The following is a 112010-nucleotide window of genomic DNA, read 5'->3' as shown; positions in this document are numbered from 1 at the left end:
GAAAAAAGTTGGCGCTAACGGGAAAGAAGCGAAAGCAGCGCTTCTTCGTTCGGTTCCTGCGCAATGTGCAAACGGTCCCTTGCCTCAGGCGGCAGCATTTTCCCAACTCTTTCCGAAATAGCGAAATAGGCAGATTGCGAGAACAGGCGGCATGCCGAGATTCGCGCGAACGCCTTCGCCGCGAGGGCGGAATAGAACAGCACGCCATCGACAGGCGCTTCCAGCTTCGCCACTATCTCTTCCTCGCTCGGGCTAAAGGTGATGGTGTCATAGGTCTCGACAACGAAGGTTTCGATGCCCGCCTGCCTCAACCCGTCCTGCAATACGGGACGGCGCACCCGCCCGCAGAGGACAAGCACTTTCCGGCCCTGCGCCAAATCTGCCGTGATGCGCCGCACGAGCCCTTCCGCATCCTTGCCCTCGGCGTCAACAACGTTGAGACCAGCCGCGCCGGCTACCTCGCCTGATCGTTCGCCAACCGTATAGCAGGGCTGGAGTGCGATATCCGTCAGCAATGCCTCAGGCGCATGGCGCACGGCATTGACGCTGGTGACGGCAACCGCATCAATGTAGGAAGGGTCCGGCCATTCCCTGACGGCCAGCGGCTTGATGGCCGTCAACGGAAGCTGCAAGGGTGTGAAGCCGAGCGCAGAAAGCTTTTCAGCCGTGCGCGCGTTGTCGGGTTCCGGCCGGGTGACAAGAATGCGCTGCATATCAGGACCAGCCGGCGAAGAACTGGCTGCCTGCCTGTTCACGGATTCTCGCCCCAGCTTCCGTGCCGATGTTCACAGCGTCCCGAACGCTGCCTTCGCGCTCAATCCGGTGCGCCTGGCTGCCATCCGGGGTCAGAATCATCCCGGAGAAACGAATCCGATCCGCCTCGACCGTCGCGTGCCCGGCAATCGGCGTGCGGCAGGAGCCATCGAGTGCGGCCAGAAACGCACGCTCGCAGATCAGAGCCGCGCCCGTTGCCTCATGGTGGATCGCCGCCACCATCTGACCTATCCGCTCATCGCCCTGCCGCGTCTCGATGCAGATTGCCCCCTGCCCCAAGGCCGGTGGAAATTCGGCAATGTCCATGATCTCCGAGGCAAGATGCTCAAGCTTCAGCCGCTTCAAGCCCGCGAGCGCAAGCAGCGTGCCTTCGGCCACGCCCTCCTCCAGCTTCCTTAGCCGCGTCTGCACATTGCCGCGGAATGATTCGACCTTGAGGTCCGGCCGCAGGCGTAGGGTCAAGGCCTGCCGGCGCAGGGAGGATGTGCCGAGCTTTGCCCCGCGAGGCAGTTCTTTAAGCCGGCTCACCTCACGCCCCATGAAAGCGTCGCGCACATCCTCGCGTTCAAGAAATGCGGCAAGCTCCAGCCCCTCCGGAAGCACAGTAGGCATATCCTTTGAGGAGTGCACCGCAAGATCGATGCGGCCATTACGCAGAGCTTCCTCGATTTCCCTGGTGAAAAGCCCCTTGCCGCCGGCCTCGGACAGCGGCCGGTCCTGGATGCGGTCTCCAGTCGTTCGGATGACCACGATCTCGAACGCTTCCTCCGGCAGCCCATGGGCGGCCATCAGCCGCGCGCGCGTCTCCGCGGCTTGCGCCAATGCGAGCGCGCTTCCGCGCGTTCCGATTCTTACCACATCAGTTTGCATGCAGCCATGTCCGTGCTAACCGGCATCCCTACCTATCTGGGATGGAATCTATCGGCAACAACGGCAGGCCAGACGGAATGACGCGCGTGTTGGGCATAGAGACGAGCTGCGACGAGACCGCCGCCGCCGTTGTCGCGCGCGATAAGGACGACACGCCGAGGATTCTCTCGAACATCGTGCTCAGCCAGATCGACGCTCATGCGGCATTCGGCGGCGTGGTGCCGGAGATCGCCGCCCGCGCCCACGTGGAAGCGCTGGATGGCGTGATCGAGGCGGCACTTACCGAGGCGGGCGCCACGCTAGACGAAATGGACGGCATCGCCGCCACGGCAGGCCCCGGCCTCATCGGAGGCCTCATCGTGGGGCTTACCACGGGCAAGGCCATTGCGGCGGCGCTGGGCAAGCCTCTGGTGCCGGTCAACCACCTGGAAGGCCATGCGCTTACGGCGCGGCTCACCGACGGGCTCGATTTTCCCTATCTGCTGCTCCTGGTCTCCGGCGGGCACACGCAGATCGTCCATGTCGCGGGCCTCGGCCAGTACGAACGCTGGGCAAGCACCATTGACGACGCGCTGGGCGAAGCCTTTGACAAGACGGCGAAGCTGCTGAGCCTCCCTTATCCGGGGGGCCCGAGCGTCGAGCGCGCGGCCAAGAATGGCCATTCGGCGCGTTTTGCCTTTCCGCGCCCGATGAAGGGTGAAGCACGCCCGGATTTTTCCTTCTCGGGCCTCAAGACGGCCGTGCGGCGCGCAGCCAGCGAGCTTGCTCCTCTATCACAAGCCGATGTCGCCGATCTCTGCGCCTCCTTCCAGGCAGCGGTGACGGAATCTCTCGCCGATCGCGTGATGCATTCTCTCAACCGCTTTCGCGAAACACATCCCGAGCTTCAAGAGCCGGCGCTCGTGGTGGCGGGCGGCGTGGCGGCCAATCAGGCCATTCGCGGCGCGCTCGATGAACTCTGCAGGCAGGCAGGCTTCCGCCTCGTCGCACCGCCGCTCAAACTGTGCGGCGACAACGCGGCTATGATCGCCTGGGCGGGGCTGGAGCGGCTTGAAGCGGGCATGCTCCCCGAAAATGCGCTTGCCTTTGCACCGCGTCCGCGCTGGCCCCTGGACGAGAATACCACGCCCGTTGTCGGGGCGGGAAAACGGGGCGCAAAGGCATGAACGGGCCCTGGACCATAGCCGTTCTCGGCGCGGGCGCATGGGGCACGGCTCTCGCGCTCACTGCTCTGCGCGCGGGGCACCGGGCCACCCTCTGGGCGCGCAGGGCCGACCTGGCGCACGACATCACCCACACCCATGAAAACCGCCGCTATCTGCCGGGCATCGCGCTCAACCCGCGGCTGGCGGCGCTCGATGACATGGCAGCGGTACTTTCGGGCGCGGATTGCGTTCTTGCCGCCGTCCCTGCGCAAAACCTTCGGGATGTCCTTGCCACCGCAAGCGCCACTCTGGCCCGCGACGTCCCCGTGGTACTGTGTGCGAAAGGCATCGAGCGGGGGACAGGCCGTCTCATGTCGCAGGTCGCGGCTGAAACCCTGCCGGGCAATCCAATCGCCGCCCTCTCAGGGCCGAGCTTTGCGAGTGACGTGGCAAGCGGCCTGCCGACGGCCGTAACCGTCGCCTCGCAGGATGGCGCACTCGCGGCGGAACTGGCCGCGCGGCTTTCCGCCCCCAATCTGCGCTGCTATTCGAGCGACGATCTGATAGGCGTGGAGATCGGCGGCGCGCTGAAGAACGTACTCGCCATTGCCGCCGGGGCAACCAGCGGCGCGGGCCTCGGCGCAAGCGCCGTGGCCGCGATGATTACCCGCGGATTTGTGGAACTGCGGCGCGTGGGTGTCGCCTTCGGAGCCCGACCGGAAACCCTTATGGGCCTTTCCGGCCTCGGCGATCTCATCCTCACCTGCAGCTCGGCACAATCGCGCAATTTCTCCTACGGGCTTGCGCTTGGCCGCGGGGAAAGCGTCGAGGGTCTGCCCTTGGCCGAAGGCGTCTTTACCGCGGGGATCGCTGCCCAGATCGCCCGTGAAAAAGGCATTGAAACGCCCATCATCGACGCGGTGACCGGAATATTGGAGGGCAGACTGACCGTCGAAGCCGCCATGCAGGCGCTTCTTGCCCGGCCGCTCAAGAACGAGGCAAGCTAGTTTTCAAAGGAGGGAGTCCACATGATCTACGTCAGCCAGAGCCGCGACAAGCCGGGCCACCTGCAGCTTCGTATGGAGACGAGGCCAGAGCATCTGGCCTATCTCGACAGGCTTAATGCCGAGGGCAAACTCGTCTTCGCAGGGCCGTTTCTTGACGATGAAGGAAAGCCTTGTGGCAGCATGGTCGCCTATGAGGCGGAAAGCCGCGAGGAGGCGGAGAAGCTGGCGAATGCCGATCCCTATGCGCTTGCCGGCCTGTTCGATTCCGTCGAAATTCGCCCGTGGAATTGGGTCTACAACAAACCGGAGAAGGGGTGATGGCCTACTGGCTGTTCAAATCCGAGCCCACGTCCTGGTCCTGGGAGATGCAGAAGAAGAAGGGCGACCAAGGCCAAGAATGGGATGGCGTGCGCAACTACCAGGCGCGCAACAACATGCGCGCCATGAAGATCGGTGATCTCGGCTTCTTCTATCATTCCGTGAAGGAGACGAGCGTCGTCGGCATTGTCGAGGTGATCGCGCTTGCCCATCCCGATTCCACCACGGACGATCCGCGCTGGGAATGCGTGGACATTCGCGCGGTGCGCGACATGCCAAGGCCGGTCTCGCTCGAGGAAATCAAGGCCAATCCCAAGCTCAAGGACATGGTTCTGGTGAACAATTCGCGCCTTTCCGTGCAGCCCGTAAGTGAAGCGGAGTGGAAGGAAGTCTGCCGCATGGGCGGCCTTGATCCCGCGCCGTGATCCGCAAGCAGGCGCCCAGCGAACGGGAGGCCTTCATCCGCGCGAACACGCGGGCCTCGGCTCCGCCGCATGTGCCGGAGATCACACTTCATCTGGCCGATGAGGCGTATGAACTGTGGCACCATACGCAGGAGGAGCTTGAGGAGATCGGCCTACCGCCGCCTTTCTGGGCCTTTGCCTGGGCGGGCGGCCAGGGGCTGGCGCGCTATGTGCTTGATCACCCTAAAACCGTGCGCGGAAAGCGCGTGCTCGACTTTGCCACCGGCTCGGGCCTGGTGGCGATCGCCGCTTGCAAGGCAGGCGCGGCGCATGTGCTAGCGGCCGACATTGATCCCTTTTCCGCCCCGGCCTGCCGCCTCAACATGGCCGAGAATGGCGTTGTCTTCGGCTTTACGGACGAGAACCTCATCGGCACCGAGCCCGAGTACGAGGTGCTGCTCGCCGGCGACGTCTTCTACGACCGCGAACTCGCATCCGCCATCGAGCCATGGTTCCGCACGCTTGCCCGGCGCGGCGTGACCGTCTTGGTCGGCGATCCGGGCCGCGCTTACCTGCCGAGGGCGAACCTTGAACGCATTGCCACCTACTCGGTGTCGGTCACACGTGCTCTTGAGGACGCGGAAGTGAAACAGACCACTGTATGGCGTTTCCTCTGACACCCCGGCACTAATAGGCCTGGCGCACGGACATTGTGAACGGGAGCCTGCGATGGACTTCGATGGAATGAAGACATTGTCGCAGCCATCGCCGCCTTTGCCTTCGGCGCCCCCTATTAGACGACCCTGAGCAAGCCCTGGATGGGAGCCTCCTGCATCGATCCAAGCAAAATGAAGCCGAGCGCCGTGACTTTCGTCGCCTCATTCGTCGCCGAGCTGATCATGGCATGGATTTTGCCGGCACCATCGGCCACCTGGGAACAGGTCAGGTCACGTTCTGGAACGGGGCGGTCTCCGGCGCGATTTTTTGGCTGGGCTTCATAGCCACCACCATCGCCGTCAACCACCGCTATCATGGCTTCGGCTGGAACCTCACCATCATCGGCGCGGGGGCACTGGCTCGGCGTTGCGCTCCTGGGCGGCATCATCGGCTGGTTCGACATTTAGTTCTGAGGCGGGAATATTGATGTCATTTGAATTACGTATGATGTACTAGACATCAGTTCTAATCCCTGGTATGTAACGGCATCGTCAGACTGGAACGTTCATGATTACCGCTGCCCAGATGCGCGCTGCGCGCGCCCTCCTCGGCATTGATCAGAAGAGGCTGGCCGAGCTGTCCGGCGTATCGCTTCCCACGATCCAACGGATGGAAGCCAGCGAAGGAACGGTGCGCGGCGTGGTCGATACCTTGACCAAGGTGGTCGAAGCGCTCGACCGAGCGGGCATTGAGCTGATCGGCGAAAACATGCCGAGCACCGGCGGCGGTCGCGGGGTCCGCCTCAAGGAGGCCCCTGCCAGAAACGAAACCGGCTGACGCGGCAATCAGCAGCGGATCGCCGGCAGTCTTGGCAGCCCGCTGCTTCACAGAAAGAGACAGGCACGGCAATGTCCCGAGCGCACGAGCCCGGTTTCATCGAGCTGTTCACACCCAAGCTCATCACTGTCCTTCGCGAAGGATACAATCTCAAAACACTCCGAGCCGACACGATCTCGGGGCTGACGGTGGCGATCATCGCCCTGCCGCTATCGATGGCCATTGCCATCGCCTCCGGCGTTGAGCCGGAGCGCGGCCTTTACACGGCGATCGTCGGCGGCTTTCTGGTCTCCGCCCTCGGCGGCAGCCGGTTTCAGATCGGCGGGCCTGCCGGCGCCTTCATCGTGCTGGTGCTTGCCACCGTGCAGGCCCACGGCGTGGATGGGCTCATCCTCGCCACCTTCCTGTCCGGCCTCTTCATGCTGGCCATCGGGCTCCTGCGCCTCGGAACCTTCATCAAATATGTGCCCTATCCGGTGACGGTCGGGTTTACCGCGGGTATCGCCGTCATCATCCTGGCAAGCCAGCTCAAGGATTTCCTTGGCCTCACATTGCACAGCCAGGAACCTGGGCCCCTGATCCCCAAGTTGCAGGTGCTCAGCGCGGCACTTCCCACAATCAACGCCGCGGCAGTGGCGCTCGCCGTCGCGTCGGCAGCGATCATCGTCGTCTTGCGCCGGTACAGACCCCACTGGCCCGGGTTCCTGATCGCAGTGGCCGCCGCCACGCTTGCCGCATGGGCGTTCAACTTGCCGGTGGAAACCATCGGAACGCGCTTTGGCGGAATTCCGCAGGCGCTGCCCCTGCCGGGCCTGCCGGAAATGACGATGGAGAAGGTCACTGAGGTTCTGCCCGCGGCCCTCTCGTTCGCGCTTCTGGGCAGCATCGAAAGCCTGCTTTCGGCCGTGGTGGCCGACTCGATGACCGGCCGCCGGCACCGCTCCAACTGCGAGCTGGTGGCTCAGGGCATCGCGAATATGGGCTCCTCGCTCTTCGGTGGCTTCTGCGTCACCGGCACCATCGCCCGAACCGCTTCCAACATACGCGCGGGCGCGCATGGCCCGATCTCGGGCATGTTGCATTCGGTCTTTCTGCTCATCTTCATGCTGGCGGCTGCACCGCTTGCCGCCTACGTTCCGCTGGCCGCCCTTGCCGCGATCCTCGTGGTGGTCGCGTGGAACATGGCGGAGAAGCACCAATTCGCCGCCCTTCTGCGTGCCTCGCGCGGCGATGCCGTGGTGCTTCTCGTCACCTTCCTGCTCGTGATCTTCCGCGATCTGACCGAGGGCATACTTGCCGGCTTCGGCGTCGGCGCCCTGCTTTTCCTGCACCGCATGTCAACCGCCGTGGCGGTCGACCGGGCGCACCCGATCGTACAGCCGGACCGGGCCGACAACGGCGAGCGACCTTATTCGAGCGAAATGGCGACCGACGATGACATTGTCGTCTATCGCATCTCCGGCGCCTTCTTCTTCGGCGCGGCGGCGAGCGTTGCCGCTGCGCTCGACCGGATCGGCGGACAGCCGAAGGCCTATGTGGTAGACGTTTCCGCCGTCAGCGTTCTCGATTCGACGGCGGCGGCCACCATCGAGGGCTTCGCGCGGAAGGTTGGGCGGCACGACGCCATTCTTTATCTGGTTGGCGCCAGCCGTCAGATGCGCCACATGCTGCACAAGCTCGGCCTGCACGCTCCGGCCGTCAGGTTCTACAGCAGCATGGATGGCGCAATGGCAGCGGCGCGCAAACGGCTGGGTAGGTAGGCTCCAGCCGCCTACTCGCCTTTTCCTTCCAACGAATGCCGCATGATGAGCGGCATCTGGCTCATGGTGAATAGGATGGTGATGGGCATGATACCCCACACCTTGAAGGCCACCCACGTATCGGTGGAGAAAGAGCGCCAGACCACTTCATTGACGACGGCCAGGAAGAAGAAGAACAGGCCCCAGCGCAGCGTCAACTTGCGCCAGCCTTCGGCGTCGAGCCGGAAGGCCGAGTCGAAGACGTGGCCGAGAAGCGATTTCCCGAAGGCAAGCCCGCCAAGCAGCATGGCGCCGAACAGCGCGTTGACGATGGTGGGCTTCATCTTGATGAAGGTGTCGTTCTGAAGAAATAGCGTCAGCGCGCCGAAGACGAACACCACGATGCCCGAGACCAGGGGCATAATGGGCAGGCTGCGCACCAGCAGCCATGAGGCCACGAGCGAAATGGCCGTCGCGGCCATGAAGAGGCCGGTGGCGATGAAGATCGGCCCGCCGAGTGCGGACAGTGCCGGGAATTGCGCCGCAAGCCACTCCCCGCGCGCATTGGCGAAGAAGAAAATCAGCAGGGGCCCAAGCTCCAGCGCCAGCTTGAGCACCGGGCTCAACTCCTTGCGCTTCGGGTCCGAAGGATCGCGCTCGAATATCTTGTCGGTCACTCAGGCAACTCCCGCGATCGCCTTGGCGAAATCGCTTGCAGAGAAAGGTTCCAGATCGTCGACACCTTCGCCGACGCCGATGAAATAGACAGGCAGCTTGTGCCTGGCGGCAATGGCCACCAGGATGCCGCCGCGGGCCGTGCCGTCAAGCTTGGTCATCACAAGCCCGGACACACCGGCAACATTGCGGAAAATTTCGACCTGATTGAGGGCGTTCTGGCCCGTCGTCGCATCGAGAGTCTGGAGCACCGTGTGCGGGGCCTCCGGATCGTGCTTGCGCAGGACGCGCACGATCTTCTCGAGCTCTGCCATCAGCTCCGTCTTGTTCTGGAGCCGGCCCGCCGTGTCGATGATGAGCACGTCGCTTCCGGCGGCCTTCGCCTTCTCATAGGCCTCATAAGCAAGCCCGGCGGCATCCGCCCCGAGCTTGGAGGAAACGACCGGCGAGCCCGTCCGCTCGCCCCAGATCTTGAGCTGCTCGATGGCCGCGGCGCGGAACGTGTCGCCCGCCGCAAGCATCACGGAAAGCCCGCCTGCCCTCAGCTTCGCCGCCAGCTTGCCGATGGTGGTGGTCTTGCCCGTGCCATTGACGCCAACCACGAGGATGACATGCGGCTTCATCGAAAGGTCGAGCTCCAGCGGCATGGCGACCGGAGCAAGCACCTTCTCGATTTCCTCCGCCATCACCGCCTGCACCTCCGCCCCGGAGATGTCCTTGCCGTAGCGGCCGGCCGCAAGCGCGTCAGTGATGCGCATTGCCGTTTCGAGACCGAGATCGGCGCGCAGCAGCACGTCCTCCAGATCCTCCAGGGTCTCTTCGTCCAGCTTTCGCTTGAGGAAGATGCCGGAAATGCTGTCGCGCAGCTCCCGCGAGGAACGGGAAAGCCCTTCGCGCAAACGCTGAAACCACGGCTTCCTCGGCTCTTCGACGGCGGGCGCGGGCGCTTTCTCCGCGATGCGCTCGACGCTTCGCGTCACCGCAACACGGCCCGCGTGCAACGCTTCGGCAAGGGCCTCCGGCGCGCTGGCGGCAGCGTCGGTTTCGCCGCCTTCGGCTTGAGCAGACTTGGGCGGCGCCAGTTCCTCCTTCACCGGAAGCGGGCCTGAAGTGGTGAATTGCCCCTCTCCTGCCTCCTCGACAGTTTCCGCAGGTTGGAAAAAGGCTTCAGCCGCTTCCTGCCCATCCGCCGCGAGGGGCAATTCCACTTCCACAGGTTCCGGCTGCTCTTCCTCCTCCCCGCGAGGCGGGGTTACGGCAGAAGGCTGCGGCGTTTCGGGAATTTCCGGCGCGGGTGCAGGCGATGGTTCAGGAATTTCCGGCTCTTGCGGAGCTTCCGGCGGAACTTCGGGCTGCGGCGCGGGGGGCTGCGGTTGAGGTTCCGGCTCTTCGGGCCGTGCCGGAGGCTCCGGCTGAGGCGGCACTTCCGGTTCCGGCTTGGGCTCGGAAGGCTGAGGGGCGGTTCCCCTCGTCAGCTCGGCAGGCGACGCCTCGCCGCCTGCTTCCGCAGGGCGCTCCTCAACCTCCTTCTTACCGAAGGAGAAGACCTTCTTGATGAAGCCGAATGCCATCCGTCCGATATGCCTTTACGCGGCCTGTCTGTGAAGGGGGGCGGCCTTCAGCCTCTCGCCGTCGTGGCCAGTGATCTGCGCCAATACGATCTCGCCGGGAGCGCCCGCGCCGATTGCAGCAAGCGTGAAGCCCTCGGTGCGGCCAAGGCCATCGCGCTCGATGAGAATCCGCTGCCGGGTTCCCTGAAGCGCCGTCAGATGCGCCTGATAGGCGACATCACCCTTGGCACGCAGCCTCGCCGCCCGCTCCTTCACCACCTCACGGGCAAGCTGCGGCATGCGCGCGGCGGGCGTTCCCTTGCGCGGCGAGAAGGGGAAGACATGCAGATAGGTCAGCCCGCACTCGTCGACGATCTTCAGCGAGTTGCCGAACATCTCCTCGGTCTCCGTCGGAAAGCCGGCGATGATATCAGCGCCGAAGACCACATCCGGCCGCAGACGGCGCGCTTCCTCGCAGAAGCGGACGGAATCCGCGCGAAGATGCCGCCGCTTCATGCGCTTCAGGATCATGTCGTCACCGGACTGCAGCGACAGATGAAGATGCGGCATCAGCCGCTCCTCCTCCGCCAGCGCGGCCATGAGGTCGGCGTCCGCCTCGATGGAGTCGATCGAGGACAGGCGCAGCCGCTTCAGTTCCGGCACCTGCTTCAGAAGCGTGCGCACCAGCTTGCCGAGCTTGGGGGTACCAGGCAGGTCGGCACCGTAGCTCGTCAGGTCCACGCCGGTCAGCACCACTTCCGAATAACCGTTGCCGACCAGCCGCTTCACCTGATCCACCACCGCGCCCATGGGCACGGAGCGGGAGTTGCCGCGTCCATAGGGAATGATGCAGAAGGTGCAGCGGTGATCGCAGCCGTTCTGCACCTGCACGAAGGCGCGCGCCCGACCCTCGATGGCATCGACCATATGCGAGGCCGTTTCGCGAACCTCCATGATGTCGTTGACGCGCACCTTCTCGAAGCGGTTCACGCCGAAATCGGGCAGCGCGCGGTAGCTGTTCGCCTTCAGTTTCTCCTCGTTGCCGAGGACCACGTCCACTTCCTCCATGGAGCCAAACGTCTCGGGCTCCGTCTGCGCCGCGCAGCCGGTGACGATGATGCGCGCATGGGGGTTCTCGCGGCGGGCCTTGCGGATCGCCTGGCGCGCCTGGCGCACAGCCTCCGCCGTCACCGCGCAGGTGTTGATGACCACCGCGCCGTTTTCGAGTGTGGAAAGGCCCGCTGCCTCCGCCTCGCGCCGGATCACCTCCGACTCATAGGCGTTGAGCCGGCAGCCGAATGTCACGACCTCCACCGCCATCAGGCCGCCCCTTCCGTCTCATATTCCCAAGCGCCGGTCGCCGGATCGAAACGGCCGGAAAACTCCCATTCGGCAGGTCCAGTCATGAGCACGTGATCGTCCTCGCGCCACTCTATTTCCAGCGGCCCGCCCGGCAGGGTGACCGTAACCTTCCGGCCCGTCCGCCCGGTGCGTGCGGCACAGACGGCCGCAGCGCAGGCCGCGGAGCCGCAAGCAAGCGTCAGCCCCGCGCCGCGCTCCCAGGTACGGATCGTGAGAGCTTCAGGCGAATCCACCCGGGCGATGGTGATGTTGGCGCGCTCCGGAAAGATGGGATGGTTTTCGAGCAACGGGCCGAAACGCTCGAGATCGTAGGTGTAGGGATCGTTCCCGACCCAGAAGACGGCATGCGGATTGCCTATGGAGACAACGGAAGGCGAGTGGAGCACGGGAGCATCGATCGGCCCCACCTGCAGCTCGATCGCCCGCGTGTCGCTGAATTCTTCCGAAAGCGGTATTTCCTGCCAGCCGAAACGGGGCTTTCCCATATCCACCGTGATCAGCCCGTTTTCATGTTCCTCGGCCGTCAGCACTCCGGCAGGCGTCTCGAAGGTGAAGGCGCGCCGGCCCGTCTCGGCAGCCAACGCCTGCACCACGCAGCGCATGCCGTTGCCGCAGGCCTGCGCCAGGCTCCCGTCCGAATTGATGATCTCGATGTAATTCTGCGTGCCGGGCAGGCGCGGATCGTGGATGGCCATGATCTGGTCAAATCGCGTCGCCGGGTCCGTGGCAAGCGCGCGTGCCGCCGCAGGCGACACGCGATCGGTGCGCCCGCGCATATCGGCAACAATGATCGCGTTGCCAAGCCCGTTCATCTTCGCGAATTGCGCAGCTTCCGCCATGAAATCTCCGCTGGCCAGGGACATGCGAGCTATATGGCGGATGAACGGTAAAATTACCAGCCGGCAGCCGGAGGAGGATTCAGGCGATGGCGACGATTCCGAGAACGGCGAGCAGGAACAGGACGAGCACGATTGCGATGAGGATCTTCGCGCCGGTGAGCGCTGCACCCGCGAGACTGTTGAGCCCAAGCAGGCCGGCCACCGCGGCGACGATGAGCAGGATGAGAATCCATTTGAGCATCGAAATGACCTTTCCCGAGAACAGAGGCGACGTGTAACGCCCCATTCCGCCCGGGAGTTCCGTGTTGCACGGATGCAGCGGTGGAATAAAAACCGCTATGGAAACCGGTTCTTAACCATCATTGTATGTGTTAACGTCCCATTATTGCCACTCTGTTTGAGCGAAGGGGTTGAGCCCAGGGGGCGGCAATGGGCGACAAGGAGAAGTGGATGCAACTGTCTAGAACCGAGGGGGCTTTCGCCGTTTCTCTTCTGGCGCTTGCTCTGGTTGGATGCCAGTCGGACCGTTTCGGTTCCCTGCCAACGCGCTCGCCGCAGCCGCTCCAGCCGGCCCCGGCCGGCAGCGTGATGCAAAGCCAGCTTCCTCCACCCAGTCAGCCGTCCGGCCCTAACGATTTTCCGGCCGCGCCGGGGCAGGAGAACGGCCGGCAGATGGCCGCCATCGATCCTGCGGCCGCAGCGGCATCGGCGCCGGAAATCAGCAAGAACGGCCTGCTCGGCTCCTGGAACGTCTCGTCGGGCGGGACGAACTGCCAGATGTTCCTGACGCTCACCGCATATGGCGACTCTTCGCGCGGCGGCACGCGAGGATGCTCGAACGAGCTCGCCAACATGCGCGCCTGGGACGTTTCAGGCAACCGCGTGCTCATTTTCGACGATGGCGGCAATGTCATCGCGCAACTGTACTCCAGCGGGAATGAGCGTCTCGACGGTCAGACCACGGGCGGCGCATCGGTCACGCTGTCGCGCTGAGCCCTATGAATTGCCATTGCTGCCGTGATACGGGCGGAGGAGGTTTGGCGCACCCGCCCGCCTATCGCAGCCTTAACCAACTTTAGCGGAAACACACATGTCCCTGCGCGACGGTCTTCCCACGCACCCCTCCGTCGTGCAGCGCTACTCTCATATGGTCGAAACCGGGGCAATCAGCCGCGACGCCGGGCAAGAAAAGGTCGCCGCGGCGCTCGACCGGCTGATCGAGCAGATCGCCAACCGCCGCCTCGCTCGCAAGTCCAGTGCGCTCGGATGGCTGTTTGCCCGCAACCGTAAAAACAGCGAACTCCTCACCGGCCTCTACATTCATGGGGATGTCGGGCGCGGGAAGACCATGCTCATGGACCTTTTCTTCGAGCTGGTGCCCGCGCGCGGCAAGCGGCGCGCCCATTTCAACGACTTCATGGCCGACGTGCACGACCGCATCGCCCGCCACCGGGAAGCGCTGAAGAATGGAGAGGTCACGCAGAAGGACCCCATTCCTCCGGTTGCGGAGGCTCTCGCGAAGGACGCCTGGGTGCTCTGCTTCGACGAGTTTTCCGTGACCGACATCGCCGACGCCATGATCCTGTCGCGTCTTTTCTCCGCACTCTTTGCCGAAGGTGTCGTGCTGGTGGCCACCTCGAACGTGGCCCCGGAGGATCTTTACCGCGACGGCCTCAACCGCGGGCTGTTCGAGCCCTTCATCGACATTCTGAAGCGTCACGTGTCCGTGCTCTCGCTGAATGGCGAGAGGGACTACCGAATGGAGAAGCTTGCGAGGCTACCCGTCTACATTTCGCCGCTTGGCGAGGGGGCGGACCGCCTGATGGATGAGGCCTGGAAAACCGCGACGGGCGGGAAGGAAGCACACGAGGAACAGCTCACGGTGAAGGGCCGGACCCTCGAGATTCCGCGGGCGGCGGGCGGCGCGGCGCGGTTCAACTTCGCGGAGCTTTGCGAGCGGCCGCTCGGCGCACGCGACTATCTCGCCATCGCGGAGCGCTACGACACCATCTTCATCGACCATGTGCCTGTAATGGACCGCGCGCGCCGCAACGAGGCAAAGCGGTTCATTCTCCTGATCGACACACTTTACGATCACCGCATTCGCCTGTTCCTGTCCGCAGCCGCGGCGCCGGACAGGCTTTACCAGGCGCCCTCCGGCACCGAAGCCTTCGAGTTCCAGCGCACCGCCTCCCGGCTCCACGAGATGCAAAGCCGCGATTGGGCGGCGTCGGCAAAGTCGTACCCTGAAAGAAGCTGAATCGCCGCGCGCAGATAGGGCCGCGAATGCGCAGCAGTTAAGCAGCGCATGTTCTTACGTTTACGTAAATTCCATACGATCTAAACGTTTGAAATGGTTGCGTCCCAAAGAATCGGTTGAATTTTTCGTTTGGTCCGATTATGGCAGACGGGACTTTTCGCGCCGACGAATAGTCGGCTCAAACCCTGTTGTTTGCCGGTACTGGCAGGCCGGCGTATCGGAGAAGGGGATATTTCACCACATGGCTCGCGACAAGATCGCTCTCATCGGCTCGGGCATGATCGGCGGCACGCTCGCCCATCTGGCGGGCCTCAAGGAACTTGGGGACGTCGTGCTCTTCGATATCGCCGAGGGTATCCCGCAGGGAAAGGCACTCGACATCGCCGAGTCCTCCCCGATCGAAGGCTTTGACGCCCAGCTTCTGGGTGCCAACGATTACGCCGCGATCGAAGGCGCGAATGTGTGCATCGTCACCGCCGGCGTGCCGCGCAAGCCGGGCATGAGCCGCGACGATCTTCTGGGCATCAACCTGAAGGTCATGGAGCAGGTGGGCGCGGGCATTAGGAAATATGCGCCGAACGCCTTTGTGATCTGCATCACGAATCCGCTCGATGCAATGGTCTGGGCGCTGCAGAAATTCTCCGGCCTTCCCAAGAGCCATGTGGTCGGCATGGCGGGCGTGCTCGATTCCGCTCGCTTCCGCTATTTCCTCGCCGAGGAATTTAAGGTGTCTGTCGAGGACGTGACGGCTTTCGTGTTGGGCGGCCACGGTGACACGATGGTGCCGCTCACGCGCTATTCCACGGTGGCGGGCATCCCGATCCCGGACCTCGTCAAGATGGGCTGGACCACGAAGGAGAAGATCGACCAGATAGTCCAGCGCACGCGCGACGGCGGAGCGGAGATCGTTGGCCTGCTCAAGTCCGGCTCGGCCTACTATGCGCCGGCTTCCGCCGCGATCGCCATGGCCGAGAGCTACCTGAAGGACAAGAAGCGCGTGCTGCCCTGCGCAGCGCATCTTTCGGGCCAGTACGGGGTGAGGGACCTCTATGTCGGCGTGCCGGTCGTCATCGGTGCCGGCGGCGTCGAGCGCATCATCGAAATCGACCTGAACCGGACCGAGCAGAAGATGTTCGACAAGTCCGTCGAAAGCGTCGAGAACCTCTGCAAGGCCTGCATCGAGATCGTGCCGGGTCTAAAGAAATAGGAGCCCGCTTCCGATGAACATCCACGAATATCAGGCCAAGGAGCTGTTGCGCGGATACGGGGCGCCGGTGGCCGATGGCGTGGCGATCTTCAAGCCCGAGGAAGCCGAAGCCGCGGCGAGGAAACTGCCCGGCCCGCTCTATGTCGTGAAGAGCCAGATCCATGCGGGCGGGCGCGGCAAGGGCAAGTTCAAAGAGCTGCCGCCCGACGCCAAGGGCGGCGTGCGGCTTGCCCGCTCCGTCGAGGAGGTGGTGACCAACGCCAGAGAGATGCTCGGCAAGACCCTGGTCACCAAGCAGACCGGTCCCGAGGGCAAGCAGGTGAACCGCCTCTATATCGAGGACGGCGCGGATATCGACCGCGAGCTCTACCTCTCCATCCTCATTGACCGGAGCGTCGGCCGGCCCGCCTTCGTGGTTTCGACCGAAGGCGGAATGGACATCGAGACGGTGGCCGAGGAAACGCCCGACAAGATCCTGACGCTCGCCATCGACCCCGAGAAGGGCGTAACGGCGGACGACGTGGCGAAGCTGAACGCCGCACTCAAGCTTGAGGGCGAGGCGGCGAAAGACGGCGAGAAGCTGTTCCCTGCCCTCTACAAGGCTTTCACCGAGAAGGACATGAGCCTTCTTGAGGTGAACCCGCTGATCGTTATGAAGAATGGCCGCCTGCGCGTGCTCGACGCCAAGGTCTCCTTCGACGACAACGCGCTGTTCCGCCACGAGGACATCGTTGCGCTGCGCGATACGTCCGAAGAGGACGAGAAGGAAATAGAGGCCTCGAAATACGATCTGGCCTATGTCGCGCTCGACGGCAATATCGGCTGCATGGTGAATGGCGCCGGCCTCGCCATGGCGACCATGGACATCATCAAGCTCTATGGCGCCGAGCCCGCGAACTTCCTCGATGTGGGCGGCGGCGCCTCGAAGGAGAAGGTAACGGCCGCCTTCAAGATCATCACCGCCGATCCCAATGTGAAGGGCATTCTGGTCAATATCTTCGGCGGCATCATGCGCTGCGACGTGATCGCCGAAGGCGTGGTCGCCGCGGTCAAGGAGGTTGGGCTGAAAGTGCCGCTGGTGGTGCGCCTAGAAGGCACGAATGTCGATCTCGGCAAGAAGATCCTCTCCGAAAGCGGCCTCAACGTCATCCCCGCAGACGACCTGGATGACGCGGCGAAGAAGATCGTGGCGGCGGTGAAGGAAGCGTGAGCCGTGTTCCTCTGTTCTTGGCCGAGCAGCACAGTTACACGTATACTGTGTGACGAAAGGAGCTGAGCCGTGACAAAGAACATCACTCTCGCCGTCGAGGACGAGGTCCTGGAAAAGGTCAAGATTCTCGCTGCGCAGGAAAAGACCACGGTGAACGCCATGGTCCGCAGCTTCCTGTCGGAGCAGGCGCGAAAGCTGGATATTCCGGAACGCCGGCGCGCCGCGGTGCAGCGGCTCCTTGAGCTCAGCCGGAATTCCAGAGGCAGAATGGAGGCTGGCTGGAAACTCGACAGGGAGAGCCTTCATGCCGAGCGCCTTTCTCGACACGAACATTCTTCTTTACGCGGCGGCGGGCGAGGCGAATGAACCGGTCAAGGCACAGATCGCCCGGGATTTGCTCGCCGGCATGGATTTTGGACTCTCGCTCCAGGTCCTGCAGGAGTTCCTGGTCAATGCGCAGAAGCCGTCGATCGGTCTCCCGCTCGAGGATATCGACGCCTGGCTTACCGATCTGCTCGAGTTCGACTGCGTCTTTCCCGATCTTGACCTGTTCATGCAGGGAATTGCCCTGTCACGCCGATATGGGATTTCCTATTGGGACGGCTCCATCATCGCGGCGGCCGAACGCATCGAAGCAAGAATTCTCTACACGGAAGATCTCACCCACGATCAACTCTACGGCTCAGTGCGTGCCGTAAATCCGTTTCTCGAATGACGATCACGATGCCACCTCGGAAAGCCAACCTATCGGAAGCGGCCGACCACTTCACCGTCACCGAGCTTAAGCGGCTGTAGGAGAAAGAATGTCCATTCTCGTCAATAAAGACACCAGGGTTCTCGTCCAGGGACTGACGGGCAAGACTGGCACTTTTCACACCGAACAGGCGCTTGCCTATTACGGAACGAAGATGGTGGGCGGCGTGCACCCCAAAAAGGGGGGCGAGACGTGGCGTAGCGGACTGGACAGCGCCGCGGAGCTGCCAATCTTCGCCACCGTGGCGGAAGGCAAGGAGAAAACCGGCGCGAACGCTTCCGTGATCTACGTGCCGCCCGCAGGGGCCGCAGCGGCGATCATCGAGGCGATCGAGGCGGAGATTCCGCTGATCGTGTGCATCACCGAGGGCATTCCGGTGATGGACATGGTGCACGTCAAGGCAAAGCTGGAAAAATCCAAGTCCCGCCTCATCGGGCCGAACTGCCCGGGCGTGCTGACGCCGGAAGAGTGCAAGATCGGCATCATGCCTGGCAACATCTTCCGGAAAGGCTCCGTCGGTGTTGTATCGCGCTCCGGCACACTTACTTATGAGGCAGTGTTCCAGACCACTAATGAGGGCCTCGGCCAGTCCACGGCGGTGGGCATCGGCGGAGATCCGGTGAAAGGCACGGAGTTCATCGACGTCTTGGAAATGTTCCTCGCGGACGACCAGACGGAATCCATCATCATGATCGGCGAGATCGGCGGCTCCGCCGAGGAGGATGCCGCACAGTTCATTCTCGACGAGGCAAAGCGCGGCCGGAAGAAGCCGATGGCCGGCTTCATCGCGGGCCGTACGGCGCCCAAAGGCCGCACCATGGGCCATGCCGGCGCGGTTATCTCCGGTGGCAAGGGCGGCGCGGAAAGCAAGATCGAGGCGATGGAGCGGGCAGGCATCAAGGTTTCGCCTTCGCCGGCGCGGCTCGGAAAGACGCTGGTGGAGGCAATCAGGGGATGAGTGGATGGTGAATGGTGAAGGGGCTGGAATTGGGCTGATCAACGGGCGGACAGGCATTGCCGCGACAACTTCGCCACAAAGCCCTGACACCCCCTATTCACCATTCACCATTTACTATTCACCTGAACAGGAGACCGGGCGGGGCCCGGACAGGATAGATGGCACGGCGTAACCAGGCCAACGAAGAGTTATCAGTCACCTCCTTCCTCTATGGCGGCAATGCCGCCTATATTGAGGAACTTTATGCCGACTACCAAAATGATCCGGCATCCGTTAGCGAGGACTGGCGCGCTTTCTTTGCCGCGCTCAAGGACAACGCTGCCGATGTAAAGAAGAATGCGGCCGGCGCTTCCTGGAGGAAGAAGGATTGGCCCATCACGCCGAACGGCGAACTCGTCTCCGCCTTCGATGGCGATTGGGGCCAGGTCGAGCAGCGCATCGAGACGAAGGTCAAGGCGAAGGCGGCCGAGGGCGGCGTCACGCTGACGGAAGCCCAGATTCACCAGGCCACGCGCGATTCGGTCCGTGCCATCATGATGATCCGCGCCTACCGGATGCGCGGCCATCTTCACGCCGATCTCGACCCTCTCGGCCTTGCCAACCCGCTGGAGGACTATAACGAGCTTTCACCGGAGGCCTACGGCTTCACGGAGGCGGATTTCGATCGGCCGATCTTCATCGACAACGTGCTCGGCTTGGAGACGGCCACCATCCGCCAGATGCTGGAGATCCTGCGGCGTACCTATTGCTCCACGCTCGGCGTGGAGTTCATGCACATCTCCAATCCCGAGGAGAAGGCGTGGATTCAGGAGCGCATCGAGGGTCCGGACAAGGGCGTGACCTTCACGCCCAACGGCAAGCGGGCGATCCTGCAGAAGCTGATCGAAGCGGAGGGCTTCGAGCAATTCCTAGATGTCAAATACAAGGGCACCAAGCGCTTCGGCCTGGATGGCGGCGAGTCGCTGATCCCAGCGCTGGAACAGATTATCAAACGCGGCGGCCAGATGGGCCTCAAGGAAATCGTGCTCGGCATGGCCCATCGCGGCCGTCTCAACGTGCTCTCCCAGGTGATGGGTAAGCCGCACCGGGCCATCTTCCACGAGTTCAAGGGCGGCTCGTTCGCGCCCGATGACGTGGAAGGCTCGGGCGACGTGAAGTACCACTTGGGTGCCTCCTCCGACCGCGAGTTCGACGGCAACAAGGTGCACCTGTCGCTGACGGCCAATCCGTCGCATCTGGAGATCGTCGATCCGGTGGTGATGGGCAAGGCGCGCGCCAAGCAGGACCAGCTCTTCGGGCGCAAGCGCGAAGATATCGTGCCGCTGCACGAACGCGCCAAGGTCATGCCGCTTCTGATCCACGGCGATGCAGCTTTCGCCGGACAGGGCGTGGTGGCCGAATGCTTCGGGCTTTCCGGCCTGCGTGGCCACCGCGTCGCGGGCACGGTGCATTTCATCATCAACAACCAGATCGGCTTCACCACCAATCCGCGCTTCTCGCGCTCCTCGCCCTATCCGTCCGACGTGGCGAAGATGATCGAAGCCCCGATTTTCCACGTGAACGGCGACGACCCGGAAGCGGTGGTCTATGCGGCGAAAGTGGCGACCGAATTCCGCATGACCTTCCACAAGCCAGTGGTGGTGGACATGTTCTGCTACCGCCGCTTCGGCCACAATGAAGGCGACGAGCCGGCCTTCACCCAGCCCATCATGTACAAGAAGATCCGGTCGCACCCCACGACGATCGAGATCTATTCGAAGAAGCTCATCGAGGAAGGCCTCGTCACCGAGGAAGACGTCGAGCGCATGAAGGCGGACTGGCGCGCCCATCTGGAGGCCGAGTTCGAGGCCGGCCAGTCCTACCGGCCCAACAAGGCCGACTGGCTGGACGGCGCCTGGTCGGGCCTGAGGACGGCCGACAACGAGGACGAGCAGCGCCGCGGCAAGACGGCCGTTCCGATGAAGACGCTCAAGGAGATCGGAAAGAAGCTCACCGAGGTGCCGGAGAACTTCGAGGTTCACCGCACCATTCGCCGCTTCCTCGACAACCGGCGCAAGATGATCGAAACGGGCGAAGGCATTGATTGGGCGACGGCGGAAGCACTCGCCTTCGGCTCCATCCTTCTTGAGGGCAATCCCGTGCGCCTTTCAGGTCAGGATTCGGAGCGCGGCACCTTCTCGCAGCGCCATTCGGTGCTCTACGACCAGCGCGACGAAAGCCGCTATATCCCGCTCAACCATCTGGGCCCGCAGCAGTCCTATTATGAGGTCATCAATTCGATGCTCTCGGAAGAGGCCGTGCTCGGCTTCGAATACGGCTATTCGCTGGCCGAGCCGAGGGCGCTCGTTCTCTGGGAAGCCCAGTTCGGCGACTTTGCCAATGGCGCGCAGGTTGTCTTCGACCAGTTCATCTCCTCGGGCGAGCGCAAGTGGCTGCGCATGTCCGGCCTCGTCTGCCTGCTGCCGCATGGCTATGAGGGCCAGGGACCGGAGCATTCCTCCGCCAGGCTGGAGCGCTTCCTGCAGATGTGCGCGGAAGACAATATGCAGGTGGCGAACTGCACGACGCCCGCCAACTACTTCCACATCTTGCGCCGGCAATTGAAGCGCGACTTCCGCAAGCCGCTCATCCTGATGACGCCAAAGTCCCTTCTGCGGCACAAGCGCTGCGTGTCGACGCTGGCCGAGATGTCGGGCGAGAGCTCCTTCCATAGGCTTCTGTGGGACGATGCGGAATATCTAAAGGATCAGCCCATCAAGCTGGTCAAGGATTCGAAGATCCGCCGCGTCATCATGTGCTCCGGCAAGGTCTATTACGACCTTTACGAGGAACGCGAGAAGCGCGGGATCAACGACATCTATCTGCTGCGCATCGAGCAGCTCTATCCGTTCCCCGCAAAGGCGCTGATCAACGAGCTATCCCGCTTCCGCAACGCGGAGATGGTCTGGTGCCAGGAAGAGCCCAAGAATATGGGCGCCTGGTCCTTCATCGATCCGTATCTGGAATGGGTGCTGCAGCATATCGACGCGAAGCATCAGCGTGTACGCTACACCGGGCGCCCGGCCGCCGCCTCTCCGGCGACGGGGCTCATGTCGAAACACCTGGAACAGCTCGCCGCTTTCCTTGAAGACGCGCTGGGCGACTGACCGGCACCGATACGAGACGACGGAAACAAGATATGGCCACTGAAATCCGCGTTCCCACCCTGGGCGAATCCGTCACTGAGGCCACCATCGGCCGCTGGTTCAAGGCGGTGGGCGACCAGATCGCAGCCGACGAACCCATCGTGGAACTCGAGACCGACAAGGTGACGGTCGAAGTGCCCGCCCCCGCAGCCGGCACCTTATCCGAGATCACGGTCAAGGAAGGTGAGACGGTTGAGGTCGGAGCGCTTCTTGGCACCATCGGTGAAGGCGGCGCGGCAAGAGAAAAGGCCGGAAGCACGGCCGGAAAAAGTGCGGAGGGGAAGGCTGACATGACCAGCAGCAAAGTCGATGAGACCCGCGCTGCCGGAAACGGCAGGCTCGTGGAGGTGACCGTGCCCTCGGCGGGCGAATCCGTCACCGAGGCGCAGATCGGCGAAATCTACAAGAAGGCCGGTGACACGGTGAAGGCGGACGAGCCGATCCTCGAACTGGAGACGGACAAGGCTGCGCAGGAAATTCCATCCCCGGTAAGCGGCGTCATCCGTGAGCTGCTGGTCAAGAGCGGCGAGGAGGTGAAAATCGGCGCGCTGCTGGCCCGTATCGAGGAAGGCGCGGATGCCGGAAAGCCGGATGCAGCCGCTCAGGCGGCCGGACCGGCCAGCGCCTCCACCGTGCGCGAAGCGGAACGCAAGACGGCCGAAATCGGCGGCGAGCCGCAAATCGAGGAGCGCAGGCCCCCTGCCCCGTCCGCAGCCAAGCTGATGAAAGAGCAGGATTTGAAGCCTTCCGAAGTTGCCGGCACCGGCAAGGATGGCCAGGTGCTGAAGGGCGATGTGCTGGCCGCCATCGAAGGCAGAGGCCGGGCTGCCCCCAGCGAGCCGGCTGAGGCGCCCAAGGTGAGCCGCGCCCCCTCGCCCGCCGAGGACGAGGCGCGTGAGGAGCGCGTGAAGATGACGCGCCTGCGCCAGACCATCGCCCGCAGGCTCAAGGACGCGCAGAACACAGCCGCCATGCTCACCACCTTCAACGAGGTGGACATGACGGCGGTAATGGACCTGCGCAAGAAGTACAAGGACCTGTTCGAGAAGAAGCACGGCGTGAAGCTCGGCTTCATGGGCTTCTTTACCAAGGCGGTATGCCACGCACTGAAGGAAATCCCGGCGGTCAACGCCGAGATCGACGGCACCGACATCATCTACAAGAACTACTGCCACATCGGCGTGGCGGTTGGCACCGATCGCGGCCTCGTCGTGCCGGTTGTGCGCGATGCCGACCGCATGACCATCGCCGAGATCGAGAAGGAGATCGGCCGTCTGGGGGCAGCCGCCCGCGAGGGCAAGCTCTCGATGGCCGACATGCAGGGCGGCACCTTTACCATCTCCAATGGCGGCGTCTACGGCTCGCTAATGTCGACGCCGATCCTCAATGCGCCGCAATCCGGCATCCTCGGCATGCACAAGATCCAGGAGCGCCCAATGGTGGTCGGCGGGCAGATCGTCATCCGTCCGATGATGTATCTGGCGCTCAGCTACGATCACCGCATCGTCGACGGCAAGGAGGCGGTCACCTTCCTCGTCCGCGTCAAGGAAGTGCTGGAGGATCCCGAGCGACTGGTGCTGGATCTTTGATGCCGTGGCGCGGCTGAATTCAAAACTCGAAGCGGAGGGTGCTGAGTTTCTAGTTCTTGGTCACCTGCTCATCGAAGGTATCGTTGCGCATAAGACTTATACTCGTATGCCCGGATATGACCTTATTGCGATTAACCCGGATCGTAACTCGTCAGCTCGGGCTCAAGTTAAGAGCCGATATGCCACGGATTTTGATGGCGGTTTCTTGATCAAGCGTTTTGAGTGCGACTTCGTAGTCTTTGTGGCGCTGAATCGCGGATACCGTTACGCTCGATTGGGTCAGGATGGCGGAAAGAAGCCGCCGGAATTCTACCTTTTTCCGGTCGAAACAGTGAAGTCCGCCCTTTACGAGAAAAGCAAATGGGGTAAAGCATTTCTCCGCGCTATACCCGAAGTAGATTACTTTAAGAATAAGTGGACCATCATACGAAAATTCTTGAACTCACCCCCAAACGATGGGCTGTGCCAAGCATGAACGGAAAGAAAGTCCTTCTCGTAACAGGGGGTTCGCGGGGGATCGGCGCGGCTATAGCCAGACTCGCCGCTGAGAGTGGCTACTGCGTCGCTTTCTCATACGTTTCGGACGAGCAGGCTGCCGAGGCAGTGGCGGCCGATATCAAGGCCAGAGGCTGCGAAGCCTTGGCTATGCGGGGTGATGTCGGTAACGAAGAGGACGTCCTCGCGCTGTTTCAGGCTGTCGACTATAAGTTCGGCCGTCTCGACGCGCTGGTCAACAATGCCGGCGTCGTGGACCGCAAGTCCCGCGTCGAGGATATGAGCCTCGACCGCATTACCCGCATGATGCGCATCAATGTCATCGGCTCGATCCTTTGCGCGCGTGAAGCGGTGAAGCGCATGTCGACCAGAAACGGCGGGAGAGGCGGTGCGATTGTCAATCTCTCATCCATAGCGGCGGTGCTTGGGGCGGCTGGGGAATATGTCGACTATGCCGCCTCCAAGGGCGCCATCGACTCCTTCACGGTGGGGCTTGCGCGCGAAGTGGCCGAGGAAGGCATTCGCGTGAATGCGGTCCGCCCCGGCGTCACCGACACGGACATCCATGCCTCGGGCGGACAGCCGGACCGAGTGCGCCAGTTCGCTCCGTTCATTCCCATGAAGCGGCCGGCAACGGCGGAAGAGATCGCCCGGGCGGTGATGTTTCTGCTGTCCGACGCGGCATCCTACGCGACCGGAGCAATCCTCGATGTAACCGGCGGGCGGTGAAACGCCCGCGAGAACAGGCGGTGAATCCATGGCAGAGCAATATGATGTCGTCGTGATCGGAACCGGCCCGGGCGGGTATGTCTGCGCCATCAAGGCTGCGCAGCTTGGGCTGAAGACGGCTGTCGTCGAGAAACGGCCGAACCACGGCGGCACCTGCGTGAATGTCGGCTGCATTCCCTCCAAGGCGCTGCTGCATGCCACCGAAATGCTGGCTGAGGCCCGTCACTCCTTTGCCGATCTCGGCATCGAAGTGGGCGAGCCGAAAGTCGACCTCAAGAAGATGCTCGCCCACAAGACCAGGACGGTCGAGCAGAACGTCAAGGGCCTCGATTTCCTGTTCAAGAAGAACAAGATCGACACCTTCCGCGGCACAGGCCGGATCGCAGCGGCCGGGAAAGTGGTGGTGACCGGCGAGGACGGCAAGGAGCAGGCGGTCGAGACAAAGAACATTGTCATCGCTACCGGCTCCGACGTCGCCGGAATCCCCGGAGTCGAGGTGAAGTTCGACGAAAAGGTGATCGTTTCTTCGACTGGCGCGCTTGAACTGACGAAGGTGCCGGAAACCATGATCGTGGTCGGCGGCGGCGTTATCGGGCTGGAGCTCGGCTCGGTCTGGTCGCGGCTCGGCGCGAAGGTGACCGTGGTCGAATATCTCGACACGATCCTGGGCGGCATGGACGGCGAGGTGGCGAAGCAGTTCCAGCGCCTGCTTTCAAAGCAGGGCTTCGAGTTCCGACTGGGCGCGCGGGTAACGGACGTCTCGAAAGCCAAAAACGGCGCAAGCGTGACCTTCGAGCCCGCCAAGGGCGGCGAGGCCGAGACCCTGCACGGCGACGTCGTGCTGGTGGCCACGGGCCGCAGACCCTTCACCGAAGGTCTCGGCCTTGAAGCAGCAGGCGTGGAAACGGACGAACGCGGCCGGGTGAGGACGGACGATCACCTGCGCACGAATGTGCCCGGCATCTACGCAATCGGCGATGTGATTGCGGGTCCGATGCTCGCCCACAAGGCGGAGGATGAGGGTGTGGCGGTCGCCGAAATCATCGCCGGGCAGGCCGGCCACGTGAATTACGGCGTCATCCCGAGCGTCGTCTATACGAGCCCCGAGGTGGCCTCCGTCGGAAAGACCGAGGAGGAGCTGAAGAAAGCAGGCGTGGAATACAATGTAGGCAAGTTCCCCTTTACCGCCAACGGCCGCGCGCGCTCGATGCTGCACACGGACGGCTTCGTGAAGGTTCTGGCCGACAAGAAGACCGACCGCGTGCTGGGCGTCCACATCCTGGGCTTCGGTGCCGGGGAGATGATCCACGAGGCGGCCGTGCTCATGGAGTTCGGCGGGGCTGCCGAGGATCTGGCACGCACCTGCCATGCCCATCCGACCATGTCAGAGGCCGTGAAGGAAGCCGCGCTGGCTGCCTTCTACAAGCCCATCCATGCCTGACGGGCAGCGCCGCAGTCTTCGCGGCGACCCGCGGACTGATTATTAGCGCAAGCCCACTACTGCGCGGCCGGTGCTTCGGTCTCCGGCGCGGGTGCCGTATCGCCGCTACCCGGTGCAGGGGCTACGTCCGTTGCATTGCCGCCCGGCGCGGCCGGAGCGGCATCGGCGGGTGCATCATTGCCCGGCGTGGCGGTGGTCGTATCGTCGGGAATGACGATCGTGTCCTCACCTTCCATGGCCGTTTCCGAGCCACCAAAGAAGTCCCCGCCTCCGAAGGCGAAGAATAGCACGACCAGAATTGCAGCGGCGACGGCTACCGCCACGAAGGTGCTTGCGCCGCTACTGGAGCGGACGACCGTCTGGTTTGCCGCCGGGGGAGGCATGGTTTCGTCCCTTCTCGGCTTAACGTAGGGATCGCGAGGATCGCGCGGGCCGGCGGGATCGTTCCGACTGGGGTCTACCATCGAATTTCTCCATTGCAGATCATGGAGATAATGCCGAGCCCCAAAAAACGTTCCGCTTCCGGTTGCGGCGCGCCCGCCCTACCCGCCACAGCATACGCACGGGAAAGCCTTCAATTTGGCCGCTCCCGACGGGTTTTCAGGCCGCTCCGGCGAACTTCTGCTTCTCGAAGCGCTTGCGCTCGTGAGGGTCGAGATAGAGCTTCCTGAGCCGGATCGATTTCGGCGTAACCTCGACCAGCTCATCCTCCTGAATCCAGGAAAGCGCCCGCTCCAGGGTCATGCGAATAGGAGGCGTGAGCTTCACCGCGTCGTCCTTGCCTGCAGCACGGATATTGGTGAGCTTCTTGCCCTTCAGCACGTTCACTTCTAGGTCATTGTCCCTGGTGTGGATGCCGACGATCATGCCCTGATAGACCTTCGTGCCCGGCTCGATGATCATGGGTCCGCGATCCTCGAGGTTCCACAGAGCGTAGGCAACGGCCTCGCCCGGCTCGTTTGCGATGAGCACGCCGTTGACGCGCCCGCCGATCTCGCCCTTGTACGGCTCGTAGGCGTGGAAGAGCCGGTTCATCACCGCAGTGCCGCGCGTGTCGGTCAGGAGTTCCGACTGATAGCCGATAAGACCGCGCGTGGGGGCGTGGAAGACAAGCCGCTGGCGGCCACCGCCCGACGGGCGAAGCTCGATCATCTCGGCCTTGCGTTCCGACATTTTCTGCACGACCACGCCAGCGTGCTCCTCGTCCACGTCGATGACCACTTCCTCGACCGGCTCGAGAAGCTGCCCGTTCTCATCCCTTTTCATCACCACGCGGGGGCGCGAAACGGCAAGCTCGAACCCCTCACGGCGCATGGTCTCGATCAGCACAGAAAGCTGCAATTCGCCGCGGCCGGAGACGAAGAAGGAATCCTTGTCGGACGACTCCTCCACCTTGAGCGCCACATTGCCCTCAGCCTCGCGCAGCAGGCGATCGCGGATAACGCGGCTCGTCACCTTGTCGCCCTCCGTGCCGGCAAGCGGCGAATCGTTGACCAGGAAGCTCATGGTGACGGTTGGCGGATCGATGGGCTGGGCGGGCAGCGGCTCGTTCACCGCAGGGTCGCAGAAGGTGTCGGCCACAGTGCCCTTGGACAACCCCGCGATCGCCACGATGTCGCCCGCATGCGCCTCCTCGATCGGCTGGCGCTCGAGCCCGCGGAAGGCCAGGATCTTGGAGATGCGGCCCTGCTCCAAAAGCGCGCCATCGCGCGAGAGTACCTTGACCGCCTGATTGGGCTTCACGGAGCCGGAAGCGATGCGCCCCGTGATGATGCGGCCGAGGAAGGGATTCGCCTCCAGAATCGTGCCGATCATGCGGAAGGGACCATCCTCCACCTTCGGCTCCGGCACATGCCTGAGCACGAGATCGAAGAGCGGGGCGAGCCCTTCCTCCTTGGGACCGGCGGGATCGAAATTCATCCAGCCGTCGCGACCCGAGCCGTAAAGGATGGGAAAATCCAGCTGCTCGTCCGTCGCATCCAGCGCCGCGAAGAGGTCGAACACCTCGTTGACCACCTCGTCGGGACGGGCATCCGGCCGGTCAATCTTGTTGACGGCGACGATGGGCCGGAGTCCCACCTTCAAGGCCTTGCCAACCACGAACTTGGTCTGCGGCATCGGGCCTTCGGCGGAGTCGACCAGGAGGACGGCCCCGTCCACCATGTTGAGAATGCGCTCCACCTCCCCGCCAAAATCGGCGTGGCCGGGCGTGTCGACGATATTGATGCGCACGTCCTTCCAGACCACTGAAGTGGCCTTGGCCAGGATCGTTATGCCTCGCTCCCGCTCCAGATCGTTGGAATCCATGGCGCGCTCGTCCACGCGCTGGTTGTCCCGCACGGAGCCGGACTGCTTCAGGAGCGCGTCGACAAGAGTGGTTTTCCCATGGTCGACATGGGCGATGATCGCGATATTGCGGAGCTTCATTGGTTCTCTTCGGGGGTCAGTGGAGCAGGCGTTGAGCCGCACCGGCATTTCGTTGGCCGCGCTCATACAGGTTTTTTCGCAATTGCGAAAGGGATCCGCGCGTCCTTGGGCGCGACCTGGGCTCATATGGTACTGCGGCAGCCCGCAAAAAAGGGGCGCGCGCCATCATCCGGAAAGCGAGCGGCCGACGCTGCGGCAGGAACCATGGCCTGCGGCGCGGAACGGCCTTGACCTGAACGGTGCGCTAAGGCATCGAACCGTCATTCCTCGCCTGCCCGAGTCGGGGCCGGTTCCCCTCCCGTTCATTCCGGAGACAGCCATGGCTGACGACATTACCAGTGAGACCGCGCAGACCGTTGCCGCCGGACAGCTCCGCGCTTTCATCGAGCGCATCGAGCGGCTCGAAGAGGAAAAGAAGACGATCTCGGACGACATCAAGGAAGTCTATGCCGAGATGAAGGGCAATGGCTTCGACGTGAAGGCCGTGCGCACGATCGTCCGCCTGCGCAAGAAGGATCAGGCCGAGCGGCAGGAAGAGGAGGCTATCCTGGAGCTCTACAAGGCTGCGCTAGGGATGGTCTGAGGTCTCACCCGCCCAGCCGTTCAGGCACATCGAGGTGGCGTGTGCGGCGCAGCTCTGGGAAGAGCCAGGCCCACAGCGCAGCGACGGCCACCGCGCCCACACCACCGAAGACCACCGCCGGCACGGCGCCGATGAGGGCCGCCATCGTGCCGGCACGGAACTCTCCCAACTCGTTCGACGCGCCGACAAAGACCATGTTGACCGCGTTGACGCGGCCGCGCAAGCGGTCCGGCGTCCAGAGCTGGATCAGCGTCTCACGGATGTAAACGCTGACCATGTCGGCAGCACCAAGTCCGGCAAGCGCGGCGATCGACAGCCATGCCACGGTCGAGACGCCGAAAACGGCGGTGAACACGCCGAAAAAGGCGACGAAGACGAACATGATCACGCCCGCATGATCACGGATCGGATGCCCGGCCAGCCACAGAGTGACCAGCAGCGCCCCGATGCCAGGGGACGAGCGCAGCAGTCCCAGGCCCCAGGGCCCGACCTCCAGGATGTCGCGCGCATAGACGGGCATGAGAGCCACCGCCCCGCCAAGCAGGACGGCGAAAAGGTCGAGCGAGATCGCGCCGAGCACGACCTTCTCCCGCCAGATATAGCGAAAACCTGCAAGCAGCGCCTCGATCGAGGGCTGCTCCGTCCCGGTGCGCTGGGCAGGTTTGGGGATGGAGAAGCAGAAGCCCGCCGCAGCGAGCATGAGCACCGCCGCGGTTCCATAGGCAACTTCGGCCGAAATGCCGTAGAGCAAGCCGCCCGCGACCGGACCTGTGATGGTCGCAAGGTGCCAGGCAGTGGAGTTCCATGCCACAGCGTTGGCGAAATCCTTCGCCGGAACCAGATTGGCGATCAGCGAGGCCGACGCCGGCCCCAGGAATGCGCGCGCAATGCCGAAGACAGCAAGCACCACGAAGACCGGCAGGGCGGAACTGAGCCCCCGCAACGTAAGGATCAGCAGAATGCTGGCGCAGATTGCCTCGAGCGTAACAGAAAGGCCCATGATCATGCGCCGCCCGAAGCGGTCCGCCACGGCGCCCGTTACCAGGAAGAGAAGGAGCGAAGGTGCGAACTGGATGATGCCCACCAGCCCGAGATCGAACGGATCGCGCGTCAGGTCGTAAATCTGCCAGCCCACTGCCACGGAAACGATCTGGGTGGCGAAGGAGGCAAAGGCTCGCGCCAGCCAGTAGCGGGTGAACGCACTGTGACGGAACGCGGCGTAGCGCGCATGAACGACAGGGGCTTCTGTGGTTTCCATGGGAAAAAGCGGCGAGGCTTCCTTCAACCGCGGAGATGCGGCATTGCTTCAGAATCACATGACGGCTCACCGCCTGTTCCGCAGCGACGGATGTGCAATGAGGCCTGCTCGGACGTGCAGATGACAGCGATATACCCGGAATTGCCCAATTCACCAGCCTGAAATGACATCGCCGAAATGATTCGGCAGTATTACATTGCTCCCGAGCGCAACACATCCTCCTTGGCTTCACTTCACCCGATCAATGGGCTTTTCGGCAGGGAGTTCAGTCCGATGCGCCGCAGCTGCCGCGGGCGGTGCTTGCGCGCTTCCTCACTTCGAAGCCGAGATCGACGATCGTTCCTCTGTGGCCGCGGCCGACGGCAATCGCCTCCAGTAGCATTTCCACCGCGCGCTTTCCCATCTCATAGCGGAAAGTGCGCACGCTGGTGATCGGCGGTTCGGCGGCCGCCATCATCTCAAGGTCGTTGAAGCCGCAAATGCCGAGCCGGTCGGGAACGGACAACCGTCGCCGCTGCGCCTCGAACATGACGCCCAGCGCAAGATCGTCATTGATGCAAAACACGGCATCAAGGTCCGGCGCCTGTTCGATCAGCTCGCAAAAGAGCTGCGAACCCAGGCTGACGGACGAGGGCTCGGCGGTGGTCACGACCCGCTCTTCCGAAAAGAGGCCGGCCTCGGCCGCTGCCTGCCGGAAGCCCTGGAAGCGGCGCTGCGTGCGCGGGTCCATTCTGGCGCCCATGAAGGCAAGCTTGCGGTAGCCTTGCTCTATCAGATGGATCGTGGCGGCGCGCGCGGCCTCGTAATGCGAAAAGCCGATCATTATGTCGACGGGATTCTCGCCCGTTTCCATGATCTGCACCACCGGACAGGACGCCGTTTCAAGCAGGCTGCGCCCCCTTTCCGACTGGTCGATCCCGGAGACGATGAGCCCGGCCGGCTTCTGGCCAAGAAAAACCTTGAGCAGCTTCTCTTCTTTGAGGGGCGAATACCGCGTATTGCCGAGCTGGATGTCGAAGGGGGTCTTTTCGACCGCCGTATAGATGCCCCGCAGGACATCCGCAAAAACGCTGTTGGTGACGGAAGGAATGATGACGCCGATGACGTCCGTCCGGCTGGAAGCAAGCGCCCGCGCCGCCGGGTCGGGCACATAACCGAGCAGATCTATGGCCCTGGAGATTTCCTCGCGCAGCTTGAGGGAGACCTTCTCCGGTGTGCGCAGCGCGCGTGATACGGTGATCGCGCTAACACCGACATGGGCTGCCACATCGGACAGTGTCACCTTCCTGCCGTCGCGCATTCCGCAGCATTCCTCCCATTCGCCGTTTTCATCCTAATGCAACATGACCGGCACATGCTAGCCATCGTTGCGTGACAGCGCTAACATGACTGAGTCATCAGATGAACTGCCCGAGGAGGAGCATGTGACCGAACGCTGCCGGAACGCCATCGTCATGGGTGTAAGCGGCGTCGGCAAGACTACGGTGGCGGAGCGCCTCGTCGAAGCCTTCGGCGGCCACTTCCTCGAAGGCGACAGGTTCCATCCGGAACGGAATATACGGGCCATGTCGAGCGGCATTCCTCTCACCGACGAGCACCGCTGGGAATGGCTGGCGCGCATCGCGGAGGCGGTGACGGCGCTGAACGCTGAAAGCAGCGCCCCGGCCTTCATCGCCTGCTCGGCGCTCAAACGCCGCTATCGCGATTTCCTGCGCGAAAGGATGGGGGCGTTCGCACTCATCTTTCTGGACGGCGAGCGGGAGGTGATCCGAAGCCGCCTCGCTGTCCGGAAAGGTCATTTCATGCCGGCCACTCTTCTCGACAGCCAGTTCGACACTCTGGAGCCTCCAGACCTGCTTCAGGAGAAACCCATTTGCCGGATCGATGTAGCGCCCAGCGTGGAACAGGTGGTGCGTGAGGCGATCCCGTTCTGCCGGCGGCACCTTATCGGCATCAGTGAGCGCGAATAGGGTTCATTCGGGCTTTTCGCTGCAAGACCCGAATGAACCAAATGCCTGGCTTCCCGAAGTTCGGCATGTCGCTGCTCTCCCCCGGACCGCAACTCGCCGCTCCGAAGGAACGAAACGGGAAGCCTTACAGCCCGCAGCCCCTTGCATTCACATAGACCGACAGCAGCATGGTCGTGGCGCAGATGAACAGGCGGTTGCGCTTGGGGCCGCCGAAGCAGACATTGGAAACCACGCGAGGCGTGCGGATCTTGCCGAGCAGCGTGCCGTCGGGCGCGAAGCAATGCACCCCGTCGCCGGCCGAGGACCAGATATTTCCGTTCGTGTCCACGCGGAAGCCGTCGAACAGGCCCGCCTCGCAAGTGGCGAACTCGCTCCCCGCGCCAACCTTCTTTCCGCCGTCCCGAAGGGGATAAGCACGGATTACCGGCTTGCAGTCCGGGCGGTGCGTGTGCCCCGTATCGGCCACGTAGAGGATGCTTTCGTCGGGCGAGAAGGCGAGTCCGTTCGGCTGGACCATATCGGTAATAACGCAGTCCACCGTGCCGTCGGGATCGATCCGATAGACGAACGAGCCACCGATCTCGCTTTCCGCCGCGTCGCCCTCATACTCGCTGTCGATGCCGTAAGTGGGATCGGTGAACCAGATGGAGCCGTCCGATTTTTCCACCACGTCATTGGGGGAATTGAACCTCTTGCCCTCAAAATGGCTCGCAAGCACCGTGCGCGAGCCGTCAAATTCCCGGCGGGTGACCGCCCGGCCGCGATGCTCGCAGCAGATGAGCCGTCCCATCCGATCAACCGTATGGCCGTTCTGGTTGAGGCAGCCCTGCTCGAACACCGAAACGGCGCCACTCGTCTCGTCCCAGCGAAGGAGCCGGTCGTTCGGGATGTCCGACCAGATCAGATAGCGCCCGGCGGGGAAATAGGCCGGGCCCTCCGTCCAGCGGCCACCGGTCCACAGAACCTCCACATCGGCATTCATGTGGATGAGCTTCGCGAAGCGCTCGTCGCGTATCTCGTAGTGTTCCTCCGCCATCGCGTCTTGCCTCCCTCAGAACGTGACTTTCGAATTGCGCCCGTAAACGAGCAGCATGGCGATGATCACCGCGCCGTAGATGATCTGGCGAACCGCCTCAGGCATCTGCATCATCGACAGGACCGAATTCAAGAGCACGATGAGGATAACGCCGACAAGCGTTCCAATATAGCGGCCGCGGCCGCCCAGGATATGCGTACCTCCGAGAACCACGGCAGCGATCGAGGGCAGCAGGAAGATGTTCCCCATGCCCTGGTAGGCCTGCGTGGCGTAGCCGGCGAGAAGTATCCCCGCGATGGCCGCGCACACGCCGGAGCAGACGAAGGCCCCGATGATGACAAGGCGGGTACGGATGCCGGAGAGATAGGCCGCCGCTTCGCGGGACCCCGTGGCGTAGATCGCGCGGCCGAAGGCGGTCCGGCTCAGCATCACGGCAATCACGACCGACACCAAAGCCCAGACAAAGACGGCAGAGGGGATGCCGAGCACCCTGCCGGAGGCCAGAAAACGCATTAGCGGCGTCGCATCCGTCTGCGGCGCAAAGCCGCCCGTATGGAAGACCATGAGCCCGCGCAGCACGCTGTCGACGCCGAGGGTGAATATCATGGACGGGATGCGCAGCACCGCCGCACCAAACCCGTTAAAGAGGCCCACCGCCAGCCCCACGGCGATACCCGTCGGGATCGCCATTTCACCCCCAACAGCGGTCGCCATCATGGCCGCCGTGGTCAGCGTCCAGGGGATCGACAGGTCGATGTGGCCGAGAAGTATCACCACCATCATGCCCGCAGCGCAGATGCCGAGGAAAGCGCCGGTCTGCAGCTGCTGGAGCAGGTAGTTGGGCGAAAGAAGCGGCGCCGTGCCCTGGGTGAGCATTGTATAGGCGGTGCCTATTATCAGGATGACGAGAACGAAGCCCGCGGCGATCAGGACCGGCCGTTCCTCCTCACGAATGCGCGCGATGGCGCGCGTGATGGCGCTTGCGGTCATCGGAAAAGCTCCAGCCTGTTCTTCACCCTCAGCGTGCGCAGCGCACCAAGACTGACCGCGCCAAGCAGCACCACGCCCTCGATCAGAGGCTGCAGCAGCGGGTCGATCGCCAGGATGCGGAAGTAGAACGAGATGACGCGCAGGATCAGCGCGCCCACAAGCGAGCCGATCGCGCCGCCCACGCCGCCATAGAGCGACGTGCCTCCGAGCACAACGGCAGCGATAGAATTCAGCGTATAGGCGCCAGCCTGGGTAACGTCGGCATTGCCCGAAGAGGTCTGAATAGCGAGATAAAGGCCGGCACAGGCGGCGAAGAGACCGGCGAGCGTGAAGGCGGCGATCTTGGCACGCTCCACCGGCAGGCCCGACATGTAGGCAGCCCCTTCCGCTGAACCCACCGCATAAACGGTGCGCCCCATCTGCGTATTGCGGAAGGGAAGCCAGATGAACAGCACCACCGCAAGCACGATCAGAAGCGGAACCGGGATGGCGGCAAAGGGCTGAAGCCACGCCGCCTCGCCGCCCTCGGCAAGGCCGTAGGTTTCGGCGAAGTCGAAAACCGTGTTGGTCATTGCCCAGCTGAGATCATCATCGACCTCGCCGCCGGGACGCGGCCTGATCAGCAGCGCAAGCCCGATGGCGACCGCCCCCGTGGCGAGCGTGGTGATGATGGGTTGGATTCGCCCGTAGACGACGATCAGGCCATTGACACAGCCGAAGGCCGCGCCGCAGGCAAGGGTAAGCAATGCACCGAAAAGCATCTCGGCCGGCGTGCCGGTGAGCAGCTCGGAGGCGATGCAGTTGGTGAGCGTCATCACCGCGCCGACGGAGAGGTCCAGCCCGCCGGTCAGCACCGGCAAGGTTTGCGCCATCGCCACGAAAACGATCGCCACCGATTCATTGGTGTTCTGGATGAGCACCGCGGAAGAAAAGCCGCGCGGATGCAGCATGTGGTAGACGAGGTAAAAAACCGCAAAGAGAAGAAGAGCGCCGAGAAACGCCCGATTTCTGAGCGCGGCGCTGTGAAGGCGCTTGGCGAGCCTCATGCCGCTGCCTCCGGCGCGATATTGAGCGAGGCGGCGACGATGGCCTCCTCGGTGATCCCCTCCCCTTCCAGCTCGGCGACGACGCGGCCGTCATACATGACCGACACGCGGTCGCAGCAGCCGATCAGCTCCGCATAGTCGCTCGAATAGAAAAGGACCGCCTTTCCTTCCTCGGCAAGGTCGCGCATCAGCCGGTAAATCTCCTGCTTCGTGCCAACGTCGATGCCGCGCGTGGGGTCGTTGAGCAGGATGAGGTCCGGTTCCACCATCAGCCACTTGGCGATGACGACCTTCTGCTGGTTTCCGCCCGAAAGGGTGGCAACGATGTCGCGGGGGCTGCCAAGCCTGATCCGCAGCTTCTCGATGGCAGCCGATATCGCCGTCTCCGCCTTGGCCCGGTCGATGAACGGCCCGCTGGAGACCCGCGCGAAGGCGGAGGCGAGCAGATTGTCTGCGATGGGCAGCTGCAGCATCAGCCCTTCGGTCTTGCGGTCCTCCGGCACGAGGGCAATGCGCGTCCTGGCGCTGCGGGCGGCAGCCGGCGAGGCAGGAACGCCTTCCATGCCCCCCACCTTGACCGTTCCCTCGACCTGCCGCAGGACCCCGAAAAGCGCGAGCAGCAGCTCCTTCTGGCCTTGCCCGTCGAGACCGCCGAGGCCGACGATCTCTCCGCGGCCCACCGAGAGGTCGATGCCCTTCAGCCTGTTTTCCCATCTCAGGTTCTTCACCTCCAGAAGCGGCTCACGGCGGCGCGGTTCGGGCCTGGGCGGGAACTGCGTCTCAACATCGCGCCCGATCATCAGGTGGACGATTTCCCGGTCGCTCTTTTCGCCCTTCGCGAAGGTTTCGATGTGCCGGCCGTTCCGGAACACCGAAAGGGTATCGCAGAGTGCCTCCACCTCATGCATGCGGTGGGAGATGAAGAGACAGGCGACATCCTGCTCCTTGAGCTCGGCCAGAAGGTCGTAGACCGTCTGGACGTCGCGGCTGGTGAGCGCCGACGTCGCCTCGTCAAGAATGAGCAGGCGCGGCTCCTGGCCCAGCGCCTTCGCGATCTCCACCATCTGCCGGCGCGAAAGGCTGAGCTGGCGCACGAGCGCGTCCGGATCGATGTCCTCGCAGCGGATGCGGGCCAGCAATTCCTCCGCGCGGCGGCGCTGCCTGCGCCGGTCGATCATGCCGAAGCGCTTCGGCGGATCGGCCAGCATAATGTTGTCGGCCACCGACAGATCCGGGACCAGCGAAAGCTCCTGGAAGATGCAGACGATCCCGGTCTTCGCGGCTTCAGCCGGTGTTGAGAAGCGGACCGGCCTGCCCTCCACGCGCATTTCGCCGCTGTCGGCCGCCAGCACGCCGGACATGATCTTGATCAGGGTGGATTTTCCCGCGCCATTTTCCCCGAGGATGGCGTGGATGCTTCCCTTCCGGCAGGCGAAGGCGACGTTCTCCAGCGCACGGATGCCCTGGAAAGACTTCGTCACGCCCGCCAGCTGGATGAATGGCTGGTCACTCGGCATGCGCTTTGGGCCCGGATGAAAAGGCTCTAGGACAGGCGGAAAGAGCCGCCGGCGCAAGGCGCGCCGGCGGAGCAAGCCTCACTTCACGTCTTCCTCGGTCTGGGCCATGATCGCCGGACCGGAGATGTTGACGCCGCAAGGCGGGAACTCGTTTACGGTGAAGAAATTGTCCGGCAGGTCGGACCAGTAGTTCACGCCGTCCTCAAGCTCATCATAGGTAGCCACAGGCAGTGGCACGGAAATGAGCTGGGGCATGGGATTGCCTTCGAGTGCGGAGATCGCCGCCTTCATGGCAATGGCGACGAGGCCTGGCGACTGGCCGATCGAAATGCTCTTCAGGCCTTCGTCCGCATGCTCGGCGATCAGCTTACGGAAGCCGTTTTCAGACTCGCCCGCAACCGGCACGAAGGGATGGCCGGCATCAATCATGGCCTGGACAACGCCGGTGCTGCCGCCCTGGGTGATGATCGCATCGAAGCGCTCGTGCACGGCAATGGCGTCTGCGGTCACCTTCTGCGCGGTGCCATCGTCCCAGTTGCCAACCACCTGCACGACTTCCCAGTCACCGCCGGAGGCATCGAGCACCTCATGAATGCCGACCGAGCGGTCGCGGTCGACCGAATTGCCGGGCAGACCGCGCACCTCGAGGATCTTTCCGGAGGTCTTTCCCTGCGCCTCCAGCTCCTTCAGCACGAAACGCGCCCACGTGCGGCCCATCTCGAGCTGATCCTCGTTGACCTGCATCACCTTGTCGGTGTCGAGCACGTTGTCGAAGGGAACCAGCACCACATCTTCCCGGTCCGCAAGCCGGATCACCCGGTCGAAGCCGTCTGGCGAGACCGCAATGGTAACGATCGCGTCGAAGCCCTGGTTGATGAAGTCCTCGATCGCGCCAAGCTGCGCGGGCGCATCCGTTCCGGTCGAAACGACCTTGAACTCGCTGATCTTGTCAGCCACGGAGGGGTCCTGCGCGAAGGCCTTGGCCGTCTGGATCATTTGGATGCGCCAGGTGTTGCCCACGAAGCCGTTCACGACCGCGATGCGGTAGGGTCCCTCGCGTGCAGGCCATTGAAGATATTTAGTGCTTTCATCCCACGGCGCAAAGCACTCGGGCTCCGGTCCGGGTCCTTCCACGACCTCGGGCCCTGCGAATGCAGCGGCACTCGTAGCCGCCAGCGCTGCGATGGCCATCGTCAACTTGGCTGTTATGTTCATGTTTTTCCTCCCTTAAGCACTTAAAACGCCAGTTGCTTGGTCTGCCTTTCTCCCGGCGACGCCGCAGCCGTTTCCGCGCGGAAACGGCTGCGCGTGACACGGATTTTCAATAATGCGGTCGGTAATGACAGCGCTGACATACGTGACCGGGGCGGTCCGTAAAACGCTGCAACAGTCCTCAACCTCCCATTTTCAAGCCTCCTGTCTGGAAGCATAATTCGGGCAAGCTGAATTGACAATGCTAGCGCTGTCAAATTCGCGGGGCGAGAATGTCAGCAACATGCCTGCGACCGCCGGAAGCTGGCATAGATCCCGTTAGCGGGGATCAGAACGGCACGCGCGACCTATGAATGCCCTCTTCTGCGCGAGACAAGGAGGGCTGCTACAGTTCAGCTGCTTCCAAGGCGAGAAACCTGTCCGTGATGCCTTCCAGATGGTCTTCCAGCCAGTCGGCCATCGCCTGCTCCTCCTCGAGAATCTCCCTGCAGACGTCGGCCGTCTCGGTATCTCCCAATTTCTCCGCCGCCGAAATCAGGATCCTATAGCTGGCAATCTCCATATGCTCGAAGGTGTAGCTTGCAAGGACGCCTTTCATCACCTCGTCGCCCGTGAAGATGCCGCTGAGCGCCTGGCCGAGGGCCATCAGCTTGGTTCCCACATCCTTCACGGTTGAGGTGTCGCTGCCGTGGCGGCGAAGACACTCGCGAACTCGTTCCGCCTGCCGCCGTGTCTCGGTGACGTGCTGTTCAATGCGTGCCTTGAGTTCCGGGTAACTCTCGATACGCCGCGCCAGATTGCTGAGCATGGTGATTGCCTGCTCTTCAGCGGCGTGTGCATCCTTGAGCCACGAAAGCATATGGTCTTTTGGATTTGTCATTGTGGAGCTCCATCCTCGCAACGGCGCTCGAACCTTGTGATCTTCGGGATTGTTCCGGGATTGCCCTTCAGGAAACATTGCTCTTGGGGGCTTGCGCGGGTCGCTGACGAACACGGTCTGGCGGCAGATACGCGGCTGAAGAATGACTTGCGGCCCACCGCGCCCATTCGCGGAGCGTCGATCTGTCCCGCGGCATCCATTTTGACCTGCCTCCCACCTCGCCTATAGTGCCCGCCATGCGAAAGATCGGACAGTTCATCCTTTGGGTTCTGCTGGCGCCCGGCGACTGGGTTTCCGACCGGCTCGGCGTGACGACCGATCAAAACCGGGATCTTGTCCGGATGCTCATCAATTCGCTTTTCTGGATCATGATTGCCGTCATCGGCCTTGCGATCTGGACGTCGGGCATGCCCATATTTCAGTAGCGCAAGCCGCTCCGCCCATGGGCAGCCGGTCCGCGCCCCTGGCAAACGGATAGATGGGATATCACCCGCCGCATAGCGCGCTGGTTCTTCAACCCGCGCCGGAACTTATCGGCACCGGCTTCGTTCACCCATTTGGCCTCGATGCCAAGGACCGGGGATTTCAGCCATGGCGTCCGAAACCGTTCACAAGATGCACCAGGACCGTCCGCGCGGCTGGGTGCGCTGGATCCACTCCACAAATCACAAGGACATCGGTACGCTCTATCTCATCTTCGCCATCACGGCGGGGGTAATCGGCGGTTTCCTGTCCATCATGATGCGCTGGGAGCTGGCGGAGCCTGGTATCCAGATCTTCCACGGGCTGGCGGCCATGGTCTACGGGTTCGAGGGCCCGGCGGCCATCGATGCGGGCAAGGAGATGTACAACGTCTTCACCAGCGCTCATGGCCTGATCATGATCTTCTTCACGATCATGCCCGCCCTCATTGGCGGTTTCGGCAACTGGATGATACCGCTCATGATCGGGGCGCCGGACATGGCATTCCCGCGTATGAACAACATCTCCTTCTGGCTGCTGCCGCCGTCGTTCCTCCTGATCCTGATGTCGCTTTTCGTGCCGGGCGCTTCCGGCGCCTATGGTGCCGGCACCGGCTGGACCCTCTATCCCCTGCTTTCCACTGCCGGTCAGCCGGGCCCGGCCGTCGACATGGCGATCCTGTCGATCCACATTTCCGGCGCGTCGTCGATCCTCGGCGCCATCAATTTCATCACCACGATTCTCAACATGCGCGCGCCCGGCATGACGCTGCACAAGATGCCGCTGTTTGCCTGGTCAATGCTGATCACGGCTTTCCTTTTGCTTCTCGCGCTGCCCGTCCTCGCCGGCGCGATCACCATGCTGCTGACGGACCGCAATTTCGGGACGACGTTCTTCGCACCTTCCGGCGGCGGTGACCCGATCCTCTACCAGCACCTGTTCTGGTTCTTCGGCCATCCCGAAGTCTACATCATGATCCTGCCGGGCTTCGGCATCGTCAGCCACGTGATCTCGACCTTCTCGCGCAAGCCGATTTTCGGCTATCTCGGCATGGCCTATGCCATGGTGGCGATCGGCGTGATCGGCTTCGTGGTATGGGCTCACCACATGTTCACCGTCGGACTTTCGCTCGACGCGCAGCGCTATTTCACCTTCGCGACGATGGTGATCGCGGTGCCGACGGGCGTGAAGGTCTTCTCGTGGATCGCCACCATGTGGGGCGGGTCGATCACTTTCCGTGCTCCCATGCTATGGGCGATGGCCTTCGTGTTCCTGTTCACTGTCGGCGGCGTGACGGGCGTTCAGGTCGCCAATGCGGGGCTCGACCGCGCGCTGCACGACACATATTACGTCGTCGCGCACTTCCATTATGTCCTTTCGCTCGCCGCGGTCTTCGCCATCTTCGCGGGCTGGTACTACTGGTTCCCGAAAATGTCGGGCTACATGTACAATCCCTTCATCGCCCGGCTTCACTTCTGGATCATGTTCATGGGCGTGAATGTAACGTTCTTTCCCCATCATTTCCTCGGGCTTGCAGGCATGCCGCGCCGCTACATCGACTATCCGGACGCCTTTGCGGGGTGGAACATGGTCTCGTCCTACGGCGCTTACATTTCGGCCATCGGCATACTCATCTTCCTGTTCGGTGTGGCCGAAGCCTTTGCGCGGAAGCGGCTGGCAGGCTCGAACCCCTGGGGCGAAGGCGCGACAACGCTGGAGTGGCAGCTTTCCTCACCGCCGCCGTTCCACCAGTGGCAGGAGCTCCCGCGCATCAGGTAGCAGCGGCTTACGCCCTGCCTCAAAGGCTGCGATGGAACAGGAATCCAAACCCGGCTTGATTGCCGGTTTATCGATCCCTGTCGACATGCCCGTGCGCATCATCGTATCCTGAATTTTGTCCGCAACCCGTTATCCTTCGGCGAGTCACACCGGAAGCTGACGATGGATCTTGTTCCTCTCATAGACAGGCTGGGCGAGCCGGGCACGGCCGTGCTCGGCGGTGCCATCGTCGCGCTGGTCTTCGGCTTTCTCGCGCAGCGCAGCGCGTTCTGCACGCGCTCGGCCGTGCTCGATCTTACCCGCGGTCGCGACCTGAGGGCGCTCGCCACCTGGATCGCCGGCTTTGCCGCCGCCCTGCTCAGCGTTCAACTCCTGCTGCTTTACGGTGAGCTCGATGTGGTGGAAACGCGGTTCTTTTCGACCGCGCAGAGCCTGTCGGGCGCGCTGATCGGCGGTGCGCTGTTCGGGCTTGGCATGGTGCTCACGCGCGGCTGCGTTTCCCGCCTGCTGGTTCTCGCCGCCTCGGGCAATCTGCGCGCGCTTTACGGAAGCCTCATCGTCGGCGTGGTTGGACTCGCAACATATAGCGGCGTGCTTGTCCCGCTGCGGGATGCAATCGGCGGGCTGTGGAGCACCGCACAGGTCGGCGGCAACGACATTCTGGCTCATGCCCGGCTCGGCCGCTGGGCGGGCGTGGCTCTCGGCATCGTGCTTGTCCTTGGCGCGCTGGTGCTTTGCGTCAAGGTCCGGCTGTCGCCATGGCGTACACTGGGCGGTATAGGCGTAGGACTCACGGTCGCCGCCGGCTGGTGGTTTACCTACACGCTTTCCCAGCAGGTGTTCGAGCCGATCCAGGCCGAAAGCCTTTCCTTCATCCGGCCGCTTGCCACGACCGGCGAGATCGCAATCGGTTCCGATACGATTGCCGGGCTGGATCAGGGCGTGCTCTTGGGCGTGCTCGCCGGCGCGTTTCTTGCCGCCTTCCTCTTTCGCGAATTCCGGGTGGTTACCTTTTCCGAGCCAGGCGCGCCCTCGATCCTGCGCTATACGATCGGCGCCGCGCTGATGGGCTTCGGCGGCATCCTCGCCGTCGGCTGCACGATCGGCGCTGGCTTCACGGGCGGCTCGGTGCTGGCGCTGTCTTCGATCATAGCACTCGCGGCAATGATGACGAGCGCCGCAATTGCCGACAGGGTTGTGGATGGGCGTAGGGCCAGCGCGGTCTCAAGCAAGGAAGTGCCCTCTCCGGCCGAGTAGGCCGGGCCGCCTCAGCCCGCGATCCTGACCGAGCGGTTATCCTCAAGCCGCACCACGGGATTGTGCGACAGATATTCCTCCACCACCTCCCAGATCGGCGGGCCTTCCGTACCTTCATTCACTGAGGCCCAGCCAGCCACGACATAGTCCTTCGCCGGATCGACGGGCTCTCCAGTCCGAAGCAGCGTCATGCCCGAAATGCGGCTGCCCATCTCAGCTTGAGGGTCAATCGTGTAGGCCATCCCGCCCACGCGTACCATGTCGCCACCCTGCTGGTAGTAGGGATCCTTGTTAAACAGGTTGTCTGCCACGTCCTCGAGAATGGCCTTGATCGTCTCGCCGTTCATGGTCGAGCGGTAGGCCGCGGGATAGGTCATGGCGCAGGCGTTGTGCAGATCCTCCACCGTGATCGTCTGGCCGGGCAGCAGCGAGGCCCCCCATCGGAAGCCGGGCGACAGGGCGATGTCCGCCTCACGAACCTCCAGCAGCGCCTGGCAGAACAGATCGTCGAAGGTGCCGTTGAAATTGCCGCGGCGGTATAGCAGCGTTTCGGTCGTGGCGAGCTCGCGTTTCAGCTCGGCCTCATAGGGCGCGCGCAACCGGCTGACCAGCGCCGTGGTCTCCGCATCCGGCGTGATGACGTCGGAGAAGATGGGGATCAGCCGGTGCCGGAAGCCCTTCATCTCGCCGCCCTGAACGTCCACGTCGAGGCGGGTGACGAATTTGCCGTGCGAGCCGCTGGCGATCACCAGCGTTTTGCCGACAATGACCGGTTCCGGCAGCGCGTCATGGGTGTGTCCGCTCAGGATCACGTCGATGCCGGTCACCCTGGAGGCGAGCTTGCGGTCCACATCGACGCCATTGTGGGAGAGGAGCACGACCAGCTCCGCGCCCTCCGCGCGCGCGGCCTCGACATTGGCTGCCACATCCTCCTCCCGGATGCCGAACGACCAGTTGGGGATCATCCAGGACGGGTTGGCGATCGGCGTATACGGGAAGGCTTGGCCCAAAACCGCGACCTTCACGCCGCCCCGCTCGAACAGTCGGTAGGCTTCAAATGCGGGCTCGTTCCATACCGCATCATAGATGTTGCCGCCGAGAAAGGGGAAAGGCAGCGCGTCCATGATCTCCTGGACGCGCTCCGCGCCATAGGTGAATTCCCAATGGCCGGTCATGGCATCGGGTGCGAGCGAATTCATCGCCTCCACCATGTCCTGCGCCTTGGTCTGCAGCGAGGTGTAGCTTCCCTGCCAGGTGTCGCCGCCGTCGAGCAGCAGCATATTGTCGGCGCGCTCGGCCCGGATATGCTTGATGACGGTCGCGATGCGGTCGAAGCCGCCCATCCTGCCATAGGTCCTGGCGAGCGACACGAAATCGTCCGACGTCAGCGCATAGGCCTCGGGGCTTCCGGGTTCGATATTATACAGTTTCAGGAAATCCACCCCGGTGACGTGGGGCGGAAGACCGGCCGCCTCGCCCACACCGATATTGATGGAGGGCTCGCGGAAGTAGACCGGCATGAGCTGCGCGTGAAGGTCGGTCAGGTGGACCAGCGTCACGTTGCCGAAGCTCTCGAAATCGAGCAGGTCGTTCTCCGTCAGCGCCTGCTGCGCCGCCGCCCGCGACCACTTTCCGGCAAGCCCCGAGCCGGCAATGGCCGACAGCGCCGCACCGGCCATCAAAAATTCGCGTCGAGAAAACATGCTTCCACTCTCGCAATCAAATGCCGGGCCGGCACTCGCCAGAGCCTTTTCCGCGCAAAAGCGGGTGGCGGCGGGCTGCTCGCCCGCCCGATTCTGCTACTGGCGGACCGCTGGCGTTTCGACAGAAAGCCCGGTGCCGCGCCAGGTGAGATACACCTCCAGCGCCATCAGTTCGTCGGAGAAGGCCGCCGGAGTTTCAGCGCGCGTATCGCGGATGCAGCCGCGCAGGCGGTTGTGCAGGGAGACCATGTCCGCCTGCTTGAGCCGGTAGGTCGGAAACCCATTCGCTTGGCCCTGGCTCAGATGGTCAGCGCGGATATACAGGCCGGAATTGGCCTCGTGGCAGGACGCACAGGCGAAGTTCAACTGCCCGGTGCGCAGGTAGTAGCGCTCCTTGCCACGCTCCCACCAGCTCTGCATGTCGCCTTCGGCAAGATCGAGATTTACTGGCTCGCCGAGCGACTGATGCTTGATGTAGGTCGTCAGCGCCTTCTGGTCGTCGGAATCGAACTTGTAGGGCTCGAGCCCCATGTGCTCGACGCGGCACTTGTCGATCCTGAGCTCAATATTGATGGGGCGCTGGGAATCCGCATCCCACTTGGGATAATGCGCAGCGATGCCGGCCATGGATTCGGCCGCATCGCCGTGGCAGGACGCGCAGGACTGGCCGGCAGGGCCTTCGACCGTGTTCCAGATCTCCTCGCCCCGCTCGACGTAAAGCATGCCCGGATTCTCGAAGGAATCAGCCTCCAGTTGCCGCGTCTCCGCCTCGCGGAACAGCCAGCCCGAGAGAACCTCGTCAAAGGGAAGGCCTTCCTGCGCCTTGGCCCGCGTGGTCATTTCCACGCCGTCGATGCTGAGCGTCTCGTCCACAGGCTCGGCCTGCACCGCCGAAAAGGCGAGTGCCGAAGCGACGAGCACGCCTGCGCCGATTGCGGCAAATTTTCCTCTCACGGGCAATCCCTCCCAAGCTCCACGGCGCATACACTTTACCCCGCCTTTATTCACTTCACCTCGATCTTTTCCTCGGCCTCGTAGACCGAACCGTCGTCATCGACCCAGGTGAATTTGAACGTCCCGCTTTCAGCGACCTTGGCGTTGAACTCGAAATAGGGATTGGCCGAGATCGCCGGGTCGATGTCGCACGAGAACACCGTCTGCCCGTTGAAGTCGCAGGTGAACTTGTTGATGATCTTGCGCGGGATCGTATTGCCCTCGCTGTCCTTGCGCTGGCCAGATTCCATGTCGTGGCTGATCAGCGTCTTGATCGTGATCACCTCGCCGGCCGCGGCCGTCTTCGGCACCTTCACACGTGGTCTGGGAGTAGCCATTCCAGTCGTCCTTCCTGACAGATCAGCCGCCGCAGCCGCCGATGGTCACCTTGACCTCTTTCTTGTCCATGTAGAACGTGCCGTCAGCCATCTTGGCGATGGCGATGACGTTCTGCGTCTTGGCAAGGCGCATGCGCGTTGTGGCGGCGGCTGCGCCGCTCATGGGCGTGAAACTGAAAACGACGACACCGGGATTGGGATTGCCCTCGGCCAGGATCGCAATCGATTCAACCATGTCGTCGCCGCTCATGGCGCTTTCTACACTGACAGAAACGGGCACGGTGTTTCCGTTTTCCGCGATCTCAGGAGTCTTCAGCGTGAGCTTGCCCGCCTCGGCAGGAATGATCCCGCCAGTGAACTCCTTGATCGCAACCTCGGTCGCAGCCGCATCAGCGACCGCCGGGGCCGCGCGGAAACCGGCGGCCGCGAAGACGGCCGCACCCGCGGAAAGCCCCAGGGCCTGACGTCTGTTTATCTTCATTCCTCTACTCCTTGCGCTGGCGCGCTTATTCCTTGAGCGTGGCGAGATAGGCCACCACATCCTCGACCTGCTGCGCCGTCAGGATGGTCTGGCCAACCCTGTCCTTGGCGACGTTCGCCCCCACATTGAGCGAATAGAAGCCGGGCATGACCGTCTCTTCCCCGAAGACCTTCTTGGCGTCGGCAACGATGGCGCGAAGCTGCGCCGGCTCCCAGCGGGAGCCTACCCCGTCAAGCGACGGTCCCACCGTTCCGTGGAACAGCTCCTCTTCCATGGCGGAGTTGGCATGGCAGGCGAGGCAATTGCCCAATCCGCGGTCCCTGAAAACCTCGGCACCCGCTTGCGGATCGCCGGGCACGCCCGTAAGCGACTCCGCAACAGCGAAATCCTCGAACTTGACCTGATCCGGCGGGACCGCTTCACCGGCGGGAGCGGCGGCCGCCTGCAGCGCGAAAATCGCTCCGGCAAAAATCGTCTTCGCAAACTTCATAGAACCATTCTCCCCCTGCCGTGCGCTGTGGCAGGCCAACCCCTAACTGGCCCTGCCGGACCATTTAAACGATGCATATGATTTTTTGCATATATCGCCACGGCCGCTACTCCACGTCCTGCCTGCCGGCGGCCCGCAGCTCGGCAAGTCTCCGGGCGTGGTATTTCTGGAAATGCTCGCCGTTTTCGTAGCCCTTCTGGGCGACCCACTCAAACATGTGCAGGAAGACCCATTTGCCGAAGGCGCCGGGCATCGTTGCCACCGCGGCCTCGGCGACCGACTTTCCTTCCGGCAGCTCTTCAGGGAGAAAGACTATAGTTGGCGTAAAGACATAACCCCATTTGCGCGCGGCGGTCTTTTCTGTCAGCACCTCGCCGTCCAGGTCGGTGACCTCTTCGTCTCCAAACATGTTGTATTGAACGACCTTGAAATGGGCCTTGATGAAGTCGCGCACCTCCGGGTCCGCGAGAAGCTCCTCGTGCAGCTTCCGGCAATAGATGCAGCCCCGCTGCTCATAGACGATGGCGAGGCGCTTTCCCTCGGCAGCGGCTTCCTCGATGTCTTCGGCAATGTCGCGGAAGGTGATGGAGAACCAATCCTGCTTGTGCAGGCCGTCGTCGCCGATTTCGACCGAAAGGGCGGGAAGGGCGAGCACGGCATTAAACGCAAGAGCGGCAAGAATGAGTCTGAACATGGCTGCGACCTTTAACCGATGGTCTGGAAGACCGGGAACATCTCAAGCAGCCAGTAGGAAATGGTCGACATCTGCCCCGTGATGAATAGCAAGCCAGTGAGGATCAAGAGCCCGCCCATCAGCATCTCGACCTTGCGCATATGTTTCCTAAAGCACACCGCCCAGTCGAGGAACCGACTTGCGAAAAACGCCGCCAGGAGGAAAGGAATTCCGATTCCGAGCGAATAAATGGTCAGAAGTCCCGCTCCGCGCGCGGCCGTCCCCTCCGAGCCTGCAATGAACAAGATCGCCGCGAGCACCGGGCCGACGCATGGCGTCCAGCCGAAGGCGAAGGCAAGCCCGATAATGTAGGCACCAACCGGTCCGGCGGGCTTTCTGCCGACCTGAATCCGTGCTTCGCGGTAAAGCAGGCCGATGCGGAACAGGCCGAGGAAATGCAGGCCCATGACAATGATGATGATGCCGGCAATGAAGGAGAGCACGCCGAAATACTGCGCGATCGTCCTGCCCACGACGCTGGCGGTCGCCCCGAGCGCGATGAAGACCGTGGTGAAGCCGAGCACAAAGGCGAATGCGGCGATGACGATGCGGCGCTTGCGCTTCGATTCCAGGCTGTCGGTGCGCAGTTCATCGAAGCTCACGCCTGCAAGCCATGCGAGGTAAGGCGGCACGAGCGGCAGAACGCAGGGGGAGGCGAAGGACAAAAGCCCCGCCATCAGCGCTGCCCCGGCACTCACCTCCAGCATCATTTTCCGCCTTCTTGCACATGCAGCGACCGCGCCGCCGCGAAACCCCGTGGAAGATATTCAGAAATTCCTATATGTCGCAAAGCACAAAAGGACGGATCATGCGTGCGACGAAGAAAATCCTTCCGGCCTTGGCAGCGCTACTGGCCACCGCCCTGCCGCTTCAGGCGGCGGAGCTCATCATGCTGGAGCGGCCAGGCTGTGTCTGGTGCGCCAAATTCAACGAGGAGATCGCGCCCGCCTATGCCAAGACCGAGCAGGGGCGGCGCGCGCCGCTTCGCCGGGTTGATATAACCAAGGAGTGGCCGGAGGATCTTCAGGGTATCGCCAGCGAGCGCATCACGCCCAGCTTTGTTCTTATCGAAGACGGCAAGGAAGTCGGCCGAATCCGCGGCTATCCCGGCGGCGAGTTCTTCTGGTATCTTCTCGATGAGCTCATTGCAAAGCTCGATCCACCGGAGGGCGCATGAGCCTGCCAGAGCCGAAACCCGCCCGCCCGCCCGACGATTTCAAACGGCTTCTGGAGCAAGCGCGCAAGGCAAGCAACGTTCTTAAGGCGCTCTCGCATGAAGGCCGGCTGCTCATCTTGTGCCTTCTGGCTGAGGGCGAAAAGTCGGTCTCGGAGCTCGAAGAGACCATGAACATGCCGCAGGCGGCCGTGTCGCAGCAACTGGCAAGGCTGCGCTTCGACCGTCTCGTCAACGCGCGTCGGGAAGGCCGCTTGATCTACTATTCGATCGCGAGGCAGGAGGTCGAGCCGGTGATCGAGGCCCTTTACGGCCTGTTCTGTGCACCGGCGCGCAAGGCCGGGCCGAGGGGTTCGGCAGGCATAAAGCAATTCCAAGAAAGACGGATACCGGTTTTCCGTCCGCAATTGCGTAAACAATAACTTGGATCGCGCTCTTCCGGACCGATAGATCAGACCAACCCTACGCAGCCACGAACCGGTAGGCACCATCCTTGCGCTCGACCGTTCCGGCTCCCGGATGCGGCAGATGATAGCCGATCAGCCGCGCCTTCTCGACTGCCAGCCGCTCGAGCAGCTTCGCCCGAGTTGCAGCCGCCAGCTCCGGCTCCTGATCGCTACCGGCCCGCAACTCCGGCTGGGCGAAGGAGGCGAAATTGGTGACCGCGTCACCCGCCACCAGAACCGGCTCCACACCGCCATGGACCATGAAGGAGACATGGCCCGGCGTGTGGCCAGCGGTGTCCACCGCTTCCACACCCGGAATAACTTCCGCGCCGGGCTTGAACAGCCTGATGCTCTCTTCGATCCGCGGCAGCCGATTCTGAGCGCCTACGACGAAGCTCTTACGCTCCTCCGGCATCTTGTCCAGCGTATCCTCCGCGCGCCAGAAATCCCATTCGGCCTCGGCCATCCGGTAGGCGGCGTTGGGGAAGACAAGTTCATCGAAATCATCGAAGAGGCCCCAGAGATGATCCGGATGGGCGTGGGTAAAGATGACATCAGTCACCTCCGCCGGATCGATGCCCGCCTCGCCCATATTGTCGAAAAGCCTGCCGGTGGTCGGCGTGAAATTCGGACCGGCGCCGACATCGAAGACCGCCAGGCGGTCTCCGGCGCGCAGGAATGTCACGTTGCAGTCTGGACTGTAGCCGTCCGTGGGCATGCCGTTTGCGGCAAGCAGCGCCTTAAGCTCCGCTTCCGGAAGATCGGGAAAGAGAAATTCGAGCGGCAACGTCATGTGACCATCGCTGACGATGATCAACTCTCCCTCTCCGACGGCCAGCCGGCCCATAGCGCGGGCCTGCGGTAAGGCGAGCCCGGCAAGCGCAAGCGCTGCGGTGCCCTTCATCAGGTTCCGGCGTGAGATGGGCATCGGCAACTTCCCTTAAGCGCGCCCAGATGCGCAATCGACATATTCAGATTTTTGCATCCTTGATCTTTTCGGTTGCCTGGTCAACGCATGATGCTCAAGGATAGCAGGTGATCGTGCAAGACCAGAAGGAAGCGAAATGTTTGCGATCAGATCCGCGGCCATTGCCGCCGCCTTTTCCATGCTCACCATCGCGGCCCAGGCTGAAGAGGTTGTGCACAAGCTCGCCATTCATGTCGATCAGAACGATCCGGCCGTGATGAATCTGGCGCTCAACAATGCCGAGAACGTCCGACACTATTACGAGGCCAAGGGCGAGAAAGTGCAGATCGAGATCGTCGCCTATGGACCGGGCCTCAACATGCTCGTTGCCGGAGAAAGCCCGGTGGAGGAGCGCATCTCAGCCATGTCGCTCGAAAGTCCGGAGATCACATTCGCCGCCTGCGAGAATACCCACAGGAACATGGTGAAGAAGGCTGGCAAGGACGTGCCGCTGATGAGCGAGGCGGTCATGGTACCTTCGGGCGTGGTGCGGCTCATGGAGCTTCAGGCCGAGGGATATGCGTACATAAGACCGTGAGCGGGAAGGGAGGGACCTGACCATGACGATGTTGCGCGCCGCCTGGCCAGCCCTAGCTTTCGGGCTCCTGCTTTCCGCCGCCAGCGCCCGGGCGCAGGATGATGTTACGCTCTATCAGACCGAAGCACCCTTCGAGGACGTCGCTTTCGCGGTCAACGACGCCATCATCAATCTCGGCTATGTGATCGATCACCACGGCGACATCGGCGAGATGCTTGCGCGCACTGCCGAAGACGTCGGCGCGGACAGGAAGCTCTACCGCGACGCAGAGTTCTTCCAGTTCTGCTCCGCCGTGGTCTCGCGCCGTGTAATGGAGCAGGACGTCGCCAACATCGCCTACTGCCCGTACATCGTCTTCGTCTATGAGACGGAAGCCGAGCCGGGCGTCGTCAAGGTCGGCTTTCGCCGCCTGCCCGAAGGCGGAGGCCGCGACGAGGTCAACGAAATCCTGGACGGGATCGCACGCGAGGCCGCAGGTCAGTAGCGGCCTCCCCGGCACAAACGCGGCCACATGAGACGTTTTGTCCGCGCGAGACGTTTTGTCATTGCGACAACCCATCCGTTGACCCGGAGCAGCTGCTCTGAATAGTGGTACTTGCGATACCACTTTTTAGAGCGACCAATGACCAATATCCGCATACAGGCTGCACGGCCCAGACCGGAAGAGCCCCTTGTCGCCGAAGGCGTCGACCGGGCCTTCATCGGCGGAATCGTACGCGATTTCTATGCTCGCGTGCGCAAGGACGAGCGACTGGGGCCGATCTTCGCCCGCCACATCGCCGGTAACTGGGAGCCGCATCTGGAGAAGATGACGGACTTCTGGTGTTCGGTGATCCTGAAGACCGGCGAATATCGCGGCCGCCCCGTTCCGGCGCATCTGAAGCTCAAGGAGGTGCGCGAGACGGATTTCGCAATCTGGCTCGGACTCTTCCGCGAGACGGTGAACGAGCGCTGTACGCCGCAGGTCGCGGTCGTCTTCATCGAGCGGGCGGAACGCATCGCCAAGAGCCTGCAACTCGCCATGTTCTTCACCCTCACCAGGCCTGGGATCCAGGAGGCCAGCCATGAGCCGTAAACGACACGCTTATGCGGCAGCCGCCTTCATCGCCGTCTTCTGGCTCGGCATGCTGGTCGGCGTTTCCTTCCTCGCCACGCCAGTGAAGTTCGAGGCACCCTCGCTCGATCTGCCGGTGGCGCTGGATGTGGGCCGCGTCACCTTCGCGCTTTTCTCGCGCATCGAATGGATTCCGGCCGTGCTCCTTCTCGCCGTTACGGCCTTGCCGCGGCTCGGCAGCTGGATGATCGCGGGAGCGGCCGCCGCCCTCCTCCTGCTTGCGATCGAGTTCTTCTGGCTGCTGCCGGTGCTCGATCAGAGGGTGGAAGCGATCATCGCCGGCAAGCCGCTTCCGCCGAGCTCGCACCACTTTCTCTACGCCTCGGCCGAGGTGGTGAAGGCATTTCTCCTGCTGGCCGTCGGGCTCGGCGGCCTCATGCGACCGGCCAAGGGGCGCGTTGCGGAATAGCCCCATGCGCATGACGCTCCATACCGATTACGCGCTGCGCATTCTGATGATGCTTGGCGCAAGCGAAAGCCGGCCGGTCACCGTCCAGCAGGTGGCCGACTCCTACGGGCTTTCGCGCAATCATCTGCTGAAAGTGGCGCTTAACCTGCGCAACATGGGGCTTATCGCGGCCACGCGCGGCCGCTCCGGCGGCATCGCGCTCGCGCAGCCGCCCGAAGACATCAATATTGGCGCGGTGGTGCGCGCGACGGAGAACGATCTGGCGCCGGTAGAATGCATGAGGAAGGGCGGGACGTGCCTTCTGTCCCCCTCATGCCGGCTGAAGGGCGTCGTGCGCGAGGCGCTCGAAGCCTATTTCGCCGTCTTCGACAAATACTCGCTCGCCGATTTGATCCAGAACAAAGACACGCTCGGCGTGATGCTTCAAATCGAGCCGCCGCACGGCGAAGCACCGTAAGCGGCACAATAGAAGAAAGGGTCTTGAGAGTGATCGCACGACTGACCATCGCTGAACGACAGATCGGTCTTTGGCTTGCGGGGCTCGTCACGCTTGCGGGCGCAGCCCTCGGGATCGCCGGCCGCAATGACGTTCTGGGCTATCACGGCCTTCTCATCACCATTTTCGGCGCAGTCGTCGTGGTCGCGCTTCTGCGGAACATCGACGCGCCCGAACCGGATGAGAGTCGGCTTTCCGAGTATTACGACGATCCCATCCGCTTCGGAATCGTCCTCACCATGGCCTGGGCGGTCTTCGGCATGTTCATCGGGGTCTGGGTCTCCGCCCTGCTGGCCTGGCCGGAGCTGACCTTCGACGCCGCATGGGCGAGCTTCGGGCGCCTGAGACCGGCGCACACCACGGGCGTGATTTTCGGCTTCGGCGGCAACGCGCTGATCGCCACCTCGCTGCATGTGGTCCAGCGCACCTCGCTTGCGCGCCTGCCCGACCAGGTAAGCCCCTGGTTCGTGCTGCTCGGCTACAATCTGTTCTGCCTGCTCGCCGTCTCCGGCTATTTCCTGGGCATCACCCAGTCGAAGGAATATGCCGAGCCGGAATGGTATGCGGATATCTGGCTGGTGATCGTCTGGGTCGTCTATTTCGTGCTCTACATCCGCACGCTCGCCCGCCGCAAAGAGCCGCACATCTATGTGGCGAACTGGTACTACATGGCCTTCATCCTGGTCGTGGCGGTCCTGCACATCGTCAACAACCTCGCGGTGCCGATCTCGCTTTCAAGCGCCAAGGCCTATTCCCTCTTCTCGGGCGTACAGGACGCGATGACACAATGGTGGTACGGGCATAACGCCGTCGCCTTCTTCCTCACCGCGGGCTTCCTCGGCATGATGTACTACTACCTGCCGAAGCGGGCGGAACGGCCGATCTATTCCTACCGCATCTCGATCATCAGCTTCTGGGGCATCACCTTCTTCTATATGTGGGCAGGATCGCACCACCTGCACTACACCGCCCTGCCCCACTGGGTGCAGACGCTGGGCATGACGTTCTCCATCATGCTCCTCGTGCCCTCCTGGGCCTCGGCTGGCAATGCGCTGCTGACGCTCAACGGCGCCTGGCACAAGGTGCGTGACGACGCCACGCTGCGCTTCATGATGGTGGCGGCGGTCTTCTACGGCCTCTCCACCTTCGAGGGCTCGTTCCTGGCAATCCGCGCCGTCAACTCGCTCTCGCACTACACCGACTGGACCGTGGGCCATGTCCATGCCGGCGCGCTCGGCTGGGTGGCCATGATCACCTTCGGCGCGCTCTACACGCTGACACCCGCCATGTGGAAGCGTGAGCGCATGTACTCCAACACGCTGGTGGAGGTGCATTTCTGGTGCGCGGTCATCGGCACGCTGATCTACGTCTTCGCGATGTGGAACTCGGGCATCATCCAGGGGCTGATGTGGCGCACCTACAATGAGAGCGGCACGCTGACCTATTCCTTCATCGAGTCGCTGGTCGCGATGCACCCCTACTACATCGCGCGCACCGTGGGCGGGCTCTTCTTCCTCACGGGGGCTGTGGTCGGAACCTACAACATCATCATGACCATCCGGCACGAACCGTCGCTGGCGCGCCACCCGGCGGGCAAGCTCGCTGCCGATGGCCCGCTGGTGGCGGGAGAATAAGAACATGCCGGAAGTACACAGGAAACTCGAACGGACAGCCATCGGCTTCGCGCTGGCCATCATCGTGGTCTCCAGCATCGGCGGGCTGGTCGAGATTGCGCCGCTCTTCACCATCGATGAGACGGTGGAGAAAGTTGAGGACATGCGCGTCTACACGCCGCTGGAACTTGCTGGCCGCAACATCTACATGCGCGAAGGCTGCTACGCCTGCCACAGCCAGATGATCCGCACGCTGCGCGACGAGGTGGAGCGCTACGGCCCATACTCACTCGCCGTGGAGTCGCAATACGACCATCCGATGCTGTGGGGCTCCAAACGCACGGGGCCGGACCTTGCCCGCGTCGGCGGCAAATATTCCGACGAATGGCACGTGGCGCATCTGATCGACCCGCGCTCCGTGGTGCCGGAGTCGAAGATGCCCGCCTATGCTTGGCTGCAGCGCAATACGCTGAAGATCGACGACCTGCCGGCCCATCTTGAGGCCATGCGCAAGGTGGGCGTGCCCTACACGGACGAGATGGTACAGAACGCCACCCATGACGCCTTCGCCCAGGCCTTCCCCGACAGCGCCGCGGCGGAAGGGGTGGCCGAACGCTACGGCGAGGATACCAACATACGCGCCTTCGACGGCGATCCCGGCCGGCTCACCGAGATGGATGCGCTGGTCGCCTATCTGCAGATCATCGGCAAGCTGACCGACGCCCCCTATCAGAAGTCGGCGGGCGGTGAGGTCATGCAAGCTGAGGAGACCGAATAATGGACATCGGACACGACACCCTGGTCGCCATGGCCAAGAGCTGGGGCCTCTTCTATCTCATCGCGCTGTCCATCGGCGTGCTCGTCTATACGTTCTGGCCGGGCAACCGGAAGCGCTTCGCGCGCGCCAAGGTCAGCGTGCTCGACAAGGAGGACCGGCCATGGCGGTAGGCGAACGCGAGCGTGATCCCGTTACCGGTCAGTACACGACCGGGCACGATTGGAACGGCATCAAGGAGCTGGACAACCGCGTCCCGCGGCCCATCCTCTTCTTCCTCATCGCCACGGCGCTGTTCTCCATCGTCTACTGGGTACTGATGCCCGCCTGGCCTATAGGCGTGACCTACACCAAGGGCCTGCTCGGCATCGATCAGCGCCAGACGGTGGAAAAGGCGGTCGAGGAAGCCGCCGCTGCGCGGCGCGCCGCCTGGGCCGAGGACATCGCGAAGCTGGACTTCGCCGAAATCCGGGAACGGCCGGAGCTCATGCAGATCGTGCGCGAATCCGGCAGCACGCTGTTCGGTGACAATTGCGCCGTCTGCCACGGACTCGATGGAAGCGGCAATCCGGGCTTTCCGAGCCTCGCCGACCACGCCTGGCTGTGGGGCGGCGATCCGGAGATCGTGGCGGAAACCCTCCGTATCGGCATCAACTCCACCCATCCGGAAACCCGGTTCGCCCAGATGCCGGCTTTCGGCCGCGACGGCATCCTCGACCGGCCTTCCATATCTTCCATCGTCTCCTTCATCCGCAACAATGCCGAAGGGATAGAGGATCTCGGCCCGCTGGACACCAAGGGCGTGGAGGAGGGCGCGCGGCTCTTTGCCGAGAATTGCGCCGCCTGCCACGGCGAGGACGGACGCGGCGACCCGGCCATGGGCGTGCCAAATCTCATGGACGATTCATGGCTGACGGGAAGCGACCGGGAATCGCTGATCCGCACCATCTCCGAGGGACGGCAGGGCCACATGCCGCATTGGGAAGACCGGCTCAGCGAGCTCGACCGCAAGATCCTGACACTTTACGTGACGGAGATCATCAACGGTAAGCCGGAGGCCGAACGATGAAAGCCGCTACCCAGCGGCACAGGACGCGCCTTCTGGTGCTAACGGGGGTGGTCGCCGGTCTCCTCCTCTTCTTCGGCGCCAACGCGCATCTCGTCTATGTCGCGATTCAGGCGCAGTCCGAATGCGTTGACCACCTCAAGATGCCGGATGAAACTCGGCCTGGACAGTTCCGGGCCGCCAAATCCGCCTGCTAAGGGTGGAAGGAACGGGAACCATGGCAAACGACATTCACGCAGACGATTTTCAGGCCGCGGCGCTGTCTACCCGCAACCGCGGACTGCCGATCCTCGAGGCTTTTCACTGGCTTGGCGATGGCTGGCGGGACTTCACCGCGCGGCCGGGCCTCAGCCTTTTCTATGGCGTCGGCGTGCTTGCCCTTTCGGCACTTACGGTGGCCGCCATGTTCGCCGCCGGGTGGGACCATATCCTGTTTCCCGCGCTGTCCGGCTTCATGATCGTAGGGCCGCTGATCGCCATCGGCACCTATGAAAAGAGCCGCAGGCTCACCGAAGGCGAGCCGCTGGGCTTGAGGCACATACTTTTCGTGCCCCTCCGCTCCGGTGGCCAGATCTTCTTCGTCGGCCTGATCCTGGCCCTGCTCATGGTCTTCTGGATGCGCGCAGCCGTTCTCATCTACGCGCTGTTTTTCGGCCTGCGTCCCTTCCCCGGTCTCGATCACATCGTGCCGATGCTGTTTTTCACGCCGGTCGGCTGGGCCATGCTGGTGACAGGCACAATTGTCGGCGGGCTTTTCGCCGCCTTCTCCTTCGCCATCAGCGTGTTTGCCATTCCCATGCTGGTGGACCAGCGCACCGACGCGCTGACAGCCATGGGCACCAGCATGGCGCTGGTCTGGAACAACCTACCCGTGATGCTGATGTGGGGCGCCATCGTGCTCGCCTTCTTCCTCATCGCGGTTGCCACCGGCCTTATCGGCCTTGTCGTCATATTCCCGCTGCTGGGGCACGCCACCTGGCATGCCTATGCGGCAATTGCACGGAGCTGAGGGATTGACGGTCTGCTGCGCCCCGGGAGCTGATATCGGCAGTGCTAGACGCTGGCCCTCCGACGAGGAGGTGCGCCTGGCAAGCCGCGCGCTCTCCGAGCAGCTAATGCAGACCGACCTTTCCGTGCCGTCGGCTCATTGCGCGGCCTGCATCAGAGCTATCGAGACGGCGCTGCTTGCCCTGCCGGGCGTTGAGGCCGCGAGGCTCAACCTCACCACCCGCCGGGTTTCGGTCCAATGGCTGAAGGACGGACCGGTGCCGCCCTTCTTCGCGACGCTTACACGGGCGGGTTACGACGCCGCGCTCTACACGCAGGACCAGTCGGAGGACGATCCGGAGTTCGGCCGGCTCCTGCGCGCCACGGCCGTAGCGGGCTTTGCCGCAATGAACATCATGCTTCTGTCGGTATCCGTATGGTCCGGAGCGGATGCCGGAACGCGCCACGCATTCCACCTCATCTCGGCGCTGCTGGCGCTGCCGACGATCGCCTATTCGGGCCGCGTCTTCTTCGCCTCGGCCTGGTCGGCGCTGAAGCATCGGCGCACCAACATGGACGTGCCGATCTCCGTCGGGATCGTGCTCACGCTGGCGCTCAGCCTGCACGACACGCTGCGCAACGAGCCGCATGCCTATTTCGACGCCGTGGTCTCGCTCACCTTCTTCCTGCTCGTGGGCCGCACGCTCGACCACATGATGCGGCGCAAGGCCAGAACCGCCATCGTCGGGCTGGCGCGCATCATGCCGCGAGGTGCGGTGACGATCTCGGCGGACGGTACGCGCGAGTACAAGGACGTGCGCACGATCGCCAAGGGCGAAACCCTGTTCGTCGCCCCGGGCGAGCGCATTCCCCTCGACGGCACCATCACCGAGGGCCGCGGCGAACTCGACGCCCAGCTCGTGACCGGCGAGGTGGAACCCGTCAACGCCGGCCCTGGCGATCACGTCAGCGCCGGCATGCTGAACCTGAACGGATCGCTGACCATCCGCGCCGAAAGGGAAGCCGAGGAATCGTTTCTTTCCGAAATGATCCGGATGATGGAGGCTGCCGAAGCGGGCCGCTCCGGCTATCGCCGCATCGCCGACCGGGCCGCAAGCCTCTACTCCCCGGTCATCCACACGCTGGCCTTCATCGCCTTTGCCGGGTGGATGGCGGTCACCGGCGACTGGCACCGCGCCCTGACGATCGCCGTCTCGGTGCTGATCATCACCTGCCCCTGCGCGCTGGGACTGGCGGTGCCCATGGTGCAGGTGATGGCGGCGCGCCGGCTCTTCGAGCGCGGCATCGCCCTCAAGGAAGGCAGCGCGCTGGAGCGGCTGGCCGAAACTGATACGGTCGTCTTCGACAAGACAGGAACGCTGACGCTAGGCGATCTTCGGGTCGCCGCTTCCACCGTCCCGGAAAATCATCTTGAAGCCGCGGCCGCGCTCGCCTTCAATTCGCGCCATCCCGCTGCGCGCGCCATTGCGAGCCTGCGCCCGGACAGCAGAATGGCGGTGGAGGACTTTGCAGAATATCCTGGCCTCGGCATCGAGGGGAGGATCAACGGCGCAGTCTACATGCTCGGCCGGCCGTCCTGGGCCTGCCGGGGCGTGGTGTCGGACAACGAGAAAAGCATGAGCGCGCTATCCTGTGACGGCGAGCTTGCCGGAACCTTCACCTTTGCCGACACGCCCCGACCCGACGCGAAGGAGGCCGTCCAGGCGCTCTGGGAGCGGGAATTTGAGCTGGAGGTGCTTTCCGGCGACGGAGAGCGGGCGGTGGCCGCCGTGGCTCGCGATCTCGGCTTTGAGCGCTGGCGCTCGGCCATGCTGCCTGCCGACAAGGTTGCGCGGCTTGACGAACTGCGCGGTCAGGGCCGCAAGGTGCTGATGGTGGGCGACGGGCTGAACGACGCCCCCGCGCTTTCGGCTGCGCACGTCTCAATGGCCCCCGGCAACGCCGCCGAGATTGGTCGCAACGCCGCCGACCTGGTCTTCTTCAACGCTTCGCTTGCCGCCGTACCCGCCGCTCTTGCCATCGCACGGCGCGCAGGCGCCCTCGTCAAGCAGAACCTCGGACTGGCGGTGATCTACAACGTCACGGTTCTGCCGCTGGCCCTCGCCGGCCATGTCACGCCGCTGATCGCCGCCATCGCCATGTCGCTCTCCTCCATCCTCGTGGTCGCCAACGCCCTGAGGCTGCGCGGCGACACTCCAAAGCCGGTAGCAGCCGGGCGGCGGGCAGGAAAGCTCGCGGAGGCAGCCTCATGAGTTATCTCACGTGGCTCATTCCCATCGCCCTTCTGATGGGCGCTACTGCGCTTCTTGCCTTCCTCTGGTCGCTGCGCGACGGGCAGTACGAAGATCTGGACGGCGCGGCCCAGCGCATCCTGCTGGATGACGGAGAGGACCGCCCGGCGGCTGCGGGTGGTCCCCGCTACAGCCGCCCGGAGCCAGAATAGGCCGAACCGGCACGGGCGGAGCCTTCGCACCATCGGCCTTGTGCTTCTTTCGATCTCCCGTTTGAGCCAGCGCAAATATCGGGCGGGCAGACGCCGCTAAAGATGCCGGCGACACACACGTTCAGTACCAACCAAAAAGGAAAAACCATGAAAAGGATAGTTGCTGCCATTGCCATTGGAGCGGCCGCCCTGTTCGCGGCGAATGCGGGCGCAGCCGAGTTCGAAATCCATATGCTGAACAAGGGCGAGAAGGGAACGATGGTCTTCGAACCGAACTTCGTGAAGGCCGCGCCGGGCGACACGATCCGCTTCGTTCCCGTGGACAAGGGGCACAACGCGGAAACCATCAAGGGCATGATCCCCGAAGGCGCGGAGCCCTTCAAGGGTAAGATCAACGAAGAATTTACGGTCACGCTAACGGAAGAGGGCGTCTATGGCGTGAAGTGCGCGCCGCACTACGGTATGGGCATGGTCGCCCTCATAGAGGTCGGCACGCCTCAAAACGCCGAAGCGGCCCAGCAGGTGAAGCATCCAGGCAAGGCAAAGACCGTCTTTTCGGAGCTGTTCGGGCAGATGCTGGCCGCCAGATAACTAGAAGATCAGGAGCCGCCGTATTACGGCAGCTCCATTATTAAGGCCGGCTTGACACACAGAGCTGGCGAATAACGCCAAGCGGTGTTACGCCAGCGCGTGCACCAGTTCCTTTAGAAATCCCAGCGGGTTAGCCAGACTCGGGGCATAGGCCGCCAGCGGGCCGCCCCGTTCGAGCATGACCGGAAGTGGTGGCATCTCGACGATCGCACCCGCCTCGGATGCGATCAGCGCGCCGGCGAGAATGTCCCAGGAATTCACGTGCGCTTCGTAGAACAGGTCGGCCACGCCGCATGCCACGCGCACGAGGCCCAAAGCGGCGGCACCGAGGCGGCGATAATCCACCCCGATATCGTTGAGACGGCGCTGAAGAGCCTGATAATCCTCGAAACTTGTGCGCCGTGAGCAGCCCAGAATGGCGAGCGCCTCGGCGGGATCGCTGCGGGTGGCTACCGCGATACGGTGCTCGCCGCGCCAGGCGCCGCCTCCCCGCGCGGCCGCATAGACGCTCTGCGTCGTGGCATCGTAGATGACGCCGAGTTCCAGGACGCCGCTGCGGACGAAGGCGATCGACACCGCCCAGTGGCGCAGGCCGCGGATGAAGTTGGTGGTACCGTCGATCGGATCGACCACCCAGAAACCGTCCGTTTCGGGCTGGCCGCCGGTTTCCTCGCCCAGAAACCCATCCTCGGGGAATGCCGTCTTCAGGGCATGGCGGATCGTTTCCTCGCCACGCCGGTCCGCCGCCGTCACGAAGTCCTGCAAGCCTTTCCGCTCGAAGGTGGGGGCGGCTTCCGCACGGAACTGCTCGATCTGGCGCCCCACTTCGCCCGCAAGCGAGCGCGCAAAATTCAGGCGCTGTACAAGATCTTCATCGGCGGCAACGTTCAAGGGCCTTTTCTCCTTCAGGCCGTCCGGCGCCGAACCAGCGTGACGGGCGTCGTTTCCACGCGCTCCGGCGTGGACGGTTCGTCCATGCGGCTGACCAACAGGTTTATCGCCTGTTCGGCCTGCAGATCGGACGGCTGTCTTATGGTTGTCAGTTCATAGGCCGACCAAGCGGCCTGCGGGATGTCATCATGGCCGATGACCCGAATGGCCTCGGCAGCCCCATTGCCCTTCCGGCGCAGCCCGTCAATCAGCCCGCAGGCCATATAGTCGTTGACGCAGAATACGCCGTCCGCCCCTTCAAGCCTTTCCGCCGCGGCAACGCCGTGATCGTAATCATTGACTGCGACGGAAATCACCCGTGCCTCAACCTGCATCGAATAGCAGGCGGACACGAAAGCCTGCTGCCGGCAGCGCGCCGTGTAGGAGGGAGCGGCTGCGGCCACCACCGCCAGGCGCCGCGCCCCGGCCTCCACCAGGGTGGTGGCCGCCAAGCGGCCGGCGGCTGCATTGTCGGAAATCACCCGGTCGACCGAGGGAATGGTGTCGGCCTTGTTAATGAGTACGATAGGCACGCCTGCCGCCGCGAATTCCGCGCACAGCGCCGTGGGCGGCGCGTCGGAGGTGACCAGCACACCGGAGACGTTGTAGTGCAGGAGCTGGTTCATCACATGATCGGCGCTCTCGCCCTGATCCGCAGGAAGCAGGATGGGCCGGAAGTTGCGCCGGACCAGACTTTTCGTGATCTGCTCGATCTGCATGGCACGGAACGGATTGTCCATGCCGGCCGCGACCACGCCGACGAAATCGGAGCGGCGGTTGATGAGGCTGCGCGCGAGATAATTGACCCGGTAGCCGAGCTCCTTCGCCGCTTTTATCACCTTCTCGCGTGTCTCCGGCGACACGCTCGCATTGGGCGTGAAGGTACGCGAAACGGCCGCACGGGAAACGCCGGCGCGCCGCGCCACGTCGAAGGAGGTGACCTTGTGGCCCCGCACTGGCTTCTCCGGACCACCCATCAGGCAGCCACCCCGTCGATTGCCGCCCGCAGCCGCTCCGGCAGATCGGAACAGATGCCGATCACCGGCAGCCGAACGATGTCGGCGATGATCTCCGGCCGCTCCTCGTGCCAGAGCACGATCTGCCGACCGCTTTCAAAAATACGGTCCATGAGGTCGGGCGTCACTAGGTCCTGCGGGCGCTCTCCGCCCCGCTCCCAGCACAGATGCACGATGTCCGCCTCCGCCGCGTCCGCCTCGGCCAGCGTGTCCGCACCGAGACGGACGAGGACCGAAAGCGGGAAATCGCAACCTTGCCTGCGCAAGTGCCGGACGGGTTCGGTATCGAACGAGCCGAGCACGGCAAAGCGCTGGTCGCGCTCCAGCAGGTGCCGCCAGACCAGCGGCGCGGCCTCCGGCGCCTTGATCTCCACATACAGACCGGCAGAACGCGCCTGAGCCAGCGCGGCAACCTCGGCGAAAGTGGGCACGTTCACGCCGGGAAACTGCGCAAGCTCCGCCCAGCTCAGCTCCGAAATCCGCGCATCGACGCCGAAAACCCGCTGAAGATGGTCATCGTGGCTGACGACGCAGACGCCGTCGCGGGTCACCTGCGCGTCGAGCTCCCACATCTCCGCGCCGAGATCGCTGGCGCGCGCGAAGGCTTCAAGCGTGTTTTCCCTTACATGGCCGCTCGCCCCGCGATGGCCGATGACGAGCGGATACCGCAGATGCGCCGGCCAACGGAAGCGTTCCGCGAAGCTGGCAAAGCCGGGCTTGCTCAAAGGCGTTCCCCGTTTTCGGCAAACAGGAAGATGTCGTCGCTGCGCACCTTCCATTCCACCACGTCATCCAACGCGATATCGTCACGCACCCGCTGGATGGAGCGCAGCACACTGCCGTTTTCCAGTGTGATGTCGTAGAGGTTCTCGCGGCCCTGCGTCTCGATGAAGCTAACGCGGCCGCGAATGGTGGCATCGCCCTCGGTACCAAGGCTTTCCGGGCGTATGCCGATGATGACGGGCGTTCCGTCCGGCGGCACTGTCGCATTCTTCGGCACGGGCAGACGGATATCCGCGTTCTTGACCGCAAGAGAGCCGTCTCGCGCCTCCGCCTCGATGAAGGCGATGGGCGGATTGCCCAGGAAGCCGGCCACAAAAGCCGTTCGCGGGTTGCGGTACATTTCCTGCGGCGTGGCAATCTGGATGATCTCGCCGGCGTTCATGATGGCGATCCGGTCGCACATGCTCATCGCCTCCACCTGGTCGTGCGTGACCAGGATGGCGGTGATGCCCGTTTCGAGCTGGATGCGCCGGATCTCCGAGCGCATCTCCAGTCGCAGCTTGGCATCGAGATTGGCAAGCGGCTCGTCCAGAAGCAGCACGTTGGGCCGGCGCACCAGCGCGCGGGCAAGCGCCACACGCTGCTGCTGCCCACCGGACAGTTCGGCGGGTCTGCGGCCGAGCAGCCCCTCGATATGGACAAGCCCAGCGATCTCTTCCACCTGCCGCTTCACCTCCGCCTCCGGCATTTTGCGGATGCGCAGCGGGAAGGCGATGTTGTCGGCCACCGTCATGTGCGGGTAAAGCGCGTAGGACTGGAAGACCACGCCGACATTGCGCTCCTGCGAGGGAACGTTGGTCACGTCCCGGTCGCCGAATAAAATGCGTCCGCTCGTAACCCTGTGAATACCGCAGATGGCGAAGAGCGTGGTGGACTTGCCGCAGCCTGACGGGCCGAGCAGCGCCAGCATCTCCCCATCCTTGATCTCGAGCGTCATGTCCTCGATGACCTTCACGGCACCGAAAGACTTCGAGAAATGTTCGAGCAGGATACGCATTAGCCTTTGGAGCCTCCCCCGTAGATGTTCATGAGGCGATTCTGGAAGACAAAGAACAGGATAAGAACGGGCATCATGTAGAAGAGCCCGACCGACTTGAACATGTTCATGTCGAAGTTGTTATCATCGGCGATCAGCCCGGCGAGGTAGACGGACAGCACCTGAGCGTTGCCGCTGGGTGCCAGCACCTGCGGCAGGATGAACTCGCCCCAGCCGAGCAGGAAAGCAAAGAGGCCGAGCGCGAAGATGCCGGGCTTGACCTGCGGCAGGACAAGCTTGCGCCAAACGGTGAATCTGCTCGCCCCGTCCTGGATTCCGGCCATCTCGATCTCCCACGGCACCGTGTCGTAGAAGCCCTTCATGAGCCAGATGCCGAGTGGCATATCGATCGCGGCCTTCACGAGAATGACGCCGATCAGCGTGTTGTAAAGGCCCACTACCTGTAGCACGAGGAAGATGGCGACGATCAGCGTGATCGCCGGGAAGGCGTGCAGCACCATGACGCCGGCCAGGAAGTAGGTTCGTCCTGGCACATTGAGCCGCGACAGCACATAGCCCGCCATGGAAGAGATAACCAGCACCAGCGCAGCGGTGGAGGTGGCGAAGAGGAAGGAGTTCAACGTCACCCGCCAGATGCTCGGCCGCCCGGGCCGCGTCTCCCACAGGAACGACCAGTGCTCCAGCGTGAACTCGTTCGGGATGAAGGAGCCCGCCGGCGCGTTCGAAATCGTATCGACGAACAGGAACACGTACATCAGCACCAGCGGCGCACTCACGATGGTGAGCGCCAAGACGATGGGCCAGGTCCTCAAATGTCCGATCATGGCCGCCTCACAGCTCGATTCTCGGCTTCGCGACAAGCGCGTTGTAGTTGAACAGGCGCAGGTAGATCAGCGACAGCACGATGCCGATTACCACCAGGACCAGAGCCATGGCGGCACCCATGCCGTACTGGAGATTGCCGGCATAGTTGTTGAGCGCGGTGTGGTAGATCCACAGCGACCAGACCTCCGTCGCGCCTCCCGGACCGCCGTTCGTCGCCAGGAGCGTCTGATCGATGGAGGTCAGCAACGAAAGGGTCTGATAACAGGTCACGAACAGGATCGGCCATTTGAGCTGCGGCAGAATGATGTGGCGGATCTGCTGCCAGCGATAGGCACCATCCACGCTCGCCGCGTGGAACAGCGATTCAGGGATCGCCTTGATGGCCGAGGCGAAAATGACCATGCCCATCGAGGCGCCGACGAAACCGTTGATGACGATCACGAAGAACCAGGCATTGGTCGCGGTATCCAGCATCCAGTTGCGCGGCCTGACACCGAAATTGGACAGAAAGGCGCTCAGGAAGCCCGTATCCCAAGCGAGCCATTTCCAGAGCAGCACGTAGATCACCACCGGAGAAATGCGCGGCAGGAACCAGATGATGCGGAAGATGCCGGCCGGCCGATCCGGGATGTAATGGGTGGCGATCGCCAGCACCATGGCGTAGCCCGTATTGAAGATGACGAGCGTCATCGCCACGAAGAACAGTGTGTTGAAGAGCACCTGGCGCGTGGTGGGCGACGAGGCAAGACGGCGGAAATTTTCGGTCGTCCAGGTCCAGCCGGTATAGGTGCTGGCGGCAAGCGCCTCCTTCTCCTCGTCGGTCAGATCAGGATCGATCGCCTCGGCGGCCGCGATGAGCGACTCTCGGCTGGAAAACCGTGCATTGGCAAGGGAGCGGCTGAACTCCTCGGAAATGCTCTTTACAGTGCGCGTGTTCGGGCGGTCGGGCAATCCGCGGATGTCGCGCTCCAACTCACGGCGTGAGGCATATGTCTTGCCTAAAAGGCCGTCCCTGAGGCTATCGATGATGTTCTTGTCGATCCCCTTTTCCTCAAGCGCGGCAAGGCCCTGCTCATCGACCACATAGGTGGGCTGGCCCAGCCGCTCGGCGAGCTCACCCATACCGTAACGGTCGGTCAGCACGCGCAGCGTGCCCGGAGAGACCTGATAGGCGCCCCCGGTTATTCCCGTTGCCGTAGTCATATTGGTGAAGGCGAAGACGCCAGTCAGCGCCACCGGCATCAGGAAGAACAGGACGACCAGCACCACGGCCGGCAGGAGGAACAGGATTCCAAGCCCCTTGGAGCTGGACAACCAGCCGAGGTGCAGGCGGCTCTGAGCTGCCCGGACGCCAATCGGCGTCCGGGCGGACTCTGCAATGTCGCGGGAAGCGTTCATCTTTACCGCGTCAGGTCAGCGGATGACGATCGCCTCGCCGAGGCTGCTCGTCAGTTCCGCCTCCAGGTCGGAAACCGCCTGCTCCGGCGTCTTCTGTCCGGTCCAGGAGGCCTCGAGGCCGCCCCACATCGCGTTCCAGTAGGTGCCGAAATCCGTGTTGTTCGGCATGGCGTTGGCGAAGGGCAGCAGGCGCTCCGTGGCCTCACGCGCCCAGCGATCGCCTGCGTAGAGGTCGATGTTCGACTGCTGATGCGTGATGCCCAGATGAGCGGACTTGACGGCATGGAGCGTGTTGATGCGCGGTTCGGAGGCGATCTTGATCAGCTCGGCGGCGATCGCTTCCTCATCGTCGTTTTCCTGATCCGTCAGGACATAGACAAGCGGATGGGTGAGCGTGTTGGGCTTGCCGCCCTCACCGGCCGGGATGAGCGAGAAGGCGATGTTGCCGAAGAAATCCTTCAGGCCCTCCTGGTTGGTGTAACGGGCGTAGTGCCAGGTGCCACCATGCCAGATGCCGGCCTTGCCGCTGGCGACCTCGGAGTACCACTGGTCGTTGGGGGTGCCGATGTGGTTCTTGCGGGTCACGCCGGCCTCAACCGCATCGACGAAGAACTGGTAGAAGCGCTGCATAGCCGCCTTGTCGAGGACCAGCCGGCCGTCCTCCTCCATCACCCCGCCAAAGCTCGTGTAGAACTGCCAGTAGTCGGGGCCGTTCTCCGGACGCGGATAGAAGCCGTATCCGGCTTCCACAACACCCTGGTCCACCATCTTCTTGGCGTCTTCCAGAACGTTGTCGAGCGTGTATTCGCCCGATTCAACCCGATCCGGCAGCGCCTCGAGGTCCTCATCCGAATAGCCGATCGCCTTCATGTGCTCCTTCCAGAAGAAGAAGGGGCGCGACTCGGCGTCCTGCGGCAGGCCATAGAGAACGCCGCCAAAGGAAGCGATTTCGAGAAGGTTGTCATAGATGTCGTTGATGGGCCAAGCGTCGAGGTTGAGGTAGTCCTCGACCGGCACGATCAGGCCGGACTGGGCCCAGGGCGCGATGTCCTCATGGCCGGTAACCAGGATGTGCGGCGCATTGCCAGCTTCCGCGGCCAGCGTGACGGCCTGCTTGAAATCGTCCCAGGTGTTGTCGGTCTTCTTCTCGACGTTGATCGTCAGGTCTTCGCCACGGATGGCAGCTTCGCGCTCCAGGAGGTCCGCCGCGATCTCGATGGCGTCGACGCGGTAATTATCGTTAGGGCCGCTGCCGCCCGCCCACACGCGGATGGTCACCTCCTCGGCGGCCGCAGCACCCGCCAGAGATACCAGCGCAATGGCGGCAGTGGTTGTCAGTAGACGCTTCGTCATCTCGTACGTTCCTCCTTGCATTCATTTTTGGGAAAGGCGCCATTTGGGACCGATGGCGGACTGCTGCTGCCATCGGCTTCCTCCCTAGTGCCCTTCTCTGACAATCAGATGACAGATGTGCACGTGTGCATTCTTTGTGTTTCTAGCCCATCCCCTCTATATTGCACACGTGTACATTTTCACGCATGAAGACTTCCGTCAATCTTTTTTTGATGCGGCGGCAGCATCTTCCGTGCCGCAGCGTTAAGATCGTGGCGGCCGTATTCTGAGAGGCGACATGAGCGGATCCATTTTTTTCCTGCATATGGCCGGGGCGGTGGCCCTGCTTTTGTGGGCCACGCGGACCGTGCGCACCGGGGTCGAGCGCGCCTATGGCGACGTGCTGCGGCAGCGCTTGCGCCGCACGCTCGGGAACCCGCTCCTCGCCGCAACGACGGGGCTGCTGCTTGCCATCGCGCTGCAAAGCTCCACTGCCGTCACGCTGCTCATCGGCTCCTTCGCCGGCATCGGCATGCTGACGGGCCTTTCCGGCCTCCTGGCCGTGCGCGGGGCAGAGGTGGGCTCGGCGCTGCTGGTCAAGATCCTGAGCTTCGACCTTGCCCTTCTGGTGCCGGTCTGTCTTGTGGCGGGCACCGCGATCTTTCTCGCCACGGAGCGGCGGCGGTGGCGCCAGGCGGGCCGCATTCTGGTCGGCATCGGGCTTCTGCTTCTGTCGCTCGAGATGATGAATCAGGCATCCCAGCCGCTGCGCGAAAGCCTGATCGTGCCGCTGATTGTCGGCTATCTCGACAGCGATCCGATCACGGCTTTCTTGCTTGCCGCCGTCATCACCTATCTGTTCCACTCCTCGATCGCGGCGGCGCTGCTGCTCGCCACCTTCGCCGCACAGGGAATCCTGTCGCCGGAGCTCGGCATCGTCATGGTGCTGGGCGTCAATCTGGGCAGCTCGTTCATTGCGCCAATGCTCACGCGCGCCTCGCCGCCTGCATATCGCGTCGTCCCGCTTGGGAACCTGTTGATGCGCGGGCTGGGCTCGATCGTGGTGCTGGTCGCATTCCTGATCTTCGACCCGTCGCCCGCTCTTCTGGGAGCGTCTGCGGAGGATCAGGTGATCCATGCGCACATCGCCTTCAACGTGCTGATCCTGATTGCGGGCATTCCGCTTTCGCGCCTGGTGCTCAAGGCCACAGAGGGCATTGTCGCCCTGAGCGCCGCAAAACCCGAGGCGCAGGAGGAACAGAGCGCCCTTCTGGCCGAATTCAGCGCGCTCGATCCGGGCGCGCTCGAAAATCCGCAGCAGGCGCTGGCGAACGCCACCCGCGAGGCGGTGCGGATGTGCGAGACCGTAGACTTCATGCTCTCCCGCATCCTCGATCTCTACGAGAAGGCGGACAAGGAAACGATCGAGGCGCTCGAAAAGCTCGATGACACAGTCGACCGCCGCCACCGCGCCATAAAGCTCTATCTCGCCCGCATCAGCCCGCAGAACATGACGGAGGAGCAGGCGCAACGGTGCCAGGAGCTGCTTGATGCCTGCATCAAGCTCGAGCAGGTGGGCGACATCATCGTGCGCAACCTGCTGGCGCATGTGAAGAAGAAGATGGAGCGCAAGCTGCAGTTCACGACTGAGGGCTGGCGTGAACTCTCGAACTTCCATGCGGCGGTGCTCGCCAATGCGCGGCTTGCCTTCAACCTGCTGGTGGCCCAGGACGCCGAGACCGCGCGGCTGCTGGTAGCAGAAAAGGACAGGCTGCGGGAGGTGGAAAAGGTTTCCAGCGAACGCCACTTCGAGCGGCTGCGCAAGGGAACGGAAAAGAGCCTGGAGACGAGCTCGATCCATCTCGACACGATCCGCGATCTCAAGCAGATCAACTCGCTGCTCGCCACACTCGCCTATCCCGTGCTGGAGGCGGAGGGGATGCTCAGCCAGACGCGGCTGCGCTCGGCCTGAGGGAGCGCAGCCCTGCTTGCTGCCGGCTACCCGGAAGCGGGCCTTCGAGATCAAAGACCCGCTTCCCTGGACACCATTCAGAAGGCGGCGAGGGCAAGAAATGAGCCGCTCAGTTTAAAAAAGACTGTCTTTCTCATCGGTTCCTCAAAAAACAGGTGGAAAAATCAGGCCAGGCGGGCCCGAAGGAGCATCGCGAGCCGCGGCGGCCCTGTGCCGAAGGGCGGACGGCACCTGCTTCTGAAAAACCGGATTTGAGGGTGGGCCTGGCGACCTCCCGCGACTCGCCGCAAGAGGGGGGCAACGAGACGGCTGGTCGGCAGAAAGGGCTTGGAACGCTTCCTAGCTATGCCGCCCGAGGGCACACCGCCCGAAAGCAGCGTCAATGCCCGCAGACATGAGGCGGAGACCGGAGCCAGCTCCGGGCAGACCTCAGCAAGCCCCCTACGCATAAAAAATGCATGCGCTTCCCGACGCGATGCGTTTACAAATATGGCGAAACTTTGCGCCAGGCCCAATACGAGTCAATAAAAAATATAGTAATTGCAAGTAGACATATAAGTATAATTTTTCATTTTATTAGATCATCATTTTTACTTTGAACACCGTTCATGTAAGATAACTTGACTACGATATAACTATTTTCAATATAGCTCGTTGAGCCTGAATGTAGCGAAAAGATTCGCGGAACGGTTGCTAGGCTTGGGGCGGATGCTGTCCCGGCCCACGGCTGCCGACCCGCCTTTGGCAGTATGTGTGCCGTCAGCGTGCAAAAATGCCTTGCGGCGGCCGCAAACGAACTTCAGCCACTGGAATTGCCGCACTCGCGCATTCACATAGGCTGCATTCCGGAATATGCAGGGAGCCCGTCGCAGACACGGGAAGCTTTGAAGACGATGAGAGCGCTCAATCCGAAGACAATGGCCGGGCGTATGGCCGGCAGCTGGTTGCTATGACCCTGAAAGCGCGCGTCATCCCCTGCCTGGACGTGAAAGACGGCCGCGTCGTTAAGGGCGTGCAGTTCGTCGATCTGGTCGATGCCGGCGACCCGGTGGAGGCGGCCAAGGCCTATGATGCGGCGGGCGCGGATGAGCTGTGCTTTCTCGACATTACGGCGAGCCACGAAAACCGCGAGACCATCTTCGACGTGGTCGCGCGTACGGCGGAACAGTGCTTCATGCCGCTGACGGTGGGCGGCGGCGTGCGCCAGATTTCAGACATCCGCAGGCTGCTGCTTGCCGGTGCCGACAAGGTTTCCATCAACACGGCCGCCGTGAAGGAACCGGAATTCGTCGCGCGCGCGGCGGAAAAGTTCGGCGATCAGTGCATCGTCGTGGCGATAGACGCCAAGAAAGTGTCGGGGCCGGATGAGGCGGACCGCTGGGAGATCTTCACTCATGGCGGACGCAACGCCACGGGCATCGATGCGGTGGAGTTCGCGCGCCGGGTGGTCGATCTGGGCGCAGGCGAAATTCTGCTTACCTCCATGGACCGGGATGGCAGCAAGGTCGGTTATGATATCGCCCTCACACGAGCCGTGGCGGATGCTGTGCGCGTGCCCGTTATCGCTTCAGGCGGGGTCGGCACGCTTGATCACATGGTGGAAGGCATCCGCGACGGCCATGCGGCGGCGGTGCTCGCCGCCTCGATCTTCCATTTCGGAACCTATACGATCGCCGAAGCCAAGCGGCACATGGCCGAAGCGGGCATTCCCGTTCGGCTCGACCCTCCACGCCAAGCGGGGCACGCATGAGTACGTTCGATCTGGCGAGGCTTGAGGCCATCATCATGGAGCGCGCCCGCTCGGGCGGCGCTGAATCGTGGACGGCGCAGCTCTTTGCGGCCGGTATGGAGAAGGCAGCCAAGAAGCTGGGGGAGGAGGCAGTGGAGACCGTCATCGCCGCGGTCGCCGAGGACAAAAAGGCGCTGACCTCGGAAAGCGCCGATCTTCTCTACCACTGGCTGGTGGTGCTGGCGATTGCCGGCGTGCGACTCAACGAGGTGATGGCGGAGCTCGAAGCCCGCACGGCGCGTTCAGGGATAGAGGAAAAGGCCTCGCGCGGAAAGCCGCCGCATCAGGCGGCAGGATGACAGTGGCTGCAACGATATGGGCTCAAGGGAAGCAGGCACGGAAGGAACACTGATGGACCAACTCGCTCCGGCGGACCGCTATTCCCCCTACCGCATCTTTTCCGCCGACGAGTGGGCACAGTTTCGCAACGACACGCCTCTCACCCTCACCGAGGACGAGGTGCGCCGCCTGCGCTCCCTGAACGACCCGGTCGATCTCGAGGAAGTCCGCCGCGTCTATCTTTCGCTTTCAAGGCTTCTTTCGGCCCATGTGGAGGCCACGCAGCTTCTCTTCGAGCAGCGGCGGATCTTTTTCAACGCCGGCAATGCTGTGAAATCTCCCTTCATCATCGGGATTGCGGGCTCCGTGGCCGTCGGAAAATCGACCACGGCACGTGTGCTCAAGGAACTGCTTGCGCGCTGGCCCTCAAGCCCCAAGGTCGATCTGGTCACCACCGACGGCTTTCTCTATCCCAACGCGGTGCTGCGCCAGGAGGGCCTGATGGACCGCAAGGGCTTTCCGGAGAGTTACGATGTCGGCGCCATCCTGCGGTTTCTTTCAAGCATCAAGGCTGGCCTACCGAATGTGCGCGCACCGCTTTATTCCCATCTCACCTATGATGTGCTGCCCGGCGAGTACGTAACCATCGACCGGCCGGACATTCTCATCTTCGAGGGGATCAACGTGCTGCAGACGCGGGAGCTGCCCAAGGACGGCAAGGCGGTGCCCTTCGTCTCCGACTTCTTCGATTTTTCGATATATATCGACGCGCCCGAGCACCTGATCCATCAATGGTATGTAGAGCGTTTCATGCGCCTGCGCGAGACGGCGTTTCAGGACCCGAAATCCTTCTTCCATCGCTATTCGAAGCTTTCGCCGGACGCGGCCAAGGCGATTGCGAACCAGCTGTGGACGAACATCAACCTGAAAAACCTACGCGAGAACATCCTGCCCACGCGCCCGCGCGCAAGCCTCATCCTGCGCAAAGGGGCGAATCACCTCGTGGAGGAAGTGGCGCTCAGAAAGCTCTGAGCTGTTCCTGGTCAGCCAGGCGGGTTGACCCTCCTCAGCGTCAGGTTGATGCGGCCGCCGTTCTTCAGAAGGTCGGAGGTGTCGGGATAGATCCGGTCAACGCCGTGATAGGCGAGGCGCCCTTCTCCTCCCAGAACGACCACATCGCCGCTTTCGAGCCGGAAAGAGACAGTCTTGCCGGAGCGGCTGGTGCCGCCCACGCGGAAAAGGCAGGCATCACCCAGCGATATGGAGACCACCGGAGCGTCGAAGTCCTGCTCGTCCCGGTCCTGGTGCAGACCCATCCGGGCGCCCTTGTCGTAGAAGTTCACAAGACAGGCCTCGGGCGAGTGCGGATAGTCGGAGACGGCACGCCACAGCGCATAGAGCCGCTTCGGCATGGCAGGCCAGGGCCTGCCGGTTCCGGGATGGGTGTACTGATAACGGTAGCCACGCTCCCTGTCGGTTACCCAGCCGAGCGGCCCACAATTCGTCATACGCACGCTCATTGGTTTTCCGGTGCGGGGCATGGTTGGCACGAAAAGCGGCGCTTCGGCCACGACGGCACGGATTTCGGCAAGCAGAGCTTCCTGCTCCGGCCGGTCGAGATAGGCGGGCAAGTGGCGTATGCCGCTTGGAAGCGCAAGCATCAGAAGGCCATTCCTTGCAATAGAGCCGGGTTCATATTCCGCGGGAAGGCGCGATTGTTCTCCGGCGTGTGCAGCAGGGGCATCCAGCCGAAAGCGTTCAACGCGGCGCGCATCATCTCATCGATCGCGTCTGCGTCCGCGCTTTCTGCCGGACGCAGCACGACGCCCCGGCCATCGCTTCAGGCGGCCCGCTTCCTCGGCTGTATGAGGTCGCGGGCAAGCAGCAGCTCGGCGATTTGCACCGCATTCAGTGCCGCGCCCTTGCGCAGATTGTCGGAAACCACCCACATGGCGAGCCCGTTCTCCACCGTCGGGTCCTCGCGGATGCGGCTGATATAGGTGGCGTCCTCGCCCGCGCTCTCATAGGGCGTGACGTAGCCGCCGTCCTCCCGCTTGTCGACCACCAGGCAGCCCGGCGCCTCGCGCAGGATCTCGCGCGCCTCATCTGCCGAAATCGGCTTCTCGAACTCGATGTTGACGGCTTCCGAATGGCCGATGAACACCGGCACGCGCACGCAGGTGGCCGTGAGCTTGATCTTCGGATCGAGAATCTTCTTGGTTTCGGCCACCATCTTCCATTCTTCCTTGGTGAAGCCGTCTTCCATGAAGACGTCGATATGAGGGATGATGTTGAAGGCGATGCGCTTGGTGAACTTCTTGACCGAGATAGGATCGGCGACGAACACTGCGCGCGTCTGCTCGAAGAGCTCGTCCATGCCCGCCTTGCCTGCGCCCGAAACCGACTGATAGGTCGAGACCACCACGCGCCTGATCGTCGCAATGTCGTGCAGCGGCTTCAGCGCCACCACGAGCTGGGCGGTCGAGCAGTTGGGGTTGGCAATGATGTTCTTCTTACTGAAACCGTCGATCGCGTCCGGGTTCACCTCCGGCACGATCAGGGGCACGTCCTGGTCGTAGCGCCAGGCTGAGGAATTGTCGATCACGACGCAGCCCTGACGGCCGATCCGGGGAGAATATTCCTTGGAGACCGTGCCGCCGGCCGACATCAGGCAGATGTCCGTGTCGGAGAAATCGTAATTTTCGAGCGCTCTCACCTTGAGCGTCTTGTCGCCATAGGAAACCTCCGTGCCCATGGAACGGCGCGAGGCGAGCGGAACCACCTCGTCAGCAGGAAAGCCGCGCTCCTCCAGAATGTTCAGCATCTCGCGCCCGACATTTCCGGTGGCGCCGACCACAGCCAACTTGAAACCCATGTGAAAGCTCCTGTCCCTCTCTCCACTTGGCTTGGATGAGGCCCGCCGGCCGTGCGGGCTCTTCGCCTCCCCGGCCTGGCTCGGGGAGAGAGCGAGCGGGCCAAGGAAGATCAGACCGTTTTGCCGGTCGTTTTGGCCGTTTTCTTGGTAAAGCGGAAACCCCCACCGCCGTTCCCGGCAGCGTGTTGCTGGCTGACTACGATGTCTTGCGCAGGAAGAAAGGCGCGCATGACCCAGACAATCTCCGTTTCCGCGCCGGTTTTACGCCGAAACGGAGCAGAGTCAATCGGGCTCGCTGTGAGAACGGTTTCCGGCCTCGCCGCAACGTGAATTGAATGGGAAAGGGGAAAGCCTTACCGTCGGAAAAACCGGAAAAAGGAGGCGCGGAATGAACATCCGTTTGCCATTCCGTTTGGTATGCGCTCTCGCACTGGCGTCCATCCTCACAGCGCTTCCGGCCGTGCCAAGCCTTGCCCATCACGGCTGGTCATGGACGGACGAAGAGATTTTCGAGCTCGAAGGCGCGATCACGGAAATCTACGTGGGAAACCCGCATGCAACACTGGATGTCGACGTCGCTGGCGAAATCTGGCGGGTCGAGCTGGCGCCACCCTCGCAGACCGTGCGCGCAGGCTTTTCCGAGGAGGCCGCGCGGCCCGGAGATACGGTGAAGGCCGTCGGCAACCGCTCCCGCGACCATAGTGAGCGGCGCATGAAGGCGGTACGCATCATTGTCAACGGAACCACCTACGATGTCTATCCGAACCGCGTTCCGAGCCAGTAAGCGCGGCTGCGAGGCGGCCTGATTGGAGCTGCTGCAGGCAATCGAGCAGCTTGCGCCAGCCCGGGAGCTTAGGGCGTCGTTCTACGCCTATCCGCTTGTCAATGCCCTGCACATCCTAGCTGTCGGCGCGCTCTTGACGAGCGTGATCCTGATGGATCTCAGGATCCTCGGCTATCTTTTCAGGCAGGATCGCCAGCCCTTTCTGCGCCTGATGCGGAGACTGGCCCTCACCGCTTTCGGCGGAGCGGGGGTCACGGGGATCTTGCTCTTCTCCATTCGTGCGAGCGAGTACTTCTTCAATCCCGCCCTGCAACTAAAGATGGGGCTGATCCTTCTTGCCGGCGCAAATCTGCTGGCGCTGCGCGTCGTAGCGTCGGACCCGGGAGGCCTGCCTCAGGAGGGCGGGCCTTCCCGCGTCTTCGCCGCCCTGTCGATCCTGCTCTGGATCGGCGTACTGATCTGCGGCCGCTTTATTGGCTTTCTGTGAATCGCAGAAGCTCAGGCCGAAAGCTCGCGATATTTCCGTATGATCGCGTCGCCCATGGCCGAGGTGCCCACCTCGCACATCCCGTCCGACATGATGTCGCGGGTGCGCAGGCCATCCTCCAGAACGGCGGCGATCGCCCTCTCCAGCCGGTCCGCCTCCTCGATCATGTTGAAGGAGTAGCGCAGGCACATGGCGAAGGACGCAATCATCGCGATGGGGTTCGCGATGCCCTTGCCGGCGATGTCGGGCGCCGAGCCGTGCACCGGCTCGTAGAGCGCCTTGCGGCTTCCGGTCTTGGGATCGGGCGCGCCGAGGGAGGCCGAAGGCAGCATGCCAAGCGAACCCGTCAGCATCGCCGCGACGTCCGACAGCATGTCGCCGAAGAGATTGTCGGTCACGATCACGTCGAACTGCTTCGGCCAGCGCACGAGCTGCATGCCGCCCGCGTCGGCCAGCATATGGGTGAGCTCCACGTCGGAATATTTCGCTTGGTGGGTGGTCGCCACGACCTCCTTCCAGAGCACACCCGACTTCATGACATTGTGCTTTTCCATCGAGCAGACCTTGTTGCGCCGCGTGCGCGCGAGCTCGAAGGCCACGCCGGCGATGCGCTCGATCTCGAACGTATCATAGACCTGGGTGTCCACGGCGCGCTTCTGTCCGTTGCCGAGATCGATGATCTCCTTGGGTTCTCCGAAATAGACACCGCCGGTCAATTCCCGCACGATGAGAATGTCGAGGCCTTCAACCACCTCCTTCTTGAGCGAAGAGGACACCGCCAGGGCTGGATAGCAGATGGCCGGGCGGAGATTGGCGAACAGTTCCATTTCCTTGCGCAGGCGCAGCAACCCCGCCTCCGGGCGCACCTCGTAGGGAACACCGTCCCATTTCGGCCCGCCGACGGCGCCGAAGAGCACCGCGTCCGCCTCGAGCGCGCGCTGCATGTCCTCTTCGGAAATGGCTTTTCCGTGCGCATCATAGGCCGAGCCGCCCACAAGGCCTGTCTCCGTCTCGAAACCGGCGCCGAACTCGGCATTCATCACCGCGATCAGCTTCGAGACCTCGGCCATTGCCTCGGGGCCGATACCGTCACCGGGAAGGAGGAGGAGCTTGCGCGTAGCCATGGGAAGCCTCTCAGGAAAGAAAAACCGTGCCCTTGCTAAACGGCGGGAGGGTGGAGCGCAAGAGAGCTTCAGCGGTCGCGGCCGCACCTCAACGTCGTCACCTCGATCTCCACCTTCATCTCCGGCTTGATAAGGTCGCAGATGATCATCATCGCCGCTGGCCTGATTTCGCCGAACACCTCTCCCGGCACGGCGAAGACGCCCTCGACATAGGATCAGTCGGTCACGTAGTGGCGCGCGCGCACCAAGTCTGCCATATCAAACCCGGCCTCGACGAGCGCGGCGCGTATGGTCGCCACGCAATTGCACGCCTGCCCGGCGGGGTAGCGCTTGCCCGCCCTTTCTCCTTCGCTTCTCCCGAAAGCCACAGCGCGATACCGGCGTCATAGCGCAAGCCGCAGCGCTCCTCTCCGTCATCCCGGAAGCCGCGTAAGCGGCTATCCGGGACCCAGTAGCGCCATCTCCACTGCTTTGGATCCTGGCTCTCGTTTCGCTCGGCCGGGATGACGGTGGAGAGCGACTGTCTTGGAAGTCCAGGCCGAAATGCCTCACGGCTTACGCTCTGGTCCCACTTCACTGGCCCATCCTTGCGCCAGACGGGGTGGATCCTCGGCTGAGGGTTTCCCCAAGCGACTGTTCGGGCTTGGGAAAATGGTGAAGTTGGCCCTCTCTCCCACGATCTTCAAGATCTGTGTGTCGTCGGGCTTGGCTCCGCAACGACTTCCAGTGGCCGCCGAACGTCGCCGATTCCAAGTTACAGGGTCGTCGCATGACCAGAACTATGGCCGCCTCTTTCTTGCAGAACTTGATGCACAGAACCGCCGCCGCGCTCTAATGAAAATTTCGTCCCTTGGGCATCACCTGGGCGGCGGACATGGGCTTGACCACAGGCGCCAGCCGCGGCCTTGCCGGGCGGGGCATGGGGCTGGAACCGGATGGCCGGAGCGCAGCCCCGCCGGCCTCATTCCCACGGCCCTGCGGCAGATGCATGCCCTTTTCTTCAAGCAGCACGTTGAGCCTCGGACTCAGATCTTCGATCCGCTCGGCAACGACATGGATTACGCCTGATGCACTTTGCAGGCGCCCGGTCACACGCATGAAACGGGCACCCAGCACCTGCGGCCGGAACCGCTCGAAGATCTTGTGCCAGACGACAGCATTGGCAATGCCGGTCTCATCCTCAAGCGTCACGAAGATGACGCCCTTGGCGGTGCCGGGGCGCTGGCGGATGAGCACGAGGCCGGCGACAGAGACGCGGCTGCCGTTGCTCATCTGCCCTAGATGCTCGTTGGGGGTCACGCCTTCCGCATCGAGGCTGGCTCGCAGGAAGGAGACGGGATGGGCCTTCAGCGACAGCCCGAGCGCCCGATAATCATGCACGACGTGGCTGCCGATTGGCATAGGCGGCAGGCGCATTTCCGGTTCGTTTTCGGCAAGGCGCAGATCCGGGCGATCAAGTAGCGGAAGCCGTTTGGTCCCCGTGTCGTCCAGCGCCTGCACGGCCCAGAGCGCGGCGCGCCGGTCAAGTCCGAGGGAGCGGAAGGCATCCGCCTCGGCAAGGCGCGCAATGACGGATTTGCCGAGCCCGGAGCGCAGCCACAGATCGCGCACCGAATCGTAACCGGCGCCGCGTCTTTTTGCGAGCTGCTCCATATCCTGCTCCGACAGCCCCTGGACCTGGCAAAAGCCGAGTCGGACGGCATGCCGCGTCCTGATGACGGACCGCATGTCCGCATGGCGCTCCGCCACGTGGGCGGGGTCAAAGGCGGCCTCTTCCAAGGTGCAGTCCCATTCGGAAAAATTGACGTCTACGGAGCGTATCTCGACGCCGTGCTCGCGCGCGTCGCGCACGAGCTGCGCCGGCGCATAGAAGCCCATAGGCTGGGAGTTCAGGATCGCCGCGCAGAAGACATCCGGATAATAGGCCTTGAACCAGGCGGAGGCATAGACGAGCAGTGCGAAGGAGGCGGCATGGCTTTCGGGAAAACCGTATTCGCCGAAGCCTTCGATCTGCCGGAAGCAGCGTTCGGCGAACTCGCGCGGATAGCCGCGGGAGACCATGCCCTCGATCAGCTTTTCCTTGTAGTCGGTGACCGAGCCGGTGCGCTTGAAGGTCGCCATGGCGCGGCGCAATTGATCGGCCTCCCAGGGCTCGAAGCCGCCCGCCACGATCGCGATCTTCATCGCCTGCTCCTGGAAAAGCGGCACACCGAGGGTCTTCTTTAGAATGGTCTCGAGCTCGGGCCGCACATATTCCGGATCTTCCTTGCCCTCGCGCCGTTTCAGATAAGGGTGCACCATGTCGCCCTGGATCGGACCGGGCCGCACGATCGCAACTTCAATGACAAGGTCGTAGAACTCTTTCGGCCTCAGCCGCGGCAGCATCGACATCTGCGCGCGCGATTCCACCTGGAAGACGCCGATCGTATCGGCACGGCTGATCATGTCGTAGACGGGCTTTCGCTCCTTCGGGATTTTTGCAAGATCAAGCCCCCTGCCATAGTGGCGTTCCAGAAGCCCGAAGCAGCGCTTGAGGCAGGACAGCATGCCAAGCGCGAGCACGTCGACCTTGAGAAGGCCGACATTGTCGAGATCGTCCTTATCCCACTCCACCATCTTGCGCTCGTCCATCGCCGTCTTGACGATAGGCACGATCTCGTCGAGCCGATCCCTGGTGATGACGAAGCCGCCCACATGCTGCGAGAGGTGGCGAGGAAAGCCCATGATCTCATTGGCGAGGGAGATCAGCTGCTTGGTGCGGGGATCGGTTCCGGCGAGACCGGCTGCACTGGTTTCCTTCTCGCCCACCTTCGCGCTCGACCAGCCCCAGATCGAGCCTGACAGAGCCGACATCACGTCTTCGGACAGGCCGAGCGCCTTGGCCACCTCGCGCAGCGCGGAACGGCCGCGATAGGAGACGACGGAGGCGGCGAGCGCGGTGTGCTTTTCGCTGTATTTCTCATAGATGTAGGCGATGACCTCGTCGCGCCGCGAGTGCTCGAAATCGACGTCGATATCCGGCGGCTCGCCGCGGTCCTCGGAGATGAACCGCTCGAGCAGATGATCCATGATATCGGGCCCGACATCCGTGATGTGAAGGCAGTAACAGACAAGGGAATTGGCCGCCGAGCCCCGGCCCTGGCACAGGATTCCCTTTGAGCGGGCAAACCTCATGATGTCGTAGACCGTGAGGAAATAACGCGCGTAGTTCTGCCGTTTGATGAGGGCGAGCTCCTTGCGGATGAGCTTCTTCTGTGCCTCGGGCACGCCCTTTGGGAAGCGCTCTGCCGCGCCTTCCCAGGTGAGGCGTTCCAACTCCTCCTGGGGCGGGAGGCCGGATTCCGTCGGCTCGTCGGGATAATTGTGCTGGAGCTCATCGAGCGAGAAAGTGAGGCTTTCGGCAAAACGGATCGTTTCGGCAAGCGCCTCGGGGTAGCGGTGGAACAGCCGCGCCATCTCCCTGGGCGGTTTCAGGTGGCGTTCGGCATTGGCCTGAAGCGCAAAACCCGCCTCTGCAACCGGGATTTTCAGGCGGATCGCGGTCAGCACGTCCTGGAGCCGCCGGCGCTCTGCCGCGTGGTAGAGCACGTCGTTGACCGCCATGAAAGGAAGACCCACGGCCTCGGCCATGCCCGCCGCCTGAGCGAGCCGCCAGCGATCATCCCCTCGGTAGGCGGGAGCGGCGGCAAGACGCAGATTGCGACCGAACCGGTCCTTGAGCGCCCGCAGGAGAGCAAGGGTCTCCTCCTCATTCGCGTGCAAATCCGGCAGGACGGCGAGCGACATGCGCTCGCCCCATTCCAGAAAATCCTCCTTGCGCAGATCGGGATCGCCTTTCTCGCCGCGCGCATTAGCGACGGTGAGCATGCGGCACAGATTTGCCCAGCCCTGCCGGTCCTGCGGGTAGGCCAGCACGTCCGGCGTGCCGTCGGAAAAGACGAGCCGGCAGCCGGGATGGTAGCGCAGTTGGACAACCTCTCCGGACTCCAGCCTGATGTGCTTCGACTGGCTCCAGGCACGCACCACGCCCGCCACCGTGTTGCGGTCGGCAAGGCCCATAGCCGCATAGTCGTAGAATTTTGCCGCTACGACCAGCTCCTCCGGCCGCGAGGCCCCGCGCAGGAAGGAGAAATTCGACTGTACGGCAAACTCCGCATAGGCGGGGATGGACGTGCTCATGGGAATATCCCGTGCATGAACCAGCGCGGCATCTCTTCGACAGCACCGTAAAGCCCTTGCCGGTAGAGCCAAAAACGGCGGCCCTCGGTATCCTCGACCCGGAAGTAATCGCGCGTCGGTGCATCCTCCTGATCGTCGTGCCACCATTCCGGCGCGATGCGCTCGGGCCCTTGCGCGCGGGAAACGTTATAGATGGCGCGCCGCCAGCGAAAATTGAGCGGTGGTCCATCTGGCACCTCGGCCGCTGCCACCTCAATCGGCTCGGGGTGAAGAAAGAGGCGGATCGGCCGCTCCGGCACGCCGGATGTGCCGCCTGCAGGCACTGCGGCTTCGGGCAGGGCTGCCTTGCCGCCAGCGGCGAAGGGAAGCATCCGGACGGCGCGTTCCGGGATATGGCTTTCCACCGGCACGGGCCGCATCAGCACATGCTCGCCCAGGCGAGCGCGCACCCGATCGGCGAAAAGGGCGAGACTTTCTTCCGCGACCATGCCGTCGCCGGCAAGATCGGTTTGTACAACGGTGAAGGGCGAAGCCTTCAGCACCGAGAGCCGCACCAGCTCGAAACCATAGCCGGCGTCGATCTCATCGCGGGAAGCGGAAAACCGCTCACGGAAGAGCCTGCGGATCAGGTTCGGCTCGCGCAGCGGCAGGGTGGCGCGGACCACGTGCCGCTGCACCGCCCCATCCACCCGGAAGAGCGAAAGCTGCACCACATCGGCCCCTTCGCCGCGGCGCTCCAGATCCTGCTGCAACGTGCCAGCAAGCCCATGGACGAGGTTCTCGATGTCCTCGGCATGGACGACCGGCTCGACGAGCTGCCGCTCCGCCGAGAGCGGCGGCACGGGCAGGCGCGGCGAGATCGCCTCCTCGGCCTGGCCCAGCGCTTGGTCGAGCCGGACAAGAAGCCCGGCGCCGAAGCGACGCGCAAGCGGCGCGCGCGGGGCGTGGAGGATGGCTCCTATCGTATGGAGGCCGACGCTTTCCAGCCTGATGCGGGTCTCCGCATCGATGCGCAGGGCAGAAAGGGGAAGCGGCGAGAGAGCGTCCGCCTCCTGACCCGGCAGGATCCTCGCAAGCCCCGGAAACCGCGCCGCCGCCCAGGCTGCGCCGGCGGAGGAGGCTAGCCCCGCCCGCGCGTCAAACCCTTGGCGGCTGAGCCGGGAGAGAATGTCCTGCATCATTTTCTCCTCGCCGCCGAAGAGATGGACGCAGCCCGTGATATCGAGGAACAGGCCGTCGGACCCGTCGATGGCGACAAGCGGCGTGTAGCGGTCGCACCAGTCCGCCAGGCTTTCGAGCAGGCGGCGGTTGGCTTCCGGATCGGCCTCCACGATCTCGATCTGCGGATGCATGGCCCGCGCATCGGCCACGCCGAGGCCCGGCTTCAGCCCCAGCGCCTCAGCCTGCTCGTCGAGGGCGGCGATGCGCTGGACGTTCCTTTCCCGGTGGCTGACCACCAGGGGCGGGCGCTTTGCCTGCGGGGCGCAGCGCCACGACCGTCCCCATCGCTGCCGGAGGATGCGGTCGGTTGCCAGATGCGGGAACCAGAGCGCCAGAATGCGCTGGGCGGATTTCGCGGAAGCTTTGCTCATGAGGGTTCCATTCCAGAATAAAACGCCCCGGCCGAGCCGCACGGCTCTTGCCGATGACGACGGTGAAGGCGGGATGGCCGATTGAATCCTGCAGGAGACCGGCGAGTGAGCGGCGCGGCGCCGCGGGCTCAGCCGAAACGGTAAAGCGCAGGGGAGCGGCCGTCGGTTCCGCTACGGCCGCCTCACGGATCAGAAAGACGGGGCGGCCCAGTTCCTGCGCCCTGCGGTGCAGGCGGCGGGTCGCCGTAAGGTCGAGCCGGGCGGGATTGCCGCGGACTTCCAGAACCACGGCGCCGAAATCCTTCTGTCTTGCGGCCTCCTCCGCGACCCACAGCGCATCGGCAATATGTGCCGTACTGACGAACAGAAGACCGCCGGCGGCAAAACCGAACAGCTTTTCAAGGCCGGGAGCGTATGGGAATCCTGCCTCACGAAAGACATCTGCAAGGCCTATCCAGCAGATGAGGAACTGCTTCCGGCTCCGACCATCGGCCCGCCGCAACAGGGCGAGGAGGCCGAGGGTAAAGCCTGTCGCCGCCCCCGCATCGCGCGTCTGAAGGCTGTGAATTTCGGTCAGAGCGGCGCGCGGCACCCCGCCCGCGAGCGCGCAATCAAGTTTTGGCACACCAGTGCCGAGAAAGGCGCTGCAGCCTTCGCGGACCGCCGAGATGCCACGGCGCAGCACAACGGAATCCCCGGCCTGCGGCGAAGCCAGCCGCTCGGGCAGGCTGCCTTCGATCCTGGAAATTTCCCGGCGCAGGGCACAAATCGTCTCCTGCGCCATGGCAGACCTTGCCATGGCGTATGCTCCGGCTTCTCATATTTGTTCCTGTTATGTTCTTATCGATTCCAGAGGAGAACCAAAGAGTCAACAAGGATTTTATTCCTCGACCTCCTATGTTCAGTGCCTCCGGGAAGCCGTGAGACCGGATGCTCTCGAATCCTTAAGCGGAAACCGCTATATGCCCGAGCAAAGGATACGAAATGGCACGCATCTATCAGACACGCGCCTGGCACGACCAGCTTTCGCCGTCACTCGGCGAGTTCGAGCTTCTGGCGATGGAAACCTATGCCAATCTGCCGGAAGAGTTCCGCAAGCTCACCGGCGACATCATCATCCAGGTCGCCGAGTTTCCGACCGAGGAGGTCATGGACGATCTGGCGCTGGAGACGCCGTTCGACCTGCTCGGCCTGTTCGAGGGGCGCGGCATTGCCGAGCGCTGGAACCCGGCGACAGGCGAGGGGCCGAACCGCATCACGCTCTACCGGCGCGCGATCCTGGACTATTGGGCCGAGAACGAGGAGACCCTAGGCGATATCGTGGCCCATGTGCTGATCCACGAGATCGGCCATCATTTCGGCCTGTCGGACGACGACATGGCGCGCATCGAGGAGGCGGCCGAAAACCCGTCGCGCCCGGAATCGTAAGACAAGAGGAGCCCGGCTCCTCTTGCCCTGCAACAAAAATCGGGCCGGAAGACCGGCCCTGCTTTTCCAAGGCACCTTAATATTCGCCAAGCTTCATATCGGGCGAGTATTCGACGCTATCCACCTCCTTGTAGACGGCCTGGCCGCAGCGCATCGTCTTTGTCTCGGGATCATAGGCATAGGTGGGTGAGCCGTGCAGAAGCCAGCCCTTGTTCAGGGCTGCCGTGACCTTATGGCAGAAACTTGAATCATCCGGCCCTGTCAAGAAACGGTAGAGCTTCATTCACCCTTCTCCTTGATCTCGCGCGCCTTCTTCAGAAGCGCTTCCGCATGCTCCAGATGCAGGCGCTCGACCATCCGGCCCTCCACCGAAATGACGCCTGCGAATCGGTTCTCCGGTTTGGCGAACGCCGCCACGATGGCTTGCGCCTCGGCGATCTCCTCCGACGTGGGTGAGAAGGCGGCGTTCGCCGGCGCGATCTGCACCGGATGGATCAGCGTCTTGCCGTCGAACCCCATGGCGCGGGCGCGGGCGCATTCCCGCGCGAAGGCCTCCGTTTCGCGAAACGCGTTCCACACCCCGTCGAGAGCCGTCAGGTTTCCGGCCCGCGCGGCAAGCACGATCTGCAAAAGCCATGGCGTGAGATAGTCCCGGCTGGCGACGCGGGTCTCCTTTACAAGATCGTTTGTGCCGGCCACGAGGCAGGAAAGCCGTGCTGCGGGATCGCGGCCAAGCTCCGCGATGGAACCCGCATTGAGCAGGCCGCGCGGCGTCTCGATCATCGCCCAGAGCCGGATGGAGCGGGGTGCATCGGTCTCGTCGAGTGCTGCATCCGCATCGAGAATGTCGCGAGGGCCCTCGACCTTGGGAAGCAGGATGGCATCGGGGTGACAGGCGCGGGCGGTCAGAAAATCCTCCGTTCCCCACTCGCCCGCAAGCGGGTTGATTCGGATGACGATCTCGCATTTGGGCCGGCTGGTGCTCTGCAGGAAGGCGCGCAGCTGCTCGCGCGCCTCTCCCTTCGTGTCGGGGCTCACCGCGTCCTCGAGGTCGAAGATGATCGCGTCGCAGGAAAGCGTCGCGCTTTTTGCCACCGCCCGTTCGTTGTCGGCTGGTACATAGAGAACGGAGCGGCGGAGACGCTGAAGAGGCTCGTGCATGAAGCGCTTCATGGCCCAGCGCCGAAGTCTGCGCAAGGCCTTTGCTTGATCGCCGGGCATGATGTAAAGGGTGCCGGTACCCATACCACGAGATGAGACAGGCACGAAGGGCCATGGAGAAGTTCACAACGCTTACCGGGGTCGCAGCGCCTCTGCCGATCGTCAATGTCGACACCGACATGATCATCCCCAAGGATTATCTGAAGACGATCAAGCGCACCGGGCTCGGCAAGGGCCTGTTTGCCGAGATGCGCTACAATGAGGACGGTTCGGAAAATCCGGATTTCGTTCTGAACAAGCCGGCCTACCGCAACGCCAAGATCCTGGTCGCCGGCGACAATTTCGGCTGCGGGTCCTCGCGCGAGCATGCGCCCTGGGCGCTTCTCGATTTCGGCATACGCTGCGTGATCTCCACCAGCTTCGCCGACATTTTCTACAACAACTGCTTCAAGAACGGCATCCTGCCCATCACCGTAAGTCCCGAGGAGCTGGACAAGCTGATGGACGATGCCGAGCGGGGCGCCAACGCCACCTTGACTGTAGATCTGGAGGCGCAGGAAATCCGCGGCCCGGATGGCGGCGTGATCAAGTTCGAGATCGACGCCTTCAAGCGCCACTGTCTCCTGAACGGCCTCGACGACATCGGGCTAACGCTTGAAAAGGCCGCGACCATCGAAGCCTTCGAGAACAGATACGCCGCAAGCCGCCCCTGGGCGTGAGGTTTGCGCGGCCCGATCCGCCGGCGCGCCTTCTGGCGCAACTCCAGGAAAGGTGGATGCCGGTTTTCCGTCCGGAATTGCGGAAGGCGACTTCAATCCTTTCACCGCGAAACACTGACCGGATTGAGCGTCGGCATTACCGCTCGCTTTTGTCCTGTTACGACCCTCGTGATGCCGGTGTGCTGTCGGCATCAAGCGGCCGTGCCTCAGACGGTAGCATGACGGGAACGCCATCGCGCACCGGATAGGCAAGCCCTGCCGAAGCGGAGATCAGCTCTTTCCGCTCCGCGTCCCATTCAAGCGGCCCCTTGGTCAGGGGGCACACCAGAAGCTCAAGAAGCTTCGGCTCGATCAAGGTGCACTTGTCTCGCCCACCCGTGGGCATGATTGGCCTTACGAGAACAGAAGGGAGGAAAGCTTGCGCCGGGCCGAGAGGGTGACGGGATCGCTCATGCCCCAGGCTTCGAAAAGTTCGAGGAGCTTGGTGCGCGCGGCGTCGTCCTTCCAGGCGCGGTCCGCCTTCACGATGGCAAGCAGGCTGTCCGCCGCCGCCTCCCGTTCGCCGCGGGCGTTCTGGATGAGCGCCAGATCGAAGCGCGCCTGATGGTCGGCGGGATTTGCCGCAAGCCGGCGCTCAAGCTCCGCCGGATCGCCGAGTTCCGCAACCTGCTCGGCAAGCGCCATCCTGGCACGCACCGCCGCCACGGCCGACGCGCCCTTCTTGGCCTCGGGAACCCGGTCGAGCACCGCCTTGGCCTCGTCCGTCCGTCCCGCCTCGAAAAGCAGGTCGGCAAGGCCGGCAAGCGCATCGACCTGTTCCGGATCCTGCTCGAGCACCGCTGAATAGATTTGCACGGCGGTCTGGCTGTCGCCGGCCTCGCGAGCCTGGCCTGCCGCAGCGAGCGCCTCCTCGATCCGGCCCGTATCACCCGCCGTCAGGCGGCCGATGAACTCGCGCACCTGGCTTTCGGGAATGGCGCCCATGAAACCGTCGACGGGCCGGCCGTCCTGGAAGGCGATCACGGCGGGGATGGACTGGATTCCGAGCTGCCCGGGAATGGCCGGATGCTCGTCGATATTGAGTTTGGCGAGCTTCACGCGCCCGCGCGCCTCGCGGACGACCTTTTCAAGCATCGGGGTCAACTGCTTGCATGGGCCGCACCAGGGCGCCCAGAAATCGACCAGAACCGGCTGGCGGCGCGATTCCTGGATAACGTCGGCGGCGAAAGAGGCGGTGGAAACGTCCTTTATGACGTCCGTGCCCTGCGGGGCCGTCTGGCTAGCGCCGGCACCGGCGGCTGCGCTCCTGTCGGACCCAGCGTTCAGGCCTCCGAAGGTGATGTTCACTTCGCCTGCGCCGGTGTCGTACGGATTGTCACGGTTGCTCATCTGTGCCCCTTGCTGTGCTTGCGGCCTTCACCACCTGTGCGGCATAGCAGCCGCCTTGCGAAACGCAAAGCCGGAACGTGATGTGGCGTTCATTGCGAAAGTTTCAAGATGAGCGGCTCATGCCCCGTCGAGCGGAGGAATCGCAGAAGGTCGGCGGTGCGGATGGAAGTCGTTGCCGTATTGTGCAGCGGATGCGCATTGATGATTTCATCCTTGAGCAGTTCCTCGTCCAGCACGACGGTAACCTTGCCTTCCGGATCGTTGATGACGCCGAACAGGGTCACCGCGCCGGGCACCACCCCAAGCATCGCCATCAGGGCATCCGGCTTGCCGAAGGAAACCCGGCCCGAGGCGCCAATCTTGTGGTGCATGGTCTTGAGATCAAGCTCGGCCTCTTCCTCGGCGGTCACGAGGAAATACCGGTCCTTCTTGTCCTTCAGGAACAGGTTCTTAGTGTGCGCGCCGGGGATTTCGCCGCGCAGGCTGCGCGATTCGGCAACCGTGAAGAGCGGAGGGTGGTGATGGGTCGTCACCTCGATATCGAGCTCCGCGAGATAGCGCATCAGCTCATCCGGCGTTTTTGGCATTTGGCCTTCGTCTCCCTTGTTCGCTCCTCGGTCTCTCCTGCATGCGCAGATTCGCCTTGCCGCTCGATTCCGGCCGGCTGGCTGCTGCGCGCCGGTTCAGCCGGCCCATGTCCTTCGGCTGGCCCATGTTTTTGGCCGGTCTATGCTCAATGAGTCGCAACTTCCATCTGGGTCTACGTGCGTGCACCGGTTCCGCGCAAGAGCGCCTGGCGCCCCATGCGCCCTGGCGACCCGGGCCCGCATTCTTTCGCCTGCGGTTTTCGGGTGAGGTTATGCGAATTGGCTGTTGCAATCGGCGAGGCTTTCGGTCATATAAGCGCCGCGCGGTTTCGGACCGCATGAGCGGGTGTAGCTCAGGGGTAGAGCACAACCTTGCCAAGGTTGGGGTCGAGGGTTCGAATCCCTTCGCCCGCTCCAAAAATCCCACGGGAAAACAAGAAGTTACAAGGGCCGCCGCGAGGCGGCCTCTTGCTTTTCTGGCCTCCGGGGAGCAGCCGGGGGAGCGGCATGAGGGCTTGCCTCAGTGGCTCCGAAGCGTCCGAATGGCGGTCCAGCCCGCGTCGCCGGGGCGCTTCACGTGCCAGTATATCCACCCGTCGAGGCTCGTGTGGCGACCGTCCTTGGTGAGCGCCACCCCGCCCGCCGCCGCCGAGGGGCTCTTGAACTCCTTGCCCTCGACCAGCCACCGGCCATTCTCGATACGGCCCGTGTAGACCCGGCCATTGTACTCCATGCGCAGCTCGGTCCCGTGAGGCAGTGTCACGCCCTTGCCCGCCCAAGGGCGGCCAGATGGGGCTGCCGTCTGAGGCGGGGCAGCGGGGGCCGCTCCCTCAATGCCGAGCAGGCGGCGCAGCGCCGTGTTGGGCGGCTCGTTGAAGCTGGTGCGCTCAAGCTCGATCCGCTTGTGCACCTCGAAGTCAATCTCAATCGTTCGCATCTCGCTCATCGCATACCTCCAGGGTTTCGATGGAGAGAAGGTAACTCAGGGATTTCAGTAAATCAAGTGAAAAGAGGAGTCGCCCTGCCTCGGGGCGGCTCCGCTCGTCAGTCGGCAGTGACAGGCAGCTCGCTCAGCCGGGCAACAAGCTCCGCGTCCCGGTCCTGGCACTGCCACTCCGCGAAATCGTCGGCAAAGCATTCGAGGAGCCAGCACGTGTCCCTGGGCAGGCTCCTCCGAGAGGTGCCAGTCTCCGCGATCTTGCTCATGCCGAAGATGAGCTGGTCGTAGACCTCCAGCGAGCCACCGCAGCGCAGAACGTCCAGCGCCATCCTGAGGCACAGCGCCGCCTCCAATGAGTGGTGTGCGTCGTGGCTCTCAAGCTGGTTGATCGCCTTCGGTAGTTCCTCGAAAAGGACGCGCCAGTTAGCGGTTTCAACTTCACCTGGCATAATTGTTTCCTTTCGCTTTTTCGCCGCCCCACGACCACCGCGAGGCGTGACTGCACATCCGCACAGAAGTGGTCCCCACTGCACGGGAGCCAATACGGGGTGATTCGGAGGAGAATTGGCCCAAGTGAAGGGCCGGGGCGGGCCACTTATCGTGATGATTGGCCGGGGTAGCTCCTGTCCTGGCCGTCTCCGTGAGGAGTTGGCCCCGGTCGCCCATGAGGCCGGGGCCCTTTACTTGTTACGGACGTAGACAAAACGCGCCCCTTGCCCAGGGTGACCGGGAAGGGTCGCGACGGTTCTGCCGTCTTTCACGACATAGGTCCGGTCGGGGCCGTAGCCGGAGCCAAGCGGGCCATCCAAGCGCGGGTCAGGAGCTTTGGTGCCGTGGGCTTCGGGCGGCAGCCAATTGGCGTAGAAGGCCCGGAGGTGCGGATCGGTGCTCGCCGCGCACCCAGAGAGGGCGGCGGCGAGCAGGATGGAAGCGGCGCGGGTCACGGCCGGGCAACCACCTGAAAGGTGCCTTTCCCAACGTTCGCGACGGCGGCCTTGCCGCCCTTCCGCCGAAGCTGATCGATGCAGTTGCGAACCATCTTCGGCGTGACGCCCAAGCGCTTGGCGGTGGCCTCGACCTCGAACGCCTGATCGGCAACTGCCGCGAGGAATTTCTCCATGAGAGAGGCGACCTTGCTCTGGCGGGCGGGCTTGGTCTTGCGGGGAGTGATCTTCTTCGTCATGTCGAGCTCCTTTTCTTGTGGGCAACTCTCAGTTGCGGAGAAACGATCTCGCCAGCATGCGAGGAAGACAACAAGAACCTGCCAGCGTTAATCCGGCGCATAGGGAGAAAGGGATCGGGAGTTACGGCGACAGTCGTCACACAAACGATTTCCGGGCCCTGCGCTTCGGAACGGCTTTCCACAACATAGGCAGCGACGGATAGGGAGAGAAGAGGGCCGCGTCGGTGGTTGATTCGGCTCGACCTTGGAGATGATGGTGCCGTTTTTGGACGTGATTGGCGGCTGAAATTCAATCTGGCCTAAGTGCACTCGCTCGATGATCTGCCCTTTTGGTAGGCCCAAGGCCAGCAGGTCTGGCACAGTCATGCCGACCTGCATCTGAGCCCAGCGGGGGCCGGGCTGACGCTTGAAGTTGAGTGCCGCGATACGAGGCTCAGGCTCCGCCACGTTTCCGTGCCTCCTGCAATATTTTGCCCAGCAGGTGGCGGCGTCCAGCCTCCTCCATCTTGGCCTCCTCAACGCGGTGCTCGTGCGAGCGGCGAATGGCTTCAAGGAGGGCCTGCTGCTGGTCTATGCGGCGCTGTTCGGAAGGCTTTAGCTTTCGGTCAGCCATTGCTCCGCTTCCGTAAACGTGCGCGGGCTGCGAGATACCGGGCGATGGATGGTTCCCGGAGCCGTCGCGCCAGAAAGGAGGGCGGCTGGTAGCGGCCGTTGGTAGCTTCGTCCTTCGCAGCGAGGTAAGAGAAAAGGTCACCCGTTTTCAGGCACTCAAGGTCATGCCGGGACGCCTCGAAGTCGCCACGCACGGCAAGCATAGCGCGCTGCTGTGCCGTCGCCTGAATACGCTTCTGCGCTTCCCGATAGGCACGAGACAGCATCACTTTCCCTCCGCGAGCGCCTTGATCTTCTGCTTGGAATGGGCCGCACTCGGAGACGCCATCTCCCGCACCCGTCCGTAGCGCTCGACCACGCGGGAGCCTGCCGCCGCGACGCGGTCCATCATAGCCTCCACCGCTTCCAACTGGGCCGCATCCGTAGGTGCGAACACGTGGGCCGCCCGGTGACGTAACGTCGCCATCTGCTTGTCGGTCATGCCGGACAGGTAAGCCGGTGCATGCAGCACGGCGGCCACCGTGGTCTTGTCGCCGTCCTCCACCGCTTTCATCAGGAACGACATGCGCTTATCGCTGGGCAGCGACTTCACGTGCGCCCAAATCGCACCGGCCACCGCCAAGCCCTCGGGCGTCTTTCGACTAGGTACGTCGAGAGCGTTGGCAACGCGCGTATTGAGCGCCCCATGGTGACGGCTGAGCTCATCGTAACGTCGCTGAACTGCCCCGATCACGCGCTCCTCCGACTTTCCGACGGCCTGCACAAGCTCCTCGATAGCCCCTGCCGACACCTTCGTCGGGCGACCACCAATCATTCGAGTTTCATCGCCCAGGGGGAGGGACTTCACCGCGTCCTCCACCTGGGAGAAGGCGGTGTAGGCCGTGGTAAGGGCCTCGCGAGCGGCGGCCAGTGCCTGCACACCGATTGTGCCTTCTTGATTCAGCACCTTCCCGAAAGGGATAAGGCTGCTCGGGTGCATCGAAACAGGTACATCGGCGCGGATCGGTACGGTCTCAATCGTGTCTTCGAGCCCGGTGGTCATGACAGTTCTCCTCAGTAATCGCCGGTGGTTCGGCCGGACGTGACAATTCGTGTGGGGGAGTTGACGAGGTAGCGGAGCGCGTCGGCGGCGTGATCATTGGCCGACGTGTCCACATCTTCTGGCCGCACATCGTCGCGCGGCAGAAGCGGCAAGGTCTCCATTACGAGGCGGCACCGCTCGCTGATCCAGATGCCCGGAGTGTCCGGGTCGCCATCGCGGGCGGCGCTCATGAGCGACTTGAGCCTGGTCCAGCCGGAAATGCGGTCCTTCGTCGGCTTCTGCAGGTAGAGGCCATGGAACCGGAACTGCTCCAGCAGGGTATCGTTCTGAAGCCCGCGCGCATCGTCTCCCACGCCGTGCGGCCGGATGTTGTGGCGCTCGCATGCGGCCAAAACCTCCTCCGCCAGCATCTGCGGCGGCCATCCCTTACCCAGGGAAGGATCGTCCGAGCGGGCGCTGTGCACCTCGTCCACGACAATCCAGCTATCCTTCGGATAGACGCGGCCAGCCGGGCCAAGGAGCCCCGGCCGCCGTGGGCTGACGGCCAGAACCGCGACCGAAGGTGCGGACCAGCCCCAATCCAGAGCCACGCAGGAATACCAGCCGTGCTCGCGGAGGGGCCCAGGGGGCACACGCCATGAGGAGGTGGGGAGGATAAGGTGGTCGCCCCAAACGTCGCCGAAGAAGGCTCCAGCGAGGTCGTTCCAGTTGTTGTTGAGCCACGCCTCGGACAAGGCGCGGTCACCACCGGCAGACGCGATGATGCTGCGGGCGTAGCGGTCCTGGTCGATAGTCGGATTATCGATGAAGGTGCTGGGTGCGTAGACCCATTCGCTACCGTCGTCCAACGTATAGGGCTTCCACGGCACACGGCCATGCACGTGCATCCGGGCAATGGTCGCGTGCAGCGGGCCACCAGGGTTGCCGAGAATGAGCATGCGCGTGGGAACCCCGGCTGGGCCGCGCAGGTTGGCCCGGAGCATGTTGATGTGCCGGAGCGTGGTGAAGTTCGTGATCTCGTCCACGGCGAGGAGGTTCGCCTCCTGCCCCTGCCACTTCGCCACGTCCTTCTGCGTGGAGAGATTGCCCAGGGTGACCACCGCCCCGTTCGGGCAGCGGATGACGAAGTCGGCGCGATTGGACTGGACGCCACCGGGGAAGGCGGCGGAAAACAGTGCCTCAAGCTCATCCCAAAGGTTGGCGAGCGACTTGTAGGTGGCGCGCAAGATGAGCACGCGGGCCTTGTCCTCGTACTGCACGCAATGGCGGAGGACGATCAGCGCCAGAGCGGTGGTCTTGCCGGAACCACGGCCACCCAGGAGGGCGAGGTTGTAGCGCTCTGGCACGGCGAGGGCCCGCTCCTGCCAGGGCGTGGGCGCGGTGACCTTAGGCGTCGCCATCTGCCGCCTCCTTCACCTCTGCCTCGACCATGCGGACGTAAGCCGCCTCGTCCATTGCACCGGGAAGGTTTATCTGCACGGCGACCTCTGGCCGCTTGGGCTGGGGCGTGTCTGTCCAGCCGAGCCGGGCCTTGGCGAGGAAAATGGCCGCGACCACGTTGCCCTTGCGGGCCGCCTTCAGCAGCAGGTGGGTGACCTCGTCCGCTAGGACGGCCTGACCTCGCTCCACGGCCTCCGCCAGCGCCTCATCCTTCTTGCGCAGGACGTTGAAGGTCTGGTGGTTGATGCCCAGGCGCTTCGCTATGCTGCGGAAGTCCTGTCCCTCACCGGCCAGCTCCTCCACGAGGGCGAGACCGGCTGGGGTGATGCTGACCGGGGCGCTCTTGCCGCGTCCGGCGCGGGCGACGAGGGCTGTGCTCTTGGTGCTCATGGAGGGGAGCATACCCCTCCCTAGGTTGGGGCCACTCGCGCCATTACGCTGCAATTGTTGAGGTTATTGGTTCTGGTGATCGCGCTGGGGGAGCGGAGGGGGAGCTAGTGCAAATTTCCGATGCGGGAGCGGCCGGATCAGCTCTCTTTTTAGGGACTGAATGGGCCGGTTTCGCTGGCGCTCACTCCATGCCCAGGGAGGAGGGGAATGGAAAACAAGTCGGGAGTCTACTTCCGGCCTATATCCGACTTACAACCCGACTTGCCAATTTCCTTGCCAATGCAATCTCTTAGCTCTCTCTAAGTCGGTTAAGTCGGTTAAGTCGGGTTAAAACAGAGCCTACCGAAATCCAGCTGCCCGACCCCACCACGCCCCCTCCTGGGCAATTTGCATACGGAATAGAAACCGCCGACTTACCGACTTCCCGACTTAAAACCGACCTAACCAATTGTTCCGCCAAGGAAAAGCGCAAGTCGGGACGCAAGTCGGGAGCCGACTTAGAATGGCATCTCCTGTTCCGGGTCCCGTTCCATGCCGATCTCGATGGCCCACGTATCGACACCGGACGGCCACCTGACCTGCCGCCCATGGTGGGCCTCCCACCGCTGCCTACAGATGCCGAGGGGCGGAAGCCAGTATCCGCGATACTGGCGACGAGCGCTGCCCTCGCCTAGATACTCGCGGACGCTAGTGGCTCCTTCGCCAGCCAGAACTCGCAACGCATCCCCAAGCGCACGATCGTGTTCGGGCCCAAGGCGGTTCTCCTGCGCCAGCAACCGCGTCGCCACGAAGATCGTGCCTTCCCGCACGTTTGGGAGGAAGGCGGCCGGTGGTTCGCCGTCGCGTAGCATATTATGAATGACCATCTGCGGGCGCGGGAGGCTCATATCCTTCTGGTCCTGAAGACCTGCGGTGATAGGCCGATCCCACATGCGGAACCGCTTCTCTCCGACGGCCTGCCCCCACCACGCTCCGGTCAGCCAGCGAAACAGCGCCCGACGCCCGCCGGAACGCCATTCCTCATGCATGCGTGCGAAGTAATCGCGGTCCTGATTGTGCGGCCCAGCGTTGACGTCGAGCACGAGATTGCGACGGTCGTCCCGTTCGGCCTGAATGACGTGCTCGTCGTTCGACGCCATGATGAGCCGGAACATCTTCGGCGCGACGAAACCATCCACGCCCTTGGGTTCAACGAACAAGTCGGGCCGCGTGATGAGCGTCTTGAGCTTGGCCGCGTGCTTTCGGTTGCCGGCAAAGAACGCCTCATCCGCGAAGATCACGCTCTTGTTCATCAGGTGCTTATTGAAGTTGCCGACCACCTGCTCGGGATCGTCCAGCGTGAGTGCGTGGACGCCGAAGAACTCCATGAACCGTTCGGCCCAGAAGGTCTTGCCGGAGCCCTGCGGGCCCTTGAGCACGATAGCGGTCTCGCATGGGCCAGGGTTCCAGAACGCATCCGCCATCCAGCCGAGAAGGTACCGAAACACCACCTCGTCACTTCCGCACATGTTCTCATACATGTGGTCAAGGAACATGTCGCAATAGCCGGACGGCATCTCCGGCCCGTCAAACGGACCATCCGTGATTGGTACGGCCTCGCCGTCCGGGCCCAGGCGGGTGTCCGCCCAGCCGGGTACAAGCCCGGGAGGCCAGCCGCGCCATAAGTTCAGCACACCCTCCGGCATGTTCTCCGGCTCTATGCCGGGCAAGAACTCTGCGCGGTCGTACCGGCGGGTAAGCGGATGCTGAAGCCAGTGCTTTGCCAGCGGCCTAAGGATGGGCTTACCGTTGTCGTCGTGGCCGACCTGTACCAGCTTTTCAATATGAGCGTTGGCGAACTCCGCGAAGCTCATCGTGACAAGTTCGCCTCGGTCGTCAAACCATCCGACACGCGCCTTGTTGCCGAACTCGCGAATGACGAACTTCGGGCCGATATCGCCATGGCAGAAGTCGCCCCGCCGGGCCTCTATCAAATCATCGAGAAGCTGGAGCTCTTCTTCCGTGAGGCTCTGATGCTCAAGCCACTCCGCGATGTCCGGCTGACGCCCGGCCGCCCTGCACCGCGTGGCGTACGCATCGTAGGTGAGCCTTGCGCGGAGCACCCACGGCTGGGCACTGATGGTCTTGTCGACCTCCTCGGGACCGGGAGGGGCGTCGAAAGTGATTTCGGAGGAGGGAGGGATATTGGATACTTCGGTCGGCATAACAGTCTCCGTTGTGCTCGGTCAGCAGAAACAGGCCCGTGCTCTCCTCCACCAGCGCGGGCCATTTCATGCGGCAACTTTCCGATCTCCCCGCGAGTTGACGGCCTTCCGAGCGCGCCAGCGCCGCCAGTCGATGCCGTCTTCGGCGTTCTCAATCCGCGCCTGCATCCAGGCATCAATTTCGCTCTCGACCCAAACCACCTTCTGCGGGCCCAAGGCGACGGACTGCGGGAACTTTCCCGCCCTCATACGGTCGTATATCTCGGTGCGACAGAGGGAGACCCTGTCCGTCACCTCGCGAATGCTGATGAAACGTTCGGCCACCGCCGTACCTCCAGGCTATTTACTTGCCCGGAGGGTGGCCGATCCCGCAGATTACAACACGGGGACCATTAGGTCAGGAAATCGGGAGAATTGGCGCGAGCTCGGCGCATAGCGTTCTCGACCGTGCCCATCTCATAGAGACGCTTGCCCCTGGCATTGGTCAGTTTCTCCGTCGCAACGAAAACCAGTCGCGCCGCCGCGCTCTTGGGCTCTGTCACCCGGATGCCTCGACTATCCACCACTTCACCAAATTCCACCGTAAATTTCTCGCCCGCTGTGCTCCGCCAAAAATCGCGGAGAACCCCCACAAAGGCTTCGAGGGGAGCGAGGGGCACATTGTTTGCGCCTACACTCTGGCTGATGCCCTTCTTACGGCCGGGTGAAAACTCAATATCAGATGACGCCGAATGGGCTGCCCGATGCATCTCGCCAAGAGATGCATCGAACCGCGCGAGGATAGCATCGAGATAGCTCGACGTTTCGTCATAATCCCCGCCGTTCGAACCAGTTGAATGGGCGTGCCATGCCAGCCCGAGCCGGGTCTCCCCATCCATGTTACGCCACTCAGCTAAGGCGGCGTCGATGTACTTGAAGAAGACATGGTGTCGCTCCCGAGAGCTCTTGAGGTCCTCCAGCCGCTCTGCGTCGGATCTTGCTTCCCGCATGGCTTCGTCATGAGCCCGTTCCGCCGCCCGAAGCGCTTCGAGCAGCGCCGCCTCCTTCCCGAGGAGCGGCGCATTCTGTTGGGCCTCCTCCTCCGTCTGGCCGTTGCGTGGACGGACAGCTAGGATTGCCAGTCGAGCGGCATCCTGTTCGGTGAACCGACTCACTTCACCACCTCCATGACATGCTTGGCATAGGCGGCGAGCGCCTCGCGCTTCTCGTCTAAATATTCGTGCTTGTTGTAAGTCCTCTCCAGCCCGACCTTGGCATGCCCAAGCACCGCTTCGCTGATATCTGGCTTAAATCCCAAGCTGGCCAGCCGGGACTTGCAGGAAACGCGGAAATCATGCACGCGGTAATCGGTCAGTTGCGCTTCCGGGTCCGCCTTGCGCATGGCCTTGAGAACGGCTGCATCCAGCCGGGCCTTGGCCTTTGAGAAGCCTGACACAGGCACCTTCCCGTCCGTCGTGGAGAGCAGGTAATAATCCTTGCCCTCCCAAACTGGCAGCCCCTCAAAGATCGAAAACACCTCGTCCGCCATGGGCACAATATGATCCCGGCCGCCCTTGTAGCGAGCCTTCGGCACCTCCAGCCACCGCTTTTCGGTGTTCACCTCCGAACGCATTGCCGAAGCCCATTCACCACGCCGCTGCCCGGTGAGAATGAGCAGCTTGTACATGGGACCGAAGGGATAGCCCAGGCCATCGGCCGCCTTCCAGATGTATCGCAACTCCTCGTCTGTGAGGGCGCGCCCCGCCTCCTCGTTGGGCCCCAGTTCGTCGCGCTTAAGGCCGTGCACCGGGTTATCCACGATGATCTCGCGATCTACGGCCCAGTTGAACAACCGGGAGAGGTGCTTCTTGACCTCGCGTGCAGTGCCAACCTTGCCCTCCGCTATGAGCGCGTCCAGCACCTCATGTACGTGGGCGCGGCGGATGTCCCGGAGGGGCTTGTCCTTCCAATGGGGCTCCACGTGCAGCTTCAGGACGCGCTCCACATTCTTCCATGCCTGCACGTTGGGCTTGATCCGATCGATGAAGCGCTTTCGGACTGCTTCGAAGGTGTTGGTGTGTCGGATAAGGTTTTCCTCGCGTCGCTCGCCGCGCGGGTCCCGTCCCTCGGACGCGGCCTGCATGAGGTCGCGAGCCTGCTGCCGGGCATCCTTCAGCTCGATCGGCGGGGTGGTGCCCAGGGTGATTCGATGCTGTCGGCCGACGAGAAGACGGCCGTTCGGGCTGACACCGCCCTCGCCGGGCACCTTATAGATGACGCTGAACGACTTCACGCCGCGCGGGGTGACCCGAAGGAGGAGCCCAGGGCACGCCTCGTCTTCTATCTCCATGCGGCCGCTCGGCGGCGCGAGCTTTGGATCGTACTTCAGCCGCTCGATCCACTGCGGATTGAAGGTCTTTCGGTTCTTGCTCTTGGCCATAGGCATCTCCTGGGGGAGCAGCGGGGGAGCGAGAAGTCCCCGTTTCCGCGCAAACTAGCTCGAACTAGCTCTGCGCCATTTCCCCAGCAGAAGCAACAGCTTATACTCTCACATGTTTACAAGTCCGCACTTGCGCGGTATGGTCACCCTGCAATTGCCAAGGTTGGGGTCGAGGGTTCGAATCCCTTCGCCCGCTCCATGTTTCTCAACGAAATCAATCTTTTAGTAGGCGCGAGAAGCGGCTCCTCCTGCCTTTTGCTCCGGGGAGCGGGTTTTTACGGACCAGCGGTGCCGCCTGGCAGGCGGGGCGGCAATTGGGTGGCCAGCTGCGGGCATCTTGCGCCTCCAGTCCATTAAACGGCACGCCGCCCCTCCTATTCAACGCGCAATCACCTTCATTCAAAGCGGAATCACCTCTAAAAGATGTGCAGAAAAGAGCGCCTGCAACCTACCGTATTGCCAAGGTGGAAAAATCCCGTTTAATTTTATCACGCGGCGCTGATTCGTCTTTGGGTTGAGGCTGAGGGCAACGGCCTCATTCGATTTTGTGTTGAGCTGGGGGGATGGGGAGCTCAAATCGCCCGCCTTGGGGGAAGACGGACGGAAATCTGATCCATCATCTCGCACATCACTGTGCGGATGTGACGGCCTGTTTCGAGGCCTTGGCCGAGCTACCGGTGATCAGGGGCCGGATGGAGCGGGCGGCGGGCAGAGCCTTATCAACTCTCGATATAGCGCGTCTCGCCGTCATCACCTTCCTTCATGACTGCGGCAAGCTGCACCCCGGCTTTCAGGCCAAAGGGTGGCCTGAAGGATGGTGGTGGGATTTCCATCAGGGACATGTGGAGGCGGGAGCGGCAATCTTCATGAGAAACCGGCCGGACCGCGATGGCCAGATCGCCCGGAACCTGCACATCGAACACCTCCTCCGGTGGGCTAGCAGCGATCTTCTGGCCGCCGCATTCGCGCATCATGGCCGCCCCTTCAATGTGGAACCGGGTGCCGCAAAACGATGGGATGCAGTGCCGGAGGCGGGATATGATCCGCTTGCCGCCTCGGCGGAACTTGGCGCCATCATGAAAAAGTGGTTTGGCTTGGCCTTCACCGAAAGCGGCACGCGGCTGCCTGATTGCCCGGATTTTGCGCATCTGTTCTGCGGCCTTGTTTCGCTGGCGGATTGGCTGGGCTCGACCCGGTCAATTTTTCCCTTCGTGGCTGTGCTCGATCCCTTCTACATGGACAAAGCGCGTGAAAAGGCCCGCGAAGCGGTGCGCGGAATCGGGCTCGATACGCGGCACTGGCAGGCCGCCGTTGCCGGGCGGGCAGAGTTTGAGGCGATTGCGCCAGGGCGCATGCCCAGGCCCGCTCAACGCCTTATCGGCGAGTGGCCGCTCGATGACCAGCTCATCATCCTCGAAGCGGAGACAGGCTCCGGAAAAACGGAGGCCGCCTTATGGCGCTTTGCCCGCCTCTTCGAGGCCGGGAAGGTGGACAGTCTCTATTTCGCGCTGCCGACCCGCGCGGCGGCCAAGCAAATTCATGGGCGGGTGAACGAGGCTATAAAGCGCCTGTTCGGGGAACGGGCACCAGAGGCGATTCTTGCCGTCCCGGGCTATCTCAGGGCCGGAGAGGCGCAAGGGCAGGCTCTGCCGCACTTTGAGGTGCTGTGGGAGGATGAGCCCGACGAGGCCAAAAGGCTCGCCCGCTGGGCGGCGGAAAACGCGAAGCGCTATCTTGCTGCGCCCATCGCGGTTGGCACGGTGGATCAGGCCATGCTTGCCGCATTGACGGTAAAGCATGCGCATCTGCGCAGCGCGGCGCTTTCACGGTCGCTCCTGATCATCGACGAAGTGCATGCCTCCGACCGGTACATGACGGAGGTACAGAATCATCTGCTGAAGACCCATCTGGGGCGCGGCGGTTATGCCATGCTGATGTCCGCCACTCTGGGTTCGCAGGCGCGCAGCATCTGGCTGGCCCGCAACCGGAGGGAAAGAGCCGCGCCGCCGCTGGCTCAGGCTCTGGCCGCGCCCTATCCGGCGGCCTGGAGCAGGGATGGCTGCCGCGTGCCCGAGGGACCGGCCGCCCGCGAAAAGCGCGTCCGGATGGAACTCGTGAACTCCTGGGCTGCGGATATGGCCGCCACGCGCGCCATAGAAGCAGCGCGGAAGGGCGCGAAGGTGCTCGTCATCCGCAACACGGTGAAGGCGGCGCGCGAAACGTTCGAGGCCGTGCTGCAGGCCGGCGCCGAAGATTGTTTATGGAAAGTGGCGAAAGGGCCGGCGCTGCATCATTCCCGCTTTGCGGCGGAGGACCGGGCTCTCCTCGACATGGAAGTGGAAGCGGCCCTTTCCCCGCAAGCGGATATACGCCCCCATCGCGGCGTGATCGTCATCGGCACGCAGACATTGGAGCAGTCTCTCGATATCTGCGCGGACTTCCTGATCACCGATCTTTGCCCCGTGGACGTGCTCCTGCAGCGGATCGGGCGACTGCACCGCCATGCCCTGCCCCGTCCCGAAGGGTTCGAGGCGCCGCAATGTGTCGTCCTTTCGCCCGAGGGTGGCCTGGAGCGCTTTACGGCCCCCAGCTTCGAGAACGGCCTTGGCGGCTGGGAAGACAGGGCGCTGCGCACATTGCAGGGCGTTTACACGAATCTGCATGCCTGCGAGCTGACGCGACGGCTCGCGGCGGAAAAGGAAGAGTGGATCATTCCGCAGATGAATCGTGCGCTCGTGGAACTGGCCACGCATGAGGAGGCTATCGAGAGGCTGAATGCGGAGCTCGGCGAGCGGTGGTCCGCCTATTGGAACACCCATTACGGCAACGCCGTGGGGATGGCTCAGGCAGCCAGGATGGTATGCCTGCCGGTGAACGAGCCTTTTTCGGAGCTCCGTTTTCCCGACCTTGAAGAGAAGATTCGCACGCGGCTCGGCGAAGAGGGCGCGATGATACGCTTTGCCGGCAAAGTACGCAGCCCCTTCGGTCTCGAGATCGAGAGCATCACGCTTCCGGCGCATTGGAGAGGGGTAGAATCAACAGACGCCCTGCCCGTGGAGCAGGCGGAAAATGCACTTCGATTCCGCGTGGGGGATAGTGAATTTACTTACGATAGGGGCGGGCTTTCCAGACTATGAGACTTTATAAGTGGCAGGTTCTTGAAAACCCCAGTGGCGATAGCTATTTTGGAGCCCATCGATAAACATCTATGGGAGTTATCACATGAAGATTCGCGCTTTCTTCAATTCTGAGATCATTGCTGCTATTGGAGGAGGAGTTGCGGCATCGACCAGAGTGACGGCTGGTTTCGCATTGGATGCCGGCGCTGACGCCCCAAAACAATCAATTGGGGATAGCCCGCTGCCACTTATGATGTCCCATCATAGTGAAGCAGTTCCCCCGCCGCTAATGCGGGGAAAGTACGACTTGCCGGGGGAGAAGGATGCATAATCTTCTTTCCCGGCCATTCATTCATACAATGCCTCTTGGGCGGCTAACTCTCCCCGGCGTTCTCGCCGCCCTTGCGCGTGATGAAGTGAAGAGTTTTCCGGCGCTCCGGCCTCATCAGGGCATGTTCTGGCACATGTTCCTCGTGCAGCTTGCAGCGCTCGCTCTGCATAAGGCGGGGCGTGCTGAAATTCCGGAGGGGGAAGCACAATGGACGGAGCTCCTGCGGGGGCTCACGCCCGGCTTTCCGGGCGACGAGCCATGGCGCCTCGTGGTGGAGGACTGGTCGAAACCCGCCTTCATGCAGCCGCCAGTGCCGGATGGAGTGGAACTGAAGAGCGGTGTCGCCACGCCCGACGAGCTCGATCTGCCGATCACCTCGAAGAACCATGACCTTAAACGGCAGGTAGCACGCAGCTCTGAGCCGGAAGACTGGCTGTTCGCGCTGATCAGTCTGCAAACAGGAGAAGGCTTTGGCGGCGCCGGCAATTACGGCATCGCCCGCATGAATGGAGGCAACTCCTCCCGGCCGATGCTGACCCTGGCACCCATGCCGGAAAAGAGCCTCAGGATTTTGGCACCACGGCCCGGGGCATGGTTTCTCCGCGATGTGCGATTTCTGCTTGCGGCACGGGACCGGCTGCTGGAGCAAATCGATGACTATCCAGATGAAGGAGGCCTTGGTCTTGTCTGGCTGAAGCCTTGGCCCGAGGGAGAACAGCTCCAGCTCAAAGAGCTCGATATCCTGTTCATTGAAATTTGCCGTCGCATCCGCCTTGCGGACCGTGATGGCCGCATCGAGGGCGTCAGGGGCACGTCCCGCGCCACGCGCATTGACGCTGCTCATTGCAGGGGCGCGGTTGGCGACCCGTGGGTGCCTGTCCATGCCGGGGACAGAAAGAGTCTCACACTGGGCGAGAACGGCGATTTTCAATACTCGCGGCTGATCGACCTGCTGTTTTCAGGCAATTGGCACCTGCCGCTTCTCGCCGGGCGCGCACCGTTTGAGACGGATGAGGTGCCTTTGGCCATCGTGGCCCAGGCGCTGGCACGCGGAAACTCGAAGACAGGAGGCTTCAAGAGCCGAATCGTTCCCATCAGCAGCCGCAGGGCCCTTTGGGGCTGGGACACGGACGCGCGGGGGATTCTTCATACTCTCGCGACTGCGCAGGCGGAAACGATCAGGAGATTTGATCAGGCTCTCGCCTACTCGCTCGTACTTGTCATCGCTGGCGGCGAGCGGGAGAAGATTACACGCGAAAGCTATACATTGACGCAGGCTGCCCGCTCTCATCTCGATCGCTACGCGGATTCCATCTTCTTCGACTTCCTGTGGCGGCGTTTTGACGCCGAGGAGATGGAAGAAGACGCACGGAAAAGCGTCGAAACGGAGTTCGCCGAAAAACTCTGGGAACGGACGCAGGCGATCTTCGATCAATTCCTGCCCGTCATGCCATGCCCCACGCTCTTTCGCCACCGGGCCGAGGTCCGGGCGCGGCGGGCTCTGCGCTCCGCTGTACGCAAGAATTATCCCGAACTCTTTGAAAACAGGGAGGCTCATCGGAATGCCGCCTGAAGATGCCGTAACGCAGGCCACATCCCTCGGCCCGAAAGTGGCGTCTCTTGCCGCCAAGATGCTTGAGCTCGATCCGGGCGCCCTTGCCCGCCTCAGGCGCATGGATGTCTGCGGACCCGGAGAATTGGAGTTCTGGAAACTGGTCACCGCTGTTGATCTGCCTGGTGACGGCAAAACGCTGCGTCTCGTTAAAATCCTGGCGACATTGGCGCCAAAGGGGGAGTCCGCGTCCCGGCGCTCGTTCCATGATTTCGAGCGGCCGCTTGGCGCAGCGCTTTGTGATGCAGGCCTTTCGGAAGCTCGCCTCGCGCGGTTTCTTGCGCTGCCCGTTCAGCAGCGGGGAGAGGCACTGGAGCGGTGGGCACGCTTCCTGGCCGCGCAGAATACCGGTGCACTTAATTGCGCTGACTTCGCTTACCTCCTGTTTTCCAGCGACGTGAGGCCCGTACGTAGGCTTGCCGAAGCCTATTACCGCCAGCTTGACCGGAAGAAAGCTCAAGAAGAAGGGGAATCCGAATGACCACCGCCCGCTTCCTGCAAATCCACACATTGCATTCCTATACGGCCGCGCTGCTCAATCGGGACGACACCGGTCAGGCCAAGCGGCTGACCTATAACGGGGTAAACCGCACACGCGTTTCTTCACAATGCCTCAAGCGCCATTGGCGCATGGCGACGGACGATCCCCATTCGCTCGACAAGCTGGCGGGCTTCGTAAACTCCTTCCGCTCTCGTGAGCTGGTTACAGAACTAGTCATCAGGCCGTTGCGCGGTCGGTATGCCGACGAAATTGTCGATGCGCTGGAGCCCGCCTTTCAGAATCTCGTCTACGGCAAGGAGGCGCACAAGGGCAAGAAGAGCCGCCAAACGCTGCTTCTGGGGCAACCTGAGCTTGAGTGGCTGGCAAAGCGCGCAGAGGAGATCGCGGCCTCCGTCAGGGACGGAAGCGAGGCGGAAAAGGCGGTAGCCGAATGGGCCAAGAGCCAGAATTTCAAGGCGATGAGCGAGAATGCCAGTCTGCCGGGCGGCCTCATCGCAGCTCTGTTTGGCCGCATGGTGACTTCCGATCCGGCTGCTAATATCGACGCGCCGGTGCATGTGGCACACGCATTTACGGTTCACGCCGCCGAAGCGGATCAAGACTACTTCACCGCGGTGGACGATCTGAAGCGCGATGAGGACGACAGCGGCGCCGACACCATACAGGAGACCGAACTCACCTGCGGCCTCTTCTACGGCTATGTCGTGATCGATCTTCCCGGCCTCATCAGCAACTGCGGTAAGGACAAGGAGCTGGCGGCCTGTGTGGTGCACAATCTGGTGCATCTCATTGCCGAGGTCTCCCCCGGCGCCAAGCTTGGCTCGACGGCGCCCTATGGCCGTGCTGACCTGATGCTGATCGAAGCGGGAGACCGCCAGCCACGTTCTCTCGCCACCGCCTATCAGAAGCCGGTCCGCAACGATTTTGCCGAAGCGCGCGATGCCCTGCAGAAGCGGCTGGGCGAGCTCGATGCCGCCTATGAGACGGGAGAAATGCGCGCTCATCTTTGCACGAGCGGCGAGCTCACCGGCATCGAGAAAATGTCGCTCGGTAGGCTTGCCCGCTGGGCAGCGGAGCGGGTGGCGGAAGCGCCGGCATGATGAAGCGCTTCCCGGACAACCCGCGCTTGCGATGGCAGGAAGGTGCCTATGGCTGAACACCGCTGGCTCATCATACACCTGGAAGCGCCCCTGATGGCCTTCGGTGGCGTGACCATCGATGCCATCGGCGTGATACGCGATTTTCCCGCGACATCCATGCTGACGGGGCTTTTCGCCAACGCACTGGGCTGGCGCCGGACGGAATGGGAAAAGCACCAATGTCTGCAGGACCGGCTTGTTTTCGCAGCCCGGCGCGACCGGGAAAACCCTGCAGGCGTCCTGACGGATGTTCAGAACGCGCAACTCAAAAACGATGACAAGGGATGGACTACGTGGGGGCAACCTGAAGGCAGAGCCGGCGGGCTGAACACTTTTTCGGCACCGCACCGCCGCAGGCGGGACTATCACATGGATGCCGCTGTCACCATCGCTCTGCGCCTTGAGCCTGAGCATGAATCGCCCAATATCGAGGCACTTGCGGAAGCGCTTGACCGGCCGGCACGGCCCCTTTTCATCGGACGCAAGCCCTGCCTGCCTTCCTGCCGGCTGAACGGCGGATTCGTAACGGCGCCAACCGCCTATGCCGCACTGAAGTGCATTCCGTGCAAGGGGGCGGCACGCGCGCTCTGGCCCCTCGGCGAAGGGCCGCAGGAGGGCGCGGAGGTTCATCGCATCATCGATCTGCCCGATATCCGCAACTGGCGCACGGGCCTGCACGGCGGCGTGCGAAAGGTGGTGGAAGGGACTGTGACGGCAGAAAGGCCCGGCCCATGAGCACGCTTTTCATGATCAGCCTACCGCTTGACCTAGGCGATTTCCGGCGCTGGGCAGCCTTGCGCTCCGTCGCGCTCGATGAGGGGCGCGCCCTGCATCATCTGCTTAGCGAAACCTTCGGCAAGGGCGCACTCCAGCCCTTCCGTCTCATGGTGGCGCGCGGGGCGCGAAGGGGGATGCTCTATGCCTACACCCGCCAGGACGCGGAAAGCCTGCGCCAGATGGCGCGGGAGGTGGGGATGCCGGAAGCGGTGGCCGTGGCTGACCCGGCGCGGATCAAAGCCAAAGAGATGCCCCCTACATGGCGGGAGGGCCGTCACCTTGCCTTCGATGTGCGCATCCGCCCCGTCCGCCGCCTGAACAGCCCGCTAGAGGGCTGGAGCCGAGAGGAACAGCGCCGGCAGCTCAAAGGCCAACAGGGAAAAGGCGCCTTCAGGAAGGGAAGCGAGGTGGACGCCTTTCTTGTCGCGCGCCTGCGGCGATATCCCGAAGGCATGCCCGATGAAGAGCCGGACAATGCAGGCCTGACGCGCGAGGCCATTTATCGCGACTGGCTGGCCGAGCGCCTTGGCGGCGCGGCGGAGCTCTGCGCGGACAAGACGCGTCTGGCCCATTTCGAGCGTACAATCATCGAGCGCAATGGGCGCATCGAGGGCCCGGACGCCACCCTCCATGGCGAACTAACGATTACCGACGGTGCAGCCTTTGCCGATCTGCTTGCCTCCGGCCTCGGCCGCCACACGGCCTATGGCTACGGCATGCTGCTGCTGCGGCCGGCAGGGAGATAGCCATGCTGATCGGCCGGCTGGGGCTTGAGAAGGCACGCATCCCCCATGCCGACCGCCATGGTCTCGTCTGGCTCGACAGAGGCCGGCTGGAGGTTGAGGACGGGTGCCTGCGCTTCGTCACTGCCGGCGGAGGAGAGCTGCCTGCGGGCGATTATCAAATTCCGCATCAGTCCCTTTCCATCGTGCTCTTAGGGCCCGGATCCAGCGTCACGCATGATGCGCTCCGGCTTCTGGCACGGCATGGCTGCGCGCTGGCGACAATCGGCGAGGGCGCAGTCCGCTTTTACACCGCCCCGCCGCTGATGCCGGACACATCCGCGTTGGCGCGCGAGCAGGTGCGCCTGTGGGCGGATCCCGCCAAGCGCATGGAAGTGGCGCGCGCCATGTATGCCATCCGCTTCGACGAGATTGTGCGGACCCGCGACATCGAGGTGCTGCGTGGCCAGGAAGGCGCCCGCATCAAGCGCAGCTATCAGCTCATGGCCGAACGTTATGGCGTTCCCTGGCGCGGGCGCAATTATGATCGGGAGAACCCGAACTCGGGCGACCTGCCCAATCAGGCCATCAACCACGCCGCGAGCGCCATGCGGGCGGCGGCTGCCGTGGCCGTTGCCAGCGTGGGGGCCATTCCGCAGCTAGGCTTCATCCATGAGGATTCCGGCCAGTCCTTCGTCCTCGACATCGCGGATCTTTACCGCCACGACGTGACGCTGGACATCGCCTTCGGCGCGGCCAAGGAAGCCATGAAGACAGGAGAGCCCGTCGAGCGCCTAACCCGCCGGCGCGCGGCGCTGCTCTTCCGCCAGCGAGGGGTGATCCCCTCGATGATCGACCGGATCAAGATGCTCGTGGGCCCGGAAGGCGAAACGAAAGCGGACGTGGCCGGCTGATGCCTATGGTGGTTGTCATCACACGAGATGTCGAACCGCGCTACCGGGGCTTCCTAGGCTCCACCATGCTGGAGCTTGCCGCAGGTGTCTATGCCCATCCACGCATGAGCGCCGGCGTGCGCACCCGAATCTGGGAAGTGCTGTCGGACTGGCACCTTCAGCTGGGCCAGGGAAGCATCGTCATGACGTGGGCGGACAGCAGCGCCAATGGCGGACTTGGCCTTTTGACGCTGGGCGAGCCGCCCAAGCAGATCATCGCGCATGACGCGATGCTTCTGGTGCGCCGTGCGCTGCGCAGCTGAAAGAGCCGTCCGAAGCTCTTCCATGTTCTTTGACATTGTGTATATGAAACAATGGATTAAGCGGCAGAGGTTCCCCCGCACACGCGGGGATAGTCCCATGCTCCGGGATCACCCGGGTAAGGTGACGGTGGTTCCCCCGCACACGCGGGGATAGTCCCAAAAATTGCGAGCCGACTATCTCAGCGCCCTGGGTTCCCCCGCACACGCGGGGATAGTCCCAGATTTGTCGGTCTGCCGTGGCAGAGCGGCGGGGTTCCCCCGCACACGCGGGGATAGTCCCTCGAATGCTGCCACGTCGATACCTGCCTGCCGGGTTCCCCCGCACACGCGGGGATAGTCCCAATACGTTGGGTAGCGGGAGCAAAGTTTACACGGTTCCCCCGCACACGCGGGGATAGTCCCCTGGCTCACTGGCAGTCGTCGAGCGACCAGCGGGTTCCCCCGCACACGCGGGGATAGTCCCTCTGCGCTGGCGAGCTGGTCGACGCGTGCTGGGGTTCCCCCGCACACGCGGGGATAGTCCCGATGCAGCGTGTAGCATACTACAAAGGATGCTGGTTCCCCCGCACACGCGGGGATAGTCCCTGTCAGATCAAGTTCCCGAATGGCGTGACCTGGGTTCCCCCGCACACGCGGGGATAGTCCCCGCTTCGGGCCGGTCGGCGTGATCTTCGGCGGGGTTCCCCCGCACACGCGGGGATAGTCCCTTAAGGGCAGGGTTACAGCTGCCCTCGCCCGGGGTTCCCCCGCACACGCGGGGATAGTCCCTAAGGGCGGCCATGGCTCTGGGTTCCACATCGGGTTCCCCCGCACACGCGGGGATAGTCCCACCGAATCCGATCTAAGTCTGAAGCAGTGCACGGTTCCCCCGCACACGCGGGGATAGTCCCAAGTCCTACCTCGTGCAGGAGCGAATCTTACAGGTTCCCCCGCACACGCGGGGATAGTCCCACGAAATATGCGTAAACTTCCGAATCTTCGTCGGTTCCCCCGCACACGCGGGGATAGTCCCGTGGCAGGAAGACCGTCTTGAGGATCGAGAGGGGTTCCCCCGCACACGCGGGGATAGTCCTTGATCGCGGAATCGGCGAATGTAGTCGATCCGGGTTCCCCCGCACACGCGGGGATAGTCCCGTCGGCCACACAAAATCTTCGCAAATTTCAACGGTTCCCCCGCACACGCGGGGATAGTCCCCCGATCATGGAAAATTACACGCCGAAACGCCTGGTTCCCCCGCACACGCGGGGATAGTCCTTGCTCACCCAGTTCAAGGTCCACCAGCCGCAGGGTTCCCCCGCACACGCGGGGATAGTCCCAGCCTGAGAGCGGTTCCGTCACGGCCAAGCCAGGTTCCCCCGCACACGCGGGGATAGTCCCAAAACACGACACCGACCATCAAGTATGAAACCGGTTCCCCCGCACACGCGGGGATAGTCCCGGGCTTACCCCCGGCCGGCCGACACCACAGCAGGTTCCCCCGCACACGCGGGGATAGTCCCGGCGACGGTCAAGTGTCGCGCTCCTACGGATAGGTTCCCCCGCACACGCGGGGATAGTCCCGAGCAGCCTGCGCTGGATTCCTCGTAAGCAGGGGTTCCCCCGCACACGCGGGGATAGTCCGGCATCCGGCAGAAGTTCCCAAGCGGCGACCACGGTTCCCCCGCACACGCGGGGATAGTCCCTTCGAGGCGCTTGCGTCGGTCGAGCGTATCGAGGTTCCCCCGCACACGCGGGGATAGTCCCGCGGCATGGGAGATGTTGGCGAATGCCGAAACGGTTCCCCCGCACACGCGGGGATAGTCCCCGCGCCAAGCCGCCGCCGAGGCATGGCCACGGGGTTCCCCCGCACACGCGGGGATAGTCCCGACCTTGCGGGGCAGATCAGCTCGACAATTGTGGTTCCCCCGCACACGCGGGGATAGTCCACGTTCCCGAAGTTTCACATCTACTCGGATGAGGGTTCCCCCGCACACGCGGGGATAGTCCCCTCAATCGCATCAAGCGCGCTGCTGATGCTCGGGTTCCCCCGCACACGCGGGGATAGTCCCTGGCATGAGCCGCGCCCCTGTGCCGTCACAGCGGTTCCCCCGCACACGCGGGGATAGTCCCTTGAGAGACGGGGAGAGGATCTGTCCGACCTGGGTTCCCCCGCACACGCGGGGATAGTCCTCGTACATTTAGTACTTGACTCGTAATCGTACAGGTTCCCCCGCACACGCGGGGATAGTCCCTCATCGCCAGAAAATGCTCATTATCGTAGCACGGTTCCCCCGCACACGCGGGGATAGTCCCTGGAAGTAATGGTGGCGGAGCTATGCCCAAAAGGTTCCCCCGCACACGCGGGGATAGTCCCAGCGGCTTTGCCGGACGCCACTCGAGCCATGTGGTTCCCCCGCACACGCGGGGATAGTCCGGGCGAATCCGTCGAGCTTGCTGGCAACCCATTGGTTCCCCCGCACACGCGGGGATAGTCCCTCTGGCGAGGTTGTTCCTCACGCAGCCCCTGGGGTTCCCCCGCACACGCGGGGATAGTCCCGAATGGGATAATGCCATTTGGGACGAGAGCTTGGTTCCCCCGCACACGCGGGGATAGTCCCCGCCCGTGCCGGTTTGTCCGATGCAGATCGCCGGTTCCCCCGCACACGCGGGGATAGTCCCAAAGACCGCACGCGCGGCCGCGAATGGGACAGGGTTCCCCCGCACACGCGGGGATAGTCCCCGCGCCACGGCCTCCCGCGATTGCGTGACAGAGGTTCCCCCGCACACGCGGGGATAGTCCTCACAATCTTCACGCCGGCCGCTTCTGCCCGCGGGTTCCCCCGCACACGCGGGGATAGTCCCCTAGCACATGGGCGGCGCGCGCCAAATCAAGCGGTTCCCCCGCACACGCGGGGATAGTCCCTGTGGGTCAAAGGGGGCACTCAGAGGCTTCGAGGTTCCCCCGCACACGCGGGGATAGTCCCCCTTTTGTTGTTGACTGTTGGATTATGCGAAAGGTTCCCCCGCACACGCGGGGATAGTCCCGGTTGAGGAGGGGATCCGCGCGAACGAATACCGGTTCCCCCGCACACGCGGGGATAGTCCCGCTGGACTCGCCCGCAAGGCTACTTTGGCGCAGGTTCCCCCGCACACGCGGGGATAGTCCCCACATTCGAGCGCCTGAGGGAGATCATGGACAGGTTCCCCCGCACACGCGGGGATAGTCCCGGCACGGGATCGGCCTTTGACGAAAACACAGTGGTTCCCCCGCACACGCGGGGATAGTCCCGATGGTTTCCCAAGAAGAATACGACCGAGACCGGTTCCCCCGCACACGCGGGGATAGTCCCGAATGCGACAAGAAGGGCAGCAATGGCGCTGCGGTTCCCCCGCACACGCGGGGATAGTCCCTCGACAGGCTGCAGCTTCTGCAGTTCGGCAAAGGTTCCCCCGCACACGCGGGGATAGTCCCACCCATGTCACGCACGGTCTTCGCCGGGCGCGGGTTCCCCCGCACACGCGGGGATAGTCCCGCGTCAGCGGCCTTCTATGGCCGAAATAGAGGGGTTCCCCCGCACACGCGGGGATAGTCCTTATCAAGTAGCTCTCGCTAGTGCTGCGGCCGAGGTTCCCCCGCACACGCGGGGATAGTCCCCAGCACCAGCTTGCCGTTCTCGATTACGGGATGGTTCCCCCGCACACGCGGGGATAGTCCCCATATCGCAAGCTTCATTGACGGTTTCGGCATGGTTCCCCCGCACACGCGGGGATAGTCCCGTGTACTCCCTGACGTATGCGTACACAAGTATGGTTCCCCCGCACACGCGGGGATAGTCCGCCTTCCGGGTTTTGGTCTTGGCTTGTCCGGCCGGTTCCCCCGCACACGCGGGGATAGTCCCCAGTCCGCCGCGTTGTAATGCTCGTCGTACTCGGTTCCCCCGCACACGCGGGGATAGTCCCGGTGAAGTTTCGCGTCTTGAATTCCCAAATCAGGTTCCCCCGCACACGCGGGGATAGTCCCCATCTTGACGGCGGAAAGTTCCGGGAGGTCGTGGTTCCCCCGCACACGCGGGGATAGTCCCCAAAGCAGACGAGACGCCAGAGTTCAAAACTTGGTTCCCCCGCACACGCGGGGATAGTCCCCGGTCTTCCCCTTGCTCTTGTTAAGAGCCTGAGGTTCCCCCGCACACGCGGGGATAGTCCCACGCCGGCGGCGCGGCCCCCGGCCGGTCGCCGGGTTCCCCCGCACACGCGGGGATAGTCCCGCCGTTTGCCAGCGCGGCGTTTAGCGCCAGTAGGTTCCCCCGCACACGCGGGGATAGTCCCTGACGCATCTGATCGACAGAGCCGCAAAAGCGGGTTCCCCCGCACACGCGGGGATAGTCCCCGGAGAAGCCATCACGCCGACTGTGACGCCAAGGTTCCCCCGCACACGCGGGGATAGTCCCATATCGAATATGGCCGCAGCTTCGCAAGGGGCGGTTCCCCCGCACACGCGGGGATAGTCCCTGGAAGTAATGGTGGTGGGGCTATGCCCAAAAGGTTCCCCCGCACACGCGGGGATAGTCCCGTCAATCCCAAAAAGCGCTGCTACTTCGAGGCGGTTCCCCCGCACACGCGGGGATAGTCCTTGCAGAGAAGTTCCTTGCTGAGAAGTACGGCTGGTTCCCCCGCACACGCGGGGATAGTCCCCGTGGCCATTACATCATGGGCGGTTGCCTCGCGGTTCCCCCGCACACGCGGGGATAGTCCCAATCACCCGCATACTTCGTGGCGAACGTTCTCGGTTCCCCCGCACACGCGGGGATAGTCCGACGAAAAGAGGCCGCCGATGGCGCCGAAAGCCGGTTCCCCCGCACACGCGGGGATAGTCCCGTTCTTCTCGGTGGCGCCCGCCGCTTGGAATGGGTTCCCCCGCACACGCGGGGATAGTCCC

General features: G+C 63.2%; 113 protein-coding genes, 1 tRNA gene, 1 pseudogene and 1 CRISPR repeat array. Of the genes and pseudogenes, 57 read left to right on the top strand and 58 right to left on the bottom strand.

The annotated features are described in order from the left end of the window. Positions 1–14: 14 nt before the first annotated feature. A complete protein-coding gene (locus tag NYR54_RS01450) occupies positions 15–713 on the bottom strand; it encodes a uroporphyrinogen-III synthase (protein WP_261513621.1) in 699 nt (232 codons plus the stop codon). A 1-nt stretch (position 714) separates the two neighbouring features. Beyond that, positions 715–1644, bottom strand: coding sequence for a hydroxymethylbilane synthase (hemC, locus tag NYR54_RS01445; RefSeq protein WP_261513620.1), 930 nt, complete (start codon positions 1642–1644; stop codon positions 715–717). Between the two features lie 77 nt (positions 1645–1721). On the opposite strand from hemC, the gene tsaD reads away from it, so the two are divergent. From tsaD to NYR54_RS01420, 5 genes are read left to right on the top strand one after another with little or no spacing between them, the layout of a single operon-like run. After that, complete coding sequence (gene tsaD / locus NYR54_RS01440; RefSeq protein WP_261513619.1) at positions 1722–2810, top strand: tRNA (adenosine(37)-N6)-threonylcarbamoyltransferase complex transferase subunit TsaD; 1089 nt, start codon at positions 1722–1724, stop codon at positions 2808–2810. Then, the gene (locus tag NYR54_RS01435; RefSeq protein WP_261513618.1) at positions 2807–3796 is read left to right on the top strand and encodes an NAD(P)H-dependent glycerol-3-phosphate dehydrogenase; all 990 of its coding nucleotides are present in this window, start codon (positions 2807–2809) and stop codon (positions 3794–3796) included. Before tsaD ends, NYR54_RS01435 begins: the two co-directional genes overlap by 4 nt. A gap of 21 nt (positions 3797–3817) precedes the next feature. After that, the gene (locus NYR54_RS01430) at positions 3818–4114 is read left to right on the top strand and encodes a YciI-like protein (RefSeq protein WP_261513617.1); all 297 of its coding nucleotides are present in this window, start codon (positions 3818–3820) and stop codon (positions 4112–4114) included. Next, positions 4114–4539 (top strand): EVE domain-containing protein, encoded by a 426-nt coding sequence (locus NYR54_RS01425; protein WP_261513616.1) that lies wholly within the window; start codon positions 4114–4116, stop codon positions 4537–4539. Before NYR54_RS01430 ends, NYR54_RS01425 begins: the two co-directional genes overlap by 1 nt. Then, a complete protein-coding gene (locus NYR54_RS01420; protein ID WP_423738549.1) occupies positions 4539–5195 on the top strand; it encodes a class I SAM-dependent methyltransferase in 657 nt (218 codons plus the stop codon). Before NYR54_RS01425 ends, NYR54_RS01420 begins: the two co-directional genes overlap by 1 nt. 116 nt (positions 5196–5311) lie before the next feature. On the opposite strand, the gene NYR54_RS19245 is transcribed toward NYR54_RS01420, so the two are convergent. Next, positions 5312–5551: a hypothetical protein gene (locus NYR54_RS19245; protein ID WP_341484273.1), complete on the bottom strand. Its 240-nt coding sequence runs from the start codon at positions 5549–5551 to the stop codon at positions 5312–5314. Between the two features lie 191 nt (positions 5552–5742). Between NYR54_RS19245 and NYR54_RS01410 the strand changes: the two genes are divergently transcribed. Then, entirely contained in the window at positions 5743–6012 is a 270-nt protein-coding gene (locus NYR54_RS01410) for a helix-turn-helix domain-containing protein (protein ID WP_261513615.1), read from the top strand. Between the two features lie 71 nt (positions 6013–6083). Next, positions 6084–7772: a SulP family inorganic anion transporter gene (locus NYR54_RS01405; protein WP_261513614.1), complete on the top strand. Its 1689-nt coding sequence runs from the start codon at positions 6084–6086 to the stop codon at positions 7770–7772. Between the two features lie 11 nt (positions 7773–7783). Here NYR54_RS01405 and NYR54_RS01400 read toward each other — a convergent pair whose 3' ends face one another. From NYR54_RS01400 to NYR54_RS01380, 5 genes are all read right to left on the bottom strand, one after another. Further along, positions 7784–8428, bottom strand: a complete 645-nt coding sequence (locus NYR54_RS01400) for a septation protein A (RefSeq protein WP_261513613.1) — start codon at positions 8426–8428, stop codon at positions 7784–7786. Further along, positions 8429–9997 carry a signal recognition particle-docking protein FtsY gene (gene ftsY, locus NYR54_RS01395; protein ID WP_261513611.1) on the bottom strand — a complete coding sequence of 523 codons (1569 nt, stop codon included), beginning with the start codon at positions 9995–9997 and terminating at the stop codon, positions 8429–8431. It lies immediately after the preceding gene. Between the two features lie 15 nt (positions 9998–10012). Continuing rightward, complete coding sequence (mtaB, locus tag NYR54_RS01390) at positions 10013–11296, bottom strand: tRNA (N(6)-L-threonylcarbamoyladenosine(37)-C(2))-methylthiotransferase MtaB (protein ID WP_261513610.1); 1284 nt, start codon at positions 11294–11296, stop codon at positions 10013–10015. After that, entirely contained in the window at positions 11296–12177 is an 882-nt protein-coding gene (gene dapF, locus NYR54_RS01385) for a diaminopimelate epimerase (RefSeq protein WP_261513609.1), read from the bottom strand. The genes mtaB and dapF overlap by 1 nt, the downstream gene beginning before the upstream one ends. A 79-nt stretch (positions 12178–12256) precedes the next feature. Further along, positions 12257–12418 (bottom strand): DUF1328 family protein, encoded by a 162-nt coding sequence (locus NYR54_RS01380; protein WP_261513607.1) that lies wholly within the window; start codon positions 12416–12418, stop codon positions 12257–12259. Positions 12419–12627: 209 nt separating this feature from the next. On the opposite strand from NYR54_RS01380, the gene NYR54_RS01375 reads away from it, so the two are divergent. From NYR54_RS01375 to lpdA, 12 genes are all read left to right on the top strand, one after another. Beyond that, entirely contained in the window at positions 12628–13170 is a 543-nt protein-coding gene (locus NYR54_RS01375) for a protease inhibitor Inh/omp19 family protein (RefSeq protein ID WP_261513606.1), read from the top strand. 97 nt (positions 13171–13267) lie between these two features. Next, positions 13268–14437, top strand: coding sequence for a cell division protein ZapE (gene zapE / locus NYR54_RS01370; protein WP_261513605.1), 1170 nt, complete (start codon positions 13268–13270; stop codon positions 14435–14437). 241 nt (positions 14438–14678) lie between these two features. Further along, positions 14679–15644, top strand: a complete 966-nt coding sequence (mdh, locus tag NYR54_RS01365) for a malate dehydrogenase (RefSeq protein WP_261513604.1) — start codon at positions 14679–14681, stop codon at positions 15642–15644. 13 nt (positions 15645–15657) lie between these two features. Further along, positions 15658–16854, top strand: a complete 1197-nt coding sequence (sucC, locus tag NYR54_RS01360; protein ID WP_261513602.1) for an ADP-forming succinate--CoA ligase subunit beta — start codon at positions 15658–15660, stop codon at positions 16852–16854. 69 nt (positions 16855–16923) lie between these two features. Next, a complete protein-coding gene (locus NYR54_RS01355; RefSeq protein ID WP_261513601.1) occupies positions 16924–17220 on the top strand; it encodes a DUF6364 family protein in 297 nt (98 codons plus the stop codon). Continuing rightward, on the top strand, positions 17159–17569 hold the full coding sequence (locus tag NYR54_RS01350; RefSeq protein ID WP_261513600.1) for a PIN domain-containing protein: 411 nt from the start codon (positions 17159–17161) through the stop codon (positions 17567–17569). Before NYR54_RS01355 ends, NYR54_RS01350 begins: the two co-directional genes overlap by 62 nt. A gap of 88 nt (positions 17570–17657) precedes the next feature. Further along, positions 17658–18566, top strand: a complete 909-nt coding sequence (gene sucD, locus NYR54_RS01345; RefSeq protein WP_261513599.1) for a succinate--CoA ligase subunit alpha — start codon at positions 17658–17660, stop codon at positions 18564–18566. A 158-nt stretch (positions 18567–18724) separates the two neighbouring features. Next, a complete protein-coding gene (locus NYR54_RS01340; protein ID WP_261513598.1) occupies positions 18725–21712 on the top strand; it encodes a 2-oxoglutarate dehydrogenase E1 component in 2988 nt (995 codons plus the stop codon). 32 nt (positions 21713–21744) lie between these two features. Continuing rightward, positions 21745–23340: a 2-oxoglutarate dehydrogenase complex dihydrolipoyllysine-residue succinyltransferase gene (odhB, locus tag NYR54_RS01335; protein ID WP_261513596.1), complete on the top strand. Its 1596-nt coding sequence runs from the start codon at positions 21745–21747 to the stop codon at positions 23338–23340. A gap of 4 nt (positions 23341–23344) precedes the next feature. Further along, positions 23345–23815: a hypothetical protein gene (locus tag NYR54_RS01330; RefSeq protein WP_261513595.1), complete on the top strand. Its 471-nt coding sequence runs from the start codon at positions 23345–23347 to the stop codon at positions 23813–23815. After that, on the top strand, positions 23812–24564 hold the full coding sequence (locus tag NYR54_RS01325; protein WP_261513594.1) for an SDR family oxidoreductase: 753 nt from the start codon (positions 23812–23814) through the stop codon (positions 24562–24564). The genes NYR54_RS01330 and NYR54_RS01325 overlap by 4 nt, the downstream gene beginning before the upstream one ends. Positions 24565–24592: 28 nt before the next feature. Next, complete coding sequence (gene lpdA, locus NYR54_RS01320; RefSeq protein ID WP_261513593.1) at positions 24593–26005, top strand: dihydrolipoyl dehydrogenase; 1413 nt, start codon at positions 24593–24595, stop codon at positions 26003–26005. 56 nt (positions 26006–26061) lie between these two features. On the opposite strand, the gene NYR54_RS01315 is transcribed toward lpdA, so the two are convergent. Then, positions 26062–26469 (bottom strand): hypothetical protein, encoded by a 408-nt coding sequence (locus NYR54_RS01315; RefSeq protein WP_261513592.1) that lies wholly within the window; start codon positions 26467–26469, stop codon positions 26062–26064. Between the two features lie 136 nt (positions 26470–26605). After that, positions 26606–28432: a translational GTPase TypA gene (typA, locus tag NYR54_RS01310; RefSeq protein ID WP_261513591.1), complete on the bottom strand. Its 1827-nt coding sequence runs from the start codon at positions 28430–28432 to the stop codon at positions 26606–26608. A 319-nt stretch (positions 28433–28751) separates the two neighbouring features. Between typA and NYR54_RS01305 the strand changes: the two genes are divergently transcribed. Beyond that, on the top strand, positions 28752–29015 hold the full coding sequence (locus NYR54_RS01305) for a DUF2312 domain-containing protein (protein ID WP_261513590.1): 264 nt from the start codon (positions 28752–28754) through the stop codon (positions 29013–29015). 4 nt (positions 29016–29019) lie between these two features. Here NYR54_RS01305 and NYR54_RS01300 read toward each other — a convergent pair whose 3' ends face one another. Both NYR54_RS01300 and gntR read right to left on the bottom strand, forming a co-directional pair. Beyond that, positions 29020–30273 carry an MFS transporter gene (locus tag NYR54_RS01300; RefSeq protein WP_261513589.1) on the bottom strand — a complete coding sequence of 418 codons (1254 nt, stop codon included), beginning with the start codon at positions 30271–30273 and terminating at the stop codon, positions 29020–29022. Between the two features lie 265 nt (positions 30274–30538). Next, positions 30539–31573 carry an HTH-type transcriptional regulator GntR gene (gntR, locus tag NYR54_RS01295; protein WP_261513588.1) on the bottom strand — a complete coding sequence of 345 codons (1035 nt, stop codon included), beginning with the start codon at positions 31571–31573 and terminating at the stop codon, positions 30539–30541. Between the two features lie 85 nt (positions 31574–31658). Between gntR and NYR54_RS01290 the strand changes: the two genes are divergently transcribed. Further along, positions 31659–32243, top strand: a complete 585-nt coding sequence (locus NYR54_RS01290; RefSeq protein ID WP_261513587.1) for a gluconokinase — start codon at positions 31659–31661, stop codon at positions 32241–32243. A 124-nt stretch (positions 32244–32367) separates the two neighbouring features. Here NYR54_RS01290 and NYR54_RS01285 read toward each other — a convergent pair whose 3' ends face one another. From NYR54_RS01285 to NYR54_RS01260, 6 genes are all read right to left on the bottom strand, one after another. Beyond that, a complete protein-coding gene (locus NYR54_RS01285; RefSeq protein WP_261513586.1) occupies positions 32368–33279 on the bottom strand; it encodes an SMP-30/gluconolactonase/LRE family protein in 912 nt (303 codons plus the stop codon). Positions 33280–33294: 15 nt separating this feature from the next. Continuing rightward, positions 33295–34269 carry an ABC transporter permease gene (locus NYR54_RS01280; protein ID WP_261513585.1) on the bottom strand — a complete coding sequence of 325 codons (975 nt, stop codon included), beginning with the start codon at positions 34267–34269 and terminating at the stop codon, positions 33295–33297. Further along, a complete protein-coding gene (locus NYR54_RS01275) occupies positions 34266–35315 on the bottom strand; it encodes an ABC transporter permease (RefSeq protein WP_261513584.1) in 1050 nt (349 codons plus the stop codon). The genes NYR54_RS01280 and NYR54_RS01275 overlap by 4 nt, the downstream gene beginning before the upstream one ends. Continuing rightward, the gene (locus tag NYR54_RS01270; protein ID WP_261513583.1) at positions 35312–36832 is read right to left on the bottom strand and encodes a sugar ABC transporter ATP-binding protein; all 1521 of its coding nucleotides are present in this window, start codon (positions 36830–36832) and stop codon (positions 35312–35314) included. Before NYR54_RS01270 ends, NYR54_RS01275 begins: the two co-directional genes overlap by 4 nt. Positions 36833–36910: 78 nt before the next feature. Beyond that, the gene (locus NYR54_RS01265; RefSeq protein ID WP_261513582.1) at positions 36911–38047 is read right to left on the bottom strand and encodes a sugar ABC transporter substrate-binding protein; all 1137 of its coding nucleotides are present in this window, start codon (positions 38045–38047) and stop codon (positions 36911–36913) included. Between the two features lie 382 nt (positions 38048–38429). Continuing rightward, complete coding sequence (locus NYR54_RS01260) at positions 38430–38924, bottom strand: ferritin-like domain-containing protein (RefSeq protein ID WP_261513581.1); 495 nt, start codon at positions 38922–38924, stop codon at positions 38430–38432. A 236-nt stretch (positions 38925–39160) separates the two neighbouring features. Between NYR54_RS01260 and NYR54_RS01255 the strand changes: the two genes are divergently transcribed. The 3 genes from NYR54_RS01255 (at position 39161) to NYR54_RS01245 (ending at position 42422) form a co-directional block, all read left to right on the top strand. Beyond that, positions 39161–39349, top strand: coding sequence for a hypothetical protein (locus tag NYR54_RS01255; protein ID WP_261513580.1), 189 nt, complete (start codon positions 39161–39163; stop codon positions 39347–39349). Positions 39350–39515: 166 nt separating this feature from the next. Further along, on the top strand, positions 39516–41165 hold the full coding sequence (ctaD, locus tag NYR54_RS01250; RefSeq protein WP_261513579.1) for a cytochrome c oxidase subunit I: 1650 nt from the start codon (positions 39516–39518) through the stop codon (positions 41163–41165). A gap of 162 nt (positions 41166–41327) precedes the next feature. Beyond that, entirely contained in the window at positions 41328–42422 is a 1095-nt protein-coding gene (locus NYR54_RS01245) for a YeeE/YedE family protein (protein WP_261513577.1), read from the top strand. Between the two features lie 11 nt (positions 42423–42433). On the opposite strand, the gene soxB is transcribed toward NYR54_RS01245, so the two are convergent. The 7 genes from soxB to NYR54_RS01210 form a co-directional block, all read right to left on the bottom strand. Beyond that, positions 42434–44125 (bottom strand): thiosulfohydrolase SoxB, encoded by a 1692-nt coding sequence (gene soxB / locus NYR54_RS01240; protein ID WP_261513576.1) that lies wholly within the window; start codon positions 44123–44125, stop codon positions 42434–42436. A gap of 96 nt (positions 44126–44221) precedes the next feature. After that, positions 44222–45079: a sulfur oxidation c-type cytochrome SoxA gene (gene soxA / locus NYR54_RS01235; RefSeq protein ID WP_261513575.1), complete on the bottom strand. Its 858-nt coding sequence runs from the start codon at positions 45077–45079 to the stop codon at positions 44222–44224. Between the two features lie 50 nt (positions 45080–45129). Further along, positions 45130–45456, bottom strand: a complete 327-nt coding sequence (gene soxZ / locus NYR54_RS01230) for a thiosulfate oxidation carrier complex protein SoxZ (protein ID WP_261513574.1) — start codon at positions 45454–45456, stop codon at positions 45130–45132. Between the two features lie 22 nt (positions 45457–45478). Continuing rightward, positions 45479–45937, bottom strand: a complete 459-nt coding sequence (gene soxY, locus NYR54_RS01225; RefSeq protein ID WP_261513573.1) for a thiosulfate oxidation carrier protein SoxY — start codon at positions 45935–45937, stop codon at positions 45479–45481. 25 nt (positions 45938–45962) lie between these two features. Next, positions 45963–46427 (bottom strand): sulfur oxidation c-type cytochrome SoxX, encoded by a 465-nt coding sequence (gene soxX, locus NYR54_RS01220; RefSeq protein ID WP_261513572.1) that lies wholly within the window; start codon positions 46425–46427, stop codon positions 45963–45965. 106 nt (positions 46428–46533) lie between these two features. Beyond that, entirely contained in the window at positions 46534–47121 is a 588-nt protein-coding gene (locus NYR54_RS01215; protein ID WP_261513570.1) for a SoxW family protein, read from the bottom strand. Between the two features lie 11 nt (positions 47122–47132). Next, positions 47133–47867, bottom strand: coding sequence for a cytochrome c biogenesis CcdA family protein (locus NYR54_RS01210; RefSeq protein WP_261513710.1), 735 nt, complete (start codon positions 47865–47867; stop codon positions 47133–47135). A gap of 101 nt (positions 47868–47968) precedes the next feature. On the opposite strand from NYR54_RS01210, the gene NYR54_RS01205 reads away from it, so the two are divergent. Both NYR54_RS01205 and NYR54_RS01200 read left to right on the top strand, forming a co-directional pair. After that, complete coding sequence (locus NYR54_RS01205) at positions 47969–48337, top strand: thioredoxin domain-containing protein (protein ID WP_261513569.1); 369 nt, start codon at positions 47969–47971, stop codon at positions 48335–48337. Continuing rightward, positions 48334–48756, top strand: coding sequence for an ArsR/SmtB family transcription factor (locus NYR54_RS01200; RefSeq protein ID WP_261513567.1), 423 nt, complete (start codon positions 48334–48336; stop codon positions 48754–48756). The genes NYR54_RS01205 and NYR54_RS01200 overlap by 4 nt, the downstream gene beginning before the upstream one ends. Before the next feature lie 40 nt (positions 48757–48796). Here NYR54_RS01200 and NYR54_RS01195 read toward each other — a convergent pair whose 3' ends face one another. Beyond that, entirely contained in the window at positions 48797–49708 is a 912-nt protein-coding gene (locus NYR54_RS01195; RefSeq protein ID WP_261513566.1) for an MBL fold metallo-hydrolase, read from the bottom strand. A 136-nt stretch (positions 49709–49844) separates the two neighbouring features. Here NYR54_RS01195 and NYR54_RS01190 point away from each other — a divergent pair, with 136 nt between their 5' ends. The 14 genes from NYR54_RS01190 (at position 49845) to NYR54_RS01125 (ending at position 59800) form a co-directional block, all read left to right on the top strand. Beyond that, complete coding sequence (locus NYR54_RS01190; protein ID WP_261513565.1) at positions 49845–50285, top strand: DsrE family protein; 441 nt, start codon at positions 49845–49847, stop codon at positions 50283–50285. A 22-nt stretch (positions 50286–50307) separates the two neighbouring features. Next, positions 50308–50769 (top strand): DUF302 domain-containing protein, encoded by a 462-nt coding sequence (locus tag NYR54_RS01185; RefSeq protein ID WP_261513564.1) that lies wholly within the window; start codon positions 50308–50310, stop codon positions 50767–50769. 138 nt (positions 50770–50907) lie between these two features. Beyond that, complete coding sequence (locus NYR54_RS01180; protein ID WP_261513563.1) at positions 50908–51360, top strand: group III truncated hemoglobin; 453 nt, start codon at positions 50908–50910, stop codon at positions 51358–51360. After that, positions 51350–51808, top strand: coding sequence for a hypothetical protein (locus tag NYR54_RS01175; RefSeq protein WP_261513562.1), 459 nt, complete (start codon positions 51350–51352; stop codon positions 51806–51808). The genes NYR54_RS01180 and NYR54_RS01175 overlap by 11 nt, the downstream gene beginning before the upstream one ends. Before the next feature lie 4 nt (positions 51809–51812). After that, positions 51813–52265 (top strand): RrF2 family transcriptional regulator, encoded by a 453-nt coding sequence (locus NYR54_RS01170; RefSeq protein WP_261513561.1) that lies wholly within the window; start codon positions 51813–51815, stop codon positions 52263–52265. Between the two features lie 32 nt (positions 52266–52297). Beyond that, a complete protein-coding gene (ccoN, locus tag NYR54_RS01165) occupies positions 52298–53938 on the top strand; it encodes a cytochrome-c oxidase, cbb3-type subunit I (protein ID WP_423738548.1) in 1641 nt (546 codons plus the stop codon). Between the two features lie 4 nt (positions 53939–53942). Further along, positions 53943–54695 carry a cytochrome-c oxidase, cbb3-type subunit II gene (ccoO, locus tag NYR54_RS01160; protein WP_261513560.1) on the top strand — a complete coding sequence of 251 codons (753 nt, stop codon included), beginning with the start codon at positions 53943–53945 and terminating at the stop codon, positions 54693–54695. Beyond that, complete coding sequence (locus NYR54_RS01155; protein WP_261513559.1) at positions 54695–54865, top strand: cbb3-type cytochrome c oxidase subunit 3; 171 nt, start codon at positions 54695–54697, stop codon at positions 54863–54865. The genes ccoO and NYR54_RS01155 overlap by 1 nt, the downstream gene beginning before the upstream one ends. Further along, positions 54856–55761 carry a cytochrome-c oxidase, cbb3-type subunit III gene (ccoP, locus tag NYR54_RS01150; RefSeq protein ID WP_261513558.1) on the top strand — a complete coding sequence of 302 codons (906 nt, stop codon included), beginning with the start codon at positions 54856–54858 and terminating at the stop codon, positions 55759–55761. Before NYR54_RS01155 ends, ccoP begins: the two co-directional genes overlap by 10 nt. Then, positions 55758–55955: a hypothetical protein gene (locus tag NYR54_RS01145; protein WP_261513557.1), complete on the top strand. Its 198-nt coding sequence runs from the start codon at positions 55758–55760 to the stop codon at positions 55953–55955. The genes ccoP and NYR54_RS01145 overlap by 4 nt, the downstream gene beginning before the upstream one ends. A gap of 20 nt (positions 55956–55975) precedes the next feature. Next, on the top strand, positions 55976–56767 hold the full coding sequence (locus NYR54_RS01140; protein WP_261513556.1) for a DUF2189 domain-containing protein: 792 nt from the start codon (positions 55976–55978) through the stop codon (positions 56765–56767). Continuing rightward, the gene (locus NYR54_RS01135) at positions 56745–59018 is read left to right on the top strand and encodes a heavy metal translocating P-type ATPase (protein WP_423738547.1); all 2274 of its coding nucleotides are present in this window, start codon (positions 56745–56747) and stop codon (positions 59016–59018) included. The genes NYR54_RS01140 and NYR54_RS01135 overlap by 23 nt, the downstream gene beginning before the upstream one ends. Then, positions 59015–59209: a cbb3-type cytochrome oxidase assembly protein CcoS gene (ccoS, locus tag NYR54_RS01130; RefSeq protein ID WP_261513552.1), complete on the top strand. Its 195-nt coding sequence runs from the start codon at positions 59015–59017 to the stop codon at positions 59207–59209. Before NYR54_RS01135 ends, ccoS begins: the two co-directional genes overlap by 4 nt. Positions 59210–59356: 147 nt before the next feature. Continuing rightward, positions 59357–59800 (top strand): pseudoazurin, encoded by a 444-nt coding sequence (locus tag NYR54_RS01125; protein WP_261513551.1) that lies wholly within the window; start codon positions 59357–59359, stop codon positions 59798–59800. Positions 59801–59887: 87 nt separating this feature from the next. Here NYR54_RS01125 and NYR54_RS01120 read toward each other — a convergent pair whose 3' ends face one another. The 7 genes from NYR54_RS01120 to NYR54_RS01090 all read right to left on the bottom strand — a co-directional run bounded on the left by NYR54_RS01120 (position 59888) and on the right by NYR54_RS01090 (position 67102). Continuing rightward, positions 59888–60691, bottom strand: a complete 804-nt coding sequence (locus NYR54_RS01120) for an inositol monophosphatase family protein (protein ID WP_261513549.1) — start codon at positions 60689–60691, stop codon at positions 59888–59890. A gap of 14 nt (positions 60692–60705) precedes the next feature. Further along, positions 60706–61707, bottom strand: coding sequence for a LacI family DNA-binding transcriptional regulator (locus tag NYR54_RS01115; RefSeq protein WP_279327361.1), 1002 nt, complete (start codon positions 61705–61707; stop codon positions 60706–60708). Then, complete coding sequence (locus tag NYR54_RS01110; RefSeq protein WP_261513546.1) at positions 61707–62471, bottom strand: glycerophosphodiester phosphodiesterase; 765 nt, start codon at positions 62469–62471, stop codon at positions 61707–61709. The genes NYR54_RS01115 and NYR54_RS01110 overlap by 1 nt, the downstream gene beginning before the upstream one ends. Next, on the bottom strand, positions 62468–63526 hold the full coding sequence (locus NYR54_RS01105; protein ID WP_261513545.1) for an ABC transporter ATP-binding protein: 1059 nt from the start codon (positions 63524–63526) through the stop codon (positions 62468–62470). Before NYR54_RS01105 ends, NYR54_RS01110 begins: the two co-directional genes overlap by 4 nt. Then, positions 63526–64350 carry a carbohydrate ABC transporter permease gene (locus NYR54_RS01100; protein ID WP_261513544.1) on the bottom strand — a complete coding sequence of 275 codons (825 nt, stop codon included), beginning with the start codon at positions 64348–64350 and terminating at the stop codon, positions 63526–63528. Before NYR54_RS01100 ends, NYR54_RS01105 begins: the two co-directional genes overlap by 1 nt. 7 nt (positions 64351–64357) lie before the next feature. Next, on the bottom strand, positions 64358–65665 hold the full coding sequence (locus NYR54_RS01095; RefSeq protein ID WP_341484274.1) for a carbohydrate ABC transporter permease: 1308 nt from the start codon (positions 65663–65665) through the stop codon (positions 64358–64360). A 99-nt stretch (positions 65666–65764) separates the two neighbouring features. Then, positions 65765–67102 carry an ABC transporter substrate-binding protein gene (locus tag NYR54_RS01090; RefSeq protein ID WP_261513542.1) on the bottom strand — a complete coding sequence of 446 codons (1338 nt, stop codon included), beginning with the start codon at positions 67100–67102 and terminating at the stop codon, positions 65765–65767. Between the two features lie 277 nt (positions 67103–67379). Between NYR54_RS01090 and NYR54_RS01085 the strand changes: the two genes are divergently transcribed. The 4 genes from NYR54_RS01085 (at position 67380) to coaA (ending at position 72153) form a co-directional block, all read left to right on the top strand. Then, on the top strand, positions 67380–69053 hold the full coding sequence (locus NYR54_RS01085) for a Na/Pi cotransporter family protein (protein ID WP_261513540.1): 1674 nt from the start codon (positions 67380–67382) through the stop codon (positions 69051–69053). 949 nt (positions 69054–70002) lie between these two features. Continuing rightward, on the top strand, positions 70003–70803 hold the full coding sequence (gene hisF, locus NYR54_RS01080; RefSeq protein WP_261513538.1) for an imidazole glycerol phosphate synthase subunit HisF: 801 nt from the start codon (positions 70003–70005) through the stop codon (positions 70801–70803). Then, positions 70800–71141 carry a phosphoribosyl-ATP diphosphatase gene (locus NYR54_RS01075; protein WP_261513537.1) on the top strand — a complete coding sequence of 114 codons (342 nt, stop codon included), beginning with the start codon at positions 70800–70802 and terminating at the stop codon, positions 71139–71141. The genes hisF and NYR54_RS01075 overlap by 4 nt, the downstream gene beginning before the upstream one ends. A gap of 52 nt (positions 71142–71193) precedes the next feature. After that, the gene (coaA, locus tag NYR54_RS01070) at positions 71194–72153 is read left to right on the top strand and encodes a type I pantothenate kinase (protein WP_261513536.1); all 960 of its coding nucleotides are present in this window, start codon (positions 71194–71196) and stop codon (positions 72151–72153) included. A gap of 11 nt (positions 72154–72164) precedes the next feature. Here coaA and NYR54_RS01065 read toward each other — a convergent pair whose 3' ends face one another. Continuing rightward, positions 72165–72782, bottom strand: a complete 618-nt coding sequence (locus tag NYR54_RS01065; RefSeq protein ID WP_261513534.1) for an alpha-ketoglutarate-dependent dioxygenase AlkB family protein — start codon at positions 72780–72782, stop codon at positions 72165–72167. A gap of 179 nt (positions 72783–72961) precedes the next feature. Beyond that, positions 72962–73996, bottom strand: a complete 1035-nt coding sequence (locus NYR54_RS01060) for an aspartate-semialdehyde dehydrogenase (protein WP_261513533.1) — start codon at positions 73994–73996, stop codon at positions 72962–72964. Positions 73997–74384: 388 nt separating this feature from the next. On the opposite strand from NYR54_RS01060, the gene NYR54_RS01055 reads away from it, so the two are divergent. Next, positions 74385–74780 carry a DUF6152 family protein gene (locus NYR54_RS01055; protein ID WP_261513532.1) on the top strand — a complete coding sequence of 132 codons (396 nt, stop codon included), beginning with the start codon at positions 74385–74387 and terminating at the stop codon, positions 74778–74780. 22 nt (positions 74781–74802) lie between these two features. Then, complete coding sequence (locus tag NYR54_RS01050) at positions 74803–75267, top strand: hypothetical protein (protein ID WP_261513531.1); 465 nt, start codon at positions 74803–74805, stop codon at positions 75265–75267. Between the two features lie 11 nt (positions 75268–75278). Here the strand turns inward: NYR54_RS01050 and leuB are convergent, their stop codons facing one another. From leuB to NYR54_RS01025, 5 genes and pseudogenes are all read right to left on the bottom strand, one after another. Beyond that, positions 75279–76391, bottom strand: coding sequence for a 3-isopropylmalate dehydrogenase (gene leuB, locus NYR54_RS01045; RefSeq protein ID WP_261513528.1), 1113 nt, complete (start codon positions 76389–76391; stop codon positions 75279–75281). 68 nt (positions 76392–76459) lie between these two features. Continuing rightward, positions 76460–76705, bottom strand: a pseudogene (locus tag NYR54_RS01040) (Rid family hydrolase); the annotation flags it as partial. 517 nt (positions 76706–77222) lie between these two features. After that, positions 77223–80570 (bottom strand): error-prone DNA polymerase, encoded by a 3348-nt coding sequence (locus NYR54_RS01035; RefSeq protein WP_261513527.1) that lies wholly within the window; start codon positions 80568–80570, stop codon positions 77223–77225. After that, positions 80567–82027 (bottom strand): DNA polymerase Y family protein, encoded by a 1461-nt coding sequence (locus NYR54_RS01030; RefSeq protein WP_261513708.1) that lies wholly within the window; start codon positions 82025–82027, stop codon positions 80567–80569. The genes NYR54_RS01035 and NYR54_RS01030 overlap by 4 nt, the downstream gene beginning before the upstream one ends. After that, a complete protein-coding gene (locus NYR54_RS01025; protein ID WP_261513526.1) occupies positions 81969–82961 on the bottom strand; it encodes an ImuA family protein in 993 nt (330 codons plus the stop codon). The genes NYR54_RS01030 and NYR54_RS01025 overlap by 59 nt, the downstream gene beginning before the upstream one ends. A 185-nt stretch (positions 82962–83146) precedes the next feature. On the opposite strand from NYR54_RS01025, the gene NYR54_RS01020 reads away from it, so the two are divergent. Further along, positions 83147–83590 carry a metallopeptidase family protein gene (locus tag NYR54_RS01020; protein ID WP_261513525.1) on the top strand — a complete coding sequence of 148 codons (444 nt, stop codon included), beginning with the start codon at positions 83147–83149 and terminating at the stop codon, positions 83588–83590. A gap of 76 nt (positions 83591–83666) precedes the next feature. Here the strand turns inward: NYR54_RS01020 and NYR54_RS01015 are convergent, their stop codons facing one another. Then, positions 83667–83873 carry a DUF1737 domain-containing protein gene (locus NYR54_RS01015; RefSeq protein WP_261513524.1) on the bottom strand — a complete coding sequence of 69 codons (207 nt, stop codon included), beginning with the start codon at positions 83871–83873 and terminating at the stop codon, positions 83667–83669. Beyond that, entirely contained in the window at positions 83870–84751 is an 882-nt protein-coding gene (locus tag NYR54_RS01010; RefSeq protein WP_261513523.1) for an HpcH/HpaI aldolase/citrate lyase family protein, read from the bottom strand. Before NYR54_RS01010 ends, NYR54_RS01015 begins: the two co-directional genes overlap by 4 nt. 113 nt (positions 84752–84864) lie before the next feature. On the opposite strand from NYR54_RS01010, the gene leuD reads away from it, so the two are divergent. Then, a complete protein-coding gene (gene leuD / locus NYR54_RS01005; RefSeq protein ID WP_261513522.1) occupies positions 84865–85470 on the top strand; it encodes a 3-isopropylmalate dehydratase small subunit in 606 nt (201 codons plus the stop codon). Between the two features lie 157 nt (positions 85471–85627). Here leuD and NYR54_RS01000 read toward each other — a convergent pair whose 3' ends face one another. The 3 genes from NYR54_RS01000 to NYR54_RS00990 all read right to left on the bottom strand — a co-directional run bounded on the left by NYR54_RS01000 (position 85628) and on the right by NYR54_RS00990 (position 87446). Continuing rightward, a complete protein-coding gene (locus NYR54_RS01000; RefSeq protein ID WP_261513521.1) occupies positions 85628–85855 on the bottom strand; it encodes a Trm112 family protein in 228 nt (75 codons plus the stop codon). Between the two features lie 8 nt (positions 85856–85863). Next, positions 85864–86859 (bottom strand): thioredoxin, encoded by a 996-nt coding sequence (gene trxA, locus NYR54_RS00995; RefSeq protein WP_261513520.1) that lies wholly within the window; start codon positions 86857–86859, stop codon positions 85864–85866. 89 nt (positions 86860–86948) lie between these two features. Beyond that, entirely contained in the window at positions 86949–87446 is a 498-nt protein-coding gene (locus NYR54_RS00990) for a prolyl-tRNA synthetase associated domain-containing protein (protein ID WP_261513519.1), read from the bottom strand. A gap of 342 nt (positions 87447–87788) precedes the next feature. Here NYR54_RS00990 and NYR54_RS00985 point away from each other — a divergent pair. Continuing rightward, positions 87789–87863: transfer RNA gene (locus tag NYR54_RS00985), tRNA-Gly, on the top strand. 103 nt (positions 87864–87966) lie between these two features. On the opposite strand, the gene NYR54_RS00980 is transcribed toward NYR54_RS00985, so the two are convergent. The 13 genes from NYR54_RS00980 to NYR54_RS00920 all read right to left on the bottom strand — a co-directional run bounded on the left by NYR54_RS00980 (position 87967) and on the right by NYR54_RS00920 (position 97676). After that, positions 87967–88392 carry a hypothetical protein gene (locus tag NYR54_RS00980; protein ID WP_261513518.1) on the bottom strand — a complete coding sequence of 142 codons (426 nt, stop codon included), beginning with the start codon at positions 88390–88392 and terminating at the stop codon, positions 87967–87969. Positions 88393–88490: 98 nt separating this feature from the next. Then, the gene (locus tag NYR54_RS00975; RefSeq protein ID WP_261513517.1) at positions 88491–88835 is read right to left on the bottom strand and encodes a hypothetical protein; all 345 of its coding nucleotides are present in this window, start codon (positions 88833–88835) and stop codon (positions 88491–88493) included. Between the two features lie 231 nt (positions 88836–89066). Next, a complete protein-coding gene (locus tag NYR54_RS00970) occupies positions 89067–89330 on the bottom strand; it encodes a hypothetical protein (RefSeq protein ID WP_261513516.1) in 264 nt (87 codons plus the stop codon). Continuing rightward, the gene (locus NYR54_RS00965; RefSeq protein WP_261513515.1) at positions 89327–89569 is read right to left on the bottom strand and encodes a hypothetical protein; all 243 of its coding nucleotides are present in this window, start codon (positions 89567–89569) and stop codon (positions 89327–89329) included. Before NYR54_RS00965 ends, NYR54_RS00970 begins: the two co-directional genes overlap by 4 nt. Before the next feature lie 433 nt (positions 89570–90002). After that, positions 90003–90182 (bottom strand): hypothetical protein, encoded by a 180-nt coding sequence (locus NYR54_RS00960; protein ID WP_261513514.1) that lies wholly within the window; start codon positions 90180–90182, stop codon positions 90003–90005. Continuing rightward, positions 90175–90447: a hypothetical protein gene (locus tag NYR54_RS00955; RefSeq protein WP_261513513.1), complete on the bottom strand. Its 273-nt coding sequence runs from the start codon at positions 90445–90447 to the stop codon at positions 90175–90177. The genes NYR54_RS00960 and NYR54_RS00955 overlap by 8 nt, the downstream gene beginning before the upstream one ends. Beyond that, positions 90447–91223 (bottom strand): hypothetical protein, encoded by a 777-nt coding sequence (locus NYR54_RS00950; RefSeq protein WP_261513512.1) that lies wholly within the window; start codon positions 91221–91223, stop codon positions 90447–90449. Before NYR54_RS00950 ends, NYR54_RS00955 begins: the two co-directional genes overlap by 1 nt. Positions 91224–91234: 11 nt before the next feature. Next, positions 91235–92623 carry a phage terminase large subunit gene (locus tag NYR54_RS00945; RefSeq protein WP_261513510.1) on the bottom strand — a complete coding sequence of 463 codons (1389 nt, stop codon included), beginning with the start codon at positions 92621–92623 and terminating at the stop codon, positions 91235–91237. Continuing rightward, positions 92610–93053, bottom strand: coding sequence for a hypothetical protein (locus tag NYR54_RS00940; RefSeq protein WP_261513509.1), 444 nt, complete (start codon positions 93051–93053; stop codon positions 92610–92612). Before NYR54_RS00940 ends, NYR54_RS00945 begins: the two co-directional genes overlap by 14 nt. A gap of 497 nt (positions 93054–93550) precedes the next feature. Continuing rightward, the gene (locus tag NYR54_RS00935) at positions 93551–95257 is read right to left on the bottom strand and encodes a primase-helicase family protein (RefSeq protein ID WP_261513508.1); all 1707 of its coding nucleotides are present in this window, start codon (positions 95255–95257) and stop codon (positions 93551–93553) included. A gap of 66 nt (positions 95258–95323) precedes the next feature. Beyond that, entirely contained in the window at positions 95324–95581 is a 258-nt protein-coding gene (locus tag NYR54_RS00930; RefSeq protein WP_261513507.1) for a helix-turn-helix transcriptional regulator, read from the bottom strand. Between the two features lie 68 nt (positions 95582–95649). Next, positions 95650–96411 (bottom strand): hypothetical protein, encoded by a 762-nt coding sequence (locus NYR54_RS00925; RefSeq protein ID WP_261513506.1) that lies wholly within the window; start codon positions 96409–96411, stop codon positions 95650–95652. Next, positions 96408–97676 (bottom strand): tyrosine-type recombinase/integrase, encoded by a 1269-nt coding sequence (locus NYR54_RS00920; RefSeq protein WP_261513504.1) that lies wholly within the window; start codon positions 97674–97676, stop codon positions 96408–96410. Before NYR54_RS00920 ends, NYR54_RS00925 begins: the two co-directional genes overlap by 4 nt. Positions 97677–98239: 563 nt before the next feature. On the opposite strand from NYR54_RS00920, the gene cas3 reads away from it, so the two are divergent. The 8 genes from cas3 to cas2e all read left to right on the top strand — a co-directional run bounded on the left by cas3 (position 98240) and on the right by cas2e (position 107094). Next, positions 98240–100813, top strand: coding sequence for a CRISPR-associated helicase Cas3' (cas3, locus tag NYR54_RS00915; RefSeq protein WP_261513503.1), 2574 nt, complete (start codon positions 98240–98242; stop codon positions 100811–100813). Positions 100814–101247: 434 nt separating this feature from the next. After that, positions 101248–102699 carry a hypothetical protein gene (locus NYR54_RS00910; RefSeq protein WP_261513500.1) on the top strand — a complete coding sequence of 484 codons (1452 nt, stop codon included), beginning with the start codon at positions 101248–101250 and terminating at the stop codon, positions 102697–102699. Then, positions 102689–103219 (top strand): hypothetical protein, encoded by a 531-nt coding sequence (locus NYR54_RS00905; protein WP_261513498.1) that lies wholly within the window; start codon positions 102689–102691, stop codon positions 103217–103219. The genes NYR54_RS00910 and NYR54_RS00905 overlap by 11 nt, the downstream gene beginning before the upstream one ends. Continuing rightward, positions 103216–104340 (top strand): type I-E CRISPR-associated protein Cas7/Cse4/CasC, encoded by a 1125-nt coding sequence (gene cas7e / locus NYR54_RS00900; protein WP_261513497.1) that lies wholly within the window; start codon positions 103216–103218, stop codon positions 104338–104340. Before NYR54_RS00905 ends, cas7e begins: the two co-directional genes overlap by 4 nt. A gap of 48 nt (positions 104341–104388) precedes the next feature. Next, on the top strand, positions 104389–105114 hold the full coding sequence (gene cas5e, locus NYR54_RS00895; protein ID WP_261513495.1) for a type I-E CRISPR-associated protein Cas5/CasD: 726 nt from the start codon (positions 104389–104391) through the stop codon (positions 105112–105114). Further along, entirely contained in the window at positions 105111–105902 is a 792-nt protein-coding gene (gene cas6e, locus NYR54_RS00890) for a type I-E CRISPR-associated protein Cas6/Cse3/CasE (RefSeq protein ID WP_261513493.1), read from the top strand. Before cas5e ends, cas6e begins: the two co-directional genes overlap by 4 nt. A gap of 2 nt (positions 105903–105904) precedes the next feature. Then, positions 105905–106792: a type I-E CRISPR-associated endonuclease Cas1e gene (gene cas1e, locus NYR54_RS00885; protein WP_261513491.1), complete on the top strand. Its 888-nt coding sequence runs from the start codon at positions 105905–105907 to the stop codon at positions 106790–106792. Further along, positions 106792–107094, top strand: a complete 303-nt coding sequence (cas2e, locus tag NYR54_RS00880; RefSeq protein WP_261513489.1) for a type I-E CRISPR-associated endoribonuclease Cas2e — start codon at positions 106792–106794, stop codon at positions 107092–107094. The genes cas1e and cas2e overlap by 1 nt, the downstream gene beginning before the upstream one ends. A gap of 68 nt (positions 107095–107162) precedes the next feature. Further along, a CRISPR array of direct repeats spans positions 107163–112010; the repeat unit is 29 nt; unit sequence GGTTCCCCCGCACACGCGGGGATAGTCCC.

Source organism: Chelativorans petroleitrophicus (assembly GCF_025398195.1).
In the GTDB taxonomy this organism is placed as follows: Bacteria; Pseudomonadota; Alphaproteobacteria; order Rhizobiales; family Rhizobiaceae; genus Chelativorans; species Chelativorans petroleitrophicus.
This window is presented reverse-complemented; position numbering and strand designations above follow the sequence as displayed.

Bases quoted from the DNA above. Each gene is read 5' to 3' on its own strand.
- NYR54_RS01450 (WP_261513621.1), bottom strand. From the start codon at position 713: ATGCAGCGCATTCTTGTCACCCGGCCGGAACCCGACAACGCGCGCACG.
- hemC (WP_261513620.1), bottom strand. From the start codon at position 1,644: ATGCAAACTGATGTGGTAAGAATCGGAACGCGCGGAAGCGCGCTCGCA.
- tsaD (WP_261513619.1), top strand. From the start codon at position 1,722: ATGACGCGCGTGTTGGGCATAGAGACGAGCTGCGACGAGACCGCCGCC.
- NYR54_RS01435 (WP_261513618.1), top strand. From the start codon at position 2,807: ATGAACGGGCCCTGGACCATAGCCGTTCTCGGCGCGGGCGCATGGGGC.
- NYR54_RS01430 (WP_261513617.1), top strand. From the start codon at position 3,818: ATGATCTACGTCAGCCAGAGCCGCGACAAGCCGGGCCACCTGCAGCTT.
- NYR54_RS01425 (WP_261513616.1), top strand. From the start codon at position 4,114: ATGGCCTACTGGCTGTTCAAATCCGAGCCCACGTCCTGGTCCTGGGAG.
- NYR54_RS19245 (WP_341484273.1), bottom strand. From the start codon at position 5,551: ATGATAGCGGTGGTTGACGGCGATGGTGGTGGCTATGAAGCCCAGCCA.
- NYR54_RS01410 (WP_261513615.1), top strand. From the start codon at position 5,743: ATGATTACCGCTGCCCAGATGCGCGCTGCGCGCGCCCTCCTCGGCATT.
- NYR54_RS01405 (WP_261513614.1), top strand. From the start codon at position 6,084: ATGTCCCGAGCGCACGAGCCCGGTTTCATCGAGCTGTTCACACCCAAG.
- ftsY (WP_261513611.1), bottom strand. From the start codon at position 9,997: ATGGCATTCGGCTTCATCAAGAAGGTCTTCTCCTTCGGTAAGAAGGAG.
- mtaB (WP_261513610.1), bottom strand. From the start codon at position 11,296: ATGGCGGTGGAGGTCGTGACATTCGGCTGCCGGCTCAACGCCTATGAG.
- dapF (WP_261513609.1), bottom strand. From the start codon at position 12,177: ATGGCGGAAGCTGCGCAATTCGCGAAGATGAACGGGCTTGGCAACGCG.
- NYR54_RS01380 (WP_261513607.1), bottom strand. From the start codon at position 12,418: ATGCTCAAATGGATTCTCATCCTGCTCATCGTCGCCGCGGTGGCCGGC.
- NYR54_RS01375 (WP_261513606.1), top strand. From the start codon at position 12,628: ATGCAACTGTCTAGAACCGAGGGGGCTTTCGCCGTTTCTCTTCTGGCG.
- zapE (WP_261513605.1), top strand. From the start codon at position 13,268: ATGTCCCTGCGCGACGGTCTTCCCACGCACCCCTCCGTCGTGCAGCGC.
- mdh (WP_261513604.1), top strand. From the start codon at position 14,679: ATGGCTCGCGACAAGATCGCTCTCATCGGCTCGGGCATGATCGGCGGC.
- sucC (WP_261513602.1), top strand. From the start codon at position 15,658: ATGAACATCCACGAATATCAGGCCAAGGAGCTGTTGCGCGGATACGGG.
- NYR54_RS01350 (WP_261513600.1), top strand. From the start codon at position 17,159: ATGCCGAGCGCCTTTCTCGACACGAACATTCTTCTTTACGCGGCGGCG.
- sucD (WP_261513599.1), top strand. From the start codon at position 17,658: ATGTCCATTCTCGTCAATAAAGACACCAGGGTTCTCGTCCAGGGACTG.
- NYR54_RS01340 (WP_261513598.1), top strand. From the start codon at position 18,725: ATGGCACGGCGTAACCAGGCCAACGAAGAGTTATCAGTCACCTCCTTC.
- odhB (WP_261513596.1), top strand. From the start codon at position 21,745: ATGGCCACTGAAATCCGCGTTCCCACCCTGGGCGAATCCGTCACTGAG.
- NYR54_RS01325 (WP_261513594.1), top strand. From the start codon at position 23,812: ATGAACGGAAAGAAAGTCCTTCTCGTAACAGGGGGTTCGCGGGGGATC.
- lpdA (WP_261513593.1), top strand. From the start codon at position 24,593: ATGGCAGAGCAATATGATGTCGTCGTGATCGGAACCGGCCCGGGCGGG.
- NYR54_RS01315 (WP_261513592.1), bottom strand. From the start codon at position 26,469: ATGGTAGACCCCAGTCGGAACGATCCCGCCGGCCCGCGCGATCCTCGC.
- typA (WP_261513591.1), bottom strand. From the start codon at position 28,432: ATGAAGCTCCGCAATATCGCGATCATCGCCCATGTCGACCATGGGAAA.
- NYR54_RS01305 (WP_261513590.1), top strand. From the start codon at position 28,752: ATGGCTGACGACATTACCAGTGAGACCGCGCAGACCGTTGCCGCCGGA.
- NYR54_RS01300 (WP_261513589.1), bottom strand. From the start codon at position 30,273: ATGGAAACCACAGAAGCCCCTGTCGTTCATGCGCGCTACGCCGCGTTC.
- gntR (WP_261513588.1), bottom strand. From the start codon at position 31,573: ATGCGCGACGGCAGGAAGGTGACACTGTCCGATGTGGCAGCCCATGTC.
- NYR54_RS01290 (WP_261513587.1), top strand. From the start codon at position 31,659: ATGACTGAGTCATCAGATGAACTGCCCGAGGAGGAGCATGTGACCGAA.
- NYR54_RS01285 (WP_261513586.1), bottom strand. From the start codon at position 33,279: ATGGCGGAGGAACACTACGAGATACGCGACGAGCGCTTCGCGAAGCTC.
- NYR54_RS01280 (WP_261513585.1), bottom strand. From the start codon at position 34,269: ATGACCGCAAGCGCCATCACGCGCGCCATCGCGCGCATTCGTGAGGAG.
- NYR54_RS01275 (WP_261513584.1), bottom strand. From the start codon at position 35,315: ATGAGGCTCGCCAAGCGCCTTCACAGCGCCGCGCTCAGAAATCGGGCG.
- NYR54_RS01270 (WP_261513583.1), bottom strand. From the start codon at position 36,832: ATGCCGAGTGACCAGCCATTCATCCAGCTGGCGGGCGTGACGAAGTCT.
- NYR54_RS01265 (WP_261513582.1), bottom strand. From the start codon at position 38,047: ATGAACATAACAGCCAAGTTGACGATGGCCATCGCAGCGCTGGCGGCT.
- NYR54_RS01260 (WP_261513581.1), bottom strand. From the start codon at position 38,924: ATGACAAATCCAAAAGACCATATGCTTTCGTGGCTCAAGGATGCACAC.
- NYR54_RS01255 (WP_261513580.1), top strand. From the start codon at position 39,161: ATGCGAAAGATCGGACAGTTCATCCTTTGGGTTCTGCTGGCGCCCGGC.
- ctaD (WP_261513579.1), top strand. From the start codon at position 39,516: ATGGCGTCCGAAACCGTTCACAAGATGCACCAGGACCGTCCGCGCGGC.
- NYR54_RS01245 (WP_261513577.1), top strand. From the start codon at position 41,328: ATGGATCTTGTTCCTCTCATAGACAGGCTGGGCGAGCCGGGCACGGCC.
- soxB (WP_261513576.1), bottom strand. From the start codon at position 44,125: ATGTTTTCTCGACGCGAATTTTTGATGGCCGGTGCGGCGCTGTCGGCC.
- soxZ (WP_261513574.1), bottom strand. From the start codon at position 45,456: ATGGCTACTCCCAGACCACGTGTGAAGGTGCCGAAGACGGCCGCGGCC.
- soxY (WP_261513573.1), bottom strand. From the start codon at position 45,937: ATGAAGATAAACAGACGTCAGGCCCTGGGGCTTTCCGCGGGTGCGGCC.
- soxX (WP_261513572.1), bottom strand. From the start codon at position 46,427: ATGAAGTTTGCGAAGACGATTTTTGCCGGAGCGATTTTCGCGCTGCAG.
- NYR54_RS01215 (WP_261513570.1), bottom strand. From the start codon at position 47,121: ATGTTCAGACTCATTCTTGCCGCTCTTGCGTTTAATGCCGTGCTCGCC.
- NYR54_RS01210 (WP_261513710.1), bottom strand. From the start codon at position 47,867: ATGCTGGAGGTGAGTGCCGGGGCAGCGCTGATGGCGGGGCTTTTGTCC.
- NYR54_RS01205 (WP_261513569.1), top strand. From the start codon at position 47,969: ATGCGTGCGACGAAGAAAATCCTTCCGGCCTTGGCAGCGCTACTGGCC.
- NYR54_RS01200 (WP_261513567.1), top strand. From the start codon at position 48,334: ATGAGCCTGCCAGAGCCGAAACCCGCCCGCCCGCCCGACGATTTCAAA.
- NYR54_RS01195 (WP_261513566.1), bottom strand. From the start codon at position 49,708: ATGCCCATCTCACGCCGGAACCTGATGAAGGGCACCGCAGCGCTTGCG.
- NYR54_RS01190 (WP_261513565.1), top strand. From the start codon at position 49,845: ATGTTTGCGATCAGATCCGCGGCCATTGCCGCCGCCTTTTCCATGCTC.
- NYR54_RS01185 (WP_261513564.1), top strand. From the start codon at position 50,308: ATGACGATGTTGCGCGCCGCCTGGCCAGCCCTAGCTTTCGGGCTCCTG.
- NYR54_RS01180 (WP_261513563.1), top strand. From the start codon at position 50,908: ATGACCAATATCCGCATACAGGCTGCACGGCCCAGACCGGAAGAGCCC.
- NYR54_RS01175 (WP_261513562.1), top strand. From the start codon at position 51,350: ATGAGCCGTAAACGACACGCTTATGCGGCAGCCGCCTTCATCGCCGTC.
- NYR54_RS01170 (WP_261513561.1), top strand. From the start codon at position 51,813: ATGCGCATGACGCTCCATACCGATTACGCGCTGCGCATTCTGATGATG.
- ccoO (WP_261513560.1), top strand. From the start codon at position 53,943: ATGCCGGAAGTACACAGGAAACTCGAACGGACAGCCATCGGCTTCGCG.
- NYR54_RS01155 (WP_261513559.1), top strand. From the start codon at position 54,695: ATGGACATCGGACACGACACCCTGGTCGCCATGGCCAAGAGCTGGGGC.
- ccoP (WP_261513558.1), top strand. From the start codon at position 54,856: ATGGCGGTAGGCGAACGCGAGCGTGATCCCGTTACCGGTCAGTACACG.
- NYR54_RS01145 (WP_261513557.1), top strand. From the start codon at position 55,758: ATGAAAGCCGCTACCCAGCGGCACAGGACGCGCCTTCTGGTGCTAACG.
- NYR54_RS01140 (WP_261513556.1), top strand. From the start codon at position 55,976: ATGGCAAACGACATTCACGCAGACGATTTTCAGGCCGCGGCGCTGTCT.
- NYR54_RS01135 (WP_423738547.1), top strand. From the start codon at position 56,745: ATGCGGCAATTGCACGGAGCTGAGGGATTGACGGTCTGCTGCGCCCCG.
- ccoS (WP_261513552.1), top strand. From the start codon at position 59,015: ATGAGTTATCTCACGTGGCTCATTCCCATCGCCCTTCTGATGGGCGCT.
- NYR54_RS01125 (WP_261513551.1), top strand. From the start codon at position 59,357: ATGAAAAGGATAGTTGCTGCCATTGCCATTGGAGCGGCCGCCCTGTTC.
- NYR54_RS01115 (WP_279327361.1), bottom strand. From the start codon at position 61,707: ATGGGTGGTCCGGAGAAGCCAGTGCGGGGCCACAAGGTCACCTCCTTC.
- NYR54_RS01105 (WP_261513545.1), bottom strand. From the start codon at position 63,526: ATGCGTATCCTGCTCGAACATTTCTCGAAGTCTTTCGGTGCCGTGAAG.
- NYR54_RS01100 (WP_261513544.1), bottom strand. From the start codon at position 64,350: ATGATCGGACATTTGAGGACCTGGCCCATCGTCTTGGCGCTCACCATC.
- NYR54_RS01090 (WP_261513542.1), bottom strand. From the start codon at position 67,102: ATGACGAAGCGTCTACTGACAACCACTGCCGCCATTGCGCTGGTATCT.
- NYR54_RS01085 (WP_261513540.1), top strand. From the start codon at position 67,380: ATGAGCGGATCCATTTTTTTCCTGCATATGGCCGGGGCGGTGGCCCTG.
- hisF (WP_261513538.1), top strand. From the start codon at position 70,003: ATGACCCTGAAAGCGCGCGTCATCCCCTGCCTGGACGTGAAAGACGGC.
- NYR54_RS01075 (WP_261513537.1), top strand. From the start codon at position 70,800: ATGAGTACGTTCGATCTGGCGAGGCTTGAGGCCATCATCATGGAGCGC.
- coaA (WP_261513536.1), top strand. From the start codon at position 71,194: ATGGACCAACTCGCTCCGGCGGACCGCTATTCCCCCTACCGCATCTTT.
- NYR54_RS01065 (WP_261513534.1), bottom strand. From the start codon at position 72,782: ATGCTTGCGCTTCCAAGCGGCATACGCCACTTGCCCGCCTATCTCGAC.
- NYR54_RS01060 (WP_261513533.1), bottom strand. From the start codon at position 73,996: ATGGGTTTCAAGTTGGCTGTGGTCGGCGCCACCGGAAATGTCGGGCGC.
- NYR54_RS01055 (WP_261513532.1), top strand. From the start codon at position 74,385: ATGAACATCCGTTTGCCATTCCGTTTGGTATGCGCTCTCGCACTGGCG.
- leuB (WP_261513528.1), bottom strand. From the start codon at position 76,391: ATGGCTACGCGCAAGCTCCTCCTCCTTCCCGGTGACGGTATCGGCCCC.
- NYR54_RS01035 (WP_261513527.1), bottom strand. From the start codon at position 80,570: ATGAGCACGTCCATCCCCGCCTATGCGGAGTTTGCCGTACAGTCGAAT.
- NYR54_RS01025 (WP_261513526.1), bottom strand. From the start codon at position 82,961: ATGGCAAGGTCTGCCATGGCGCAGGAGACGATTTGTGCCCTGCGCCGG.
- NYR54_RS01020 (WP_261513525.1), top strand. From the start codon at position 83,147: ATGGCACGCATCTATCAGACACGCGCCTGGCACGACCAGCTTTCGCCG.
- NYR54_RS01015 (WP_261513524.1), bottom strand. From the start codon at position 83,873: ATGAAGCTCTACCGTTTCTTGACAGGGCCGGATGATTCAAGTTTCTGC.
- NYR54_RS01010 (WP_261513523.1), bottom strand. From the start codon at position 84,751: ATGCACGAGCCTCTTCAGCGTCTCCGCCGCTCCGTTCTCTATGTACCA.
- leuD (WP_261513522.1), top strand. From the start codon at position 84,865: ATGGAGAAGTTCACAACGCTTACCGGGGTCGCAGCGCCTCTGCCGATC.
- NYR54_RS01000 (WP_261513521.1), bottom strand. From the start codon at position 85,855: ATGCCCACGGGTGGGCGAGACAAGTGCACCTTGATCGAGCCGAAGCTT.
- trxA (WP_261513520.1), bottom strand. From the start codon at position 86,859: ATGAGCAACCGTGACAATCCGTACGACACCGGCGCAGGCGAAGTGAAC.
- NYR54_RS00990 (WP_261513519.1), bottom strand. From the start codon at position 87,446: ATGCCAAAAACGCCGGATGAGCTGATGCGCTATCTCGCGGAGCTCGAT.
- NYR54_RS00980 (WP_261513518.1), bottom strand. From the start codon at position 88,392: ATGAGCGAGATGCGAACGATTGAGATTGACTTCGAGGTGCACAAGCGG.
- NYR54_RS00975 (WP_261513517.1), bottom strand. From the start codon at position 88,835: ATGCCAGGTGAAGTTGAAACCGCTAACTGGCGCGTCCTTTTCGAGGAA.
- NYR54_RS00965 (WP_261513515.1), bottom strand. From the start codon at position 89,569: ATGACGAAGAAGATCACTCCCCGCAAGACCAAGCCCGCCCGCCAGAGC.
- NYR54_RS00960 (WP_261513514.1), bottom strand. From the start codon at position 90,182: ATGGCTGACCGAAAGCTAAAGCCTTCCGAACAGCGCCGCATAGACCAG.
- NYR54_RS00955 (WP_261513513.1), bottom strand. From the start codon at position 90,447: ATGCTGTCTCGTGCCTATCGGGAAGCGCAGAAGCGTATTCAGGCGACG.
- NYR54_RS00950 (WP_261513512.1), bottom strand. From the start codon at position 91,223: ATGACCACCGGGCTCGAAGACACGATTGAGACCGTACCGATCCGCGCC.
- NYR54_RS00945 (WP_261513510.1), bottom strand. From the start codon at position 92,623: ATGGCGACGCCTAAGGTCACCGCGCCCACGCCCTGGCAGGAGCGGGCC.
- NYR54_RS00940 (WP_261513509.1), bottom strand. From the start codon at position 93,053: ATGAGCACCAAGAGCACAGCCCTCGTCGCCCGCGCCGGACGCGGCAAG.
- NYR54_RS00935 (WP_261513508.1), bottom strand. From the start codon at position 95,257: ATGCCGACCGAAGTATCCAATATCCCTCCCTCCTCCGAAATCACTTTC.
- NYR54_RS00920 (WP_261513504.1), bottom strand. From the start codon at position 97,676: ATGGCCAAGAGCAAGAACCGAAAGACCTTCAATCCGCAGTGGATCGAG.
- cas3 (WP_261513503.1), top strand. From the start codon at position 98,240: ATGGGGAGCTCAAATCGCCCGCCTTGGGGGAAGACGGACGGAAATCTG.
- NYR54_RS00910 (WP_261513500.1), top strand. From the start codon at position 101,248: ATGTTCTGGCACATGTTCCTCGTGCAGCTTGCAGCGCTCGCTCTGCAT.
- NYR54_RS00905 (WP_261513498.1), top strand. From the start codon at position 102,689: ATGCCGCCTGAAGATGCCGTAACGCAGGCCACATCCCTCGGCCCGAAA.
- cas7e (WP_261513497.1), top strand. From the start codon at position 103,216: ATGACCACCGCCCGCTTCCTGCAAATCCACACATTGCATTCCTATACG.
- cas5e (WP_261513495.1), top strand. From the start codon at position 104,389: ATGGCTGAACACCGCTGGCTCATCATACACCTGGAAGCGCCCCTGATG.
- cas6e (WP_261513493.1), top strand. From the start codon at position 105,111: ATGAGCACGCTTTTCATGATCAGCCTACCGCTTGACCTAGGCGATTTC.
- cas1e (WP_261513491.1), top strand. From the start codon at position 105,905: ATGCTGATCGGCCGGCTGGGGCTTGAGAAGGCACGCATCCCCCATGCC.
- cas2e (WP_261513489.1), top strand. From the start codon at position 106,792: ATGCCTATGGTGGTTGTCATCACACGAGATGTCGAACCGCGCTACCGG.